We start from the raw sequence: 88,146 nt of genomic DNA, 5'->3' as shown, positions 1-88,146 counted from the left end.
AGCCCGGCCTCCTGTTCCTTCAGCATTCCAATGATCTGCTCTTCCGCGAAACGCGATCGCTTCATGTCCGTCTCCTGAGTTGGACGGACTCTACCCCAAACTGGAGGAGGAACAGGGTCTCAGGTCAGGGGCAAGGGGCAACTGCCACCTGAGCCTGAGCTCTGCAGCAATGCCCTCCGACGAGGTCAATCTCAGTACCGGCAGCGGCGAGAAGTTCGATGTTACGGTGGGCGCCCGCCTTACCAGTTGGGCAGGTCGCACCCGTCTCGGGCATAGACCGTATAGACTCCCACGTGACCCTTGAGCGCGTAGTTGCGCCAAGCCTCGGTAAATTCTTCATTCTCTCCGAAGTAGGCGAGATAATCGAAGGCCGCGCCATTGAAATACCGCTTCTGCGGACTTTTGTCGACGATGACCACTTGCGGCACGGCTCCAGACCGTTCGTGTCATGCGGGCAGCCAGCGCGACGGCGGCCACCTTCACCGGCTTGCGCGCGCGCATTCGGTCGAGCCACTGGGGCGCGGCGCTGCTCGGGGCGGCCCGCCGTCTCCGCCTGGCGCTGATGCGCGTCATCGTACCGAGATAGAGCAACCGTCGCCTTTGGAAACGGACATGAAGCGACTGCTTCTCATGGCGTGGTAGGGAAGCGTGGCGTCAACGGCGCCGCGAAAGCCCCGGACACTAGATTGCTGGAATGCTGAAGAAGCAGGAGGCTGGGCTGTCGACGACCGAGGTGTGTTGTGTTCCCCTCGGCAACCCGGCCACATTCACCTTGAAGGTGACCTGCACGCCGCCGCGGGCGATGCGTGCGGCTTGGAACTTGCGATCGATCGTTTGGGCAAGGCTCCGCCCTTCCGCTGCGGGACCATGCAACCGCTGCCACATTCCGGAAAAACTCCGATACCGTGTGCGCTGGCATTCAGCTCAGATCGCAGGTTCCAAGTGCTGGGCTTCGGAGGCGGTGTCTATATTCATGCGCCGTGCCATCTTCCAGCACGCTAGGGCCACCGCTGCGCCCACATAGCCATCCACCGCATAATGCCATGCCAGCGCGACCGACCCGATCATGATCACCGCGGTGAAAGCGAGGAAAATTCTGCCCGACCAGCGGGCATAACGATAGGCATAGAGGGTCATGAGCACGGAGATGGCCACATGCATGCTCGGCATGGCGGATATCCCGCGGGGGGCGGCCAGGCCGCGATAGCTGTCCCACAACGAGGCCTGCACATCGAGCGCCCAGAGGGTGGTGACACCATCGGCGGCGCGCAGCATCTCTAGGAGCGGAGCGAAATCGGCGCCAAACCCTAGAGCCTCGTAATAGACCGGGCCTCCCGAGGACAACAGGATCGCCAGCCCGTTGCCGCCCAACGCCCATGTCAGCACGAAGGCGCAGAGGAAGATGTTACGCTCATTCCCCTTCGAGAAGGCCGCGATGAAGACAAGAAAATAGAACAGGAAGAACCAGGCGTGGTAGGCGACGTTCAGCGCCTTGAGCACATAGGGATGGGCCACGAGGGGCATCAACAGCCGGTAGGGATCCAGCCCGAAATGCAGCAGCCGATCGAGCGCGGCGAGTTCCGGATCCCAAGAAAAGGGGGCCATGCGCGGAATCAGCGGTTTGACGAAGGAAAAGCTCCCCATGAAGAGCGCCACCGCGGCCAGCGCGAGCAGTCCGCCCATGAGACGATCGCCATCGAGAAGAAGACGGCGCAGATACAACCCCAGCCATGCGATCGGCCGGTCGGGCCGGATGACGAGCGCCATTTTCCCGAACTGCCAGAACAACAGAACGACGAGGAAACAGGGGATAAGCACCTGAAACAACACCAGCAGGCGGCCCGCCATGCCCGCCCGATAGGGCACCTCGAGGATGATGCCGATGGCAACCGCCACGCAGGCGTGTAGCGCGACGAGCAGCAGCAATGCCAAGTGACGCGGGTAAACTCGTTCAACCATCAAGCTGCGCATTGCGCTGAAATTTGCTGTCACCGTCACCACTCCACCAAACCACAATCATAAGGTGTAGGAGCAGCATGGCGACAGTCTGTCGCCTTAAAGGCGATGTATTGGCGACGAAATCAGCTTCTAGTACGTGTTCTGGCCCTCTTGCAGGACCAAATGCGTGGCGCGGGACGTGTCCCGGATACGGCGATGTCGCAGCGCGATGACACTTGCCTCGGGTTCGGGTCGGCGGGTCGAGGTTTGCATTTTCCCTGACCTGCCTTCGCCACTCAGGCGTTACCATGACCACGGACTTGGCGCCCCGGATCGCGGCCGTGTTCGGCCCCGGCAGCCGGGGGGATAGCCCGAGATCGGCGGCGCATCCCTTGCTCGATCACGACCGCACAGTTCGGTGCCGTCTGGTCTTGCGATACCCGGTGCAGCCGCAGCCTTGTCCTGCTGTCGCGTGATGTGTGCCAGCACCGCGCCGGGGGGCTTGTTCTCAGTGATTGCGGCGTGGGTGACACGCGGCTGATGCGGATCGAAGATGGTGCAGGGCAGGACGACGCCCTTGTGCCGGATCTGGATGTGCCACCGGAGAATTCGTAGGTATCGGCGTATTTTCCGACCAGTTCGCGGGTCAAATCCTTCCTGACATGACGCTTGTCGCGCAGACAGGAGATCTGGGCCAGTCGATCCGGCGCGACATTCAGCGGCCTGTGCAGGTGGTCCGGCCTGGCGGCGGAGAAACTCGGTGGACATATAAAATATCCGTTAGAAAACATGAGTTTACATGTAATTCATGCAGCTGTATGCTGGTGATGGGGCTGAGGTCAGCTCCCGCCGCCAAGGCGGCGCCCTGCATCCGAAAAGAGCAATTCATGTTTTACATCGTCGTGCATGAGTATGTCGGCCCGAACCCTTCGGAGAAGGTCGACGAGGACATCATCTACATCACCCGGCAGCCGGCGCTGACAAACAGGAGCCGCGAGCCGCGGATCACCGGCTGGTGCGGCAGCTCCAACGACACCTCGATCACGGCCCATGGCGCATACCGGACGCGCAAGGCCGCGCTGAAGGCCATCGCCGAGCGGTGGGGAGAGACCCGGGAAGTCACGCTGCCCTTTGAAGATAGCGAGGTCGCGGCGTTCCGCCCCGGGGCCTACACGCCGATGACTTGGTGTGAGACCCAGGCATGGCTCTACGAAAGCCTTGATCGGGAGATCACGGCTGACACCTCGGATGCGGAACTGGAGGCACTGGAAGAGAATTTTGAGGCCGAGGCGAATACGGAGGGCTACACTCTCTATCGTGACCGTGAGCTTCTCACGGACTGGCTGGCGGAATACCGCGACGAATTGAGGGCGGACGAGCCCGAGGACGCGTGAGCTAAGCCTTCATCGCCAGACTGCGGAATGCAGGTCTGGGCGCTTGATCCTGACCAGGGGCCAGCTGTCTTTCTGGGCCGGGAATGCAGCTGGTCCGAACTGGTGGAATGACCCAACATCGGGCCAAACGGGTCAAGGAAACCCTATTCGGCTCGACATTGGTGAACAATCGCCACTCTGAGATCGGGTCGTACGCCTGTTGCCGTCCCTGAAATAGCGCTACCCGCCTCTTCCGTTTCCGGCAGATCCGAAGCACGCCCCGCTCGGAAGCCGGAATCTCGCCCTGCATCGCAACGCTCGCCAGCCTGCAAGTCCTGCGCGACCGGCTTGCCGAGGGGTGAGGGCGAGGCGCCGGAGAGGCTGCTCGGTCCCGAGCCGACCGCTGCCCTGGACTGAGAATGGCTGCCGTCCCTCGGGACCCGATGACAGGAAGGCCGCCCAGGGATACGCCCGGGCGGCCTTCCTCTTGCGCGCTCGGCGCGTTCTCGTCCCTGTCAGCGGGGCCTCAGCGGCAGCCAGCAGAATGCCCGGCCCTCCGCGTCGAGCTTGAGCGTGCTGGCCGCACTGTCGGCCTGACAGTAGGTGTCGAGCAGGACCCCCATGTCGCCATTCTCCGCGATGAGCTCGCTCCAGGCTTCCAGATCCGGCCGCGCCGCGATCCGCTCCGGCAGGGCGCCCCCGGTCGCCTCTCTCAGGTAGAACCCGGTGGCGCCGCCCAGGCCGAGCATGACGGCCATGCCGAGGGCGATCCATGCGGCGCTGGCCCACAGGAGACGCCCCTGGACCCGGTCCATGATCGCCGTCAGGTGGCGCTCGGCCTCCCCGGCGAACCGGCTTGCCAGGGTCTCGTTGTGCCGCTGCAGCAGCGACAGGCCCGACGAGATTTCCCACTGGACGGCCTCGCGCGCGCTCTTGTGAATCTCGCTCGCAGCCTGGCGCAGCTGCCGGTGGTCTGCGGCGCTGTCGTAGCGGCTGATCTCGCGCATCGCGATCTCGAGGGCGAAGGGGTCATCAAACCCGAAGCCGGCCTGGCTGACCTTGCGGCGGATGCTCCCGACCTGCTCGAAGGTCAGCTTGTAATCCGCCAGCAAGGCCTCGAGCCGGTTCATGTCGACCTTCACGGCCATGGTTTTGTCTCCTTCCTGTGTCATGCGGGCAGCCCCGCCAGATCCCGCAGGCCCCCGGGCATCTGCGTCTCGAACTGCTCGAGAAAGTTCAGCACCCGCTGCTGGTCGGTCAGCTGCAGGCGCGGGTCGCGCACCGCCTGCCGCCAGGGGATCTGCAGCCGCTTGACCAGCTCGGCGGTGCGCGCCTCGATCGCCGGCAGGCTCGTCTCGATCCCGCCCTCTTCGAGGAACCGGGCCCGCGTCTTGCCGCCGAACGGCACGCCCGCGGGGTCGCGATCCCCGAACCAGACCGGGAAGTCGGCATCGCGCGGTGCGGCGCGGCGGTTGAGGATGGCCACGTGCCGGATGTCGAGCGCGCTGTCGCGGTAGGGCGCGCTCAGCTCCATGTGGATCGCGAGCGACTCCACGCTGCCCCGGTCCGGGGTGATCATGTGGAAGAACACCAGCGTGATCCCCAGCCGCTCGGCCGCGCGCAGGAAGTTGTGCAGCCCGTCGCGGTCGTCGAACAGGCGCTGCAGGTCCGCGAGCGAGCCGCCCGCCAGGTCGTGCAGGATCAGCGGCTCGGGGCAGCCTAGCGAGTCGATCAGCGTGGTGCGGCTGTCGTCGCGGATGTTGTAGGCGACCACGCCGTGCCCCGGTGACTGCGGATCGCGCAGGCGGCCCGCCGCGTCGCGCGCGGCATGCATCGCCGAGAGCGCCCCGATCGCGCCATCGGCGTCGAAGGCCGCCACCGGCACCTGCCGGTGGCGCAGGACGTCGAGCAGGACCGAGGCGTAGAACGATTTGCCGGTGCCGCCCTTGAGGGAGGTCGTCATCGCCAGGACCGGCCGGCGCTTTGCATGCGTCATGTCGTGGCGCTCCTTACAGATCGCGGTGGGGGTTGTGGGTGAGGGACGACATCGGCGTCGCGAAGGCCCGGGGCGCGGCCTGGACAGACCCGGGCGCGCGGCCCGTCTTCGAGACCCGCAAGGCGGGGCGGGACCTGGCCGCGTCGCGGATGAACCCCTGGCGGCAGGCGGCCAGGATCTCGCGGTCGCTGGGCGGCGCGCCCAGATTCTCGGCCGCGAGCGCCCGCTCGGCCCGGTCGATCCGGGCGAGATAGGCGCGCAGCGTGCCGGCCTGGACGGGGACGCCGCACTCTTCGAGCCATGCGGCGAGCTGGGCCGAGCCGTAGCCCGCATCGCGCAGACGGCGGAGGGTGCCGCGCGCGGCGATGATTTCTGCCAGGCGGGAGGTGCGGGGCGGCACGGGCTGGGCGGCCACGCGCTGCTCGAGGCGCTCGGCCAGGCTGGGAGGGGCGGGGTCGGACATGGGCTGATCCTGTTCTTTTTTGCTGCTTCCCCATTTTCATACAATGGCCCCGACATTTCCGATCCATCGAAATTCAGGTTGTCCACATTTTTCCATAGTAGAAGACAAAACCCCCTGGCGGGCATTGACCGGCATTCGCCTCGCCACTGCATTAAATAAATTATCGATTTAATAAATCAGTGGGCATCTCGAGCTGCTGTCCCCTCCGGCCGCACGACGGGCGACTCCGCGTCAAAGCGCGGATTTTGCATCGCTTTTCTTTTCAGATGATATTCCTCGTATCAGCTCGAGGCGACACGCATTCATCTCGTCGCGCGCACACAGCAGGGGCCATGCGGCAGGCCTCGTATTCGCCGCATGTCCATGCATCTCATGGCATTTCCGTTTACCCGACACATTACGCATATCGGGTCCGGAGTTCGGCGAAGGACGGCTTGGTATTTTCATGACCTGCGGAAAATATCGCTATCGACGCCCCTGCATCGACGGAGACCTCCATGCCCGTGACCATCATCGCCGGAACGCCCCCCGCCACCCCCCGTCCCCGGGACCGGTGGCGGCCGCAGCATGGCGCCCCCTGCCCGCGTCGCAACCGCAGGACGGCGCATCGCGACCGTTACCCTCTTGCATCGCGAGCGCATGGCCGGGGCCGGCCATGGATATCCGGAAGGACCCTGCCCCCGGCCGGTCGTGGGAGGGGCACGAGGTGATCAGCTGCACCCGGATCCATGATGTCGCGTACTACCTCACCTCTGCCGAACCGGCGGATCAGGAGGCAGCAGGTCAGGAGGCGGCGGACCGGGCCCCGACCACGATGCCGGAGGCCACGAGCCGGGACCGGCCGAATGACGATCCCTGCGACGGGCCGGGCCGCTGGGTCATGCTGCATCCCGCGCCCCCGGCCCCGCTGCTGCTGATGCCGGGGGTGCCGAACATCCTCGACGGGCTACGCCCCGGCGATCCGGTCGCGCCCGGGGTGCTGCGCGATCTCGTGGCCGGGCGCGATCCGGCCACCGGGCGGATGGCGGCGCGGCGGCGTCGGCCGGCAGCGGGCGCACCGGTGCCGCCCTCGGGCGGCTACGACCTGCAGTTCAGCCTGCCCAAGAGCGTGAGCGTGCTCGGTCTGGTGGGGGACGTGGCCCGGCCGGGGCTGCTGGCGGCGATCCGCGCCATCCATGCGCAGGCGATCTCCCGGGCGCTGCAATGGGCGTTCGACCTCGGTCTCATCGCCAGCCGCAGCCGCGGACGCCATGTCCCGGTCCAGCGCGTGATCGGGGCCCGGTTCGATCACGCCGCCAGCCGGGCCGGGGATCCGCAGCTGCACAGCCATGTCGTGCTGTCCAAGAGCGCGGTCGGGCGGGACGGACGGCTGCGCCAGCTCGACAACTACCTGCTCCTCACCCATGCGGGCGCGATCGCGGCGCTGGCGCGCTGCGAGGAGGTGTTCCTGCTGCACGCGCGGCTCGGGTTGCGGACCCGCCCCGTGGGGCGCAGCTACGAGCTCGTCGGCGTGCCCGCGCCGTTGCTGGCGCTGTTCTCGAAGCGCCGCCAGGCGATCACCGCGCGGATGGCGGCCACCGGGCGCAGCACGGCGCAGGAGCGACGGGCGGCACAGCTCGCCGCCTATGCCACTCGGCCGGGCAAGACGCATGGCGCGCTGCGCGACGCGCAGGCGGCCTGGGCAGCGGAGACCGCGGCACAGGGCTGGTCCGCGGGCGCCTTGCTGCAGAGCGTCGCGCAGGCGATGTGTCCTCCGCTTCAGGAGACGGACGCCATCGCGCGGGCCGCGGAGCTGCTGCGGCTTTGCGCCGGTCATCCGCCACAGAGCCACGCGGCGGCGGACGGGTTCACGGTCGCCTTCGAGCTGCTGCAGCACGAGGCCATCGGCGGCGAGGCCGTGCTGGACCTGGTTGCGTCGTGCAGGCAGGCGCCTGTGTCGTCCAAGCCCGTCATGCTGCCAGGAAGCCAGCCAGGTCCGGGGGTCGCTGCGCCGGCGAACGCGGTGCGAGAGGCCGGCGATGAGAGGCTTGCCGATATCCTCGCCCGACAGCCATCGCCGCCGCCCTCTCCCGGACCATGCTGACGGTCACGCGGCGGGAGATCGACGACCTAGCTCGGCGCCATGGCCACGCCGCTTCGCTTGCTTTTCGGGTGAGCCTTCGCCCACCGTCCCCCCTGCCACCCCAGGCCGTCTTGTCTGGCGGAAAGGGGCCGGAAGACGGCACTCGCCTGGAGGGCCGGGGCAAGAAAGGCCGATGTTCAGGCAGGGGCAAGACACCCCGCCCCCGTTTCAGGGAACGAGCGGACTGGGGACGGGGCTCAAGCACCTTCTGCTGAAGGAGCCCGGCCATTCCGCCAGGAAACCATGAGGTTTTCGGGGCGCCCGTCGCGGGACGTGCGCGACGCCGCGCTGGGGCTCTTGGGAGGCCGGGGGCGAAGTCCGCCCCCGGAGTCCTGCCTCTGATGGCACATGTTGGAAAGCCCCGCCGGACACCTGAGAGGCCTTGCACGTGAATGGCGGCGCGTCCCGAAGAGGTCTTCGGGGCTTCAGATCGGTTTCATCTGGCTTGAGAGCCATCTGGCGAAATCCGCCTCGCTGAGCTGCCCCGAGGCCAAGTGCTTCATCATCTGGACGCCTTCGATCGGAGGAGGCCGAAAGGCGAAGCCGTTGAGCCGCAGGAACGTGAGGGCCGTCACAAAGCCCGTGCGCTTGTTTCCGTCCACGAAGGCACGCGCTTTGGAGATGCCAAAGGCATAGGCCGCTGCGATATCCGCGAGGCTGGCCTCAGTATATGCGGCGAGGTTTATCGCACGGGCGCAGCTCCTCTTCAGAAGAGCACGGTCACGCATGCCGGAGGCACCGCCGTGGCGGGCTATCTGTCGATCATGGATGGCGTGGACGGCGGCAAGTGGAACCCAGATGGGCTCCCTCATGCGAGGGCTTGCAGCAGATCGCGGTTCTCATCCATCACGATTTCCGCAGCGGTGAGAGCGGCCGCGATCGCTGGATCATGCGGCGTGATCTTCAGGCTGCCATCATCGCCGCGCACCACGAAAAGCGTATCACCCTCTTTGGCGTCGAGGATCGTCAGCATTTCGGTCGTCAGCGTCATGACCGCGGAGTTGCCCACTTTCCGGATCTTGGTCTCGATCATATCACGCTCCCTTGGATATATGGAAGTATATACGCTGTCCTTCACGTTCAGCAACCCTCTCGACATTCACCGTCAGGGGCTGGCGCCCGATGTTCTGCCCTCACCACAGCTCGCCCAAGGCGCCGAGACTTGCGGCCATCCAGCGCAGGACCTGCTGGTCGAACGCCGCGCCCGAGGCGCGCAGCAGCAGGGCGATCAGCAGCCGCGGGACCTGCGCCAGCAGAAACACCGCGGCTCGGGTGCCGAGGCGGCCGAGGAGGGAGATCAGGCGGAACGGGCCGGGGCGCCTGGGGTCAGGCTGGGGCGCCGGCTGCGGGGCGGGATCGAACGACATGGGGCTCTCCATCGCGGGATCGACGGTCGTGCCTTCGTCCCCCGGGCCGGTCGGCCGGGTGTACCACGCGCCCGGCGGGCGGGCTGGTGATGGGGAAGGAGACCGTCATGAAATGGAGAAGCAGGTTTCGTTATCCTGTTACGATTGACAGGGGACGGGCATGTCCCCGACCCTGCCTGCATCATCCTGCAAGACCGGACAGCCGTCAATATTTTCGTAACAAGGTTCCGAAATGGACGTGATTCAATGCCGGGCCGCCCGCGCCATGCTCTCGCTCGGGGTGCGGGAGCTAGCGGCGCTGGCCGGGGTCTCGCCCGACACCGTGGCGCGCCTCGAGCGTGGCGCGACGCTCAAGCCGGTGACCGTCGAACGGATACAGGCGGCGCTCGAGGCGCGGGGCGTCGTCTTCCTTGCGCCCGGCGACCGGGCGCCGGGTCCGGGACTGAGCCTCGAGGCCCCCTCCGGCCAAGGGGGCGCTGCGGACTGAACGCCTGCCGATGATGCACCACCGGGATCCGGGTCGGGCCCCACCCCTTGGCACCGTCTGCGCCCCCGGGGCCTCTTGCTCTGCCCCGCGCCATCGACCGGACAGGTCCTGCTGGCCAGGCGGCATCGGCGCCTTATCTCGGCCGGGGGTGGGGGTAGTGGGCCTGATCGTCGCGCCGGGACGATGGCCCGTAACAGGTGAGACGTGTTCATGATGGCAGATCCCGGGCTGCGGCCCTTGGCCCTACTTTTCATCGCGGCAGGCTGCGGCGTGCTGCTGGCGCTGCTCGTCAGCCTCGCCACCGACCCCGGCCGACAGGTCGTGGCATCCGGTGCGCCAGGGTCTGGGCCGGCATCGTATCTCCTCGAGACTGCAGGGGCCGGAAGCGGCAGCGTCGGGCACGACCCATAGGCATTGGCCTCGCCTGCGCCCCGCGGGCTTTCCACCCCTTGACGAGGCGGTATCCCGTCTCCCCTGCACGGCTTGCCGCCCTATCGCCGGTGACAGGTGATCGGGCCCCGAGGGGCCCGTGTTCCCTCCGCTCGGGCGTCCCCGCCGCAGAAGGCGCGGCAGGGACCCAAGCCCGTTCAGGCGCCGGAAGCGGGAGAATGCGCCCTCACGGCAGCTTGTCGGGCTGCAGCCAGTAGACCCGGGCGGTTCCAGATCGACCGGGCAACCGTTTGTTCTTCGTCAGGTGTCCTCCTTCGCCGGGGATCAGCGCGCCGCACTTCTTTGCAACTTCCGCCACGAACCTGGCGTCGCGGTCGGCGCAGATCTGCGTGCGCCAGGCCTCCGAGGTGACGAAATAGGTGAAGCTGCCGTCCTCCTCGTTCTCGAGTCTGTAGCCACAACGATCGCGCACGATCTGTGAGGAGGAACTGTAGAGAGGATCGTCTTCCCCCGCCGTGCCGTAGGGCGCGCGCCGCTCGAGGCTCTCGAACCGCGATGCGCCGTGGAGTTCGAAGAAGGCCTTCAGGGTGCGGATGGCGTCCAGCTCTTCCGCGGACTTCGTGGTGTCGCGTCCCGCCTTCCAGGCGTCGAAGCAGGTGGCGGCTGCCTTGAGCGCAGACTCTTCCCTGTCCCAGGGCAGGACCCCCCACCGACAGGCCAGGGTCCCGGCGGCGGCGATGACCGCAAACTGCCGCGCGACCCGCTGCACCTGCGGATCATCCTCGGGCGTTGTGGTCTGCGCGATGAACGTCTCGATCATCTCACGCGCGGTGGCTTCGTGGGCCTTGGGATCGGCAAGGAACGCCTCCAGGAAGGCCGGTCCCGCCCAGCCGTAGTGGCGATCGGTCTCGTCGATCAGGTGGCGCGTGAAGCTCCGCTCGTCCGCGAACCCGGCGAGGTCCTCGAAGCTGGTCGCATCGTCGATCAGCATCGGGACATCGATGAACCGGACGGAGGAGCCAGCTTGCACGCCACTGCGCCTGAAGGCTGCGCTGGCCTCGATCCGCGTGGCGACGGGGTCTTCGCCCGAGGACAACACGAAGGTGCGCCAGCGTGCAGTGGGCTGGGTCTGGCCGGTCTTGCTCGAGCGGGTCTTCCCCTGCCCGCTGGCCAGCATATACGCTATTTCGCCAAGCCGCTCCGTCGGCGCCAGCCCGATCTCATCGATGCACAGCAGCATGTCGTTGTGGTCGACAGCGATGCCCTCGAGCGCGTTATCGGTGGTTCGCCAGGACCGTGCGAAGCCGGTCTCACCCCCGCCGCCCCAGACCGATCCGGCCAACCGCAGCATGGTGGTCTTGCCACGCGAGGACCTGGCATGGAAATGCAGCCCGCCCCCGGGTTCGCCCAACCGGGTCAGGAGCGGTGCGGCGAAGGCTGCCGAGAGCGCCAGGGCCGCCCGCGAGTTGGCCTCGGCCAGGCGGGCCATCGCCTTCCAGTCGGCCACCTCTCCTTTTTGAGCAACAAGGAGCTTTCTGGCCTCCAGATCCAGCATGATCTCCATCTCGTTATTGCTCTGCCCGATCACCTTGCCGGGCAGGGCGAAAACATCACCGACCCAGCCGGGGCGCGTGACCACCTGGACGGTGCGTGACGGCGAGGAGGACTGGATGTACTCCCCCATGGCCTGGCGGCCGGCGCGGTCCTGAGCGCAGCGCAACCCTTGCCGCATCAACAGCTCGCGCATCTGCCGCCCGTCATCGGCGAGCATGCTGGAGGGCACGATGACCGGCACCCACTTTCCGACCGGGTTAAGGAGCGCCACCAGGTATCCCCAGCCCGCGCCGTCCTTGTCGGTGCGGGTGCGGCCAATGACCACGAGGGGCGAGCAGACGAAGAGCTGGCCCTTGATACGGCTGTTGCGGTTGGGCGCGTCATCGAGCTGGTAGATGCCCTGCGTGGAGAGGCTGAAACCCTCCGGCGGGGCCTGGAGGTTCGGGTGGTGTGCTCTCAGCCAGGCCCAGACCGGGTCCATGGCATCCGCCTCTTCCGCGGAGGGCAGGACATCGCCGGCGACGGGCAGCGCATCGCGCTCAAGCTCCGCGGGGGCGGCGGGCGCCGCTGCCGCCGCAGGGGTCGACAGGAGCGGCGCCCCCTCGACGGTCTGCGCGGTCTCCGCGGCGATCGGGGTCATCTCGGTCATCCGATCACCCCCGTCTTGCTGGCCGGGCGGCCATGGCCGCCCGAACGGGAGGACGCGGCCTGCGTCCGGGTACGGCCCCTGTTCGGGCCGAAGAAGGCATAGGAATGTCTCATGCGGACATGCTCCATTGTTCACGGACGAGAGGGTCCGTGAGACTGCGTTCTGAGACCTGAGAACAGAAGACCTGGGGTCGGGTGGATGGGATGTGGCGTCGTGCCACCCGGGGTGCCTTCCGCCGCTAAGTCTCGGCGTGAGACCAAAATCTCATGGCGGCCCCGGCCCGCGCAACGGCATTTCCGCATCCCGGCGTGCAACTATGTGGAAAACCTCCCCCGCAGGGCCGAAACCCCAACGCTTGTTAAGGTCCTGGCCGAGTCCGTCGGATCTCCCCACGCAGGCTCCTGACGCTCAGGCCCTCGACCCGCCCCTCTCGACGAGCATTCCTGGGGACCACAGGGCGGCCCATTGTCGTCGCGGCCTCCAGCCGTCCTCCAAGGTGGAAGGCGCCTGGCCGGCGTTCCCATGTTCCCATGTTCCCTCAGAGAATATGACCTTAGAACGAGGACGGATGGGGGCAGCGCTCCAGTGTGACGAAGGGAGGACCTTTCGGACGGGGAACGGGGGATCAGGGGAACCGAAAAGGGAAAAGGACCGGAGGTCGGTCCAGGGCGCTCGCAGCGCCGGGCGCGTCCTGACTTGCGAGAATGGGGTTGGCCGATGGCCGGTCGGACAATGGGGTGCGCGCAGCCGCGTGTCGTCCGTGCGCACCGCCGGTGTCGCTTGCCGGTGCGAGCGTCATCTCTGCCGGCATCGTTGGGCGCCCTGCCCCGCCAGGACCTGCCGGGACGAAGCCCCCTGATCCGGACCAGTTTCCGGGGGCGGGTCGACGGGAACGATGTCAGGCGCGGCCTTTCGGGCCGCATGACAGATTGCTTCGAGTGCGTTCCGGCATTGCAGAGCGGCGGATCGACCGGCCCCGGTTGGAGGGGCGCACGCGAGCGTCGCGTTGTCCCGGCTACCGGGGCCGGGCTCGCCCGGCGCCAGCCGCAGGCTTGATAGCAGATCCCGCCCGGGGCGCGCGCGCCTGCCCGCCTGCCGGTCAGCTCGTCCAGTGCCGCCCGGGGAACGCCCAGTAGCACGCCGCAAGCGGCACCACCCGGGCCTCCTTCCGGTCCAGCGGGCAGCCGACGATCACGTTGCCCTCAAGGTCGAGCGCGTAGACCTCCTCTCCGGTGCAGTCTGCCGGCAGTTCGACCGAAGGGAGATCGGCGAGGTCGACGTGGTTATGGACGCTGTCCTCCACGATCCGGCACAGCGCGGCCATCTCCAACAGCCATCCGAGCAGGACCTGCGCCTCCTGCCGATCCCAGTTCCTGACCTCTTTGGTCAGTTCCGCCAGCTGCAGCCAGCCAGCCTTCAGCTCGTGCTGCCTCGGCGTCCAGAACAGGGGCGTGTTCCGAGCGCGGGCGATCTCCACGAGTTTCCGCGCCAGCTCCGCTTCCTCGGTCGCGATCGCCTGCAACTGCGGAGCCTCATCGCCTTCCGCCTGCGCCTCGCGCAGCGCCAGAACGATCGTTTCAGCCTGGATGCGACACAGGAGAGCGGTCTCGAGGACATCGGCATGCCACAGGCAAAGGTGCCACAGCACCCCTCCATCGGCCTCGAAGTCGAGATAGTCCGGATCCATGCGCACCGCATGGCGGACGATCGCCGCGTTTGCCGTCTCGAGCAGGCGCAGCAGTTCGATGTCAGCATCGAACTCCACGCGCGGTGCCGGGCCCGCCAGGCGGAACCGGGCCGCCCGGTCTTTGAGGAGTTTCAAGGCACCGGTCATGCGCGCGAGGGGGGCCGCCTGGGGGGCGGGGGAGGTCTGGTTTTCAGTCATTGGGCACTTTCCATGTTCGCGAAATCTTGCCCCCGGGGGGACGCTATGAGAGGGTGCGAACAGCAGACCTGGGGGAGCCGGGTGGGGTGATTGGCGTCGTGCCGCCCGGCTCCATCATTCATCCGACCGCATCTGGTCTCGGCCTCAAAATCCCATGCGTGCCCTGCTCACGACAACAGAGATCTGGGGCAGCGCTCGACGAAGATGTGGACAACCGGCCAAGGCGCAGCCTGGAACGGCATGAAATACTAAGTTTATTAGTATCTTGCCTGTATCTTCCAAGACCGGTGGAGGGACGGCTTGCGCTGATACACCCTTGCCCCGCCCTTTCTTCAGGCTCCCACAGGACTTGGATCTTCGGCGGCTGCAAATCCCGATTGAAGCTCCGGGCGGGCGCTGTGCGACTGGGCGTTCCCGGGTTCCCCCGTTCCCGCCGGCAGATGGCAAGACCACCGCCTCGTCTTGCCATCTCCTTGCTGCGCCTCGCCGCGCAGCAAGAGCCTTCCTTCAAGAGGGATCAGGGGAACATGGGAACGGAAAGGTCCAGACGCCAGCCACGTGGAGACGGCGGGCATGGCCATGGCCGCGTGGTGGCCCGGACCGGCGATCGCCCCGCGCGTGGCGCGCCTCACGGCGCGATGGGCAGGTGCCTGGAAATGCCGGTGAAGCTGCGGGTCTCGAGGATGCCGCGCTCCAGGGCGATACGAACCGCCTCGGCCGTGGTGCTGGCACCCAGCACCCTTTTTGCCCCGTTCAACCGGTTCTTCAACGCTGTCCGCGAGATGTTGAGCGCGCCGCAAATGGCGTCATAGGTCATGTCCCGCGCCACGAGCTCCAGGGCCGCTTTCTGATGCGGCTTCAGGTGCCAGTTCGGGGTGATCAGGTTGTGCAGTTCCCTCACCAGATCCGAGATCTCGGCCGCCTCCGCATCTGAGAACTCTCGATCGCCACGCGCGCAGGTCCCGAAGGTACGGCTGTCCTGGGAGCCATGGCCGATCGTGAGGCCATAGCGGTAGCCGTGCTCGGCAGCGGTCGAAAAGACCCCCAGCGGATCACGCAGGTCAATATTGCTCCACCGGGTAAAGCCGCTATGCGCAATGGCCCAGACCACCGAGGGATCGGCCACGATGAAGTTCCACTTGGAATAGGCGCGCATCCAGTCTTCGCGATAGGTGGTGCGGGTGAAGGCGGGGCGCGAAAACCGGAAGTGGAAACCGAAGGTGAAACCCTCGGGGCAAAGGGCGTCCAGACGCGCGAAATAGTCGTCGGTCAGGCTCTGGAGCGCCCTGCCGGAACGATGGGACGAGGTGGAGTCGCTCCACCCCTTTTGGGATTCCAGTGCCTCTGCACGAGCCTCGCATCTTGGGTCCAAGGCATTGAACACCAGGGAGGATTTGGCGGCTACGGCATTCTGCACGTCACAACTCAACTAACGTCGCCCAAAGGCACGGCACTACAAAACGGGATCGCCAGACCGATGCCTCCGCACCCCTCTTTCACCTCCTTACCAATCTCAACCTGAGGAGCAAGACGTGTTCTATCGTCAACTGCAGGGAGAAGGCCAGAAAACGAGTTGTGCCTAAAAAACTGGCTGATCTGCTCCCGAGTTCAGGATCCCGACGGGTTCCAGAGCCCCGAGAAGAGCTTCCTCGCTGACGGGTGCGCCGAGATCGAGGTCGATGGCGTCGAAGGCCTCACGCCTGTTTGCTTCGGGCCGCAGCAAAGGCGCTCTTCACTGGCCCTAACGAGGGCAAAAAGGCGCGGGAACGCACCGCCTCCCTCACCGTGCCTGCGAAGATCGCCGCCGCCGCGCCGTTCGCCTGACTCGACTCGACGCCCTCGCCCCCGGCCCTCCGCACGGTCGGATCGACGATCTCTTCCCCGCAGGCAGGCGGGGCTATGCGAAGCGGGGCAGCCCGACCGCAACTCCGGTAGAAGTCCCGGAGCCGATGACCCCTTGCTCCAGGGCGATGCGAACAGCCTCGGCGGTTGTGGTGGCACCGAGCGCGCGCCTTGCGCCGCTGAGACGGTTCCTCAGCGCTGTGCGCGAAATGTCCAAATGCTCGCACATGGCATCGTAGGTGAAATCCCGGGCGACCAGTTCGAGCGCGGCTTTCTGGTGCGGCTTGATCTGCCAGCGGGGCTCCATGACATCGTGAAGCTCGGTGATGATTTCGAGGATCTCCTCGGCTTCAGCCTCCTGGAACTCACGATCCCGCCGGGCACAGGTGCCGAAGCTGCGGCTATCCTGCGGGCCGACGCCAATGCTCAGGCCATAGCGGTAACCGTGCTCGGCCGCCGTGGCGAAGAAGCCCAGGGGGTCCCGAAGCCCGATGTCGCTCCAACGTGTGGCACCGCCATGGGACATGGCCCAGACCACCGTGGGATCGGCGACAATGAGGTTCCATTTCGAATAGGTTTGCATCCATTCATCTGAATAGGACGAGCGCACGTGGAGCGGCCGGGAAAATCGGTAATGAAAGCCGAAATTGAACCCATCGGGCGCAAGTGCGTTCAGGCGCGCAAAATGCGAATTGGCAAGGGCGTCATGCCCGTTCCGGGGCCGATCGGTGAAGTGCAATGGATCCGGCCGGACGCTCTGGGGCTGTCTGGCCTTTTTCTTCTGCAGCGGGCGCGAGGTCTCGCATACCGATTGACGCCCGGAAGGATCGGCTGCCAGGGATGAATGGACGGTCATGCTTCACCAATAACGCGGCTGTTGTGAGACGGAGGCGCAAAAACCTGTCCCCGCACGCCGTCTCTCATTTCGGTATTCAACTTGATCAACGGGGTTATGTCCGCGCCGCGCGTCTTGACGAAGAAGGAATGCTTGAACACGAAATCAGCCAGAGAAAGCAGTTCTTTTGTTTTCTCGAAGCTGAGGCCGGGATTGGTCGCGGCTTGGGTCGCCACATGCGTCCATAGGCGGCGATTGTCCGCCAGCACGGCATGAAAATCCTGCAGGTCGCCTTTCCCGTTCTGCCGGATACGGGCAAGAGCCCTGATGGCCCGGGAGAAAACGAGTTGCTGGAGTTCCCTGGCGTTGATGGTGATATCCTTGACCGCGCCATATGCCTGGACGCCGTAACTCTGGGGCCGCTGGATGGTAGGGATCATTGGAGAACCTCTTGGGACCGGCGCGCAGGAACAGGCGCGGGGCCGAGGCTGGCCCCGCGCGCGCTGCGCTCTGCGCAGGTTTCAGGTTGTCGGAGAGGCTCTTAGCGGAAGAGCGACAGCAGGGTCTGAGGAGCGCGGCCGGCGATCGACAGAGCCTGGACAGCCAGCTGCTGCTGGGTCTGGGTCTGGGTCATCTCGGCGGACAGGGCCGTCATGTCGGCATCGACGAGGCTCGACACGGCCGCTTCCTTGATGTCGATCAGCTTCGTCAGGAAGTTGGACTGGGTTTCCAGGCGGTTCTCGGCCGTGCCGAGCGCGCTGGCAGCTTTCGTCGTGGCTTCCATCATCGTGTCGATTTCGCCGAGTGTCTCGGCCGTCTTCGTATCATCCGTGAAGTTGATCTTGGCGACGTCGAGTTTCGTCTTGAGATCTTGCGCAGTCACGTCGATGGTCTTGACGGTAGTAGCCGGGGTGGTGTCGCTGGACCTGGAGATCGACGACACGGTCTTGAACTCGGCAGTTCCTTCGAGCAGGTTCTTGCCATTGAACGAGGCGGATTCCATCACCGACGTGATCTGTTTGAACAGTTCGGTGATCTCGGTTTTCAGCTGCGTCCGGTCCGCGGTCTGGCTTTGGGCCTGAACGACCTTGTCCTTGACCTGTGTGAGCAGCTCACCAATGCTTTCCGCACCCTGGCGGGCCATCGACACGGTGGCCGACGACATGGCGAGGCCTTCGCCGATGGCGCCGAGCATCGAGTTCTCGGAGTTGACCTTGGTGGCCATGGACCACACGGCAGCGTTGTCCTTGGCGGAGTTGATCTTCTTCCCGGTGCCGATCTGCTCCTGAATGTTTTCCATGCGGTCATTGACCGAACGGAGGTTCTGGAGGGCAACCATTGCGCCGAGGTTCGAGTTGATCGAGGTCATAGTCTAATTCCCATTTCTCTGGAAAACCCGGACATTGCCGGGATTTGCTTTGCCTCGAATTCTTCGAGCCTGCGCTCAGCCTATGCGTCGGGAGCGGCTTACGAGACCGATACAGCCAAAACTGATTTCATTACGGAAGATGGAAATTGCTCCGGAGGGCTAAATACCTTCCTTTCGACCGAAAGGAATAGCCCCACAGGGCTAATAAGGGCCAGAAATCGTGAGATTTGAGGCGCGCATTGCATTCACGCCCCAATAACCTAGCCCTATAGGGCTATTTAACAAACGAGTTTCGTAGACCTACAGGTCTAAGGAAATCCGCCAATCAGTATGTTGCCGTCGAGACGACTGCGCGATTCACGGTCTTGCAGCGATGAAAGGGGCATCCATGTCATCAACTGAGGCTATCATCCGCCATTCTGAGTGATGCTGACATCACGCAGGACGATGCTGCTCCGGCATCTATCGGTCTTCCACAAGCTGCGTCTGATCCGAATGGGGGTGGTCTCGACACCCCCGATGGGGTCGCTGCTTTTTTCATGCAGGCGCGACTGCGGCGAATGGTTGGTGCTATGCCCTGCCCCGTTCTTGATCGGGAACCCCGCCTGGCAGGTCGCTTTCCCCTGTTCGGCCATGCGAAAGCCTATCGCGGCACCATCGGTTTCACTCGATGTCCCCCATCAGGCGGCTTGGCCCCGAGCCTTGTTTACGGACAAACGGGAACTCAGCTATGCTCCCCTTGAAACCGAAAGCGGGAGCGATACAGGCCGTTTTGTCCAGACCTGAGCTGCACCGTTTGGCGTATGAGGCCTGGGGCCTCTTCGCCTGACCGCGCGGCATCGCCATAAAAAAGACTTCAATACAGCATCTTATTGCCAAGTCCCCTGGGCAACTCGCGGGTCTGTACCCGTGAAACGACCCCAGTTAATGATCACGCAAAAATTCAAGACGGCCTGTCGCCGGTTCTGCCGCGACGAGAGCGGTGCGATCATGGCGCTGTCGCTGTTCTTGTTCCTGGCGATGATCGCGATCGGCGGGCTCGGGGTCGATGTCGCCAATTACGAGCGCAACCGGACGCTGCTGCAGACCCATCTCGACAATGCCGTCCTCGCAGCCGCAAGCCTCACCCAGGAGCTCGACCCCAAGGAGGTCGTGCGCAGCTACCTCGTCGCTGCCGGAGCCGGAGACCTCGCTCCCGATGTCGAGGTGAAGACCGAGCAAGTGGGCGGGCTTACCGTGGGGCGCACCGTGACTGCCAGCGTCGATGGAGCGCTGAACACCTTCTTCCTGAAGATGTTCGGGTATAGCGAACTGGGCCTGCATGTCGTGGCCCAGGCGACCGAGCGCGTCGAGGATATCGAAATCTCGCTGGTGCTCGACGTCTCCGGCTCGATGGGTCTCGATGCCTATGGCCGGACCGATTATCGCAAGATCAATCAACTCAAGACAGCGGCCAAGGACTTCGTCACAGACGTGCTGAGCGAGGCCGAGCCCAACCGGGTGTCGATCTCGCTCGTGCCCTACTCGACCAAGGTGAATGCCGGCGCCGCCCTCCTTGGCGGATACAAGACCACCAATGAGCACGGCTACTCGCATTGTGTCGATTTCAACGCGAGCGATTTCCTGAGATCCGGGATCGACCCTACCTGGACGTTGCAGCGCACCGGTCACTTCCAGTTCCAGGGGGCAGACCTCGACGATCCCACCAAGGGGCAATGGACCTGCCGGATCGACAACGGCTTCGAGATCACCCCGCTGTCGCAGTCGATCTCCGTGCTGCACAATCGCATCGACGCGCTTTCGCCCGAGGGGAGCACCTCGATCGACATGGGTGTCAAATGGGGTCTGGCACTACTCGACCCCTCCGCCCAGGCCCCGGTGCGCCGTCTCATCGGTCAAGGCCGCGTCGACGGCGCCTTTCAGGGCCGTCCGCGCAGCTACGACACGCCCGAAAGCGTGAAGGTGCTCGTCATCATGACCGATGGCAAGAACGACACCGAGTATCGCCTGAACCCGGGCTATGCGAGCGGCAACTCCATCGTGCGCCGCTATGGCCCCTACAGAGGGCAGGGTCCGTGGTATGCCAGCTATACCCCGGAGAACTACTACGCCAATGATGGCTGGGGGTGGTCTTCTGATGGCCTGGAGAACTGGTTCTTCCCGCAGCACCCCCGCGAGGGCTCCCGGGTCTGGGACGATGCGCTCGCCGCACGTGGATATTCCGAGAAGCTGCTCACCTGGCCCGAGGTCTGGGCCGAGATGTCACCGCACTGGTACGCCTACAACCTGCGTGCCAAGCGCTACAACTCCTCGGGCTACTGGAGCAGTGTCTATTCCTCGACCTGGAACGAAATCCATTCGACGGTCGGCAACAGCGAGAAGAACCAGCGCCTGGAACGGATCTGCGGTGTCGCCAAGACCATGGGCGTCGTGACCTTCTCCATCGGCTTCGAGGTCGCCCCGGGCAGCGACTCCCTCGCGCTCTTGCAGAACTGCGCTTACACACCGGCGCATTACTTCAACGTCGACGGGCTGCAGATCGAGACCGCCTTCGACATGATTGCGAGCTCCATCAGCATGCTGAGGCTGACACGATGAGTTGGCGCGACAGCTGGCGCCGGTTCCGGGCAGCCGACAGCGGCAGCATCACGGCCGAGTTCGTGATCCTGTTTCCGGTCGTGATGTACATCTTCCTGCTCGGCATTGAGACGAGCTTGTGGAACACGCGCGAGCTGATGCTGCGCCGCGCCACCAACCTCGCGGTGCGTGACGTGCGCCTGAGCACCGCCACGCCGCCCAGCTACGAGGAGATGCGCCGTGCCATCTGTGCCCGCTCGATCTTCATCAGCGGCTGCGAGGCCAATCTGCGCATCGAGATGCAGGCCTTGCCCCTCGCGGACTGGGCCCGCGTCACCTCGCAGGCAAAATGCGTCGAAAAAGGCGGAGCCGTCGATCCCGCGCTCGACTATCGGCCCGGTCAGCAGAACGAACTGATGATGGTCCGGGTGTGCCGGATGTTCGATCCGATCTTTCCCGGCGGCGGGTTGGGGCGGAAGATCTCCCAGGAGCATGGGGGCGAATACGCGGTGCGTGTCGTCACGGGCTTCGTGGCCGAGCCGCGCTCATGAAGGCCATGCTGCGCCTGATCCGCCGGCTGCGCGCGCGGGACGAGGGCACCCAGTCCATCGAGCTCGTTCTCATGGCGCCCTTGCTGTTCTGGGCTGTGTGCGCACTCTATGTCTTCACAGACGCTTTTCGTATCCGCGCCGTGGTCACCGACGCGGCTCATGTGGTCTCCGATGTCCTGTCGCGCCAGACCACGCCGATCGGCAATGCCGACATCGCCGCGCTGAGAGCCGTGGCGGCGCAGCTGACCGGGCAGGAGACCGATCTTCGCGTGACCCAGATCCATTGCCTGAAAAGTTGCGATGATCTCCAGCGGCGGGAGTTGGGTGTGGTCTTCTCCGTCGGTTTGGGGCTCGCCCCGCTAACGATCGCCGACCTGCGCATAAGCAACTTACGCGATCAGGTGCCGCTGGTGGCCGCGGGGGACCGGATCATCATGGCTCAGACCCGTATCTACTATACGCCGATCCTCGACTACGGCATCGCCGCGTCCTTCATCGAAGCCACCCAGGCCGTCCGCATTCGCTTTGCGCCCCGATTGTGCTGGGAAACCTGCAACGACAGCTTGGGCTGACCGGGAAAGCGAGTGGCGCGCAAGCGCCTGCGGGGGAGCTTTGGAAACACAAACCGGCATGGGCATGAGCGCCATGTGACCGCTCGAGGGTCCTGCCGCGGCGCTGAAGGTCAGTGAGGACGGCTTTATGAAAAAAACCGGCCCCGAAGGGCCGGTAGATCCCGGGAATGCTCTTCGGGAGAGCGCCGATGCCATGGGAGGGCGGCACCGGCGCCATTCGATCAAAAATGGTAGGACATTCGCACGGAGGTGGTCGAGAACTCGCCATCCACGTCGTCGAAGCCGGCGACGTCCTCGAAGCGATGTCGCACATATTCGGCGCCGAGCGACACGTTCTGGGTCAGCATGTAGTCCATGCCAACACCGTAGGCGTAGCCGGTCTCTTCCTCGGTCTCGCCGGAGGCGTCGCCGGTGCCGCTGAACTCGGCATAGGCCATGCCGGCGGTGCCATAGACCAGCGCCTCGGCAAACTGGTAGCCGACCTTGCCCATCAGACGCGCAGCGTAGTCCAGCTCGACCCCGAAATCTTCTCCATCGGCCGCGAATGCGAGTTCGGCTTCGCTGCCGAGGACGGCCAGCTCGAGACCGTAAACGACGCGCTGGCGCTGCCAGTTGTAGCCCAGATGGGCGCCATAGGCGACGTCGGCTTCGGTGAGGCTCAGCGTCGGCAGGTCATCGACGTCGACATCGCCCAGAAGGTCCGCAGCAAGCAATCTCGTAGGCGCGTGCTCCGAGGAGGATCATCACCCGACACCCCCCCTGCCGTCGGTGGCCTCATGACCGGGAAAGGGCCTTGCGTCGGACGCCAATGAGCAGCGCATCCGCACGCGCCAAGGCGGCATCGAGATCCGTGAAAACACGCTCCATCGCCTTCTGATCCGCCTGCCGTCCCTCAAAACTGCGCTGCTGCGCCGTCTCCCTGCCTTCGGCCGGAGAAATCTGCATCTGCCCTTTCCTCCACGCCCGACGCGGCAACCGCGCTGCGAGACGCCCGCCCAGGCTGGGCACGGCCCAGATCCGCGCAGTCTTGCGGCCGGTGATCTCCTGCAGAAGGCCGAGTTCCGTCATTTCACCCAGCAGGGTCAACGCGGTGCGGATCGACACGCCGATCGTCTCGGCCAGCAGCGCCGAGCTCAGCACCGGCGCGGTGCCGAAGGCCTGGATGGCATCGGCCATGCGCGAGCGCCCGCCCCTGCCCCGTGCCGCCTCCTGTCCGCGCCGCAGCCAGTCGCGCGAGAGTGCAAAGCGCCCGATCTCCGCCTCGAAGAGCCCTGCGAGATGGGTGCCGAGCGTCATGAGCCCCGCCTCGCTGCCCGGCGACCACGGCAGGAAGCCCCGATGGCTCAGCGCGAGCGCCGGCGACGAAACCCACTGCGCATCGACCCGGCCCGACAGGCCGCGCAACACGTCCTCGGGGTCGGCCCTACGCGCAGCCCGCCCCCGCAGGCTGCTGTCGACAGCCATGAAGATCAATCGCTCGACGATCGGGTTGGCACGCTGCGACAGCGCCGCGTAGTCGGCCGCGGCCCGCGCCGCGGTAAGGATCGGCATGTCGCCGGGTCTAAGATCTGCGAAGAGACCCTCGATCTCGGCGTCCTCGAGCCGCTGGCCTTCGGGCTCATCGTCCGGGTCCACACCGGGCCCCATTCCAGTGCCTGCCGCCCTCTCGAAGCGCCGGACGGTCTGGACAGGCCGCGCCAGAGGATCGCCCGGCGCCTTCAGCACGCGGATCAGGCTCAGCGCCAGCTCCGCACCGGTCGGATCCGCATCCTGGCTTCCATTCAGCGCGATGCGGGGCAGCAGGTCGCCTTCGGAGATCCGGATGCCTTCCAGCCCCGCGCTCGCAACGGCCTCTGCCAGCGCGATCTCCGAGCGCCACAGGTTGCCGACCTCGGGCTCGGCCCGGGCCATGGCCTCCAGTCGCGCGGCCAGAACCTCGGCCCGCATGAAGGTCGAGACGGCGCTTCGCGCCTTTTCGGTGTCCTCGAAGGCCATCAGGCAAACCCCTGCTCTGCTGCACAATTCTCAGCCTAATTGAGGATGGATCGACTCATTTTCAATTGCCTCGGTGGATTGCAGGAGTGCTTCAGAAGACCCTTTGTGGATGGGGTCCGGAAGCGTGATCCTGTCCAGTCCGGGCATGCGCTACGACCCGAATGAAATCGCAGGCTTCAGTCCGCGTCCTTATGAGCAAGGGGATCGGGCTCCTCGGTCTTCCCTTCCCTATCGTCTCCGCCAAGGCTGCGCGCCTTTTGCCGGTCTTTTCAAACGATCGATTTGTCATGCAGTATAGATTTGGATAGAAGCCACTCACCTATGTGGAACGCACTTTCTAGCCCTCATTCAGCAAGGACACCTGGCCCGTTGCGCGGCTCGGCTCGGCTCCGCAGGGCTGGCGACACGCGCGCAACAGTGATCATCGCCGCGCAGCTGCATTTGCACCCCAAAGTGCAAGCGCGCACGAAACGATATGCTGTCGCCCCTCGAGTTCGAGCGGCAGCAGAACCTGAGGCACGAAGGCGTCTTAAAAAACGCAGGCCATTCACACCACGGCTGAACACCGGGGGGCAGTCATAAGGCCGGAGCAGTAGGATGCTGCATCCGCCTCACTCTACCGAAAATCTCCGTAGATCAGGCGTTAAGCATTGACCCCCCACAAACTACCGCTATGCGGGACTGCGCGAATGGTTACTCGCGTATCAGGGATGCTTGCCTGAAGCATCCTCCCCCCTTTTCTAGCTCGCCATTTTTCATGGCGGGCTTTTTTTTCAGGAGACCACCCCAAGGTTTTTTTCGACCTCCAAGCCGAGCCGCAACTGTCAGCCGCTTGCCTTCTGCATCGGCAAAGCCGTTCAAGGCTTCAGGCCGAGCCTGCCAGCGATCGAGCGCACCGGCTCGGATCGCGGCCACATCATCCGCGCCGGGCGCAAAGCCTTGGACAGTCGAGCGGCTGCGGCGCGCGGCGGGGCGCTTCGTGAAGGACGGGCTGCTGGACAGTGTAGTGCTCGACCGCGCCCCGCCCGCGCAGAAGGACGACCGTTTGCTTGCGATCATCGCAGGCATCAAGAGCTCGGCGCCCGAGATCACGCTGAAGGAGATCGCGGCGCGGCTCGAGGCGATGCGCGAGCCGATGCCGCAGGGGCGTGCCAAGTGGGCGACGTCCTCGGTCGCGTACCTCCGAGCGGGCGCGGCGGGCCGGAATGCTGGGCGAAGACATCGACGATCGTGACTGAGACAGTGGTATTTGATCGCAATGCACCTTGTCACCGGCGAGCTGCGCAGCATCCGGATTACGTCCGACATGGTCGACAAGACACTCGTCCATGACGGGGCCGTGCATCTCATCGACGGCGCTCTGCCGGTCCTGCCGGCCCTGCGCGGCATGGCCGGCACGGAGGCGCCGAAGGATGCCGCTTTCGCAGAGGCCAGGAAGGGCGCCGGGCCGCAACGCGCAAGCCGACCGGCGGGGGAGGCGGCAATGCTTCTACCGAGATCCGCCGCAACCTTGTCCGCACCGCGCTCGGCATCGACCCGAAGGCATGGATGACCCATGTCGAACTCGCGGAACTGATCGCAGACGAAGCGGGCTACGCGTCGCGGAGATCGCTCCTCACGAGCCTCAAGAGCCTGCTCGCGACAATGTGCCGGGAAGGTGCGCTGGAGATGCGGACGGACGGGACGCACGAGAGCTACCGGCTGGCGAAGCGCTGACAAGGGATCCGTCCGAACCTTTGCGAAAACGAGAGAGGCCGCCCTCGCAGAGGGCGGCCTTAAACTCGTCCACTCGAAACCGGCACCTCGCGCATGGCACGCTCCCAAGGCCTAGCCGCGAGTCTACTCGCCTGTCCTCACCCGATCGGGTGAGGACAGGGCACAACAACGCGAGGCAGCGTCCTCCTCGACGACATCTTTAAGGTAGCGAGGACGCGCATGTTTGATGGTTCCGGCAACGCCGCATTTTCAGGAACGCTCGCCGATTACATCTCCGCGAAGGGCCCCGACCTCCTGGCTCGGTGGGATGCACATCAGGACTGGTTCGATGCTCGGATGGGGAGGGGCGTCGATCCCTACTGCAAGGTCGCCCTCACCCGCACCGGGACGCTGGCGCAGTCCCGCCTTCGCTGCGGGCGCGTCGTCGAGGGGCCGAACTTCGCATCCCAGGACTACCTCAACCTGTCCTCCCACCCGGCGATCGCCGAGGCCGCCCGGAATGCGATCAATGAGTTCGGGGTCCACAGCGCAGGCTCCAGCGCACTGATGGGATGCACGGCGCTTTCCGAGGAGCTGGAACGTCGCCTTGCCGCTTTTCTCGGCTACTCCGACTGCACGGTCTTCCCGACGGGGTGGGGCGCGGGCTATGGCATCGTGAAGACCCTAGTGCGCCCTGACGATCATGTGGTGATCGATTGCCTGTCCCATGCCTGCTTGCAGGAGGGCGCCCGCAACGCCACGCGAAACGTCCATGCCTTCCCGCACCTGTCGAACGACGCCGTGGCGCGGCGCCTGACGCGCATCCGCGACGAAAATCCTGACGCCGGCATCCTGGTGGTGACCGAGACTGTCTTCTCCATGGACAGCGACGTCCCCAACCTCCGGGAGCTTCAGGCCCTATGCCGGCGGCACGGCGCGACGCTGTTGGTCGATGTCGCGCATGACCTCGGCGCGATCGGGCCGACGGGGCGGGGCTATCTCGAGCTCATGAACCTGGTCGGTCAGGTCGACATCGTGATGGGCTCGTTCTCGAAGACCTTCGCCACGAATGGCGGGTTCGTCGCCTCCAACCATCGCGCGATGAAGCTGATGCTGCGCGGGCATTGCGGGCCGCTGCTCTTCTCGAACGCCATCTCGCCCGTCCAGGCCGCCATCGCGCTCGCAGCCCTCGATATCGTCCAAGGCGAGGAGGGCGCGGAGCTGCGCGGCCAGCTGCTCGCCAGTTCGGTGGCGCTCCGGTCCGCGTTCAAGGACGCGGGGTTCAAGGTCGGCGGGCAGCCCACGGCGATCGTGCCGATCTATCTCGGCGACGCCCGCACGAGCCGTCTCATGACCCGCGAGATGCATGAGGCGGGGATACTCGTGAACCTCGTCGAACACCCGGCCGTGGCCCGCAACGCCTGCCGCTGGCGCGCGCAGGTCATGGCGAAGCACGATCTCGAACAGGTGGGCCGCTTCGTCAGCGCCGCGGCGGCGGCGCGCGACCGGATCTCGAAGGAGATCTCCTGCGCGACCTGACCTCAGCCGAACCGATCGGCCAGGCGGTTCACGAGCCAGACGAGATCCGCCTGCCGATCCGTCCCTGTCTTCTGGCGTGCGCTTCTCAGGTGGGTCCGGATCGTCTCGATCCCGACCCCCTGCGATGCCGCAATCTCCTGGATGGTCGCACCCGCAGCCAAGGCCGCGCACACGCGCGCTTCGGCGTCGGTCAGGCGATAGAACTTCTGCAAGTCGCGGATGCTCACCTTGCGGGAGGGCGGGGGCTCGACGATCAGCTGGCACTCGGCGCCCCGGAAGAAGCGCTCCCCGCGGTCCGAAATGCAGGCGATCACGGTCACTCGGGTCGGCAGCTCCGGGGCGGATCCCAAGAGGAAGCTTCGGACCGGCAGATCGTCCCGCGACCGCCCCCAGAGCAGCAGGCAGCGATCGAGATACTCGATCAGCGAGGGATCGCGGGAATAGAGACGGCCCATCGCATCCTGGTAGAGGCTATGTCCGGAAGCCAGGATGCCTTCCGCGATCCTGTTGCATCGACGGATGCGCCGACCCGGCCCGACGCTGATGAGGCCCGAATCGCCGTCATCGGCAGCAATTCCGGAAACGTCAGAGGAGATCGGAAATGAGCGCCTCCGGTAAAAGGTGAATGCCCTTTGCAGGTCTGGAACGATGGACTGCAATGCACGCTGCGCACCGATTTCGTCATGCGTTTCGGCCGAGGATGACATCACGCTCAGCAGAGAATTGTGCGAGCCTTCCCGATGCAATGTGACACCAATCGCCCCGTCGACCCCTTGGGGACGCAGGAAGTCATTGTAGAACTCCGATTTCAGGAGTTCGGCGCGCGCGAGCATGCGCTGATCCGGAACCACCAAGCCAACTGGCCGCTTGGTGGCTCCCTCCATCCAAGGGTTCATCGGGGCATAGTGGATGGCGTAATCGGCGCTCAAGGTGTCGTCGACGCCCGAGGTGATGGAGAAGGCGCCAGCGCGATGGTTCGCGTCGTGAAAGAAGAGCGTCGCTTTGGCGTCCGGCAAAAGCGAGGTGAGATGGTCCAGGAACGCGCCCCACTCGTTCTCCCTCAATAAAGCTCCATAAATCAGGCTGCGCAATTCAGCCTGCATTACATCCAAATCGAACATGGAAATCACCGATCAAAATCTCGCTCTCATCGTGAGCAGAGGCGCAATTTCCTGTCCAGAAAGAATCGAAAGGCCCGCCGGTATCCCCGGCGGGCCTAATTCCTTTCAGGTGAGGCGATGGCCTCAGGCGTTGGCGACCTCGGGGCACTTCGCATAGGCGGCCATGCCTTCGATGATCGCGGCGTTGGCGCGCCACAGCTGCTCGACCTCGGAACCCGAGCGGCGGCCCTGCAACGTGAGCCCGTTCAGGCCGCGGTGCTCGACGGCCAGGTCGAACCAGCGGTTGGCGGCGTCCGGCCCGAACTGCTCGAGGCGCGACTGGAGGAGCTTGCCGTCCTTGGTTTCAGCGAGCGCCTCGTGCTGCGCCCAGTCCTCGTCGAACCCCCAGATCGGCAGCAGGAAGATGTCATCGAGCGACTGGACCTGAACCTGTCGCAGCCCGGCCGAGTAGTCCTCGGGCGCGTTCATCATGGGCGAATGTACTCTTCCTTCATCCAATCGCTCAACGGATCGCCTCGCCGGGCCTCGATCCTCGGCATGGTCGCTGCCGCAGTCAGAATGAATGCCATAAATTAGGTTTCGATCGAACTCGTAGAGAGCCGAGGAACGGCCGAGCGCGGCCGCGGAGGGGCGAGCTGGGCCGAAGGCAGCGCCATATCGCCCCGAATCCGCCGCATGCGGTCCGTGATGGTTTCGACCGGCGGAACTTTGCTCTCCACCACCTGCAAGATCTCCGCCATCTTCTCCACCCTCAGGATGAGATATGCGCGACTGCTCTCTCCCCCACGTCCACGCATGGTCACCATCTGCGGGGTGTCGTCAGCTCTCCGCAGCCGCTCCAAGAAATGATTGCGCAAGTCCCGTGCCGTGGTGATGTCCTCCTTCCAAGTCGATGGACGAGAAATAGGAACCGAACGTCAGGCCGCGCTTCGTCAAGCTTGCGCCGATTGCTTTCAACTGGCTTATGAACTCAAGGCCTGTCGAACCTCGCTGCCTTTCGACTGCTCTTTTTCGCTCCATGATGTCACCCGCATATCGCTTGCCGCGTCATTATGATACCTGAGGCGGCTTATGGAAGGTCGCCTCAGAAAACGTAATTGCGAGTGAATTCCTTTCAACCTACGCGTCGAAGCCATGGCGCGCCTGATCCGCCGCGGCAGAAGAAGTGGGATATTTGCCGCAAACAGGTCCACCGCTTCTGAAGTTCTGGTGAAGGCGCTGCGGAAAGCGCGTTTGGGTGTCTCACATAGCCGAGCGAGTCACGGCAGTCACTCCCGTTCCCGAGATCAGATATCCGCGAAACGAGGGCTGCTCCGCCGCCATGTCCTAGAACGACAGCCTCGGCGCAACGCAATAATATGGCTAAGTATTCCGGATGTTCCGGATCGGATATCATTACCGGATTCACAGCGATACGAAGACCGACTGCGGCGACGCATTCGAGCATTGCATCGCCGCGTGAGATGCCACCGCCAGACCCGAGAAGTTTATACTCTTGCCGCCGTCGTGACCCCCTTTTCGAGCTATGGGATCATCGGGATCGATCACGCGGGATGAGGCTATGGGAAAAGGATAAACTACTGCTCTCGCCCGATTTCCAAAATAATACTTGGAGGATTTGACGTGCCATTCATCAACATGACGTCCGGGAACGCGATCGAAAGCGTGGGCTCGGGCTTTGGCGGAACGGTGGTATTCACCGTGACGCTGTCCGAACCGGCGGCCGATCAGACCACCGTCGCCTATCGCACGATCGCCGTAAGTTCGACCGATGCCCTGGACTTTCGTCCGCAAAACGGCGTCCTGACATTCGCCCCCGGCGAGCGTATCAAGACCATCGAATTCAGGGTGCAGCACGACAATCTCGAGGAAATAGACGAATCCTTGGCGATCGAGCTGTTCAACCCGGTCGGGGCGGAATTCGAAGGCAACCAGATCGTGCTCCGTCAGGATGCTTTCATTCTCGATGACGACGGCGCGGCGCTGGACAGGGCGGTCTCGGTCTCCTCGCCGGTTCTGGTCGAGGGCGACGGGGGCGCCTCGCGGGCGCGCTTCGATGTCAGGCTGTCCGAGCCCTCTGTCTCGACCATCGAACTGAGCTACGCCACCCGCGACGGCAGCGCCAGGGCGGGTGAGGACTACGTCGCTCAGACGGGCACACTGGCCTTCTTCGCGGGCGAGACCGAGAAGTCCGTCTTTGTCGACCTGCGGCCGGACGACCGGTCCGAGGCATCCGAGTTTTTTCATCTCGCGCTGAGCCCGCATCAGGATCTGGGCACCACGGGGGCCGGGCTGGTGGGCACGGCGACCTTGCTCGATGACGATGGCGATGGGCGGCCCGTCATCTCGGTGGAGGCGGTCAATGCGCCGGAGAGCATCGGTTCCGGCTTCGGCGGCATGGTGACCTTCGCGCTGAGCCTGTCCGAGCCCGCGGCCGACGCCGTTTCCGTGCAGTACAAGTCGTTGGCGCGGAGTGGCACAGAGGACATCGACTATCCGGATTTCGCCGGAGAATTGGTCTTTGCGGCCGGCGAGCAGCGAAAGCTCGTCGATATCCGCGTGCGCCATGACAACGACATCGAGACCGACGAAAGCTTTGGCATCGAGCTCTTCGATCCGGTCGGCGCGACGCTGGAAGGGGGCGCGAAGGTGCTGCGCGAGAACACCTTCATCATCGATGACGACGGCGTCAATCTCGGCAGGGCCCTGGTCGTCTCCTCGCCGGTCATCGTCGAGGGCGACTCCGCCCCGCGCAGCGCGTGGTTCGATGTGCTTCTGTCGCAGCCATCGAGCGAGGAGTTGGTGTTCGACTACGCCACCGTCGACGGAAGCGCCACGGCGGGCGACGATTACGTCTCAACTTCGGGCCAGCTGCGCTTCGCCCCCGGGCAGACCCGCGCCTCTGTTGAGGTGCGACTGACCGGTGACGGCACCGTCGAGCCTAGCGAGTTCTTCCACCTCGCGTTAAGCCGGGCCAGCGGGCTGGGACAGTCGGTGGCAGGGCTGGTCGGAACGGCGCGGCTCCTCGATGATGACGGAGGTGACCGGCAGCCTGTCCTCTCGCTCGAGGGCGCGGATGCAATCGAAAGCATCGGTTCCGGCTTCGGCGGCGTGGTGCGCTTCACCCTGACGCTGTCCGAACCGGCCGTGGATTCGGTCACGGTGAGCTACCGCACCAGTTCCGGCTCGGCGACGCAGGACATCGACTTCCCGACCGTCGCAAACGTCGTCACCTTCGCCCCGGGCGAGACATCGAAGGAAATCCAGATCCGCGCGAGGCACGACAACGATATCGAATCCGACGAGAGCTTGTCCTTCGAACTCTTCGACCTCGACGGGGCGATCTTCGCCGGTGGAGCGGACCGGCTGATCGGCGCAGCCTTTATCCAGGACGACGACGGCGTCAATCTCGACCGCGCGATCCACGTGACCGACGTCGTCGCCGTCGAGCCGGGCGGAGCGAAAGGCTTCGCGGTGTTCGAGCTGCGGCTGTCGGAGGCCTTCGACACGGTCACGACCCTCAGCTACCGCACCGTCGATGGGTCAGCACAGGCAGGCCGCGATTACGTCGCGACGGCGGGACAGGTCCGCCTCCTGCCGGGCCAGATGAGCGCGGCCGTCAATGTCGAACTGCTTTCCGATCTCAGTGTCGAGACGGTCGAGACCTTTTCGTTGCTGCTGCAGGAGCAGAGCCTGCCCGCCAACCTCAACCTTGCCGGCAGCGTTCTTCGCGGTCAGGCGGAGCTGGTCGACGACGACCATCGCGGCAGCGGCGGCAACGACGTGCTCAGGGGTAGTCGCGCCGACGAGGGCCTGTCGGGGTTTGGCGGCAATGACAGGCTGCTGGGCCGGGGCGGCAACGACCGCATCGACGGCGGTGGCGGCAATGACAGGTTGGTCGGCGGCAGTGGAGACGACACGCTTTTGGGCCGCGGCGGGGCCGACGCCCTGAAAGGTGGCAGTGGCGACGACCGGATGATCGGCGGAACCGGGCGCGACAAGTTGATCGGCGGCAACGGCGACGACATGCTCTCGGGTGGCAAGGGAGGGGATGTTCTCAGGGGCAATGGCGGTGCCGATACCTTCGTGTTCGGCACGGGGGATGCCGGGATCGGCAGGCGGCGGCAGGATACGATACGGGACCTCGATCGCGCCGAGGGTGATGCCATAGACCTGTCGGCGATCGACGGCAACCGGCGCGCCGGCGGCCAGCAGGAATTGGTCTGGATCGGACGCGACGCCGATTTCACCCAAGCAGGACAGGTGCGCTTCGATACCGACCGCTCGCGCCTCGAAATCAACACCGACCGCGACCGAGCTGCGGAGATCAGGATCGTCCTGAACGGCGTCGACGATTTCGGCGCTAGGGACCTGATCCTTTAGCAACTGTGTCTATGCTCGAGGTTGGCCTGCCACTCTTGCTAGATGAATTGCGCCAAGGGAGGCATCCACACATGTCCGGTCGAAACGGGGGCCAGTTCAGTCGCTCGACCCGACCGGCTGGCACATCTCCTTCGCCAACGAGATCGAGCACGAGACTCCTGTCAACAGCCTGCCCTCGGTCGGTATAGACCGGGGCGTGACCTGCTCCTTGATGCTGTCGAGCGGCGAGGCCCTGAACATCCCCGGCAAGCTGCGCCTGCTCAACCGCAAAAAGCGGAAAGCCCAGCGGGTCGTAGCCCGCCGGAAGCGCGGGTCTGTCCGCCGGGTGAAGGCGCTGCGCCGCGTGGCGCGCATCTCCGCACGCGCAGGACGCATCCGGCGGGACTGGCAGCACCGGGTAACACTTGATCTGGCCCGCCGCTTTGGCACGGTCGTCCTTGAGGACCTCAAAACGAAGAACATGACGCGGAGCGCTGCAGGAACCGCCGATGCGCCGGGCAAGAACGTCCGGGCCAAGGCGGGTTTGAACCGCGCCATCCTCGAACAGGGGTGGCATAGCTTCGAGACCCTCGTGGCCTACAAGCTTGAAGAACGCGGGGGATACCTATGCAAGGTGGACCCCCGGCATACCTCGCAGACGTGTTCGTCCTGCGGAGCCGTGGACAGGGAGAGCCGCAAGAGCCAAGCCGCTTTCGCCTGCACCACATGCGGCCACCGCGCACATGCCGACCACAACGCTGCGATCAACATCCTGCGCCGGAACACGGCGTCTATGCTCGTGGAGGAAGGGCATTGGCTCTCCGGGGAAGCGAGAACTGGAAGAGGCCTCGCGACCTCCGAAAATCCCCCGGCTTTGACCGGGGGAAGATGTTAATCTCTACCTGTTGGACGATGGCCCCAAGCGGGATCAGGCCGAAGCACTGCTGATACGAGGGGGCACGATCAGCGTTCAGGTTCTGAATGAGGCCTTGGTCAACTGCCGACGCAAGGCGTGTATGGATCAGGGCGAAGCGCAGGAGTTCCTGCACGGTATTCGGCAGCTTTGCCGGCTGTGCGATCTCGATCTGCATACCCACGATATCGGCTTGGCTCTGCAGGAACGCTACAACTTCTCGGTCTACGACGCCATGATCGTGGCCTAGGCTCTGATCGCCGGCTGCGAGACCCTGTGGTCCGAAGACATGCATGACGGCCAGTTGGTCGAGGGGCAGCTGCGGATCTGGAATCCCTTCTCATAGGATCTCACCTTTCCTGCTGACCTGCTTCGCTACGAGCGCCCGCGAGATCGATCAGGTCGACATGCGCCAAGGGCGCATGTCGCTGGGCGAACTCCACGACGCGCTCACCTGATCGATCCGGCGGCGGGGCGTCAGAGCCCCGCGACCTCGAGCGCGTTCGTCGCGCGCCAAGTCTCGAGCGCCTCGTCGGGATTGTCGAATGGGTAGAGCTCCAGCAGTTCCGTCCCATGCCCGAGTACTGTCCGGAAATGAGCCTTCGCCGCTCGCGCATCGACCGGATCGCCCGCCCCCATCTCGCTGAAGTCGGCCGTGGTGGCGGTCGGTTCATCTTCGCCGGCAGAACGGTAGACGGCGGTCCAGTGGGTGAAGGTCGGATCCATTAGCATGCGCATTTCCTGTTGTTGTTGCTTTGCGTGCCCAAGCGATGGTCGTCGCTTGGAACGGATCTCATACCACGAAAATACCATTCTGGTTCGCCGCGTGACGCGATGTCGCGCCCTCCATCGAACTGGACTCACCTTGAAACACTTTGCGACAGTCGTCACTATTATAACGACACATGACGGAGGCCATTCCATGACGGCAATTAGCATGGCTAATGAGCGAAGCGGGCGCGCTGCGCCGGCCGCAGTCGAGAATGAGACGATCCGCGCCTACCGCCTCTTGGGCGGCAGCAAAATCATGAAACGCGATGTCCGTAGCCCCCTGGATGCGCATGACCTGATCGTTCAAGGAATTCCTTCGAAATCGCTGTTCTATCTGGTTGACGGGGTTCAGGTTCTGTCGACCGGCGACGTGTTGACCAAGGCGATCGGGATCAGCATCCGAACGCTGCAGCGCCGCAGGTCGGAAGTGAAGCAGAAAGCGCTTTCGCCCGAACAAAGCAGCCGCGCCTGGAGGTTCGCCGAGATCATCGCCAAGGCAACTGACGTCCTTGGAACGCAAGCCGCGGCGGAGGCATGGCTTCTCGAGCCTGCGATCGGTCTCGACAATCGTCGACCCATAGATCTGCTCATGTCAACCGCAGGAGCCGAAGCGGTCGATGATTACCTGACGCGTATCGAGTATGGGGTATATTCGTGACGCCATTGCCGCCCCCGCTCGGTACGGGGGAGCTTCGGTTTTGGCGTCTCGATCAAGAACGGCACGCGGGCAGCTGGGACACCGGTGAGGGATCGTATCGCGTCGGCGGCCGATGGAATTCCCGAGGGTCGCGTGCGGTCTACACGTCAGTAGACCCCTCAACCGCAATCATGGAGGTCGCCGTCCATAAGGGCTTCAAGGTGCTCGATACCTCGCCACATGTGCTGACCTGTGCCCGGGTAATCGACATCTCTACCGTTCATGTCGTTCTTGCCGAGGATTTGCCGAACGCGAACTGGCTAATCCCGGGAGCTCATGGTCCAGGGCAGCAGGCTTTCGGTGATCAGCTCTTGGAGGATCACCTGTTTTGCTTGGTACCATCGACCGTTTCCCGACATAGCTGGAACCTGATCTTCGATGCGGATCGAGCAGCAGGACATTTCGATGATGTGCAGCAGGAGCGTTTTGCACTTGACCCTCGACTGCACCAATAAAGCTCGCGCCGATTTTAATTTTATAGACATCAAGCGCTTGTATTAATTACCTTATAAGCAATGGCCTGCAGTATGATCGCGTTTGTGTTGATGTCACTGTAATCGGGCATGGCGCGATCGTCCGCCTCGTAGATGCCCGGCGAGAAGCCCACCTTTTGGCGAGCCCGCGCTCGGACATACTCGAGCAGACGCTGGCTGTGGGGATGCGGTCGCCAAGCTGCCCAGAGATACGCCGCCTTGCTGCTAATCACCGCATTGGCATCCGCAAAAGCCTCTGAACGATGCCGGGCATGTCCGTTCACCGTATCGGTCGCCCAACGGCGCCCATCTGCATCGAGCTGCAGGCCAGAATAGAGAAACCAGGGTTCGCGATCGATCGGGCATTCGGACACGCATTTGAGCCGGCCGGTTTCCTCGTACTCCTCCAACTGGGCAGCAAAGAGCAGGTCGGCGAGGTAGGCGGACTCAGGCGACATGCCGAGCTCGACCGCCTCGAGAAGCAACGGCTCGGCGCCCAAGGGGCCGATGAGGCCGGACGCTTCGATGAGCGCCATCTGCCCGTCGGCACTCGAGCGCCCCCGCATCACCTCATAGGGCGAGCGCGCGTCGAACCCCCAGATCCGGAAGGCGTGGGCCGCGTAATGCGCGCAATGCGAACCATAGGAGCTGTGGAACACGCCGTCGGTGACGTTCTGGATCTCGCCTGCCTGGATTACCGCTGCGAGGTCGTAGGCTTGCACGATGTCCGATGGCCGGGCCTTGGCGGCGGGGTGGTTCTCGAGCGCGTAGAGCGCGGCCAGCAGCCGGCCTGCGTCGCAGGCATCGAAGTCGCGGGTCCCCCAGCGAGACCGGTCGGTGCGGATCCAGCCTTGCGGCAGCAGGCGCCCGTTGTAGCGGCGGCCCACGATCTGCGGCATGATCCGAGCGCTGCGCGCTTGGAACTCGGCCGCCCCGATCAAACCGAGATCATGCGCTGCGATGAGCGCGTTGATGTGACTGCCCACATCCCACATGGTGACGGCCTCGTGCAGCCGTCGGCCACCTTTTCCGTTGTAGACGGTGGCCGGGCACAGCCCGGTGACCGGGTTGGTCCAGGTGGAGAAGTAGCGCCAAGCGCAGCGGGCATCCTCCATGAGCGCCGCGCGTTCCGCGGGGGCCACCGCTTCTACCATGCGCCCCGCGCCTTCGCGGAAACGCTCTGTGCGCCGATGATGGCCGATATACGGGCTCTGCGGCAGCAGTCGTTCCAGCGCCGTCGGCAGTGCGATCGTGCGCCGGCCCGGGCGCGCAAGCCTCTGCTCCAAGCCGCGCAGCAGCGCAGTCCGCAGAACGCCTCTGTGGACACGGTCGGCATCGACCAGCAGCACCTTGTCCTCGATTTCCTCTTGGTCCTGCTCCAGCGCATAGATCGATTCCGGATCCGCCAGCAGGCGTGCGGGCAGTACCAGCGCGTTCTCCGCACTCAGGCCTCGAAAGGCCCCTGCCCCGGGTTGCAGTACGATGCTCTGCGCTGACCCGACGGAGGTATCCGACAGGCGCACCCCCCTCCCGGCCTTTCCCTGGTCATGGCCCGGGATCAGCTTGAGCCGGATCCCATCAGCGCCCCCTGCTCCCTCGGGCACCAGGCTATAGCTATGAGCGATGCCCCGCGCGTCGAGTTCCGTGGTCAAGGCTTGGAAGGCCGGGCTGTTCGCGCTGCGCGTCACGAGATGGAGCAGCAGATCCCGCCGGTAGCCGTAATCATCCCGCAGCTGTGCCTCCGACAGCGTGAGGTGCGCCAGTCCGCGCACCGCTTCGGCTGCCAGCGCCTGGCTCGCAAAGACCGCCGCCTTGGTTGACAGCTGCGCCGGGGCGTCGCCGGCGAGTTGCGCCATCGATAGCGTCCAAAGCACCTGACTGCGTTCCGTGTCGCTCTCCCAATAGGCTTGGCGCGCATCGTCCAAAGTCAGGACCCGGCCGCCCAGAAAGCGCACGGTGCCGTCGAGCCAGCGCTCGCTCCGCAATGGGCCGCTTTCCTCGGGCAGCAGGAGCTCGGTATGCAATCCAGCGCCGCGCAGGCCCTGCGGCGATTGCGCTTGCTGCGGCGTATCGCAGGCGATCGAGCGGATCGGTATGGCGGCTGCCGCATCTCCCAGCAGGGCTTTGAGCTGCGCGACCGCCTCGGCCGCCTGTCGGGCCTGGAAGTAGCTCGAAAGCGTAGCCAGCTCGTGGACATGCGGCGCGATCTCCACGAGCCCCGGCGCTGCACCCGCAACTTGGGTCAGGACATCGATGACGGGGCTGTCAGCAGAAAGTCTTCCCGCCCCGGGGGCATCGAGCGTGACAAGACAGGTCACAGGCAGGCCTTGGCGCTCAAAGGTTTCCAGAACCGCACGCAGGACCTCGGGCGGCGTCCCGGCGGTGATGTCGCGCAGCACGGTGTAGCTGGGCACCACGCGGGTCGCCGCCAGGCTCCGGGCCGGCCCCATCCCCACCAGCGCCGCGCCTGCACCCTTGAGCAGCTCGCGTCGACCGATCACGCGCGGCTCAGGCCTGCCGTCAGCATGCTGCCCCCTCTTTGCATCCGCCCCCATTTCGCGAGCCGCCCCGACGCGGCACGCCAGAGAGCTCGATAGACGCAATAGTAGAGGATCGGGCGGTAAATGAGGCGCTGAAGCGGCAGCCACAGAAGCAGGCGACGATCCTCGCCCCGATCGAAACGGAACGCCACCACCGCGACCAGGATCTCGAGCAACGGCAACAGCGCATATCCGAAGAGCAGCAGCCAGGAAGGCGCTTGTTCGGCCGTGGCATCGGCCTGCACCCAGTTCCATAGATTGAGCAGGAGGAAAGCATCGGCGAGCGGTGCCAGGAAGGGCAGGAGGTAGCCGAAGAGCGCGATGTCAGGGAGCGCCGTAAGGCCCAAGCCCGAGCCCTCGCGCCAAGCATGGCGGTGCTTGAAGGTGGCCTGGAGCGTACCGAGCGACCAGCGCAGCCGCTGGGTCATGAGCTGCGACAGGCGGCAGGGCGCCTCCGTGGTGACGACGGCCGTTTCGTCATAGATCACCCGGTAGCCCGAGCGGATCACCGACATCGTCAAGTCGGCATCTTCGGCCAGCGTCTCGGATGAGTAGATCCCTGCTTCGAGCACAGCCGTGGCGCGCCAGGCGCCGAGCGCGCCCGGTACGACCGGGATGGCATTGAAGCACTCGCGTGCGCGGCGCTCGACGCCCTGAGCGGTGATGTATTCGAGCGCCTGCAGCTTGGTGAGCCATCCCGTGCGGTTGCCCACCACCACCTTGCCGGCGACGGCACCCACCTCCGGGTTCGCGAAGTGCCGCACCAGCCGGGCCACGGCATGCGGGTCGATCTGACTGTCGGCATCGAGGCAGACGAAGATCTCGGCCTCGCTTTCGGCCAGCGCGGTATTGAGCGCGCTGGCCTTGCCGCCATTGGCTTGGCGAATGACGCGCAGCCGCGGATCCTCGCACATCGCCCTTGCGATCTCGGCGGTACCGTCGGTCGAGCCGTCATCCACGACGATGACCTCGAGGTAGTCATAGGCACTGCGCAGAGCGCTCCGAATGCATGCTGAGATGACCTTTGCCTCGTTGTAGGCGGGGATGACCACCGCCACGGTGGGGCTGTCCCGGCCCGACAGCAGCGGTGCCACGTGGCGCTGTCGCAGCCGTGCGGCGACCAGCAGGAAGACCGAGCGCCCTGCCCCGATCACGAAGGTCGCCCAGAAGCCGAAGGCAAGCAGCGTCCAGCCATTGCCGATCAGCTGGAAAGAAAAGCGGTGGAACGACTGGGCCAGCGCTGGCGCGGCCGGCATCAGCGTGTAGCTCGGCACGTCCAGCAAGCCCGCCAAGGTGGTGAACTCGTAGCCTTGGGCGCGCAGCTGCTCGATGATCAGTGGGACCGCCTCCACGGTGGCGCTCTGATCGCCCCCGCTGTCATGCAGAAGCACGACGCTGCCCGCCCCTTCGGCAATCTGCGTGATCACCGCATCGGCGAGCGCCTCGGGGGACTCCGCCTTCCAGTCCCAGGGCACCACTTCCATGCCGGCGATGACGTAGCCAGCCTCGTGCAGCGGGCGCAGCGTGTCGAGCTCTGCAGGATGGATCGGACCGCCACTGCGCATGTAGGGCTCGCGGTAGAGCCGCGCCGAGACGCCGCTCGCGGTGCCGATCGCGAGCTGTGTCGAGTTGATCTCGAGCCGGGCCCTGGCTTCCGAGATCGCGTCCATCTTCGGGTGCCAGTAGCTGTGCGAGCCGACCTCGTGACCCTCCTTCAGCATTCGACGGAGGATCTGCGGGGACTGCGCAACGCGCTGCCCCAGCACGAAGAAGGAGGCGGGCACATCCTCCGCGGCCAGAATATCGAGAATGGCGGGGGTGTAGTCGGGGTCGGGGCCGTCATCGAAGGTGAGGACGACTTGGTCGGGCCGGCCCCGGCCATAGAGTTCGACGAGTGCGGCGCGCGGCATCACCTCGTAGTCGAAACCCGTGATCTCATCGCTCATCGGATCGCGGGTGATATGGCGCAGCCCTGTCACGCCGGCCGGACCGGGGCGCACGAAAGGACCTACGCCCAGCTGATGGACGTAACTGTCGAAGGACACGCCGCTCAACGCTTCATCCGTAGCGCCGGCAAGGCGTGGCCAGATCGCCGGATCCTCGAGCCCCACGCCCCACACCGCGATCCCCGCAATGGGGCGAGCTTTCAAATCCCGAAGCTGGCTGTCGAAGGAAGCGAGATCGAGAAACCAGGCGCGCACCCGCCCCCCTGTTTCATCCCGCCAGGTCGCAAAGCTGTTGCCGCTCTCGCGGCTGAACGCCATCTCGCCATCCGCGAGCGAAAGCTCGGTCATCGCGTGCGCAAAACCGACCCGCTCTGGCAGGGCCACCTGCGGATGCCACAGCACGGCGCCCGTTCCCAGCGCCAGCACCAGCCGGTCCTCGGGCACGAGTCCCTGCACACGATCCACCTCTTCAGCAAACCAATCGCGCGCCGCAAGCGGGCTCGGCGCGGTACCGATCCAAGGCTCAACGAAGCCCTTGGCGATGACATGCTCCGCGACGCGTCCGGCAGACTGCAACAGCCCTGCTTCCGTCCCTGCCGGAAAGATGGCGCAGCGCTCCATGTCGATTGCACGGCTCCGCTGCATCCAGTTCCGCAGGAGAGAGAAGCGGTCAGCCAGAGGCGTGCCCACCAAGGCGCTGAAATCGAGACAGTAGCCTGGCCAGTCCTGCTCGAGGGCTACGGCCTGCAGCGTCTTGAACTCGGCCCCAAGCTGAGACGGGGTCTCCGCGAGAACCGCAAGATAGTCCGGCGTCACGTTCACCACCGGCCAGGTGGCGATGCCCTTTCGGGTGGCCTGTACGATGGGCATGCGCGCCGCCGCCGTTTCCATGTCGAGTTGCGCGGTCCCCTGAGGCGCCGTGAGCGTGGCCCATTCGGGCAGAAGGACATCGATCAGCCCGCAATCCTGGCCCAGCGAGAAAGGGGCATGCTGGGAGGACGACGGCGCGAAGGCAAAGACCGGACGGCGTCGCGCAGCTTCGGGTGCCGGGCAAGCCACGTTCGGCGTGTTCCCGTCTGAGAGGAGCACCTGTGCCCCGTGCGGGCCTGGGGGTTCGAGGCCGTGCAGATGCTTGTGCGCACCCGGACTGGGGGAAAGGATACCCGCCTCTTCGGGAGCTCTGACGGGCGTGAGGTCGCCATCATGCCAGATCTCGACGAAGAACAGCGTGACCCAAGCCGCAAAAAGCACCAAAGCAAACAACAACCCCAACCGCAGGCGCCCATACCGTCGCGCACGCGGGTCCGCAAACACGCCGGCCGGCAAGCCGCGCAGGACACGGGGAACCACGAAATCTGGTGTGCGCTGGGGCATGAGGGATCACCGGACCAATTCCTGCGAACCACGCCACCGGCCCGATCCCGCCCCCGACGAAGAGCAAGCTCTTCACCGGGGGCAGTCCCGCATTCTGCGGATCATGCACCGTGGCGTGAATGTGTCATTGGTAGGGCGACCGCCACGTGCGGTCCAGAAATCGCCCCATTCCTACCCCTTAAGAGCACAGAAAGGACGAATTCAGTCAATCATATGGAAACAGAGAGAATTAAGGCGGTCGTTTGGGTCGTTCGCCGGCACAGTCGCAGCGGCCGAACTCGAATCCCAGCATCTGGAATTGCGGTGAAAAGGTGGCGGTCGAGCTGACCGATGTCAGGTCAGATCATCGGAACCAGGAGGGCATATGAAAGAGGCGAGACACGAAGAGAACCGCACCGTCTCTGAAAGAGATCTTTCAATCGGGCATGCACAAACGATGCAGGCGTCGCAGTTCCGAGAGCCACTGAGATTTGCAGGTCTACTCGTCCATATCGGTCATGCTTTTGGCGAGGCTCAGCAGGGCCTGCTTTTGCCTGTCCTTCAAGGATGTCCAGATCCGAAGCAGTTCGGCCGAGCCGCGATCCGGAAACCTTGATAGCGGCGGTTCTGACTGTGCCTCGCCTTCGAAGAAATAGGTGATGGGCACCTCCAGGGCATCGGCGATGTCCCACAGCCGCGAGGCCGAAACCCGGTTTGCCCCGGTTTCATACTTCTGGATCTGCTGGAACTTGCATCCAACCGCATCCCCCAGATCCTGCTGCGTCGTTCCTCTTATCCAGCGCCCTTGGCGGATGCGCGTGCCGACGTGTTTGTCGATGGGGTGGGTCATTACCATCCGTCTCGGTATATGCGGTCGCAAAAGGAGGCTTCGCTGCCATCTGATCCGGGAAACCGGGTCGCAACGTGTCAACTTTTCTCAACTTAAGGTAGCGATGCGGACGAGCGAACGCAACCATCTTGGTTGGCGCTGGGACCTGACATACAGTCATCCGCACCAGGGGGTCATGAACTGTAAAGCCGTGCTTCCACGATGCGCAAATCGCCCTTTTCGATTATCGCGGCACTCAGCTGACCGCTCGCATAGGCTCCCGTATCCACCGCGATCCGACCCGCTTCAGCTCTTGCCTGATCGACAATGGTGTGGCCATGCACGATCCACACCCCGTCCTGTCGAGCCACGCGATCGAAGTTCGGATGCCCCCACAGCAATGTCTGCTCCGATTGCAAGCTGATCGGTAGTTCGGGGTCCGCCGCCGCATGCACTACCGCCACGTTGCCGCTGCGCCAAGACAACGGCAAATTCTGCAGCCAGGTGATGGCGTTATCCCCGAGGCTCTCAGCCAGCGCATCGCGCGCTGCGACCAACCTGGCCGCGTCCGTCCCCTGCCCTACTCCTCCCACTCCGAAGCTGGCAAGCGTTTGCAGACCGCCGTTACGCAACCAGCGAGGGCCATACCGCTCCGGGTCTTTTAGAAACTCCAGGCACATCGCCTCATGATTGCCCTTTAGACAGACAAGGCCCGACTGCTCACGCAGTGCTTCGAGCACTTCCTGGCTTTCCTCGCCGCGGTCCAGATAATCCCCCACTAGGATGACCTGATGATCCGGCGCCTCCCGCTTGAGCCGATCCAGCATCAGGAAAAGAAGATCTGCGCGTCCATGGACATCGCCGATGACCGCCAGCGGCGTGGCCGGCGCGAGCACTGCGTCGAAAACTGGCACAGTACGGGCACCCAAGGCCCGGCGAAGACGAGCTAGAAAACGCATGAGGTCGATATACAGGTGAGAGCGTCCGGAAGACCAGCCGGCTCAACCTTCTATCGCGGATCTTGCTTCACACCCCCGAAAACACCACCCCGAGAAGTGGGGAAAAATATATAAAAACAGTGGGATGTCCATGACTATTCGCAGCCGATGTGAAGTGTTTATCTCTAGGGTCAAGTATACCAAGAATTCCCAAGGTACCCATGGCATGGCAGGGATACCGTAGAGTACGGTACGCATGGCAACGCAGTCACACTATATCCATGGCTGTCCAAGGATACCGATGCCTACCCTTGCAATACCTAGCCCAGCCATGGGTAGGGTGGGCTAGAGCAGACAAGAGTAGGAAAGACCCACCATGCCTACCGTATCATTTGCCAGCTCAAAGGGCGGAGCTGGCAAGACGACATCGTGCATCATTCTAGGAACGGAACTTGCTGCGCAGGGAACCCAGGTTGTGATTATCGACGCGGATCCGGCGCGCCGCCTGACACGCTGGTCTCAACTCGCTTCGCTCCCACGTGGAATCGAAGTGGTTGCCAGTGCGGGGGAACGACAAATCCAGGATGAGATCGCCGCAGCTCGTGGCCGCGCTCCGTTCGTTCTGATCGACCTGGAAGGAACCGCGAGCCGTCTCACATCCTTTGCCATAGCCGAATCCGATCTCGTGATCATCCCGGCGGGCGAGGAACAACAAGATGCGGATGCGGCCATCGAAACCTTGGCCGAGGTCGCGATGGAGGGCAGGGCGCGTCGCCGCGACATTCCGGCCGCCATCCTCTTCGCCCGTACCTCCGCTGCCGTGAAAAGCAAGCTCGAGCGGCATATCCAAGCTGAACTCAAGGCGGCAGCCCCGGTCTTTGCCACGCAGTTGCATCGCCGGACTGCGTTTTCATCACTGCACAATGCCGGCGCCGGCTTGCGCGATCTCGACCCTGCGGAAGTGAACGGTATCGAAAAAGCGGTTGATAACGCTCAAGCCTTCGCCTCCGAAGTGATTGATATGCTGGAGAAAGCTTACAATGCCCAAGTCGCTTGATTTCAGTCGCTTGAAGCAGTTCGAAGCGGAAGTCTCGCGCACTCCGGCACCGAGCAAGACCAGGCAGTTGCTTCCAGAGGCCCCGAATTCCTCATCTTTAGACAGGCAAGAGGAGACGTCTGCCACGGGGCCTGCGGCACAACCGGCGCGCTGGCCTAGCCGGCAAGAGATTCGTGATGGCCAGATCTCCATCAAGGCACCCCTCGATACGATCGAGCGCTTCAAGCTTCTTTGCAAATCCGACCGGCGTACATACGCGGATATGCTGGACATCTTGATGACCCATTTTGAAGGGCAGGGGAGGGCGTAAGGCCCTTCTATCCTTTCAGGATTCAAGATTCATAGATTCAGGGGCGAAATTTGCTCATGAAATCAGGGAGTTCTGATCGTAAATGTGAGGAAACCGGGGCAAGCGGTGAGGTTTTCGGGGCGAAGGATGAGGTTTCCGGGGCGAAGGGTGAGGTTTCCGGGGCCTTGATGTGAGGTTCTCGGGGGCGAGACTGGAAGTTATCCACAGTCCCTCCCTCTTGAAAGGGTGAAGGATATCCTCCAAAAGAATTCACAGTAAGTTCGGTTGTCGCGAAAGTTGTATCATGTCCGGTGATGTACGAGTTCTTGCACTGACGCCTTCGCGTGACGAAGCGATCAAGCCATCGGAACTCATACAGATCACTGGACACCAGACGCTTACGTTGAATGCGCGGCGCGCGATCACGATCCTATGGCACAATGCGCATCAGCAGGGCATTCGCGAAGGCAAGGATTATTCGATCGAGCTTGCCGAACTCAGGACCGATGGGCACAAGGGCTCCGAGATGATCGAGGAGGCCATTGTCTCCTTGATGCAAACGATCCTAACTGTGAGGCTTTCGGGGGGGCGCACGCGTCGTGTCCAGTTCCTTGGCGGTAACGACATGGATGACCCGGACCGCTCGGCAGGGGTGCTGACCTACTCCTTCGACAAGCGGTTGGTCGAAATGCTGCGCGACAGCTCGATCTGGGGCAAGATAGCGCTGCCGGTGCTGATGGCGTTCAGCTCGAAATACGCGGTTTCGCTCTACGAGAATGCCTCGCAATGGTCGAACCTGAGCCGCAAGGTCTTTCAGGAGATCACGCTGGAGGAGTTCCGGCAGATGCTTGGGGTAGAGGAGGGCAAATATCCTGCTTTTGGTGCGCTCAACAAGCACGTGCTGAAGCCTGCCGCAGACGAGATCAACGCTCTGGCACCCTTCAATATTACGCTGGCCCCGCTTAAGACCGGCCGCCGCGTGACCCATATACGGGTCGGGTGGTGGCGAAAGTCGGAGGAGGAGCTGAAGGCGGCATGGGCCGAAGCCCAACGTCCCAAGGTGGGACGGCGCGCCCGCATCTTGGGTAAGGTCCAGCATCTGGCTCCTGGTTCCTCGATCTCCTCCTCGCTGCGCAAAGAACGGCTGTCCCGCAACTCTTCCCCGAATGCCTCACTTTTGGACGAAGAATGAGCGGGAAGCCGAAGTTGCCGCCCATGGTGATGACCGAGGCTGGAGGCTCGCGCCTCTGGATCAGGAAGATCTTGGCGTGCGGGCGGCGGTCGTGGTCGTGTCTGTTTCCCCAATCGGCAAACGCGCCTGCGTACTCGGGTCACTCGTGGCACCACGCCTCTGCATGAGGCGAACATCGAGACCTTGAGCCAGAGCCCTCCAGCCAGCCTCGCGCGTGGCCGCGTTTCCCGCGACGGTCCGTGCCCGGCTGGCCACAAGGGCCAATAACGCCCGATCTCGGGCGTGGTGAAGCCGCGCCGTATGTCGACCTTCCGGAGATCTGTTCCAGGACCGATCCCATCGGCAGAGCCTTGCCTTCTTGTCCACGGCATTCAGGGCTCGGAGCTGATGGTCCTCAATTCGGCAGCGGGAGCGGAGGGCCTTGTACCCTCGTTCGGTTGCGGTGCCGCTGATCCCGATCAGCCTAGGTCGCTGCGGATGTCATCTGGCATCTCTCATCGGGTTGCGCGTCGCCTTGATGCAATTCTGCGACCGGCCGTCGCGATATCGATGCCGAGATATGCCGAGCAGGGTTGCACCTGCCGGAACGCGACGTCAGAAACTCGGCCAGGTTGAGGAAGCCATCGGTGTGGTGAACCGCACCGTGTTCTGGCTTTCAAGAGGAGGATGACATGTCGTTTATCGCACGCGGGCTGATGGCCGCCATCATCGCAGGTTCGGGACACGCGGCCCTCGCCCAGACCGAGGTCAAGCTCGGCTATGCCTTGGCGCCCGCCTCGCATTACGGTGTCGCCGCCGAAGCCTGGGAGGCCCATGTCGAGGAAGCCACCGAAGGCGAATATGATTTCGTGCATTTCCCGTCTTCCGGTCTAGGCGGCGAGCGCGAGGTGATCGAGGGTCTGCAGCTGGGGACCGTCGAGACCACGATTGCCTCGTCGGGAACCCTGTCGAACTTCGTTCCCGAAGCAGGGGTGTTCGACATCCCCTTCCTGTTTCGCGACTTCGACCATGCACGCGCCGTCCTCGACGGACCGGTCGGACAGGAGATCCTCGCCAGGTTCGAGGATGTTGGCCTGAAGGCACTTGCTTGGGGCGAGCAAGGCTTTCGCCATATCACCAACAACCGCGGGCCGATCAACACTGCCGAGGACCTGGCCGGGCTGAAGCTGCGGACCATGGAGAACCCGACCCACATCACCGCCTTCGAAACGCTCGGCGCTGCGCCGACGCCCATGGCCTGGCCCGAGGTGATCGGCGCGTTGCAGCAGGGCACGATCGACGGCCAGGAAAACCCGCTCACCGTGATCACCTCCGCGAAGCTGTCGGAGGTGCAGGAGCACCTGACGCTGTCGGGTCATGTTTATGCCCCGACCGTGTTCCTTGTCTCGCTGCCCTTCTGGGAGGGGCTGTCGGAAGACGAGCAGCAGGATTTCCAGGAGGGTGCGATCGCGGCTCAGTCGGCGATGCGCGCCTATGTCGACGAGATCGAAGCCTCGGGGCTCGAGCAGCTCAAGGCCGAGGGCATGAGCGTCAACGAGCTTTCGTCCGAGGAACGGGCCGCTTTCCGCGAAGCGCTGGCGCCAGCTTATGCGCGCTATGCCGAAGAGTATGGCAGCGGGCTGATCGACCGCATCGTCGCGGCCGAGTGATCCACCGTTGACGCGGGGCAGGGGCCATCGATGGCCCCTGCCTTGGTCGCCCGAAAAAGGCCTGCCATGCTCGAGAAGACGGATCGCATGCTGACGGCGCTGAACCGCTGGTCCTTGATCGGCCTTCTGACAGCGATGGTCTGCATCATCTTCGCCAACGTGGCGCTGCGCTACCTGACAAATCATTCGATCATCTGGGCCGAGGAGGTGGCGCGATACCTGATGGTCTGGATGACCTTTCTCGGCGCGGGTCTGGCGCTGCGACGGGGCGGCCATGTCGCGATTACTGCACTGCCTGACGCGTTGGGACCGCGGGCGGCCATGGTGCTGCGCGGGGTCGTGGCGCTGCTGCTTTTGGGCTTCGCCGCGCTGATGGTGAAGATCGGGGTAGACTACATGGGGCGGATGGGCCGCCAGCTTACCCCGGCGACGCGGATCTCGTTCTGGTGGATCTATCTGGCCATGCCGATGGGCTTCGCGCTGTTCGCTGCCCATCTGGCGCTGGCGCTCGTGAGCTATCTGCGCTCGGGCAGCTTCGAGCCCGCGGAACGTTCCGCCGCCCCCCGCGGTCTGGCCTGAGCCGTCGGAGACGACATGACCCCGATCCTTTTTGCAGCCTTCTTCATCCTGCTGGCGATCGGCATGCCCGTCGCCTTCGCGCTCGCCATCGCGGCGGGAATTGCCGTCAGTCTCGGCTCGTCCTACCCATCGATCGTCATCGTCAAGGAGATGTTCTCGGGCCTCGACAGCTTTCCGCTCATGGCGGTGCCGTTCTTCATCCTCGCGGCCGAGTTGATGTCAGGGGGCGCGATGACGCGCATCCTGCTGAGCTTTGCCGGGCAATTCGTAGGCCATCTTCGCGGAGGGCTGGGTTACGCCAACCTGATCTCCTCCACCATGTTCGCGGGGATTTCGGGTTCGGCGCTGGCAGATGCGGCGGGGCCGGGCGCGATGATGATCCGCGAGATGGAGCGCAACGGCTACGACCGCTCCTACGCCGGAGCGCTGACGGCCGCGAGCGCAGTGGTCGGACCGATCATTCCGCCCTCGATCATCATGATCCTCTACGCGATGCAGGACGAGGCGGTTTCGGTCGGCGCCCTCTTCATGGCCGGCATCCTGCCGGGCCTGCTCATCACCTGTGCCATGGCCGCCGTAAACTGGCATGTCTGTCGCAGGCGCGGGTTCCGCAGCAGCGCACCGATGCCGTCGCCGCGCGAAATGCTGCGCACGACGCTTTACGCGCTGCCGGCACTGTTCTTGATCGTCATCATCATCGGCGGCATTCGCGCCGGGATTTTCACGCCCACGGAAGCCTCGGTCGTCGCAGTGCTCTACGCGCTGCTGTGCGGCATGTTCTTCTACCGCTCGCTGAAGATCTCGCAGCTGCCGCAGATCGTGCTCGATGCCGCGCTGCTGAGTGCCGCGATCCTGCTGATCCTGGCAGGCGCTCGCGCTTTCGCCTGGGTGCTGATCATCGAAAGCGTGCCGCAGAGCTTGGCAAGCGCGATCGTGGCAATGGAGCTGAGCCCCCTGTTGTTCCTGTTGATGGTCAACCTGCTGCTGCTGGTCTTCGGGCTGTTCATGGATCCGCTGCCGGGCGTGATGATCCTGGTGCCGATCCTTGCGCCGATCGCCGCGGCGCTGGGGATCGACCCGGTGCATTTCGCGATCGTGGTGATCGTGAACCTGACGATCGGCCTGATCACGCCGCCGGTAGGCAGCCTGCTCTTCGTGGTCTCTTCGGTGGTCAAGCTGCGGGTCGGAGATCTGGTGCGCGAGATGCCACCGTTTCTCGTGGCTCATCTCGTGGTGCTGCTGGCACTGACCTTCATTCCGGCGATTTCCGTTTGGCTGCCCCGGATCAGCGGGTTCTAGCATCCATGATGCAGGGCGCAGGCATGGTTCGCGCGACCCCGATGAAAGATGCTTGAGTTTTGGCCGCGACAGCGTGGGGAGGGGCTCGACGAGAGCCGCCTGCTGCTGCTTCGGAGATGTTGGTGCAGCTCCAAGGCCAGGTCGTACGCGCCTCTGCGGGGCCCGAAGTCATCCGCAACGAGGCCGGGCTCGACTTGCTACTTTGAAGAAGTGGCGTGGCGTTCCCGATGCCGAGTGGCTGCTGAGTGGCGCCGATATCACCGCGGGACCGGTCGAAAACCTGTGGCGGCTGCGCGAGAGCTGACGGCCGACATCGCGACCTCTGCCAAGCTTGCAGGACGCGGCGCTTGATGGCCCTATGAGCGGTATATGGTTTGGGAGCAAGAGATGGGCATTGCCACTAAACGAAAAACCTCGCTCACGCTGGATGCGGCTTTGCTGGATTCAGCCCGGAACCTCGGGATCAATGTTTCGGCCGTCGCGAACGCGGCCTTGAAGCACGCTGTCGAGGACGCCCGGCGAAGCAAATGGCTCGAGGAGAACTTAGAGACCTTCGCCGCTCAGGCGGAATGGCATGAACGGAACGGTCACCCTCTCGCGGAGATCATCAGCTCGCCCGTGGCTTGGACTACTGCATAGATATCGGCACTAATCTTAAGACGTCAAACTTCTGCACCTGGCCGCGGATGGTTCAGGGCTAGGTGCAAGCCAGGGACACCGCTCCTCTCGATATGCTTCGCCTCAGCGGAGAGCGCCGCTTCATTCTCGCGAAACCAAGCGGCAGCACGCTCTTCGGGGCTCGCGGTCGCCATATCGGCAGCGATAAGCCCCTTGATATAGTCGGTGGTATTGGTTCCCCGGATCGCAGCCCACGCCATGAGTTTGTTCTTGTAACTCTGGTCCATTCTGATTGTCAGGTTTGCCATCGGCGGCCCCGATGCGAAGTTGCACATAACGAATGTAGTGGAACGTATATGCACCACAAGGCTGACCGTGCGCTTCGTGACTCGGCTTTGGGACCTTCAGGCAGCGCAGTTTGCAGCGCGCCGAGCGTCATCTGGGGGCAGTGCATTCTGGTCAAACCAAGTTAGCAGGTGGGGCAAGAAGACGTACGGCGTCATCACGTCGGGCGACACCACGGTCCAGATCTGATTACCCGGATTCTAGTAGCCCGCGCCGTCTGGTATCTGCGCCTGACGGAGGGTATGTTGGTGGTCTCGGTCGCCTCGCAGCTGGAGAAGCGCGGGCGGCAGCGCCTGCTGACGGCCCTTGCCAAGCGCCCCCGTGAGAGACAGCGTGGCGCGGATCGAAAGCCTCGACGCGGTGGTCGAGCGCATGCTCGACGACGCCGATCTCGACTGGTTCTACGAGAGGCTCGAACACTTCAAGGTGCCGCACCTCGCGAGACCGGACATCGCGCGGCTGGCGCACGCTGCCCAAGGTCAGCCCGGCCGAGGCATGTGGTGCCGCAGTTGCCGGTGGCGGTCGAACCGCGTAGCATGTCAGGGCGTTCGGCTCCTGAACTAACCCAGTTTTGGGAATTTATCATGGCCATGAAGACCACCGATGCACCGACCGGCCCCAAGCCCGTCCTGATCCTCGATTGGAAGGGCGCGGTCATTCTCGGTATCGTCATGGCCCTGCCGTTCCTCTATTTCGTCGGGGACGCCCTTGGCATACCGGCCGTGCGGGGAACCGGAGCCATCGCGCTCATCGCGGTTACTTCGGTCATCGCGGTCATCTGGAATGCGCGCAAGCGGGCGAACTCAATCCGCTCCGTACGGGAGCATTACGATCGGGCTATGGCGTCTGCCGATGCCTTCAAGGACGCCATTGCGAGGGCGAAGGCCCACAAAGCTTGACGAATGCTGCCGCCTGATCCGCGAAACCGGGCGGCCTTCGATTACCATGTCGACGCAAATCCGGCACGGCGCATGTCGCTCTCCGATATCGAAACGGAAGGCTTCGTCTGGGTTCAGTGGCTTCAACAAAACCAATATGTCGCGCGTCCTCCGTCGCCGGGACGCTGGCTGCAGATCGCGGCCTATCTTTGCGAGATCGCAGGTGTAGCCCTGACGGCGCTCGGGCTTCTGGGTTTGGTCCGGCCGCCCCTCGGTGAGGTGGCAACCTGGGGCGGCGCGGGCGTGATGGCGGTAGGTGCCTATATTTCGAACCTTGCGCGATCAGCCGTTCGACCGGATGAGGACGCCGCCGACCTGGTGCGAATTCGTCTCGATGAACTCACATGGGAAGCCGATCGTATCGCCGAGAGCCAGCGCCCGCCCTGAGAAGGGCCTCGGGTGTCACCGGGCGACAGCGGTGCATCCAGATCGACCTCGACGCCTTCGATAAGCGCCTTCACACGATTGAGCTGCCCCAACTGAGTGCTCCAAGTTGATTGTTAATGCATGGTTGGCCTCCGGTCGACGGGCACGATGCTTTCTGGTGCTGGCGGGCGGTAGCCCAATGAGCTGTGAGGCCGGACGGTGTTGTAGTGCTTTCGCCATCGCTCGATCAGGATCTGCGCCTCGCGCAGCGTGTAGAAGATTTCCCCATCGAGCAGCTCGTTGCGGAAGCGGGCGTTGAAGCTCTCGCAGTAGCGGTTCTCCCACGGCGAGCCCGGTTCGATGAAGGTGGTCTGGGCGCCGACGGCTTCGATCCAGTCCCGCACCTTCGTGGCCACGAACTCGGGGCCGTAGCACCTATGGAAGGGAGGCCATGGGCGCCTGCGGAGCCCTCATATCGCGCAGCAGGTGGCCATGGCCGGGTCTCAGGTCTCTTACGGTGGTGTTGCACACCACCCACCGAAGAGGAGACCGACCATGACCACGCTCCAGTCTATGCCAATCGACGCCGTCCTTGTCGCCATCGACGTGCGACGCCGCTACACAGGTGCGGACGTGGTCGCCACGCTCGAACGTGTCACGCGCGAGCATGGCATCCCCCGCTCGATCCGGGTCGACCAAGGGCTGGAATTCATCTTCAAGGACCCCGATCTCTGGGCATGGATGAACGGCGCCATCCTCGACTTCAGTCGGCTTGGAAAGCCAACGGACAACGCATTTGCCAAGGCGTTCAACGGGAAGGTCAGGGCCCAGTGCATCGATCAGAACGCTTCGCTTGGCCATTAGGAAATCAGCACAGCGATCCAAGTCTTACATTCGGCGTTCATCGATTTGTTGATACCTCCCCCGGCCTGAGCCGGGGGAACCAAAAGAGCTGAAATGAAGCTTACAGCTCCCACTCCATCGGATCGTCAGCACTTCTCTCGCTAAGCACAAAGACTGGGTTCCGACCCAGGAAGTGGCTCGTGTTGCTGTCGGGAAGAAGTTTGCGAAACAGTAATGTCTCGAACGACAGACATGACATCCGAACTACCTTTCGTCCCTAGTAAGCATGCCTGTGAATGCCGTTACCGCAATGGCAATGAAAATGGCACCCAAAACTCTCTCAAGTACAAAAAGTACATACAAGATCCAGCCCCAAGGGGTTGCGGTATTCGCTCGCCAGAATGACTCGGATCCCAAATCAAATAGCGGCACAAACGACCCGAGTGAGTAGAAGAAAGGAGAAAAGTCAGGATAATCCGTTACGTATCTTGAGCCCTCCACATCGCCATACCGGACAGGAATGTACATAGGTGCATCGCAAGTGGAGGAAGGGGCCAGATATTTGAGGTCTCCACAGAGTACTACAGAGAGATGGTACACGAGAGAAAAGGCGACAATCAACGCCAATGAAAGAAAAATAGCTCTCCAGGGGTTGTGACCATACTCTGCTACAAGGTGAAGGGCCTTGTTTACAATGCGCTCACCGAATGGAGTATCGCGTGAATATCGCTCTTGAATGCGGCGGCGAATTGAAACTTTCTGAGCAGCGCGATCATACCCCATCTCCTGTAGCGCCAGTGATGCTTGGCGCCAAGGCTGCGGATTGAACCGCTCTCGGATCTCGTTGCTCGACTGGGACAACAGCCAACTTATACGCGCGTCTGCTATATCTTTGTCTTGGCGCAGACCAGCGCCACCTGAGATGCCATTTGGATTCTGAAAGTACTTGTATTGAAATCCATCCAACCTAAGATAGGGCTGCATTCCATCGGGGCTTTCGCGCGCTTCAGTCTGTGTGTTTATTGGAATCGGCCAACCAGAAGACACATCATCCAGAACACAGCATTCCGCATGTGAAAGATCAATAGTGCCGCTGGGACATTTCTCTGGCAAAGTGAGGCGGCCTGATATGCAGGCCTCCTGAATTGAAAGAGCGGTGTGCCAGTATTCGTGAAAATTCTTGCTGGCTGCCTCTTTGCCTTTCGGGATCTTTTTCCCCCAAGACCGCCCGTCGGACCACTGTTCAACGAACTGCTGGTTTCTTGGAGTACTTCAGAAGACTCTGAACTTGGGAGAGATCCGGCAACTTGGGCCTCGTTGCTGGAGAGCAACGCACCTTGAAGCGTCAGTCGACCATTGACCGTCATCCTGTGAGCAAAGATGAGGCCCTCAACGACTGAATTTCTAAGGTCTAGCTGCCCTTCAATTCTCGAACCATCGAGCCTAATCGCAAAATCCTTGAAGCGCTTGATTTTAGACCCTGAGAGATCGAGGCCAACCTCAAAATTCGAGTAGTTTAAGTCCAGGCCGCCTTCAATCTGGGTCTTGCCATTGATGAACGCTCCTCCTCCGAAATTTGACATGGGTGCACTAAAGGCACTCTCCTCTCCGTTGCCGATCCTGCACCCACTTACTACGAATACACTTTGGAAATTGGATTGATATAGATCAATCTTGCCAGGGATTTTGCAACCTGTCATGAACCACCGCCCAGCAGAAACGTGTTTAGCGGAAATTCTTGCGATTCCTTTCGGGAAGGTAACGGATAGAAATTGAATTTCTCCGGGTATATCTGCTTCGCAGATATCAATTCGCCCTTCGAGCTTCATAAAGCGCAGGCAAACGCTATCAGCCCTAACGCCTTTTGCCTTAAGGGTGCCAACCTGACCGTGCGAAAGGCGGGCCATTCCTTCAATGCGGGCAGATGCTAGAGATAGCTCTTTATTAACTATACACCTTTCAAGAACCACGTCTCCATTTATCGAAGATCCACCTAGGTCAAGCCCACCTTCCAGCTTGCACTCAGCTAACTCCATTGACGGAAGATTTTTTATCTCTGTCAGGATTAGACGTTCCTTGATCTTGGCGCCCTTGAGCGAAAAACCTGCAGGATTTGGGATCCAGTCGGCCCATTCAGGATGCTCAAACGTTCCAGTTGCCAAGGCTTTTACAAGGTTAGCTGATACTTCTTCGCCTTTAAAGTCGGGTGTATCATGGCTATTCCCGCCTCCAGACGCATTTACTAAGCAGCGCTCGAGATCCGTTGGCTGGCCGTTCGATCCGGAAAAGTACTGAGGTGGATGGGGTAATGTAGTTATAGTCAAATCTTCTGCTCATATTTTTCGGCGCGCCAGTTATCAAGGTTGCAAGCGCAAGGAGTTTATTTTCTGTCTGGATTTGGCGGCGACGGGGCCTGTGCCCTCAAGGCATTGGGCCCTCTACACGCGCGCTATATATTTATTGCCTGAGGCGACTATTTTATCTTATAGGCTTTCGAATCTCCTCCCACTCAGTGGCAGCAAGCTGCACTCTGCAAGTGTGTCCAGACTCATATGTCAATCTTAGATTGGCAAGGTGGGCGACTGTCGGTACCGTGCATAGGCGTTGATGATGTGCCCGCCTTCTCTCTTCCTACCGTAGATGGCTTCGATTGCGCCCTCGTGACGGTGCGGGATTTCATTGCGGGTTGAGTTCATCCGGTATTGGGCAGTCTTGGGCCACGCTTCGATTTCCAGAACGTCGCTCCAGCGTTGCCATGGACAGTCGAACGCAGCCTAGGCCGGATCGGTTGATAAGATTGCACAGCTGTGAGAGCAGGGGCCGACGCTTACCAGGCATCAGCCCTCGCCTCGTAATACCGACCAGGATCAGCTGCGAGGGGATCGCGCGTAGATCAGATCCATGAGCTGGTAGTGATCACGTTTATGCAGTTCCATCATTTCTTCGGACAGACACAGCACCCAACCGCCTGCATTTCGCGGCCTTCCTTGCAGGCCTGTCGCCATGCAGCGGGTCTCGGACTGCGCTTCGCACCATTGTGCGAGATTTTGAAGCCGTTCGGACCCGCGAACGTAGCAGCGCAGTGTGCCGAATTTTTCCTTGATATCGGAAATTTCGATCTCTTCGCCCTCGGCGGCCCATTTCACCATGCGGTCAGTCATCACTTGGGCGATCCATAGCCATCCGGTCGGATAGTCGAGCACGGCACTTGAGCCTTCGATGCCGGCCTCCTCAAGTTCCGCCTCCAGATCGCCAAGCAGAGCTTCCCGCATGCGCGGATCGGGCGCCCCCCAAGGGAGGGGCTCAACGGGCTCATACCAGCGATAGCTCAGTTCCCACGCTTCGCCCAAGACATCTTTGATCCTGTAGATTGCCCCTGGTTCGGGATCTTCGTCAGGCCCGAACCGTAGGTCTAGACGGGCACCCGATTCATCCTTGCGGCGTAGACCGAGGGTTGCGCGGATCTGGATGTTCGCGGCAATTGGGTCGAATTGGTCAGCCATGGGTATGGCTCCTTGTTCCTGAATGTGGACAAGGGGCGACCGTTCAGCCGGGCGGGATCTCGAATTTCAGATGGTGGGACCATGCACGCCGAACGGCGCCCCAGCTACGGGGCGTCATCGTATCGCGCGTAAGGTGGTCCAGTTGCTCATAGGTTAACTGTGGGCCACCGGGAAGAAGCCGTCAAGAACGAGCAGGGGATGACATTAGGGGGTGAGCTTTTGGCGACGCGAGCTCATTGGTAGCGGAGCATCTTGTCAGTTGCTTGCAAGTACAGCCGCTATCCTTGGGGGCTGATAACGCCCTCTATCGGGCATCACCCCCGGGGGCTTGGCATCGAAACCCCAATACAACCCCATGCACAGTAGAAGAGACGCGGGATTGCTGCTTGTGCGGTGGCAGGGCAACACGCATGATCGCCGCCATGGTTGGAAAGAAGACGACATCGGAGCCCCAGTTCCGGCCGAAAAAGCATTCGGCGGCGAAGCTTCTCTCAGGCGAGGCAGCGCTGCCGACGGATGACAGAACATTCGAGGCGCGCAAGCTCACCGAGATCGCCGAGCTTCTCTGGCTGCCCCAAAGCTTGCCGGAGTCCGAACGAAACGCGCGGCTCCTGCGGGCGCTTGAGCTCTACGAGGGGCTGGAACCCCAAGGTGCCGCCGAGGGGATGCTGGCAGCGCAGATGGTTGGCACGCACGCGGCTGCGCTCGATTGCCTGCGGCGGGCGGCGTTCCCGGGCCAGAGCGACTGGGGACGGGACTCGAACCTCAAGCACGCCCAGAAGCTGATGGCGCTCTACGCGCAGCAAATGGCCGCGCTCGACAAGCACCGGGGTAGAGGTCAGCAGAAGGTGACCGTGGAGCATGTCCACGTGCATTCCGGTGGGCAGGCTATCGTCGGCAACGTGGAAAAAGGAGGCGAGCGGCAAGCTCAGCCTTCAGGACCGCCGGCGCTCTTGGACGCGCTCGAGACCCCGCTCGTGCAGCAGAAAACGCGCAAGCCGTCGAAGAGCCGGAGAAGATCGTGAGCGGGACGCATCCGCGCAATACCGGGCCGATGCGCGCCAGCGTTCGCTGTGGGGCCCGGACGCGTAAGAGCACGCCCTGCCAGGCCCCGGCGGTCGCCGGCAAGGCGCGCTGCCGCATGCATGGTGGTTCGGCGGGCTCCGGCGCGCCCAAGGGCAACCGGAACGCGCTGAAGCACGGGCAGTACACGGCGGAGGCGCGGGCCTTCGAGGCGCATGTCCGGGAGCTGCTGCGCCGGGGACGCGAAGGTCTCGAGGAGAATTGAGCGGGGAGGGCCTGCGGTTACTCCGTGAGCGCAGGCGCGCGTCGCTTCAGGCGTTGTAATGGTCGATACAGCAGGAGGCCGAGACCCGATCCGGTGATTAGCCCCAGACCGTCGGCCAAGGCATCCCTCTGGTCGCCACTGCGCCCCACAAAGGGCTGCAGGACCTCGATGAGCACCCCGTAAAGTGCGAGGGCTGGCAGAAGGCCCCACAACAGCCTTGGCGCGAGCGCGGCGGTGGGCAGGGCAAGCGCGGCGAAGGCGATCAGGTGATGATGCTTGTCACTGCCCGGCATGGCTTGGGGGACGTTCAGCGGGATCAGCGTCAGGACGCCGATTACAAGCGCCAGTAGCAATGTCAGGGCAAGGGCGGCCGAACGGCAATTGAGAACAAGAATACGAAGCAAAGTTCTATTTCTCTAGTGCGGACAGGGTGATGCGAATGCCGGGGCGGTCATCGGGCGAGCCAATGAACTCGATGCCCTCATTTTCCAAAGCGGTCCGGAGGGCAATCATATTCGGGCCGGTAATCTGGGCAACATTGGCTGCGGCTTCGGCTCGTTTGATTGTACTGACGCTTACTCCACTCGCACGAGCAAGATCTGAGACCGACCACCGAAGAGCAGCTCTAGCCGAACGAATCTGAGAACTCACAATAGTTGACAACCGCCCCTCCGTGATACCATATGGCTCATATGAGACAATATGAACCGCATTCAGATTCCTACGAGTGGCGCGCTAAGTTCGCTCACCTTGAGGGTGCATATGCCCCTGCAACAATGCGTTCTTACTACAGTGATGTGGAGATCTACGTCCAGTGGTGCGCGGATGCGGGACGAGTTGCTTTCCCAGCACAAATCGCCACTCTGTGCGCTTTCCTCGAAGCGCAGGCGCAGGAGTTCGCTCCTGCAACAGTCCGCAGGCGCATCTATTCGATCCGCAAGATCCATAGATTACTGCATCTTTCAGACCCTACGGGAGATGAAGAGGTCAACCTTGCGCTTCGACGGGTCCGTCGTGCCAAGCTATCACGTCCGAAGCAGGCCAAGGGGCTGACCCGGGCCTATCTCGACCGATTTCTTGCAGCGCAACCGGAGACGCCGTGGGGGTGGCGGAATCGCGCGATGCTGGCGCTCGGCTATGAGTGCCTGACGCGCCGGTCCGAACTCGTCGCCCTCCGCTCCGAAGACCTGCTCTGGCGCGAAGACAGGACGCTACGGGTCATGATCCGCCGGGGTAAGGCTGATCAATTCGGACAGGGACGTATCGCCTTCACCTCGTCCCGAAGCCGGGAATTGGTCGACGCTTGGCTCGCCTGGCGCGGACCCGACTACGAGTATCTGTTCTGCCCGATTTATCACGGCAGGGCTATCCCGCGCCCCCTCAGCTGCACGAGCATCAAACGACTAATCAAGGACGCCGCCCGCGCAGCCGGTCTCGATCCCTCCGTCGTCGCTGACTTCTCGGGTCATTCCATGCGGGTGGGTGCTGCGCAGGACCTGTTGCGCGCCGGGAAGGATACGGCCTCAATCATGCGAGCGGGCGGGTGGAAGTCGGTGAATGTGCTGGCCCGCTACCTCGAGCAGGCCGAACACAATGTTTGGCACGAGTGAATTTCTGAATTCCCCGTTCCTGTTTTTATACCCCTCACACTCGACGTAAGGGTCCAAAAACCATCTCACTCGACGGTGACGGATTTGGCGAGGTTGCGGGGCTGGTCGACATCGGTGCCCTTGGCCACGGCGGTGTGGTAGGCGAGCAGCTGCGCCGGCAGGGCGTAGAGGATCGGGGCCCAGAGCGGGTCGATCTCGGGCAGGGTGATCACCTCCCAGGCGCCCTCGCCGGCGATCCGCGCGCCGGTGGCGTCGGTGATCAGCAGCACCTTGCCGCCGCGCGCCATCACCTCCTGCATGTTCGACACGGTCTTGTCGAACAGCTCGTCATGCGGCGCCATGACGATCACCGGCACGTGCTCGTCCACGAGCGCGATGGGGCCGTGCTTGAGTTCGCCCGACGCGTAAGCTTCGGCGTGGATGTAACTGATTTCCTTTAGCTTCAGCGCGCCTTCCAGCGCCAGCGGGAACATCCGGCCCCGGCCGAGGAACAGGATGTCGCGGGCCTCGGAAAGCTCGCGCGCGACGCGCTGGCATTCGGCCTCGATGGTCAATCCCTGATGGATCAGTCCCGGCAACTCGCGCAGGCTGCGCAGATGCCCGGCGAGTTCGGCCGCGTCGAGCGTGCCGCGCTGCCGCGCCGCCTCGAGCGTCAGGGCCCCCAGCACCAGGAGCTGGCAGGTGAAGGCCTTGGTCGAGGCGACGCCGATCTCGGCACCGGCGAGGATCGGCAGCGCGAGGTCGCTGTCGCGTGCGATCGAGCTTTCGGTGACGTTGACCACCGACAGGATGCTGGAGGCCTTGCCCTTGGCGTAGCGCAGCGCCGCCAGCGTGTCGGCGGTCTCGCCCGACTGGCTGACGAAGAGCGCGGCAGAGCGCGCCGGGATCGGCGGCTCGCGGTAGCGGTATTCCGAGGCGACGTCGATCTCGACGGGCAGCCGCGCCACCTGCTCGAACCAGTACTTCGCGACGTTGCAGGCGTAGAAGGCGGTGCCGCAGGCAACCAGCGTCAGCCGGTCGATCGCGGTGAAGTCGATGCCGGGCGCGGGCAGGGCGATCTGGCCCTCGGGCGTCAGGTAGTGCCCCAGCGCCTCGGCCAGCACGCGGGGCTGCTCGGCGATCTCCTTGGCCATGAAGTGCTTGTGCCCGGCCTTGTCGACCTGCGCCGCCGCCTGGGCGATGCGCTTCTCGGGGCGCGAGGCCTCGCGGCCCTGCGCGTCGAAGATCACCATGCCCGCGCGGGTCACCTCGGCCCGGTCGCCTTCCTCGAGATAGGTGATCCGGTCGGTCAGGTTGCCGAGCGCGATCGCGTCCGAGCCCACGAACATCTCGCCCTCGCCATGGCCGATGGCCAGCGGGCTGCCCTTGCGCGCGGCGATCATGAGGTCGGGCTCGCCCTCGAACAAAAAGCACAGCGCATAGGCGCCCTCGAGCTTGGCGATGGTGGCCGCCGCCGCTTCGCGCGGCGCCAGCCCGCGGTCGAGATGCAGCTGGCAGATCAGCGCCACGGTCTCGGTGTCGGTGTCGGTCGCGGTGCCGATGCCCGCCTCGGACAGTTCGGCGCGCAGCGCCCGGTAATTCTCGATGATGCCATTGTGGACCACGGCCACGCGGGCGCCGGCATGGGGATGCGCGTTGGCCTCGGTCGGCGCGCCATGGGTGGCCCAGCGGGTGTGGCCGATGCCGGTCATCCCGCGCAGCGGCTCATGCACCAGCTTGTCGGACAGGTTCACCAGCTTGCCCACGGCCCGGCGGCGGTCGAGACGGCTCTCGTTCAGCGTCGCGATGCCGGCGCTGTCATAGCCGCGATATTCGAGCCGGCCGAGCGCCTCGACCAGCAGCGGCGCGGCCTCGTGTGTTCCCAATACGCCGACGATCCCACACATCTCAGTTATCCTTGGTCTTGGCGGCCTTCGCGGCGCGCAGCTTCTCGAAGAACCGGGTCGCGAAGCCCGGCTTGTTGTCCTGGCGCGCCCGGCCCACGGCCATGTCGCCCGCCGGCACGTTGTGGGTCACCACCGTGCCGGTCGCGGTCATCGCGCCGTCGCCCAGCGTCACCGGCGCCACCAGCATGGTGTTCGAGCCGATGAAGGCGTCGCGGCCCACCGTGGTGCGGTGCTTGAACACGCCGTCATAGTTGCAGGTGATCGTGCCCGCGCCGACATTGGTGCCGGCGCCGATATCGGCATCGCCCAGATAGGTCAGGTGGTTGATCTTGGCGCCGGTGCCGATCTGCGCGTTCTTGATCTCGACGAAGTTGCCGACATGCACCTCCTCGGCCAGCTCGGCGCCGGGGCGCAGCCGGGCGAAGGGGCCGACGGTGGCGCCGCGCGAGACGTGGCAGCCCTCGAGATGCGAAAAGGCGCGGATCCGCGCGCCGCTCTCCACCGTCACGCCGGGGCCGAACACCACGTTGGGCTCGATCACCGTGTCGCGGCCCACCACCGTGTCGCGCGCGAAACTCACCGTCTCCGGCGCCACCAGCGTCACCCCGTCCTCCATCGCCCCGGCCCGGGCCCGGGACTGGAACGCGGCCTCGGCGGCGGCCAGTTCGGCGCGGGTGTTGATGCCCAGCGTCTCGGCCTCGTCGCAGCGCACCACCTCGGCCCTGAGCCCGGCCTCGCGCGCGAGGCCCACGATGTCGGTGAGGTAGTATTCGCCCGAGGCGTTGTCGTTGGTGACGCGGTCGAGCAGCGAGAAGAGCGTGTGACGATCCGCGGCGATGACGCCGGAGTTGCACAGGGGGATGGCGCGGGTCGCCTCGTCCGCGTCCTTGAACTCGACGATGCGGTCGAGCGCGTCGCCATCGGCGACGAGGCGGCCATAGCGGCCGGGATCGGCGGCCTCGAAGCCCAGCACCACGATATCGGCGCGGGCGCGCGCGGCGAGCATCGCCTCTAGCGTTTTGGGCCGGATGAAGGGCGTGTCGCCATAGAGCACGATGGCATGGCCCTCGAAGCCCTCCAGCGCGGCGCGCGCCTGCTGCACGGCGTGGCCGGTGCCCTCTTGGCTTTCCTGCCGAACGGTGACGATGCCTTCGTCGAAGGCGGTGGCGGCGCGCTCCACCGCCTCGGCGCCGTGGCCCGCGACGACGATCATGCGCTCGGGCTCGAGCGCCATGCCCGCCGCCATGGCGTGATGAAGAAGCGGCGACTGGCCGATCTCGTGCAGGACCTTCGGAAGGTCCGAATTCATTCGCGTGCCCCGGCCTGCGGCCAGGACGATCAAGGCCACGCCCATCTTTGCCCCTCTTGTTGCTAATTGCGTCTTTTACTAGCCATTTAGTTGGACTGCTGCTGGCTCATATATCACGAACTTTTGGTAGTGATTTGGAGGCCGGCAGCAGCCTAGTTCTTCTCAAGCCTCAAAGACGCAGGTCAGATTCGCTGGGGGCGAAAATCGACTTCAGATCGAAGAAGACGTGACCATCAGTGCCATACTCCCGCAGGGCGGCTGCGCCGGCATTTCGGAACTCGTCATGGGCCACGGCTAGGAGCACCGCATCGTAGTCGCCCTTCTGAGGTGATTTCACTAGCTCAAGGCCGTATTCATGGCGCGCGCGATCCGCGTCGACCCAAGGGTCATGCACGTCGACATTCGCGCCATATTCCGCGAGTTCTTGTACCACATCAATGATGCGGGTGTTGCGCAAGTCAGGGCAGTTTTCTTTGAAAGCCAGCCCGAGGATCAGGATGCGGGCGTTCTGGATATGGAACCGGTTGCGCAGCATCGCCTTGACCAGTTGGCCCGCCACGTACTGACCCATGCTGTCGTTCAGTCGCCGCCCTGCCAGGATGATCTCAGGGTGGTATCCGATCGCCTCGGCCTTGTGAGTCAGGTAGTAGGGGTCGACCCCGATGCAGTGTCCGCCCACGAGGCCGGGCCGAAACGGCAGGAAGTTCCACTTGGTTCCGGCCGCCTCCAGCACCGCACTGGTGTCGATGCCCATTTTGTTGAAGATCAGCGCAAGCTCGTTGACCAAGGCGATGTTAAGGTCGCGCTGCGTGTTCTCGATGACCTTGGCGGCCTCGGCGACACGAATGCTTTCGGCGACATAGGTACCGGCAGTGATGATCTCGGCATAGAGTTGGTCAACTTCCTCGGCAATGGCCGGGGTCGAGCCGGAGGTCACTTTCCGGATGCTCGGAAGACGATGTTCTTTGTCGCCGGGATTGATGCGCTCGGGGCTGTAGCCGACGAAGAATTCTTCGTTGAACTTTAGCCCGGACATGCGCTCGAGAACGGGGACGCACTCTTCTTCGGTGGCACCTGGGTAGACGGTGGACTCATAAATGACGATATCGCCCTTTTTCAGCACGCTACCGACGGTTTCGGACGCTTTGAGAATAGGCGTCAGATCGGGCCGGCGATGCGCGTCGATCGGGGTCGGCACGGTGACGATGTAGACTTGGCAGCTCGCAAGCTCTTCGGTCTGACAGGTGAAGGCGAGGTTCTCGGCGGCGGTGAGGTCCTCGGGCTCTACTTCGAGCGTGCTGTCTCGACCGGCGGTGAGCTCGGAGATGCGATCGTCATTGATGTCGAAACCGATGACATGGCGCACCTTGGCGAACTCCACGGCCAGCGGCAGTCCAACATATCCCAGACCGATCACGGCCACGCGTTTTTGGGTCATCTCTATCCCTTTGAAATGAAGGTGTGACGGGAGCTGTCCTTGCGAGAAGCTCCCCAAACATTCGAGATCAGGCGTTGCGGTACTCGACGAACCATTTGACGAAGCGGTCGATTCCGACCCGGAAATCGGTCTCTGGGCGGTAGCCGGTCAGCTGGCTCAGCAGTGAGGCATCAGCCCAAGTAGCAGGCACATCGCCTGTCTGCATCGGCATATAGTTGCGCTTTGCCTTCATGCCGAGGCTGTCTTCGATGGCCTCGATGAAGTCAAGAAGTCGCACCTTCTCGGAGTTGCCGATGTTCACGACACGGTAAGGAGCCACCGGGGACAGGTTGTCGCCCTCGGCAATGTCGTCCTTGCTGGCCGGGCGTTCGGGAACCGCCGACATCAGCAGCATGATGGCACGGACCAGGTCGTCGACATAGGTAAAGTCACGATACATGTCGCCATGATTGTAGATGTCGATCGGGCGGTCATCGAGCATGGCATCGACGAACTTGTAGAGCGCGAGATCCGGCCGACCCCAAGGCCCATAAACGGTAAAGAAGCGGAACATTGTGGTCGGCAGATTCCACAGATGCGCATAGGCATGCGCCATGCTCTCATTGGCCTTTTTCGTCGCGGCATAGATGGTCAGCTGCGTGTCGGCCTTTTCCATCTCGGAGAACGGCATCTCGTCGTTCGCACCGTAAACACTCGAAGTGGAAGCCATGAGCAGGTGCTTGACCTTGAGACGGCGCGCGGCTTCCATGACATGGAAGGTGCCAATGACATTTGCGTTTAGGTAAGCTTTCGGGTTTTCCAAGGAATACCGTACCCCGGCTTGAGCCGCGAGGTGGACGATGATGTCCGGCGCGAACTCGTCGGCCACGGAGTCGAACAGCCTCTGATCTTCGAGCATACCCTCGGTCATGGAGAAGCCTTCGTTCTGAAGCAGCATGGCATGCCGCCGACGCTTCAGATTGACGTCGTAATAATCCGTCAGGCCGTCATAGCCATGCACCCTGAAGCCTTCTGTCAGAAGAAGCTTCGCAAGGTGGAACCCGATGAAACCTGCCGTTCCGGTGATAAGAATTTTCACTGATATTTTTCCATTATTTTGCCCTCAGATTGTGTGGCTGTGGCAGACATAAATGTTATGCCAGCCTCGTACTTGCTGAGTATTTGTAGCCTTCAAACTTGAGTAGTGACTCGATTTACGCGCGACTTATGGTCGGGTCGCGCTCTAAATTCAAGTGCAACGAAGAAAGTGCAAAGCGCGGGTGCTTCGGCCATGGTTTCGGCGGGCGTTTCCAGCCAAGGCTATAGCATTTGGAATTCCATGCGCATCAGGCGGGGGCGCGGAGTGAGGCGTTGAAGCGGCGTCTGCCCCGTAATGTGGATTGTAGAAAACTCACTTTTGCAGACCGATGCCGTTGGGGGCGGTCACAGCATCAGAGCCTCTTCAAGCACTCCACGGTAGGCATCGACGACCATTGCTTGGTCGAATTCCCTCTCCATTTTATTTCGACCTGCCCGGCCCATCTCCTCCCGAGCTGCCGAAGTCAAAGTTAACATCTTTATAAAGGCGGCGCTTAAGCTTTCCGCGTCCCGTGGCGCACACAGCAGCCCGGTGCGGCCGTCTTCGACCACGCTGCGACAACCGGGAACATCTGTAGCAATCAGCGGTCGTGCCATTGCCGCTGCTTCGATCAATGTGCGCGGCGCCCCCTCGCGGTAGGAAGGTAGGACAACACAGTCCGCATCGGCAATCTCGGAACGCACGTCGTCGCTTTCCCCAAGGTATTCAATGGTTCCGTTCTGCCGCCACTTCTCAAGTAAAGTATCAGGGATAGCTGACCGATTTTCAACATCAAGCGGACCCAAAAGCTGGAATCTAGTATTAGGATGGGATAGCAGGGTTTGCTGAGCCGCTAAGGCATATTCCAATATGCCTTTATCACGCAATAGCCTCGCGATCATCAAGAAACGTACCTCATCGCGCTCGGGCAGTGGCGCCGGCAAGAAATGCTTAAGATCAACTCCGGAACCGGGCAGGAGCCGGGACTGGTTCGATTGCGTCAAGCCACGAGAGAGAAAGAGCGCCTGATCGTCAGGGTTTTGAAAGAAAACGACTGGAAGGGACCGAAAAGCTATCCGATATAGGGTCTCGGCGACGCGGCGGAGGAGCGTCGAAGACAGAAAGGCCGTGCCGAGACCTGTCACATTTGGAATGAACGGGAAGCCTAGGCCTCGCGCCGCGATTGCACCAAAGATGTTATTTTTTATAGTGAATGAGAAAACAGCATCCGGCGCTAGAGTATAGAAGTGCTGCCTAAGTTCCCGAATTAATGCAATATCGGCTAGTGGGGATAATCCTTTAACATCCATTTCTAGAGGTACGAAATGACATCCGAGCGCCTCCAAACGTTTAACGGCAACGTCTGGCGGGGCCAGAACGGTCACCTTATGCCCTTCTTCGAGCATAGCCTCGACTAAGGAACGGCGGAAGTTGAAAATATTCCAAGCTGCGTTAACTGTGAATATAATATGCATGATTTATTTAGGCTCAGAACCCATTGAGTTGCGCGATCGGTCGCGTCAGTTGCGTGATTCACCCCAAAGCTGATGGAGGTGTGATAAGCGATCTGTTCTGGCTGACTGGGGGTCAGATAGGCTGGCTTCGGCCATTCTTTCCAAGGAGCCGTGGCGAGCCGAGGGTCGACAGTCGAAGGGTTCTAAGCGGAATAATAATATGCATCAATCGTAATGGCTTGCGATGGTGTGATGCGCCTGTTGAATAGGGCCCCTCGAAGACTCTCTACAACCGCTGGCGTGATGTGGGCGTGTTCGCCCGGATCTTTGGAGCACTGACGGCCGACGCAGCGGATCCAAGTACGGTTATGATCGATGCCACCTATCTCGAGGCATACCGCATGGCATCGAGCCTGCGACTAAAAAGGGGAGACGAGGAAGACTGATCGGGCGGACCAAGGGTGGCATGAACACCAAGCTACATACCGTCACAAATGCAAACAACCGCCCGCACAAACTCTTCATGACCGCAGTCTAGGCGAGCAACTGTACCGGCGCTGCCGCAGTGATGGGGAACTTGCCTGGAGCTGACTGGCTGCTCGCCGATCGGGGCTATGACGCCAACTGGTTTCGCGAAGCCCTGAAGGATAGAGGGATCGAGCCCTGCATCCCGGGCCGGAAGTCCCACACACATCGGCGAACTACGACAAGCGTTGCTACAAACGCCGCAACTACATCTGGATCATGCTCGACAGGCTCAATGACTGGAGGCGCGTCGCCACTCGCTACGGAAGATGTCCTGACGTCCTTCAACCCGCAATCGCTCTCGCAGCAACCGTCATCTTCTACCTCTGAAACTCAATGAATCTGGAGCCTAAACGGGGTGGACGGATTGAAATCATAACACTTCCGACCTCTCGGCGCTAAGCCTCATTGCCAATGCTACACGCCTCTCATAATTCGAGGCCTCTGATAATTCACCGTCGCTCACGCACGTCCTTTTAATCTTTAAAGAAAAATTGTCAAAGGTCTGGATCACTCGAGCCGGATTGCCAGCTACTACTGAGCCCTCGGGAACGTCCTTGGTAACGATGGAGCCGGCGCCTACAATACATCTAGATCGAACCGCAACGCCGGGCATGATAATACTGTTTGCGCCGATGAAAACATCGTCGCCGATTAAAACCGGAGCGTAGCGCTGGTACCGGTGTCCTGCTGCGTCGCGCACAAGGGAAGTGCTTCCGTCATGAGTGAGGATAACTACACCTGCAGCTATTGTAGTCCGGCTCCCTATGGAAATCAAAAACGGTTCAGAGCCGAACTCTCGAATATAGATTCGGCAGTCTTGGCCGACAGACACGCCGCTCCGCCTAGCTGCTTCAGCGCCGCCGAGGATCGCAAATCGGAGGTTTCTTAGTAGCCACCGAAGGAGCCTAGTAATATTCTTCACCAATATTCCCTCAATTGTAAAGACTGTTGCGTACGATTAGTGTAACTATTTATGGCATAGTATAAGGTGAAAAGCTCCTCTGTCGCCCATATTTTTCAGCACCCTAAAGGCAATCTCAGGTCGTATTGATTGGTGGCGGAGTCAGGTGCGGATCAGCGCGTAATCGATGACGCCAAGAAATCTTTCCGTGACCTTATCGGTTCGGATCGCGAAGCGCTTTTCCCTCGCTCAAAGCGTCCAGTAATAATAAAGAAGGAAATTATAAAAGAGCATCGCGACCCAAGCAATTATTCGTGCGCGCTTGTGCAGGTGGATAGAGGATAAGGCAATTATCGGAATGGAAAGGGCGATAAATCGGAAAGAGGCTATGCCACTGCTTTCCATTACCCAAACTGCGATACAAATATATAAAGAGAAATGATAGTACCAAGTGCGCGTGCTGCGAGCGCTGGCCTGTATGACAAGAAGAGCCGCCCACAAAAACCAGAAAAACATATACGAAAGGGATTTCGTTTCGGTATCAGAGAAGTTCCGTCGATCTCCCATAGCCTGTGCTATATCAACCACGGTCGTGGATATGACTAAGCCTGAAAGCAAGCCAAGACCTGCTGTCAGAAAAGCCGAGTTTAGCAGCGTCGATGATCTGCGACGGGATAGCCAAACTGATAAAAAATACACAAAGATAACAAGTATCATCCCCGTGTGGATAAAGGGGGCAACAGCGAAGAGAATGTAGGGCAAGAGCCGCCGCAGGCTTCCCTCCTGCATCTGAACCGCTGTCAGAACTATGGAGAACGCTAACGCACTTCGGACCTGCGAGACGAGCAGGTCAATTGTTATCGGATTCGCGAGTATTAGGATTGCTGCTATGCCACCTAAATATCGTGAAAGAAAGCGATGGGTTAGGAATGCCGATATTGCACTTAGGATCCCCAGTATTTGCTGGGGATCGAGGTTATTTCGCGCAAGAAATGTTAGCAAGCGGACCCAAGCGTACTCGAATGTGAGCAGCCCGACGATAGACTTATTGTAATCGTAGTAGTCTAGGCCATGTGTCTTAAGTATATCAATACGAGACACATAGTTTTCTACATCTGCAAATTCTGCATTCCGCACGTAGTCCCATGGTACTACAGCGATGAGGAAAGTGAACACGAGGCCCGCAAAAGTGCGCTTCACGATGGGTATAGTTCGGAAACTCATCGACCAAGAATTCTCTCGTAGAACCTTTGGGGCGCGCGCTCCGATAAGAACTCCGATAGATTTGGCGTAGCGTTCTCTACTGATAAGACCTGGTTGATCGCCTCGGCGAGCGCTCTGCAGGAATTCTCAGCGGCAACGCTAACGCCGGGTATTTCGTCAAGTCCGCCGGCGCAATTAGTGGTAACTACGCCTTGAGTGCCCGAAGCCAACATTTCTAGTATAACATTAGGAAATCCTTCTACGTCAGAGGTCACAAGCCCAACGTCACATGCCGCCATTAGGATCATGGGGTTATCTTGGTAGCCTAGTATTGAAACGAAGGCCTCCAACTCCATCATTTCAATCAGCGCAGTCAATTCCGTCCGCAAAGGACCGTCCCCGATCATGATTAAATGTATGTCGTGTCGACCTAAGGCATGAAGTGCTGCAATCGTCTCTATTGCCCTGTGGGGAGATTTAACCTTAGATAGTCGGCCGCACCATGCGATCCGCTTAATGCCTCTAGGGATATGAAGAAAGGGATCTGCAGGTGGTTCCTCAACCATCGGTAATGGGTTGACTGGATTCGGTATTGTAACTGTTTTTGCTTGAAGCTTTCCGTGAGTATGGAGGTTAAGAGAGCTTTCCATCCGTTCAGTTTGGCAAACTATTGAGTCCTGCCCGCCATAGAGATAATAGAGCTTCTTGACGAGCGCTCCCTTAAATCCAAGATCCCGCTCGAAGATCATCGTAGACTCACGAGTAACGAGTCGTGAGGATTTTAGTATTCCGACTTTTTTGAAGAAGCTTAGAGCTGCATTCAGGTGTGTAAAACTTGAGAAGGCTAGGCTGTAATTACTCTGCCAGCAGACCTTGGCGAGCGCAAATAGGCCATATTTTTCGCTGCGAGCGTTCGCATATATTAATTTGCACTTGGGGTGCGCTGCTAATTCGGCCAGAGTGCCGCTATTGCCGCGGCTAAGAACAAAACACACGACCTCATCATAGTCGTCGGACCTTAAGGCGGTGAGCGCCAACATATACGAAACACGCTCGGCTCCCCCCATTACGTCGGTCGGAAAGGCAATTAGTGCTCGCCTCGGTTTGTCAGTGTATTTCTTCAATTCCATTGAATACAACCGTAGATTCCCCTACAAAACCGGACCTGATTTAGATGGCGTTCTATGCGGACTGCACTGTCGCACGGAACGCCTGAGGGCTGAACTTCCTCTCACCCGTTCGACATAGACGACTGGTTCTGCGACGGGAATGCCAAGTGGTCTGCTGCCGGCACCGTGGATAGCGAGTTAAGGTAGCATTGCGCGGGCCTCGAACTCAATCGGGCTGATATAGTGAGGTGGTCCTGACCTGATGCTGTGGACGGCCTCTGGACCACCGTAGTGTGCGATGATTTGGCCGTTGAGCCATGTGTGGACAGCCTCTGCGGTGCAAGGGATTTCACTGGCGATCGCACCGGTCGGGTGCATCCATGTGTTCGGCCTGTTTGCGCAGGTCGACATGCCTGCTGGCCCTGATGAAGTCCGCAGATCGGGTCCCTAATCAGGTCAACGCGCTTGTAGCGCTCTGCTCCCCTGGGTTTGGCCGATCCCCGGTCTGACCGGTTCGTCATCACCACTCAGCCCCTTCCACCATCCCGGCGCCTCGTGGACCGGCGCTGGGAATGCCGTTCAGGCCGCGTAGACCTCCTTACGTGTCATGACTGCCCAGGCGATCCGTGCTGTCTTGTTCGCGAGGCCCACTGTCGCGACACGCACAGTCTTTCGCTCGAGGAGGCTGGCAAGCCATGGCTGGTGGCGTGGATCTCGTCGCACCATCCGCACGACAGCGGTGGCGCCGATGACGAGAAGACGTCGGAGATATCCGTCGCCTTGCTTGGTAATACCGCCCAGACGCTCCTTGCCGCCTGAACTGTTCGACCTTGGTGTCAGGCCGAGCCAGGCCGCGAATTGCCTGCCGGACCTGAACTGGGTCGGGTCGGGGACAGACGCGGCGATAGCGGAAGCCGTGATGGGACCGATGCCGGGAATGGTCGCGAGACGCCGACTGGTGTCGTCTGACCGATGCCAAACCATGATCTCGGCTTCCAGTCGTTCGATCTCAGCGGCAAGCTTGTCGAGCTGCGCAACCAGCGAAGACAGGGCCATGCGCGCGTGAGCCGGTAAATCATCCCGCGCGTCGTTGAGAAGCGTGGTTAACGCCTTCACCCCACCGGGCCCGGTGGCGGTGACGATCCCGAACTCAGCCAAATGCGCACGCAGCGCGTTGATCAGTGCCGTTCTCTGCCGCACCAGCAGGTCGCGCGTCTTGTGAAGTATCAGCACGCCCTGTTGCGCGCGGCTCTTCACGGCAACGAAGCGCATGGTCGGCCGCGTCACTGCCTCGCAAATCGCCTCGGCATCAGCAGCGTCGGTCTTGCCGCGCTTCACGTAGGGTTTGACGTAGGCGGGCGGCATCAGCCGCACCTCATGGCCGAGGGCAAGAAGCTCTCGCCCCCCAGTGATGCGCGGATGCGCAGGCTTCCATGCCAACAAGGCATGGCGGCAGGGACGAAAAGAACGGCAGCATTTCGCTGCGGCGGAGTTTGCGCCTGGCCGCCACTGCGCCATCAGCGCTGATTGCATGGGCTTGAAACACCCGATTCGCGAGATCGAGGCCGACAACGGCAACATCCTGAGGCATGGGAACGCTCCTTAGACCTGGCTCAACGGCCAAATCATCGCACACTACGGTAGTGCAGAGGCCGTCCACAGTATCAGGTCAGTCAAGACCGTCGGCGGGATGGCCCAGACGGTCTATCGCGGCGTCGAGCGAGTGCGCTCTCTCTTCGTTCCGACGATGGCAGCCAGCAATCTCGCAAGGTTGCCTCGATTGCTGGCTGCATGACGCCGAAAGGTAGCATCAGCAGCGCATACCGCTCGCGACGACACATCGGGAACTCGAGGCAGCCGGACCAGTCAAAGGGAAACCGTTCTGTCCCAGCGACTTCTTCAGCGGCCTGTTAGAGCATTCTAAGCAGCGTTGTTACTTAGTACGTCAAGAAGGTCCTCTAACACAAAACGCTCAGGGGTTACCGACGCAGGATGCCAGTTCATAGAGCGGTCCCAGAAGCCGGGACACTTCCTATAGGCATCGGCCGTAAATGTATAGCTGATTTCTATCACAAGCCACTTGCTGCCAGAATAAATGAAGTCAAATGCGCAGCTTTGAGCCTGCATATCGGCCGCGACATCAAACGCAATTTCGATGCACTCCTTCGGGATATAGGCGGGCTCGTAATGAATGGCGCCACTCCCCGAGGCTCTAAAATCTCCTTCACGAACCATGCGCTTGATCGCAAACGCGCGTTTGCCGATTACAACCACTCGAATATCATGGTCACTTTCTGGAATAAAATTCTGAAAATATAAATAGTCGACCTGACGTGAACTTCTAGAGTTAGCGCGGTGGGGCAGTACCGATCTAACTATGCCCCGACCAATATTCACGAAAGAACCAAGGGTCTTGTCGCGCTTGAACTGCCAGATGCGATCTCGGAGGTTATAAAAGCGCGAATTCCTCCAGCCCCGACTAAACGCCACCTTTGCTAATCTTCGCGCATGCCGGCGGGAGCCGATCAGCTGTACATTTTGTGAGCCGGCCCCGCCTCGTAATTTCCAAACTTTGGGAAAATCGGCTTGCTCAATCCACTGAATTGCCGTTTCCTTGTCGTAGAAAATATGCGTTTCAACCAGAGGCGCCCCCACCGCCTCAAGCAGATATTTTTGCCCAACCTTGTCATCATAGTGCCAAGCAGTGGAATTGTCAGGAAAAACAGTAATTCCCATATTCTCAACCGAAGCTATCAGTTGCCGCGCGAATAACTGTGCCCTGAAATCGCTGTGTTTCCAGTGCCACAAAAGTGCCTGGCACCCACGGAGCTGCTGGATGATGTCTGATGCAAAGCAGTCCACCTCTTTGTATTGAATTCCTCTTTCTTTGCAGTAGGCAATCCATTCAGTGACGAAGGAGCCGGACCGTGTATGAATCGCTATCACAATCGATCTTTCTATGATATTCTTAGTCTGGTTCGGTCTGTCTAGGATGGTCAGCCGGGGCCTGCGGATAAGGCTGCTGCATAGCATGCACAACAAGCTCATGGTGAGATGGGCACCGCAACATGTTAAGGCGTTGAAGTCTCCTAGTAGGAGGCGTCACAAGATTGCGCATAAGACTAATATTCATTAAGCGTCGCAATCCCCTAAACCGAATTGGGGACGAGAGGTCTATCAGCGACTGTGCCTTTCGCCCTGCGACAAAAGCATTCCAATGATCTAGCCATTCATCTGGGCGCGTTTCTAGACATCTCCGCATCTCTTCGATTTCATTTACAAGGGATTGCCGGGCGTCATCGCTCAACATCTCGACTCCTCCTATGGAAACCTTCTGCGAATATGGGTGAATCGAGACATCAATCCCTTCAAGGCGGGTATCCTCAAAGTCAAAATTTATCTCTGCAAGATATCCTTTGTCCCATCCCGGTCGTTCCACTTGAGTGTCGAAGATAAGGTTCCCTAGGCTGTAGATAATTGGCTTTCCTAGATAAATCTCGTAAGGCCCGGGCACATGAGGGTGGTGACCTACCACCGCATCGACTCCTATATCTATTAGAAAGCGGCACATATCCCTAAGTCCAGGACGGGGGTAAGGAAAAAATTCATTACCCCCGTGTACGCAAACGATCACGGCATCAGCCTCTTGCCGCTCCCTGAGGATTGCTTTGGCCATCTTCAGGGGATTTAGAATAGCCGCGCCGGCCTGTCCGTCCGCAGATAGGTTAAATTCCTGCTCGGCGTACGAAAAAAAAGAAAACCTCCGACCTTTTATGGGGAGCCGTAAGGGCGCTTCTGCTGAAGCGCGATTGTTGCCCGCCCCGAAGTGTGCAATGCCATTGCGCTCAAGTTCCTTGATTGTTTGCTCAAGTCCAGTTAATCCGTAGTCGTAGATATGATTGTTAGCTAAACTGACGGCCTTCACTCCAGCATGCGAAAGGCAATTTGAAACGCCGCCGCCGACCCGAATATTTGGCCCAGATTTTCGGATCCTCGTCCCTGCGTCACAGATGGGTGCTTCCAAGTTAATTATTGAATAATCAGCACTCTGCAGGAGATCTGTTGAATTGCCAAAGATGCCGGGGCCATTCTTGGCAATATCCTCAAACCTAAGGATCGGGGCGAAGTCTCCCCCGAAAACTATTTTAACCCGACACTCTTTTTGCATTTAAATTGATCTTTCCTTTTTGTCGTGCGCGCTGGTCCTGATCATAAAATGTATAATTGAGATAGCAATGAGGGTAGCGCTGCATACGGAGTAGGAGGCGACTGCCATCAGGGGTGTTTGCGATATGAAATATGCCAGAAAGATCGAAGAGATTCTTGCAAGAATAAGTATGATGTTGAATATAAGCGCTTCATGCTGCTTCCTAATCACAGGAATGACTCTTACCGCGGGTATATTGGCTACCATCATGGCGATCCACAGCGCCATCCACTGTGCGTAATAACCGGCCTCTTGCCACTCATCGCCGAATAGGACTGAAAACATTGCTGGAGCGAACGACGCGAAGCCAACAATTGCTGGAGCCAATGCCAAGAGCGCCATCGTGGATCGGATCAACAGGGGCATGAGCGGTTGGCCGCTTCTAGATAATTCTGCAAATCGCGTATATAGGACGTTTCCTACGGCCGCTCCGATGATGTTTGAGGGGAGATTCAGAACGCTGCGAGTTAGAGTATATAAGCCCGCCGCTGTCGGAGAGAAGAGTGAGGCGAGTAGTATTACAGGTACTACCTGCGATCCGGCATTTAGAACATCCGTAGGCATTCTGTATATAGGGAAGTCTCTGTGCCGTTTTAGAAGATCCGCGAGATCAGTACGGGAAATTCGAGGTGCCGGATGCCGCATACTGCCTACACCGCTTCGCAGCATGATTGCTTGAACAGCTGGGGCAAGCGAGGTCACCGTTACTAAGGTGGATGCGAGCGGTGAAGCTAATCCTCCCCCTACGCGTGCCAGATTGACTATAAATGCCTGCGCGACAGCGACGGCCCCTATTATTCGGAATGCGCTCAGCCGTGCAGCACGGAAGTTTGCTACGTCTTGCAGGGCGACGGCTATCAGCGCTAGGGGCAGGAAGTAGATTAGGCTACCCAGCCCCTCGGCACCCACGATCTGTAATAGGGGACGGCCCCCGGCTATTAGGGCCAACCCCAGCAGGCTGGACATTCCTACAGCAATTAAGAAAGAAAGACGTGCTAGTTTTGCTGCCTCGCATTCAGAGATAGCTGTTACAATCGCCATCGGATAGCGTAGTGCGACGATAGGACTTAGGATGCTAATAAGCGACAGAAAGACGCCCTGTAAGCCGAAGGCTTCAGGGCTGTAGATCCTGGTAATTAGTGGAGAGAATGCAAAAACCACTATTTGCGCAACGGCAGTGCCGGAAGCTACAGCGAGAACGTTACGTATTAATGATGATGAGGTAATGCGCTTCATAACATCTATTTTTTAGCAACCTGTTCTCATGATTTCTGTCAGGCTTTGTTTAACGATGACTATCCCGGTCGAGCGGGCACGACAGGATGTAGATGTGCAGGGTAGGAAACGGAACTGAGACGACGGTTGAGAAAGCTCTCATGCGTGGGTTGGCTACCGCATGACCGTGGTTTCGCGCTAGGACTGTGTCGGTTTAAATGGCGAGCGTTAATTGGGTCGGCTCATAACAGGGCACGAGGGTTCCCCGCTGCGTTCCGCCTCCAACCTTACGCATCAGCATGATCGGAGCGTCTTTGTCTTCTACGCCTTGAGTGCTGGCCTATCAGGCCAGGGTGGCCGTTACCGCTCTGTCGATGGCCCAGATGAAGCCGACCATCTTGCAAGCGATGGCCGTAGTGACGACCACCTTTGCCTTTCCGGCAACGAGCTGATGTCGATAGCGTTGGTACATCCGCAATTGCCCCTTCCTGGCAATGTCCCGGACAGCTTTGGGGAGTCCCTCGATCCTTTCGTGAATCTTGCGGCTGACACGCGCTTGCATTCGGTAGCTCCCTGCGCCTTCGATCAAGGCGCGTCGATCGAGGCCACTGCTCGATTTGGTAATTCTGCCTCGGGGCGCATGCTGGCGCCGCTGGAATGCTTGAAGGTTGTGAGCCCGAGATATACCATCAGCTGCCGGGGATTGTCGAACCGTCGGAAGTCGCCGACCTCGGCCGCCACCGTCACGACAACAATGGATGCCACGCCAGGCATGGTCTGAACAGCTTCGACCACGGGCGCCAAGTCCCAACTCGGCAGTAGGTCGGCGATCTGCCCGGTCAGCCTCACGACACAAGCCTCGGCATCGCCCACAGTATCGACATGGTCCTGAAATAGGATCTGCTGTGCAGGATGCTGGAAGCGCACCATCGTCAGCCACCGCCGATAGACAACCGTCCAGCCATTCTTGCCCGGATAGATGCGTCCATGATGGAGCAGGAAGCCATGCGAGCACCCGTATCGCCTTATGCGTCACGTCAGGCACCCAAACCGCCGTCAGCTCGCTCGCCTTGTGCAGCTACGCAAGCATCGCTGCATCCCGCCGATCGGCCTTCACGCGGTCGCCTCCTTTAACTGGTATGAACGAGGGCGAGACCACGATGCACTCATGCCCCAGCTCCACAAGCTGGCGGTGCAGACCGTATTCGCAAGGTCCGGCCTCATAGCAAAAATGTAGCTGGGATTCCTTCACGCCCAGCTTCTCCACCAGCTTTCGGGCGTGGTCGGGTCGGTGCGGGATTGTCCCCAGTGGCGCACCTCGCCACCGCGCTCTTCCTTCGTATTCGCAACGGAGATCGTCGCCTTGTGGAGTCCAGCCCGATGAACATGCTATCCTACATATGGTCTCTCCCCCATTTTTAAGGCTCGGCACCAGGCCAAACTGGCGCAACCCTCGAACGGAGAATGCCGGGAGAGGCCATTGCCCCAGTCAGCTCCAAGCGCGATCATAGGGTCTAAAGGGGGTAATACTCTATAAGACAAATATTCGAAAAACCACCGATAACGCCAATCATCGGTCACCCGCGGGCCCGTCCTGCGCCGCCTCGTCCATCTCCCGCTGCAGCGTCCGGATCTCGGCCTGCAGCGCCTCGTACTCGGCCAGCTTGCGCTTCAGGAACCCCGAGGCCAGCCGCGCCTTCTCCTCGATCCCGCCCGGCGTCAGCAGGTAGGCATAGGCCAGCTTGTTCTGCGACACCCGGAAATTGCCGGCCTTCACCTGGCCCTTCTCGACCAGGGCCCGCAGCACGTAGTTGACCCGGCCCAGGCTCAGGCCGAGCTCGGCCGCGATCTCGCGCTGGGACAGGGTGGGATCGGCCTCGAGAAGCCGCAGCAGGCGAAACCGCAGATCGTCCTGGCTCATCGCGCGCCCATGGCTGCCGCACCGGGACTCGCGGGCGAGCTCGGGGGCAGACGGAGGTCGATGCAGTCCGCGTTCATCGCTGAACGCTTATCTACCCCAAGCTGAATGCACAACATCGATCTGACCCGGGACGTCGGGGCAGGGGACAGGGCGCCTCCCACCGGCGGCCCTCCGCCTGCGGCGAGGCCTCGGGATCCGGCGCGCGCGCCTCTCGCGGGTGCCTGTGGCCCGGTTCGGGGCATTTTTCGGCACAAAAGCGCTTCGTGATGCGCGTCAGGCTTGTGGCGTAGCCCTCGATCGCTAAAAGGGGCCGGATCGTGGCAGGCGCCGGTGAACCGGCCGATATCGGGTGCGAGACGATCGCCCGGCCAGGGCACAACCGGGTGAGAGGCACAAGCATGACGGGACAGGCACGCGAGCGGGAGCGGCCACGGCTGGCGGCGGTGACGGCCGCACCGGCGCAAGGCAGCGCCACGGCTGATGACGAGATCGACCTTCTCGCCCTGCTGCGCACCATCTGGCGCGGCAAGTGGCTGATCCTGCTTTGCGCGCTGCTCACGCTTGGCGCCGGAATCTACTACGCGACCCAGGTCGCCACGCCCCGCTACACCGCCTCGACCGCCGTCGCCCTGCAGGTGAAGAACCCGCAGGTGCTCGATCTCGAGAGCGTCATGTCGGGGGTCTCGACCGACGACACCAGCATGAACACCGAGGTCGAGGTGATCCGGTCGCGCGGGCTGCTGGAGCAGCTGGTGAGCGAGCTGGACCTGCTGCAGGATCCCGAGTTCAACGCGACGCTCCGGCCCGCGGATGAATTCTCGCTCCGCGGCCTCTTGGCGCCCGTTCTGGGCGATACCCCAGAGGCACTTGCCGTGGTGGCGGAGGAAACCGTCCTCAACAACACCGTCGATGCGCTTCGTGGCGCCCTCGGCGCCTCGGTGCAGCGCGACACCTTCATCCTCAATGTCCGCGCCACGACCGGCGATCCCCGCAAGTCGGCCCTGATCGCCAACACCCTGGCGGAGCTCTACATCGAGGATCAGATCGCGGTGAAATTCCGGGGCACGGAAGAGGCCGTGACATGGTTGTCCGAGCGGGTGACGGCGCTCGAGGACGAGCTGCGCGAGAAGGAAGATCAGATCGCCACGCTGCGCTCGGAGTCCGAGCTCGTGAGCCCGGAGGCGCTGGAAGGCCTGAACCGGCAGGCCAAGGATGTCCGCGACCGCCTGGCGGCGCTGCAGGGACAGGTGGCGCGCGACCGGGAGGAGATCTCGGCACTGGAGGCGGCGCTCGAGACCGGGGACGTGGCGGAGGCGGTGCGCTTGGCAGGCGATGCCACCCTGCGCCAGCTGGCGCAACGCGTCACGACCGGCGAGGGCCAGGCCATGGAGCTGTTCGAGCGCCGCGCCGAGACGGTGCTCGCGCGACGGGCCGGCGAAGTCGACCGCTCCGCGGCGCAGGCCGCCTCGCTGGAAAGCTCCCTCACGCGTCTCCAGGCGCAGGCCGAGGCGCAGGCCGAGGAGCTGGGCCAGCTGCAGCAGCTCGAACGAGAGGCCCAGGCCACCAGGACGCTTTACGAAACCTTTCTCGCACGCCTCAAGGAGGCGGCGGTGCAGCGCGGGCTGCAGCAGGCCGATGCGCGGATCCTGTCGGAGGCCACCCCGGGCGAAATGGTGGCGCCACGCAAGGCCCGGATCGCCGCGCTGGCATTGATCCTGGGGCTGATGATCGGCACCGGCCTGGTGCTGCTGCGCGAGGCGATGCGCTCCGGCTTCCGCAGCCCCGAGGAGCTCGAATCCCACACCGGCCGGGCGGTGCTGGGGCAGATACCGCGCATGCCGATCCGCAAGCGCGCGCAGCTCGTGGGCTACCTCAACGACAAGCCGACCTCGGCCGCGGCGGAGGCGATCCGCAACCTGCGCACCTCCGTGCTGCTGTCGAACCTGGACGCGGCGCCGAAAGTCATCCTGGTGTCCTCCTCGGTGCCGGGCGAGGGCAAGACGACCCAGGCGATCGGCCTGGCGCACAACCTGGCGGGCCTCGGCAAGAAGGTGCTGCTGATCGAGGGCGACATCCGCCGGCGCACCTTCAACGAGTATTTCAGGGGCAAGTCGGATGCCGGCCTGATCGCGGTGCTGTCCGAGGAGGTGCCGCTCGAACAGGCGGTGCTGCGATCCGAGGAGTTTCCGGTCGACGTGCTGATGGGGCAGAAGTCGAGCGTGAACGCGGCGGACCTGTTCTCCTCCGACGCGTTCACGACATTCATGACGCGGGTGCGCGAGACGTATGACTACATCGTCATCGACACGCCCCCGGTCCTGGTGGTGCCGGATGCGCGCGTCATGGCGGCGGTGGCGGACGCGATCGTCTACGCGGTGGAGTGGGACGCGACCCCGCGGTCCCAGGTGACCGAGGGGCTGAAGCTCTTCGCCTCGGTGGGCACGCCGGTCACGGGCCTGTCGCTGTCGCAGATCGATCCGACGAAGATGCGGCGCTACGGTTATGGCGGCCAGTACGGGGCCTACGCGCGATACGGCCGGAAATACTACGACGCCTGAAACCAGGCGGAGCGAGGACGGCCGGAAGGGCGCCCCTAGGGGCGCCCTTTCCCGTTTCCCGAAGGCCAGCTTGCCGCGCTCGCCGGTCAAGCCCCGGGGGAGCCCCTTGGTGTATGGACTGCGCGGTACGCCTGCGCTTTCATGACCCTCACATCCTGCCGCAAGGCAGGGCAGGCCTGCCGTCGGTCCAGGCTTCAAGTTCTCGCCGGCCCATCATCGACCCGGCCATGCAGGCCGACCACCCCCGGGACCTTCTCCTCCCGGACAGCTTGACCTCCGCTGGATTTCCCGCGAGAAAATGCAACTGTAGAGTGTTTGCGCGGTGCGAGGGGACATGATGGCCATCCGGGTGTTTCGGTGCGATGAGTGCGGGCATCGGCTGCGGCTGAACGCACGGAAATGTGGCGCTTGTTTCGCGTCGACGCCCTCCCGGAACCGGCTTGGTGTTCCGACGCTGGCGGTGCTGGCGCTGATGGGTGGAGCGCTGGCCTGGCTGGCCCTGTGAGTGGAGCCCACTCCCCTTGCGCAAGCCGCATACGGGCAGGACGACCCCGGCCGCGACAATGCCTGTGCGCTCGCAGGGGCCTCGTCCGCGACCAGGCGCTCCCAGGGGTTTCCCCGCCACCGCCCGCCGGAAAAAATCCGGCAGGCTGAGCCCGGTTCCCCAGGGCGGTAGGGCTTCAGTTGGTCACGCCGGCGGCGGCGGTGTTGATCAAGGTCGGCAAGGCCTGTTGCAGGGCCCTGTTCCACTTGGTGATGGGCTGGGCCTCGATGAAGAGAATGTCGTCGGGGCGCATCTGGAATTTCGTGGCGAGCACCAGGGCGGCGGCGTTGCCGGCATCGAGATGCCAGGCGATGACGGCATCTTCCCCGGTCGCCGTCCGCGCCGGGCGCAGCACGTAGATCTCGGTGGGATCGCCGGTGGTGGTCTCGATGCCGCCATTGGCAAAGAGCACGTCGGCGAGCGAGGCCTGACGGTTGTAGGGCAGCGCAAAGCGGTTCTGGTTGACCACTTCGCCGGCCAGGTAGACGTAATCCCGAGGCTCGGCGTCCAGTTCTTCGCGGCTGGCGAAGTTTTCGCGCGCCTCGGCCAGCGCCGCGCGACGCAGGCCGATCTCGGCCTGCAGTTCGTTCAGGGCCTGCAACCGGGCGGAGCTTCTGAGCTGGGTCTCGTCGAGCTGCTGCTCGTAGAACTGCAGCGCCCGGTCGAGGTCGTAATTGGTGTCCACATAGATGGAGTCGCCGGCTTGCAGCACGGTGTTCTGCAGCTCGGGACGTGCGAAGAACGACTCGACGGGGATCTGGTAGAGGGTGCCGTCACGGTAGAGGCGGATCGAGGCGTAGTCCTGATCGCGCAGCGTGACGCCGCCGGCCGCCGTCAGCGCCTCGCCGAGGTCGAGGGTGTTGAGGGTGATCGGCACGAGCCGGGCCTGGGCCACGGCGCCGCCGACGGCGACGCGCTTGGAATTGAACTCGGCCACTTCGAGCGAGAAGGCCGGGTCGATGCCCTGGCGAACGATCGCGTCGAAGACGGCGGCCTCGGCTTCCTCGAGGGTGAGGCCCGCGATCTGGATCTGCCCGATGTCGGGGATCGCGATCGCGCCGTCATCTCGCACGGTATAGCCTTGGCGCTGCGACTGGGCGGCCAGGAGCCCGGAGAGTTGCTCGACCGTGGAGCCGGCCGCGGTCTTGGTGGCCAGCAGCACCACGTCGCCGATGCCGATCTCGTAGGGTTGCGGCTCGACGGCGGGTGGCACGCGCAGCTCGAGCGGCTGGGGCGTGAGGGTGGGCACCTGCGGCGACGGCGGCAGGGCGCCGAGGCCACGCGGACTGCCGCCACCCGCGGTCTGGAAGAAGATCGCCGGCAGACTTCGGGGCGTATAGGGCGTGCTGTTGGCCCGCGGCAGCGTCTGGGAGGTGAGCGCAATCACCTCGACGGGCAGGCCCTCGACCTGCTCCTGAACGGAGGCGCTGTTGTAGCTCACGCCGCAGCCGCCCAGTGTCAGGGCGGTTCCGAGCAAGAGCGCGCGCAGGGCGGTCCTGGTGATCATGGGTCTTTTTCCCCTGCCTGTGCCCGCATTTCGCGGTGCGATACTGCTCTCCGGATGACATGCGGGCTGGCGCCATCGCCGGTCGTGGCACCCATCGGCCATGTCGGCGGCCCGAGCCTGCCTTCCGCGGCCGATCTGGCCCGGCTCTTGGTAGACCGGCGGCCACCGAAAACCCATAGGGGTCCGGCGCGCGAGGCGGGCGCTGTGGTGGGAGTGTCACGATCGGGGGTTGCATGCAGGGCCCCGTGGTCTAGGAGGCCGGGCGCGAACTGGATGGGACGGGCGGGGTTGTACCCTGGCAGGACCTCATGATGCCGGAGGATGCGATGGAGCGACGCTGGTACGTGGCGCAGCTCAAGCCGAACGGCCTGCAGCTGGCACGACGGAACCTGGAACGGCAGGGGCTGGAGGTATTCTGCCCGCTGCAGCGGGTGGAGCGGCGACGGGGGCACCGGGTGAGCTCCGTGCTGGTGCCGTTTTTCCCGGGCTATTTCTTCGTGGCGCTGGCGCCGGCGGGGGGCGAGATGCGCGCGGCAAGCCATACTCGTGGCGTGGCGCGGCTGGTGGCGTTGGGGCCGGAAGGCCCGAAGCCGGTCCCCGCGGCGCTGATCGCGGCGCTGCGGGCCAGCTGCTCGCCCGACGGCATCCTGCAGCCGCCTGGGCTCGAGACCTACGAGGTGGGCGAAGCGGTGCGGGTGACGGCAGGGCCGCTCGCGGGACATGTCAGCCGCATCGTGGCACTGGCACCAGAGGACCGGATCTGGATGCTTCTCGACCTGATGGGACGCGAGACGCGGGTGGCGGTGAAGCGTTCGGACGTGAAACGGCTCTGAGGCGGATCCGGCGGCGGGCCCGTGGTATCGACATTCAGTCGGGAGGGCCCGTCCGGCGCAGCCGAAGGATTGGGCAGGGCTCCCGTACTCCAGACTGTGCGGGGCGCTCGGCCGAACGGGAGGGGGATGTTGCCCTGGCGGTGACAGCCGCAACCCCTGACCATTGCCGCAAATCTGCAACGCTCGCATACATTGAAAGATCTATCGGGTGCAGGGCTTACGCCGGGTCGGCAAGGCTTTTACAGAAAGCAAAGGCGGGCCTCTTGGGGGGCTTTGTTCGGTATTATGCGCTGCCAAAAAGGAATTTCAGGGTGAAATTGCGGATTTCAACAAGTGTGATGGGCCTGTGCGTGGGCTTGGCGAGTGGGGCGGCAACGGCCCAGGACAACCCGTCCCTGGGCACGGCCGAAGTGACCACAGAGCTGCAGGTCCGTGGCACCAACCCGGCGCTGGAGATCGAAGCGGCGCCACGGGACATGTCTGTCAGCGGTGACGAGTTCGTCACGTCGCTGCAGGCGATGACGAAGCTGCTGCTACCGCCGAGAAGCCCGGTCCTTTTGGGGATTGGTTCGGGTGTGGTAGCGCCGCATGGCACGGTGTTCGCCTCAGTTTCAGGCACGACCAACCGTGACGACGCTGCCGGCGCCTCCGACGACCTCAACCTCGACGGCTCCGTGGCCTTCGGCTTTGGCTTGGGCGACGCGACCGAGACAGTGGGCATGCAAGTGACCACTGCGATCACGGGGCTCGAGCCCTTCGGGGATTCCGGCAGCCTGAGCCTGAAGTTCAGCCGCGCCTTGGCGCCGACCACCTTTGCCGGCCTGTCCTTCGGAAACGTCGCCGGTTGGGGGGTCGAGGAGGACGAAGACGTGAAGACGACCCTCGCCGTCACCCATTTCGGTGACATCTGGGCGCAGGACACCTATTTCCCCTTCATGCTGACCGCAGGCTACGGCACCAACGTGACCGAGGGCGGCACCGAGGAAGGCGCCATCCTGGGCGCGGGCGTGGGCCTCAACGAGTATCTCGGCCTCAGCGTCTCGACCAACACCGAATTCGTGAATCTCGGTGTCGGCTTCCGGTCTCCGGAGCTCGAGGGGTGGAACCTGTCGCTGACCGCGGTGGACGCCTTCGACCAGGAAGACCGCCAGGCGCTGCAGATCGCCGTGTCCTATGCCGTCCCCAACGCATTCTGAGAAGGTGTGATCCAATGACCCGTATTTCCTTGAAAACGAAGATCGGCGCCGCGGCGCTGGGTCTGTCGCTCGTGCTTGCGCCCGTCACGTCCTTCGCCGGGGGTGACGACGTCAGCGGCCAGGATCCGAGCACCACGGGTGCCGGTGGGGCCGACACCGCAGGTGCGTCGGCGGCACAGACCGCCGCTGCGGTGTCGGTGGTGACCTCGCTGGGCGGTTCGGTCAGCACCCCGGCTGCCGCGCAAGCGATGTCGGCCCTGCAGTCCGCTTTGGCCTCCAACCCCCCGGGCAGCCCGGCAGTGGCGCAGGCACTGGCTCTGGCCATCCCGAGCCTGATTTCGCCAACCGCAGCTGCGAACCCGCCCGCGATGAGCCCGTCCCAAGCGGCCGCGGCGCGCACGGCGGTACGAGCCATGGTGCGGGCGCTGCGAAGGAACGGCGTAGGGGTGCCGACCGAGTTGGCTACGTTGAGCAATTCGCTCGGCGCCTGAGCCGCGACAGGCACTGCCTCGGCGCGGTCCTGTTACCGCGCTGGATTTCGACCCCGGGTACGCCCGGGGTCTTTTTCTTGGCCCATAAAAGCGCCGCCAGGCACGTCCGAGGCCGCCCCGACGCGCCGCAGCGGTGGCAAACACAGCTTCACAGCAGCTGGGCCGTCGCCGATTGCCGCAGTCGAGGCTGAAGTCCGAGCACTGCCCGCGCGAACGCCTATTTCTGAAGAATTCTTGCCAGGTTCGTCCCGCTGTCATTTTCCGGCGCAACTTAGCCATGGCGCCAACCAGACAGAGCATGGAATTGGCCCAGCCCGGGGGCTCGCGCGTGAGCGTGAAGTCCGGACGGGCCGGGCCGAGTTGATGCCACTCAGGCCATATCGGGCGCGAGCCCGGCCGAGCCCCACTATGCTCGCCGGCGAATGTGGCGCCATTATGTCTCAAGAGATGCGCCATTCCGATCGCGCATTGGCTGTGGCTTCGAAGTGGGCTTGGTGGAGGGCTCAACAAGTCGCCCCGCATCGAAGCCCTAGTCGGGTCCGCCCCACACCCTCTTGGTGCATTATCGTACTGCCGCTTCACGCCTCCCGAGTGGCGGATTTCCGCCTTACCCTTCGTTAACGCACGGAATAGGCACGCATTGTTCCCCAAAAGTACAGGTGCAAAGGCATATTTATATATACGAAAGTATAGTAATCCTATAGGTTGATTGACACAGGAATAGAATCAACTCTGAAAAACATATATTTTTCAAAAACCTAGAGATCTGACCTTGGCATTACGGCAAGGTTGTGGAGAAACTACATCGGTCAAGTGGCAATTTCCCTTCTTCCGGCTCTCAACTTGTAATGGTACATCCCTAGGAAGAAAACGTTGCGTCACAGTGAGTACGAGTGAACCGCTAGGCGGGGTACGAGGGGATCATCCAATGTTCGACATGAGTGGAAACTTCGCTTTGGGCGAAGAGTTTTCGGCTGCCGAAAGCTCCTGGCACCCCCGGCACGCCCTGTGCAGCCATGGCCGCCCGGGCAAGCGCCTTTTCGATCTTTGCATGTGCCTGCTGCTGCTACCGCTGATGATGGTGGTGATGGGGGCATTGCTGCTTCTGAATCCTTTCTTCAACAAGGGCCCGCTCTTCTTCGTGCAAAAGCGGATGGGCAAGGACATGCAGCCCTTTCCAGCGTTCAAGTTCCGCACCATGACCGCGGCGCCGCGGATCGCACGGGGCGCGTTCGATGCGCTCGAGTCCAACCGGATCACACCCTTGGGCGCGGTGCTTCGCAAGACGCGTCTCGATGAGATCCCGCAGATCCTGAATGTGCTGCGCGGTGAGATGAGCCTCATCGGTCCGCGCCCCGACTTCTATGATCACGCGGTAATCTATGCGAGCCAGGTACGTGGATATCGCGAGCGTCACACGATCGTGCCAGGGATCAGCGGGCTGGCACAGGTGCGGGTGGGCTATGTCGACGGACTTGCTGGTGTGCGCCGCAAGGTGGCGGCAGACCTGCTCTATGCCGAGCGCGCCAGTTGGAAGCTCGATCTGTGGGTGACCTGGCAAACGATCCGCACGGTGGTGGCACGTCAGGGTTCGTAAGGCTGCGGCTTTAATCGAAATGCCCTCAAGACGTTTCGCGGTGGAGTTCCAAGAGACATTCCGAGGCCGGTCCCCCGAGGGGCCGGCCTTTGACGTTCCGGCATGGGTCGGAGAGGTCGGCGCTGCGGGTCGGAGCCTTTCCGCGTCTTCCACGATGTGGCGGAGTTCTGAAGCCGGACGCAGGACGGACGCGCCAAGATCCGGTCCGGTCCATCATGGCCCGAGGCCGTCAAAAGGGGTGGCGCAACCCGACCTCGGCGACAATCGTAGCGCGAATGACGCACTATCAAGCGCACGCATGGATAAAACCTCAGACGGCCACAATTGCGCCTCAATTCATGGGCTTATCCAGACCTACCACGGCGGATGCCGACTTCGTCAGAAAGACGATAGAACCCTAAGAAGTTAGAGTAATCATGTCATCGATCCTCACCAACAACTCCGCGACGTCTGCTCTCTCGACCCTGCGGAACATCAACTCGAACTTGAACAACACCCAGGACCGTATCTCGTCCGGCCTTAAGGTGTCCTCGGGCAAGGACAACGCCGCCTACTTCGCGATTTCCGAGACGATGAAGGGCGACAGCGGCATGACCAAGGCCGTGAACGAGAGCTTGACCCTGACCAAGAACTCGGTCGCGACCGCGCGCCTCGGCGCCGAGCAGTTCGCCGATCTGGCGACGGAATTCCGCGACAAGGTTGCCTTCGCCCAGGAGAACAAGGGCGGCCTTGATGAGATCGAATCCGACCTGAAGCGTCTCGTGGCCGACATGACCGCGATCATGTCGCAGTCCACCTTCAACGGCGATGATATTGTCAACGCTGGCGGTAAGCGGGCAGACGGTACTGCTGCAGCAGCAGCGACCATTTCGGCCACGACTGGTGTGATTGCGCCAGCCGCGGGCGTCACCGGAAGCGCCGCCGCCGCCCCGCGCGAAGTGATCACTGGCGTCAGCCGCGATAGCGCTGGCGCCCTGCAAACCACAAAGATCACAGTGTCGCCGGTCGATTTGAACGCACAGCGTGAGAAGTTCGCCCTTATCGCAAGCGCTTTTTCGGCAAACGCAGGAAATGCGACCACCGGTGAAGCCTTTCTCTCCGGGGTACTGAATGAGGCGGACGCTGCGACCAAGGCGACGGTCGACGCGGCCACTTCGCTGGGTCAGTCCGAGAAGTCGATCGAGCGTCAGCAGGAGTTCCTGACCAAGCTCTCCGACAACCTCGACTCGGGCGTCGGCGCGATGGTCGATGCGAACATGGAAGAAGAAGCGGCCCGTCTGCAGGCACTGCAGGTCCAGCAGCAGCTGGCCTCGCAGTCGCTCTCGATCGCCAACCAGGCGCCGCAGAACATCCTGAGCCTGTTCCGCTAAGGCACTTCGCGGCCCGCCCTCCGGGGCGGGCCGCATTCCTGCTGGGGCGGCGTTTAATTCCCTCTGGCAGTTTTCGACCGGCTGGCGCGCCTGCGCGATCCTCGGGTTGTGTCCGCGTCCGCCTCCACCGTCCCCGCCAGAAGCGCGGGGCCCTGAGCAAGAGCAGAACGCATGAGCATCGCCGCCTACAAGGCCACCATCCGCGAAAGCGAAACCCCCCGCCAGATCGAGCGCCGCGTGCTGAGCCGCGTCACCGGCCAGCTCGCCACCCGCGCCTCTGCCTTCGACCGGGCCGAGAGCGCCCGCGAGCGCAGCGCGCTCCTGTCCGATGGGCTGCGCGACGATCTGGTGACCAATCAGAAATTCTGGTCCGAGCTGCAGTTCGACCTGGCCCAGCCCGGCAACGCGCTGCCGGCCGAGCTGCGCGCCGGGCTGATCTCCTTGGCGATCTTCGTCGACCGCCAGACCAGCGCCGTGATCGGCGGCAATGCCGGCGTCGGCGCGCTGGTCGAGATCAACCGCTCGATCGTGGCGGGCCTTGGCGGCCAAGCCCCGGCTCCGGCGGGAGTGGCCTGACATGGCGCTCAAGCTCACCCTCAAGCCCGATGAGCGGATCGTCGTCAACGGCTGCATGATGCGCAACTCGTCGCGCCGCGTCGTGCTCACCATCGAAAGCCATGCCGACGTGGTGCGCGGGCATGAGCTCTTGGACGAGGACGCGCCGGTGACGCCGGTCACCCGGGTCTACTACCTCGTGCAGAACGCGTTGATCCACTCCAAGCTGCGCGACGACCTGGTGCCGATCATCCAGCGGGAGATGGCGAACCTCGCCACCACCTTCGGCCATCCGAGCCTCGGCCATATCTTCGAGGCGGCCAACTACGTCAGCGTCGGCGACTATTACAAGGCGATGCGCGCCCTGCGCCCGGTCCTCGAGCACGAGGCGAAGCTGTTCGACCATATCTCGTCGGGTGCGCAGGCCTCCGCGTCCATGGCCGCCGAATGATCTCGCTTTCGGGCCTCAACGCCCGGATGGGCCTGCAGCTGGTGGACGCCACGCGCGACCGCCAGCTCGAGATGATCCGCAGCAGCGCCGAGCACAGC

76 protein-coding genes and 7 pseudogenes are annotated in these 88,146 nt (G+C 62.5%); 38 read left to right on the top strand and 45 right to left on the bottom strand.

Annotation, left to right across the window (positions count from 1 at the left end):
* Window positions 1-239 precede the first annotated feature (239 nt).
* On the bottom strand, window positions 240-419 hold the full coding sequence (locus tag LOS8367_RS16720; protein ID WP_085897684.1) for a hypothetical protein: 180 nt from the start codon (window positions 417-419) through the stop codon (window positions 240-242).
* A 505-nt stretch (window positions 420-924) separates the two neighbouring features.
* On the bottom strand, window positions 925-1,926 hold the full coding sequence (locus LOS8367_RS16715; RefSeq protein ID WP_165761512.1) for a phosphatase PAP2 family protein: 1,002 nt from the start codon (window positions 1,924-1,926) through the stop codon (window positions 925-927).
* Window positions 1,927-2,825: 899 nt separating this feature from the next.
* Here LOS8367_RS16715 and LOS8367_RS16710 point away from each other — a divergent pair.
* On the top strand, window positions 2,826-3,332 hold the full coding sequence (locus tag LOS8367_RS16710; protein ID WP_085897682.1) for a hypothetical protein: 507 nt from the start codon (window positions 2,826-2,828) through the stop codon (window positions 3,330-3,332).
* 494 nt (window positions 3,333-3,826) lie between these two features.
* On the opposite strand, the gene LOS8367_RS16705 is transcribed toward LOS8367_RS16710, so the two are convergent.
* The 3 genes from LOS8367_RS16705 to LOS8367_RS16695 are packed head-to-tail and all read right to left on the bottom strand — an operon-like array spanning window position 3,827 to window position 5,770.
* Entirely contained in the window at window positions 3,827-4,459 is a 633-nt protein-coding gene (locus tag LOS8367_RS16705) for a hypothetical protein (protein WP_085897681.1), read from the bottom strand.
* Between the two features lie 20 nt (window positions 4,460-4,479).
* On the bottom strand, window positions 4,480-5,307 hold the full coding sequence (locus LOS8367_RS16700) for a hypothetical protein (protein ID WP_085897680.1): 828 nt from the start codon (window positions 5,305-5,307) through the stop codon (window positions 4,480-4,482).
* Between the two features lie 13 nt (window positions 5,308-5,320).
* Window positions 5,321-5,770 carry a hypothetical protein gene (locus tag LOS8367_RS16695; protein ID WP_085897679.1) on the bottom strand — a complete coding sequence of 150 codons (450 nt, stop codon included), beginning with the start codon at window positions 5,768-5,770 and terminating at the stop codon, window positions 5,321-5,323.
* Window positions 5,771-6,425: 655 nt separating this feature from the next.
* Between LOS8367_RS16695 and mobF the strand changes: the two genes are divergently transcribed.
* Window positions 6,426-7,853 carry a MobF family relaxase gene (gene mobF, locus LOS8367_RS16690; protein ID WP_165761511.1) on the top strand — a complete coding sequence of 476 codons (1,428 nt, stop codon included), beginning with the start codon at window positions 6,426-6,428 and terminating at the stop codon, window positions 7,851-7,853.
* 464 nt (window positions 7,854-8,317) lie between these two features.
* On the opposite strand, the gene LOS8367_RS16685 is transcribed toward mobF, so the two are convergent.
* The 3 genes from LOS8367_RS16685 to LOS8367_RS16675 all read right to left on the bottom strand — a co-directional run bounded on the left by LOS8367_RS16685 (window position 8,318) and on the right by LOS8367_RS16675 (window position 9,259).
* The gene (locus tag LOS8367_RS16685) at window positions 8,318-8,704 is read right to left on the bottom strand and encodes a type II toxin-antitoxin system death-on-curing family toxin (RefSeq protein WP_085897677.1); all 387 of its coding nucleotides are present in this window, start codon (window positions 8,702-8,704) and stop codon (window positions 8,318-8,320) included.
* On the bottom strand, window positions 8,701-8,925 hold the full coding sequence (locus tag LOS8367_RS16680; RefSeq protein WP_085897676.1) for an AbrB/MazE/SpoVT family DNA-binding domain-containing protein: 225 nt from the start codon (window positions 8,923-8,925) through the stop codon (window positions 8,701-8,703). The genes LOS8367_RS16685 and LOS8367_RS16680 overlap by 4 nt, the downstream gene beginning before the upstream one ends.
* Before the next feature lie 100 nt (window positions 8,926-9,025).
* Complete coding sequence (locus tag LOS8367_RS16675) at window positions 9,026-9,259, bottom strand: hypothetical protein (protein WP_085897675.1); 234 nt, start codon at window positions 9,257-9,259, stop codon at window positions 9,026-9,028.
* A 232-nt stretch (window positions 9,260-9,491) separates the two neighbouring features.
* Here LOS8367_RS16675 and LOS8367_RS16670 point away from each other — a divergent pair, with 232 nt between their 5' ends.
* Window positions 9,492-9,746, top strand: a complete 255-nt coding sequence (locus LOS8367_RS16670; protein WP_085897674.1) for a helix-turn-helix domain-containing protein — start codon at window positions 9,492-9,494, stop codon at window positions 9,744-9,746.
* A gap of 616 nt (window positions 9,747-10,362) precedes the next feature.
* Here LOS8367_RS16670 and LOS8367_RS16665 read toward each other — a convergent pair.
* The 6 genes from LOS8367_RS16665 to LOS8367_RS16640 all read right to left on the bottom strand — a co-directional run bounded on the left by LOS8367_RS16665 (window position 10,363) and on the right by LOS8367_RS16640 (window position 18,270).
* Window positions 10,363-12,339: a DUF927 domain-containing protein gene (locus LOS8367_RS16665; RefSeq protein ID WP_085897673.1), complete on the bottom strand. Its 1,977-nt coding sequence runs from the start codon at window positions 12,337-12,339 to the stop codon at window positions 10,363-10,365.
* Between the two features lie 1,099 nt (window positions 12,340-13,438).
* Window positions 13,439-14,224, bottom strand: coding sequence for a hypothetical protein (locus LOS8367_RS16660; RefSeq protein WP_085897672.1), 786 nt, complete (start codon window positions 14,222-14,224; stop codon window positions 13,439-13,441).
* 628 nt (window positions 14,225-14,852) lie between these two features.
* Window positions 14,853-15,653: a helix-turn-helix transcriptional regulator gene (locus tag LOS8367_RS16655; protein WP_133056364.1), complete on the bottom strand. Its 801-nt coding sequence runs from the start codon at window positions 15,651-15,653 to the stop codon at window positions 14,853-14,855.
* Window positions 15,654-16,121: 468 nt separating this feature from the next.
* Window positions 16,122-16,922: a helix-turn-helix transcriptional regulator gene (locus tag LOS8367_RS16650; protein ID WP_085897670.1), complete on the bottom strand. Its 801-nt coding sequence runs from the start codon at window positions 16,920-16,922 to the stop codon at window positions 16,122-16,124.
* Complete coding sequence (locus LOS8367_RS16645) at window positions 16,919-17,341, bottom strand: flagellar biosynthesis regulator FlaF (RefSeq protein ID WP_085897669.1); 423 nt, start codon at window positions 17,339-17,341, stop codon at window positions 16,919-16,921. The genes LOS8367_RS16650 and LOS8367_RS16645 overlap by 4 nt, the downstream gene beginning before the upstream one ends.
* A gap of 101 nt (window positions 17,342-17,442) precedes the next feature.
* Window positions 17,443-18,270 (bottom strand): flagellin, encoded by an 828-nt coding sequence (locus LOS8367_RS16640; protein WP_085897668.1) that lies wholly within the window; start codon window positions 18,268-18,270, stop codon window positions 17,443-17,445.
* Between the two features lie 927 nt (window positions 18,271-19,197).
* On the opposite strand from LOS8367_RS16640, the gene LOS8367_RS16635 reads away from it, so the two are divergent.
* Genes LOS8367_RS16635 through LOS8367_RS16625 form a run of 3 tightly spaced genes read left to right on the top strand, consistent with a single transcriptional unit; the run spans window position 19,198 to window position 21,970 of the window.
* A complete protein-coding gene (locus tag LOS8367_RS16635; RefSeq protein WP_085897667.1) occupies window positions 19,198-20,868 on the top strand; it encodes a TadE/TadG family type IV pilus assembly protein in 1,671 nt (556 codons plus the stop codon).
* Complete coding sequence (locus LOS8367_RS16630; protein WP_085897666.1) at window positions 20,865-21,398, top strand: TadE/TadG family type IV pilus assembly protein; 534 nt, start codon at window positions 20,865-20,867, stop codon at window positions 21,396-21,398. Before LOS8367_RS16635 ends, LOS8367_RS16630 begins: the two co-directional genes overlap by 4 nt.
* 5 nt (window positions 21,399-21,403) lie before the next feature.
* Complete coding sequence (locus LOS8367_RS16625; RefSeq protein WP_133056363.1) at window positions 21,404-21,970, top strand: TadE/TadG family type IV pilus assembly protein; 567 nt, start codon at window positions 21,404-21,406, stop codon at window positions 21,968-21,970.
* A gap of 221 nt (window positions 21,971-22,191) precedes the next feature.
* On the opposite strand, the gene LOS8367_RS16620 is transcribed toward LOS8367_RS16625, so the two are convergent.
* The gene (locus LOS8367_RS16620; RefSeq protein ID WP_085897664.1) at window positions 22,192-22,683 is read right to left on the bottom strand and encodes an outer membrane protein; all 492 of its coding nucleotides are present in this window, start codon (window positions 22,681-22,683) and stop codon (window positions 22,192-22,194) included.
* A 61-nt stretch (window positions 22,684-22,744) separates the two neighbouring features.
* Window positions 22,745-23,965, bottom strand: coding sequence for a Fic family protein (locus LOS8367_RS16615; RefSeq protein WP_085897663.1), 1,221 nt, complete (start codon window positions 23,963-23,965; stop codon window positions 22,745-22,747).
* A 979-nt stretch (window positions 23,966-24,944) separates the two neighbouring features.
* Between LOS8367_RS16615 and LOS8367_RS16610 the strand changes: the two genes are divergently transcribed.
* The 3 genes from LOS8367_RS16610 (at window position 24,945) to LOS8367_RS16600 (ending at window position 27,199) form a co-directional block, all read left to right on the top strand.
* On the top strand, window positions 24,945-25,199 hold the full coding sequence (locus LOS8367_RS16610) for a hypothetical protein (RefSeq protein ID WP_133056362.1): 255 nt from the start codon (window positions 24,945-24,947) through the stop codon (window positions 25,197-25,199).
* Window positions 25,200-25,513: 314 nt separating this feature from the next.
* A complete protein-coding gene (locus LOS8367_RS19125) occupies window positions 25,514-25,681 on the top strand; it encodes a hypothetical protein (RefSeq protein ID WP_165761510.1) in 168 nt (55 codons plus the stop codon).
* 219 nt (window positions 25,682-25,900) lie between these two features.
* Entirely contained in the window at window positions 25,901-27,199 is a 1,299-nt protein-coding gene (locus LOS8367_RS16600) for an aminotransferase class I/II-fold pyridoxal phosphate-dependent enzyme (RefSeq protein WP_085897660.1), read from the top strand.
* 2 nt (window positions 27,200-27,201) lie between these two features.
* Here the strand turns inward: LOS8367_RS16600 and LOS8367_RS16595 are convergent, their stop codons facing one another.
* Together LOS8367_RS16595 and LOS8367_RS16590 are read right to left on the bottom strand one after the other, a co-directional pair.
* Window positions 27,202-28,320 carry a helix-turn-helix transcriptional regulator gene (locus LOS8367_RS16595; RefSeq protein WP_085897659.1) on the bottom strand — a complete coding sequence of 373 codons (1,119 nt, stop codon included), beginning with the start codon at window positions 28,318-28,320 and terminating at the stop codon, window positions 27,202-27,204.
* 123 nt (window positions 28,321-28,443) lie between these two features.
* A complete protein-coding gene (locus LOS8367_RS16590; RefSeq protein ID WP_085897658.1) occupies window positions 28,444-28,791 on the bottom strand; it encodes a hypothetical protein in 348 nt (115 codons plus the stop codon).
* Between the two features lie 1,167 nt (window positions 28,792-29,958).
* On the opposite strand from LOS8367_RS16590, the gene LOS8367_RS16580 reads away from it, so the two are divergent.
* The 3 genes and pseudogenes from LOS8367_RS16580 to LOS8367_RS19450 all read left to right on the top strand — a co-directional run bounded on the left by LOS8367_RS16580 (window position 29,959) and on the right by LOS8367_RS19450 (window position 33,941).
* On the top strand, window positions 29,959-32,703 hold the full coding sequence (locus LOS8367_RS16580) for a calcium-binding protein (RefSeq protein ID WP_133056361.1): 2,745 nt from the start codon (window positions 29,959-29,961) through the stop codon (window positions 32,701-32,703).
* A 46-nt stretch (window positions 32,704-32,749) separates the two neighbouring features.
* Complete coding sequence (locus LOS8367_RS16575) at window positions 32,750-33,577, top strand: RNA-guided endonuclease InsQ/TnpB family protein (RefSeq protein WP_306456267.1); 828 nt, start codon at window positions 32,750-32,752, stop codon at window positions 33,575-33,577.
* 7 nt (window positions 33,578-33,584) lie between these two features.
* Window positions 33,585-33,941, top strand: a pseudogene (locus tag LOS8367_RS19450) (PIN domain-containing protein).
* A gap of 131 nt (window positions 33,942-34,072) precedes the next feature.
* Here LOS8367_RS19450 and LOS8367_RS16565 read toward each other — a convergent pair.
* Window positions 34,073-34,321: a hypothetical protein gene (locus LOS8367_RS16565; protein WP_085897654.1), complete on the bottom strand. Its 249-nt coding sequence runs from the start codon at window positions 34,319-34,321 to the stop codon at window positions 34,073-34,075.
* A 196-nt stretch (window positions 34,322-34,517) separates the two neighbouring features.
* Here LOS8367_RS16565 and LOS8367_RS16560 point away from each other — a divergent pair, with 196 nt between their 5' ends.
* Together LOS8367_RS16560 and LOS8367_RS16555 are read left to right on the top strand one after the other, a co-directional pair.
* Complete coding sequence (locus tag LOS8367_RS16560; protein ID WP_106535113.1) at window positions 34,518-35,024, top strand: Xre family toxin-antitoxin system antitoxin; 507 nt, start codon at window positions 34,518-34,520, stop codon at window positions 35,022-35,024.
* On the top strand, window positions 35,021-35,518 hold the full coding sequence (locus LOS8367_RS16555) for an RES family NAD+ phosphorylase (protein ID WP_085897652.1): 498 nt from the start codon (window positions 35,021-35,023) through the stop codon (window positions 35,516-35,518). Before LOS8367_RS16560 ends, LOS8367_RS16555 begins: the two co-directional genes overlap by 4 nt.
* Before the next feature lie 29 nt (window positions 35,519-35,547).
* On the opposite strand, the gene LOS8367_RS16550 is transcribed toward LOS8367_RS16555, so the two are convergent.
* The 4 genes from LOS8367_RS16550 to LOS8367_RS16535 form a co-directional block, all read right to left on the bottom strand.
* Window positions 35,548-38,037, bottom strand: coding sequence for a DUF3131 domain-containing protein (locus tag LOS8367_RS16550; protein WP_165761508.1), 2,490 nt, complete (start codon window positions 38,035-38,037; stop codon window positions 35,548-35,550).
* Window positions 38,034-41,111, bottom strand: a complete 3,078-nt coding sequence (locus tag LOS8367_RS16545; protein ID WP_165761507.1) for a trifunctional glycoside hydrolase family 18/polysaccharide deacetylase/glycosyltransferase family 2 protein — start codon at window positions 41,109-41,111, stop codon at window positions 38,034-38,036. The genes LOS8367_RS16550 and LOS8367_RS16545 overlap by 4 nt, the downstream gene beginning before the upstream one ends.
* A gap of 763 nt (window positions 41,112-41,874) precedes the next feature.
* Complete coding sequence (locus tag LOS8367_RS16540; protein ID WP_085897649.1) at window positions 41,875-42,225, bottom strand: helix-turn-helix domain-containing protein; 351 nt, start codon at window positions 42,223-42,225, stop codon at window positions 41,875-41,877.
* Window positions 42,226-42,398: 173 nt separating this feature from the next.
* Window positions 42,399-43,163, bottom strand: coding sequence for a metallophosphoesterase (locus LOS8367_RS16535; RefSeq protein ID WP_085897648.1), 765 nt, complete (start codon window positions 43,161-43,163; stop codon window positions 42,399-42,401).
* Window positions 43,164-43,518: 355 nt separating this feature from the next.
* Between LOS8367_RS16535 and LOS8367_RS16530 the strand changes: the two genes are divergently transcribed.
* The 7 genes from LOS8367_RS16530 (at window position 43,519) to LOS8367_RS16500 (ending at window position 49,846) form a co-directional block, all read left to right on the top strand.
* Complete coding sequence (locus tag LOS8367_RS16530; RefSeq protein WP_085897647.1) at window positions 43,519-44,199, top strand: nucleotide-binding protein; 681 nt, start codon at window positions 43,519-43,521, stop codon at window positions 44,197-44,199.
* Entirely contained in the window at window positions 44,183-44,509 is a 327-nt protein-coding gene (locus LOS8367_RS16525) for a hypothetical protein (RefSeq protein ID WP_085897646.1), read from the top strand. The genes LOS8367_RS16530 and LOS8367_RS16525 overlap by 17 nt, the downstream gene beginning before the upstream one ends.
* A 283-nt stretch (window positions 44,510-44,792) precedes the next feature.
* Complete coding sequence (locus tag LOS8367_RS16520) at window positions 44,793-45,680, top strand: replication initiation protein (protein WP_085897645.1); 888 nt, start codon at window positions 44,793-44,795, stop codon at window positions 45,678-45,680.
* Between the two features lie 671 nt (window positions 45,681-46,351).
* Window positions 46,352-47,329, top strand: coding sequence for a TRAP transporter substrate-binding protein (locus tag LOS8367_RS16515; RefSeq protein ID WP_085897644.1), 978 nt, complete (start codon window positions 46,352-46,354; stop codon window positions 47,327-47,329).
* 66 nt (window positions 47,330-47,395) lie between these two features.
* Complete coding sequence (locus tag LOS8367_RS16510; RefSeq protein WP_085897643.1) at window positions 47,396-47,908, top strand: TRAP transporter small permease; 513 nt, start codon at window positions 47,396-47,398, stop codon at window positions 47,906-47,908.
* Window positions 47,909-47,923: 15 nt separating this feature from the next.
* Window positions 47,924-49,207, top strand: a complete 1,284-nt coding sequence (locus LOS8367_RS16505; protein ID WP_085897642.1) for a TRAP transporter large permease — start codon at window positions 47,924-47,926, stop codon at window positions 49,205-49,207.
* 387 nt (window positions 49,208-49,594) lie between these two features.
* A complete protein-coding gene (locus LOS8367_RS16500; protein ID WP_085897689.1) occupies window positions 49,595-49,846 on the top strand; it encodes a type II toxin-antitoxin system CcdA family antitoxin in 252 nt (83 codons plus the stop codon).
* Between the two features lie 23 nt (window positions 49,847-49,869).
* On the opposite strand, the gene LOS8367_RS16495 is transcribed toward LOS8367_RS16500, so the two are convergent.
* On the bottom strand, window positions 49,870-50,112 hold the full coding sequence (locus LOS8367_RS16495) for a hypothetical protein (RefSeq protein WP_085897641.1): 243 nt from the start codon (window positions 50,110-50,112) through the stop codon (window positions 49,870-49,872).
* Window positions 50,113-50,476: 364 nt separating this feature from the next.
* Here LOS8367_RS16495 and LOS8367_RS16490 point away from each other — a divergent pair, with 364 nt between their 5' ends.
* Genes LOS8367_RS16490 through LOS8367_RS16480 form a run of 3 tightly spaced genes read left to right on the top strand, consistent with a single transcriptional unit; the run spans window position 50,477 to window position 51,495 of the window.
* Window positions 50,477-50,734, top strand: a complete 258-nt coding sequence (locus tag LOS8367_RS16490) for a hypothetical protein (protein ID WP_207569289.1) — start codon at window positions 50,477-50,479, stop codon at window positions 50,732-50,734.
* 26 nt (window positions 50,735-50,760) lie between these two features.
* A complete protein-coding gene (locus tag LOS8367_RS16485; RefSeq protein ID WP_133056358.1) occupies window positions 50,761-51,069 on the top strand; it encodes a hypothetical protein in 309 nt (102 codons plus the stop codon).
* A gap of 3 nt (window positions 51,070-51,072) precedes the next feature.
* Window positions 51,073-51,495 carry a hypothetical protein gene (locus LOS8367_RS16480; protein ID WP_085897638.1) on the top strand — a complete coding sequence of 141 codons (423 nt, stop codon included), beginning with the start codon at window positions 51,073-51,075 and terminating at the stop codon, window positions 51,493-51,495.
* A gap of 113 nt (window positions 51,496-51,608) precedes the next feature.
* Here the strand turns inward: LOS8367_RS16480 and LOS8367_RS16475 are convergent.
* A pseudogene (locus LOS8367_RS16475) lies at window positions 51,609-51,902 on the bottom strand (integrase core domain-containing protein); the annotation flags it as partial.
* Window positions 51,903-52,074: 172 nt separating this feature from the next.
* Between LOS8367_RS16475 and LOS8367_RS16470 the strand changes: the two are divergent.
* Window positions 52,075-52,314, top strand: a pseudogene (locus tag LOS8367_RS16470) (IS3 family transposase); the annotation flags it as partial.
* Window positions 52,315-52,581: 267 nt separating this feature from the next.
* Here LOS8367_RS16470 and LOS8367_RS18895 read toward each other — a convergent pair.
* The 3 genes from LOS8367_RS18895 to LOS8367_RS16465 all read right to left on the bottom strand — a co-directional run bounded on the left by LOS8367_RS18895 (window position 52,582) and on the right by LOS8367_RS16465 (window position 55,820).
* A complete protein-coding gene (locus tag LOS8367_RS18895; RefSeq protein WP_133056356.1) occupies window positions 52,582-53,301 on the bottom strand; it encodes a hypothetical protein in 720 nt (239 codons plus the stop codon).
* A 35-nt stretch (window positions 53,302-53,336) separates the two neighbouring features.
* A complete protein-coding gene (locus LOS8367_RS18890; RefSeq protein ID WP_133056355.1) occupies window positions 53,337-54,641 on the bottom strand; it encodes a hypothetical protein in 1,305 nt (434 codons plus the stop codon).
* A gap of 543 nt (window positions 54,642-55,184) precedes the next feature.
* Window positions 55,185-55,820 carry a hypothetical protein gene (locus LOS8367_RS16465; protein WP_085897636.1) on the bottom strand — a complete coding sequence of 212 codons (636 nt, stop codon included), beginning with the start codon at window positions 55,818-55,820 and terminating at the stop codon, window positions 55,185-55,187.
* A 410-nt stretch (window positions 55,821-56,230) separates the two neighbouring features.
* On the opposite strand from LOS8367_RS16465, the gene LOS8367_RS16460 reads away from it, so the two are divergent.
* Both LOS8367_RS16460 and LOS8367_RS16455 read left to right on the top strand, forming a co-directional pair.
* Window positions 56,231-56,845 (top strand): hypothetical protein, encoded by a 615-nt coding sequence (locus LOS8367_RS16460; protein ID WP_085897635.1) that lies wholly within the window; start codon window positions 56,231-56,233, stop codon window positions 56,843-56,845.
* The gene (locus tag LOS8367_RS16455) at window positions 56,842-57,108 is read left to right on the top strand and encodes an HGGxSTG domain-containing protein (protein WP_207569288.1); all 267 of its coding nucleotides are present in this window, start codon (window positions 56,842-56,844) and stop codon (window positions 57,106-57,108) included. Before LOS8367_RS16460 ends, LOS8367_RS16455 begins: the two co-directional genes overlap by 4 nt.
* Before the next feature lie 17 nt (window positions 57,109-57,125).
* Here the strand turns inward: LOS8367_RS16455 and LOS8367_RS16450 are convergent, their stop codons facing one another.
* Entirely contained in the window at window positions 57,126-57,512 is a 387-nt protein-coding gene (locus LOS8367_RS16450; RefSeq protein WP_207569287.1) for a VanZ family protein, read from the bottom strand.
* A 4-nt stretch (window positions 57,513-57,516) separates the two neighbouring features.
* Window positions 57,517-57,759 (bottom strand): helix-turn-helix domain-containing protein, encoded by a 243-nt coding sequence (locus LOS8367_RS16445; protein WP_242665628.1) that lies wholly within the window; start codon window positions 57,757-57,759, stop codon window positions 57,517-57,519.
* Window positions 57,760-57,884: 125 nt separating this feature from the next.
* Here LOS8367_RS16445 and LOS8367_RS16440 point away from each other — a divergent pair, with 125 nt between their 5' ends.
* Window positions 57,885-58,718 carry a tyrosine-type recombinase/integrase gene (locus LOS8367_RS16440; protein WP_165761506.1) on the top strand — a complete coding sequence of 278 codons (834 nt, stop codon included), beginning with the start codon at window positions 57,885-57,887 and terminating at the stop codon, window positions 58,716-58,718.
* 65 nt (window positions 58,719-58,783) lie between these two features.
* Here the strand turns inward: LOS8367_RS16440 and glmS are convergent, their stop codons facing one another.
* The 5 genes from glmS to LOS8367_RS16415 form a co-directional block, all read right to left on the bottom strand.
* Entirely contained in the window at window positions 58,784-60,604 is a 1,821-nt protein-coding gene (gene glmS, locus LOS8367_RS16435; protein ID WP_085897632.1) for a glutamine--fructose-6-phosphate transaminase (isomerizing), read from the bottom strand.
* 1 nt (window position 60,605) lies between these two features.
* Window positions 60,606-61,958: a bifunctional UDP-N-acetylglucosamine diphosphorylase/glucosamine-1-phosphate N-acetyltransferase GlmU gene (gene glmU / locus LOS8367_RS16430; RefSeq protein WP_085897631.1), complete on the bottom strand. Its 1,353-nt coding sequence runs from the start codon at window positions 61,956-61,958 to the stop codon at window positions 60,606-60,608.
* Between the two features lie 124 nt (window positions 61,959-62,082).
* The gene (tviB, locus tag LOS8367_RS16425; RefSeq protein WP_085897630.1) at window positions 62,083-63,351 is read right to left on the bottom strand and encodes a Vi polysaccharide biosynthesis UDP-N-acetylglucosamine C-6 dehydrogenase TviB; all 1,269 of its coding nucleotides are present in this window, start codon (window positions 63,349-63,351) and stop codon (window positions 62,083-62,085) included.
* Window positions 63,352-63,418: 67 nt separating this feature from the next.
* Complete coding sequence (locus LOS8367_RS16420) at window positions 63,419-64,429, bottom strand: NAD-dependent epimerase/dehydratase family protein (RefSeq protein WP_085897629.1); 1,011 nt, start codon at window positions 64,427-64,429, stop codon at window positions 63,419-63,421.
* Between the two features lie 344 nt (window positions 64,430-64,773).
* Entirely contained in the window at window positions 64,774-65,883 is a 1,110-nt protein-coding gene (locus tag LOS8367_RS16415; protein WP_085897628.1) for a glycosyltransferase family 4 protein, read from the bottom strand.
* Window positions 65,884-65,966: 83 nt separating this feature from the next.
* Between LOS8367_RS16415 and LOS8367_RS16410 the strand changes: the two are divergent.
* Window positions 65,967-66,717, top strand: a pseudogene (locus LOS8367_RS16410) (IS5 family transposase).
* A gap of 43 nt (window positions 66,718-66,760) precedes the next feature.
* Here the strand turns inward: LOS8367_RS16410 and LOS8367_RS16405 are convergent.
* The 4 genes and pseudogenes from LOS8367_RS16405 to LOS8367_RS16395 all read right to left on the bottom strand — a co-directional run bounded on the left by LOS8367_RS16405 (window position 66,761) and on the right by LOS8367_RS16395 (window position 71,194).
* Complete coding sequence (locus LOS8367_RS16405) at window positions 66,761-67,312, bottom strand: acyltransferase (RefSeq protein WP_085897627.1); 552 nt, start codon at window positions 67,310-67,312, stop codon at window positions 66,761-66,763.
* A gap of 228 nt (window positions 67,313-67,540) precedes the next feature.
* Complete coding sequence (locus LOS8367_RS18885; RefSeq protein ID WP_133056354.1) at window positions 67,541-68,491, bottom strand: hypothetical protein; 951 nt, start codon at window positions 68,489-68,491, stop codon at window positions 67,541-67,543.
* A 20-nt stretch (window positions 68,492-68,511) separates the two neighbouring features.
* On the bottom strand, window positions 68,512-69,624 hold the full coding sequence (locus LOS8367_RS16400; protein WP_085897626.1) for a glycosyltransferase: 1,113 nt from the start codon (window positions 69,622-69,624) through the stop codon (window positions 68,512-68,514).
* A gap of 558 nt (window positions 69,625-70,182) precedes the next feature.
* A pseudogene (locus tag LOS8367_RS16395) lies at window positions 70,183-71,194 on the bottom strand (IS110 family RNA-guided transposase).
* Window positions 71,195-71,278: 84 nt separating this feature from the next.
* On the opposite strand from LOS8367_RS16395, the pseudogene LOS8367_RS18740 reads away from it, so the two are divergent.
* A pseudogene (locus tag LOS8367_RS18740) lies at window positions 71,279-71,398 on the top strand (IS5/IS1182 family transposase); the annotation flags it as partial.
* A 125-nt stretch (window positions 71,399-71,523) separates the two neighbouring features.
* Here the strand turns inward: LOS8367_RS18740 and LOS8367_RS16390 are convergent.
* The 5 genes and pseudogenes from LOS8367_RS16390 to LOS8367_RS16370 form a co-directional block, all read right to left on the bottom strand.
* The gene (locus LOS8367_RS16390; protein WP_085897625.1) at window positions 71,524-72,549 is read right to left on the bottom strand and encodes an ATP-grasp domain-containing protein; all 1,026 of its coding nucleotides are present in this window, start codon (window positions 72,547-72,549) and stop codon (window positions 71,524-71,526) included.
* Window positions 72,550-72,571: 22 nt separating this feature from the next.
* Window positions 72,572-73,771, bottom strand: coding sequence for a CapA family protein (locus LOS8367_RS16385; RefSeq protein ID WP_085897624.1), 1,200 nt, complete (start codon window positions 73,769-73,771; stop codon window positions 72,572-72,574).
* A complete protein-coding gene (locus LOS8367_RS16380; RefSeq protein WP_085897623.1) occupies window positions 73,772-75,046 on the bottom strand; it encodes an oligosaccharide flippase family protein in 1,275 nt (424 codons plus the stop codon).
* A 322-nt stretch (window positions 75,047-75,368) separates the two neighbouring features.
* Window positions 75,369-76,381 (bottom strand): annotated as a pseudogene (locus LOS8367_RS16375) (IS110 family transposase).
* A gap of 214 nt (window positions 76,382-76,595) precedes the next feature.
* A complete protein-coding gene (locus LOS8367_RS16370) occupies window positions 76,596-76,946 on the bottom strand; it encodes a MarR family EPS-associated transcriptional regulator (RefSeq protein WP_085897622.1) in 351 nt (116 codons plus the stop codon).
* Window positions 76,947-77,344: 398 nt separating this feature from the next.
* Between LOS8367_RS16370 and LOS8367_RS16365 the strand changes: the two genes are divergently transcribed.
* Window positions 77,345-79,504 carry a GumC family protein gene (locus LOS8367_RS16365; protein ID WP_085897621.1) on the top strand — a complete coding sequence of 720 codons (2,160 nt, stop codon included), beginning with the start codon at window positions 77,345-77,347 and terminating at the stop codon, window positions 79,502-79,504.
* Between the two features lie 680 nt (window positions 79,505-80,184).
* Here the strand turns inward: LOS8367_RS16365 and LOS8367_RS16360 are convergent.
* Window positions 80,185-81,555 (bottom strand): polysaccharide biosynthesis/export family protein, encoded by a 1,371-nt coding sequence (locus LOS8367_RS16360; protein WP_207569286.1) that lies wholly within the window; start codon window positions 81,553-81,555, stop codon window positions 80,185-80,187.
* Window positions 81,556-81,866: 311 nt separating this feature from the next.
* Here LOS8367_RS16360 and nusG point away from each other — a divergent pair, with 311 nt between their 5' ends.
* The 7 genes from nusG to LOS8367_RS16325 all read left to right on the top strand — a co-directional run bounded on the left by nusG (window position 81,867) and on the right by LOS8367_RS16325 (window position 88,048).
* Entirely contained in the window at window positions 81,867-82,388 is a 522-nt protein-coding gene (nusG, locus tag LOS8367_RS16355; RefSeq protein ID WP_165761505.1) for a transcription termination/antitermination protein NusG, read from the top strand.
* Between the two features lie 410 nt (window positions 82,389-82,798).
* Window positions 82,799-83,584, top strand: coding sequence for a hypothetical protein (locus LOS8367_RS16350; RefSeq protein WP_133056353.1), 786 nt, complete (start codon window positions 82,799-82,801; stop codon window positions 83,582-83,584).
* A 14-nt stretch (window positions 83,585-83,598) separates the two neighbouring features.
* Window positions 83,599-84,075 carry a hypothetical protein gene (locus tag LOS8367_RS16345; RefSeq protein ID WP_085897618.1) on the top strand — a complete coding sequence of 159 codons (477 nt, stop codon included), beginning with the start codon at window positions 83,599-83,601 and terminating at the stop codon, window positions 84,073-84,075.
* Between the two features lie 928 nt (window positions 84,076-85,003).
* Window positions 85,004-85,672, top strand: a complete 669-nt coding sequence (locus tag LOS8367_RS16340) for a sugar transferase (protein WP_242665626.1) — start codon at window positions 85,004-85,006, stop codon at window positions 85,670-85,672.
* Between the two features lie 416 nt (window positions 85,673-86,088).
* A complete protein-coding gene (locus LOS8367_RS16335) occupies window positions 86,089-87,042 on the top strand; it encodes a flagellin N-terminal helical domain-containing protein (protein WP_085897617.1) in 954 nt (317 codons plus the stop codon).
* A gap of 171 nt (window positions 87,043-87,213) precedes the next feature.
* Window positions 87,214-87,618, top strand: a complete 405-nt coding sequence (gene flaF / locus LOS8367_RS16330; RefSeq protein WP_085897616.1) for a flagellar biosynthesis regulator FlaF — start codon at window positions 87,214-87,216, stop codon at window positions 87,616-87,618.
* Window position 87,619: 1 nt separating this feature from the next.
* Window positions 87,620-88,048 (top strand): flagellar biosynthesis repressor FlbT, encoded by a 429-nt coding sequence (locus LOS8367_RS16325; RefSeq protein ID WP_085897615.1) that lies wholly within the window; start codon window positions 87,620-87,622, stop codon window positions 88,046-88,048.
* The last annotated feature ends 98 nt before the right edge of the window (window positions 88,049-88,146 follow it).

Origin of the sequence: Limimaricola soesokkakensis (assembly GCF_900172345.1) — a bacterium.
Classification (GTDB): Bacteria; Pseudomonadota; Alphaproteobacteria; order Rhodobacterales; family Rhodobacteraceae; genus Limimaricola; species Limimaricola soesokkakensis.
The sequence above is the reverse complement of the archived record's forward strand: the minus strand, read 5'-3'. Positions and strand labels throughout refer to the sequence as shown.

What these genes read in the sequence shown, in the direction of transcription:
- LOS8367_RS16385 (WP_085897624.1), bottom strand. Translation starts at nt 73,771, where the DNA reads ATGCAAAAAGAGTGTCGGGTTAAAATAGTTTTCGGGGGAGACTTCGCC.
- LOS8367_RS16440 (WP_165761506.1), top strand. Translation starts at nt 57,885, where the DNA reads ATGCGTTCTTACTACAGTGATGTGGAGATCTACGTCCAGTGGTGCGCG.
- LOS8367_RS19125 (WP_165761510.1), top strand. Translation starts at nt 25,514, where the DNA reads ATGACCCATGTCGAACTCGCGGAACTGATCGCAGACGAAGCGGGCTAC.
- glmU (WP_085897631.1), bottom strand. Translation starts at nt 61,958, where the DNA reads ATGGGCGTGGCCTTGATCGTCCTGGCCGCAGGCCGGGGCACGCGAATG.
- LOS8367_RS16615 (WP_085897663.1), bottom strand. Translation starts at nt 23,965, where the DNA reads ATGGCCTTCGAGGACACCGAAAAGGCGCGAAGCGCCGTCTCGACCTTC.
- LOS8367_RS16360 (WP_207569286.1), bottom strand. Translation starts at nt 81,555, where the DNA reads ATGATCACCAGGACCGCCCTGCGCGCGCTCTTGCTCGGAACCGCCCTG.
- LOS8367_RS16680 (WP_085897676.1), bottom strand. Translation starts at nt 8,925, where the DNA reads ATGATCGAGACCAAGATCCGGAAAGTGGGCAACTCCGCGGTCATGACG.
- LOS8367_RS16495 (WP_085897641.1), bottom strand. Translation starts at nt 50,112, where the DNA reads ATGGACCAGAGTTACAAGAACAAACTCATGGCGTGGGCTGCGATCCGG.
- LOS8367_RS16600 (WP_085897660.1), top strand. Translation starts at nt 25,901, where the DNA reads ATGTTTGATGGTTCCGGCAACGCCGCATTTTCAGGAACGCTCGCCGAT.
- LOS8367_RS16705 (WP_085897681.1), bottom strand. Translation starts at nt 4,459, where the DNA reads ATGGCCGTGAAGGTCGACATGAACCGGCTCGAGGCCTTGCTGGCGGAT.
- LOS8367_RS16695 (WP_085897679.1), bottom strand. Translation starts at nt 5,770, where the DNA reads ATGTCCGACCCCGCCCCTCCCAGCCTGGCCGAGCGCCTCGAGCAGCGC.
- LOS8367_RS16565 (WP_085897654.1), bottom strand. Translation starts at nt 34,321, where the DNA reads ATGGATCCGACCTTCACCCACTGGACCGCCGTCTACCGTTCTGCCGGC.
- LOS8367_RS16670 (WP_085897674.1), top strand. Translation starts at nt 9,492, where the DNA reads ATGGACGTGATTCAATGCCGGGCCGCCCGCGCCATGCTCTCGCTCGGG.
- flaF (WP_085897616.1), top strand. Translation starts at nt 87,214, where the DNA reads ATGAGCATCGCCGCCTACAAGGCCACCATCCGCGAAAGCGAAACCCCC.
- tviB (WP_085897630.1), bottom strand. Translation starts at nt 63,351, where the DNA reads ATGACCCAAAAACGCGTGGCCGTGATCGGTCTGGGATATGTTGGACTG.
- LOS8367_RS16460 (WP_085897635.1), top strand. Translation starts at nt 56,231, where the DNA reads ATGATCGCCGCCATGGTTGGAAAGAAGACGACATCGGAGCCCCAGTTC.
- LOS8367_RS16500 (WP_085897689.1), top strand. Translation starts at nt 49,595, where the DNA reads ATGGGCATTGCCACTAAACGAAAAACCTCGCTCACGCTGGATGCGGCT.
- LOS8367_RS16650 (WP_085897670.1), bottom strand. Translation starts at nt 16,922, where the DNA reads ATGACCGTCCATTCATCCCTGGCAGCCGATCCTTCCGGGCGTCAATCG.
- LOS8367_RS16510 (WP_085897643.1), top strand. Translation starts at nt 47,396, where the DNA reads ATGCTCGAGAAGACGGATCGCATGCTGACGGCGCTGAACCGCTGGTCC.
- LOS8367_RS16325 (WP_085897615.1), top strand. Translation starts at nt 87,620, where the DNA reads ATGGCGCTCAAGCTCACCCTCAAGCCCGATGAGCGGATCGTCGTCAAC.
- LOS8367_RS16595 (WP_085897659.1), bottom strand. Translation starts at nt 28,320, where the DNA reads ATGTTCGATTTGGATGTAATGCAGGCTGAATTGCGCAGCCTGATTTAT.
- LOS8367_RS16485 (WP_133056358.1), top strand. Translation starts at nt 50,761, where the DNA reads ATGAAGACCACCGATGCACCGACCGGCCCCAAGCCCGTCCTGATCCTC.
- LOS8367_RS16530 (WP_085897647.1), top strand. Translation starts at nt 43,519, where the DNA reads ATGCCTACCGTATCATTTGCCAGCTCAAAGGGCGGAGCTGGCAAGACG.
- LOS8367_RS16535 (WP_085897648.1), bottom strand. Translation starts at nt 43,163, where the DNA reads ATGCGTTTTCTAGCTCGTCTTCGCCGGGCCTTGGGTGCCCGTACTGTG.
- LOS8367_RS16560 (WP_106535113.1), top strand. Translation starts at nt 34,518, where the DNA reads ATGACGGCAATTAGCATGGCTAATGAGCGAAGCGGGCGCGCTGCGCCG.
- LOS8367_RS16515 (WP_085897644.1), top strand. Translation starts at nt 46,352, where the DNA reads ATGTCGTTTATCGCACGCGGGCTGATGGCCGCCATCATCGCAGGTTCG.
- LOS8367_RS18895 (WP_133056356.1), bottom strand. Translation starts at nt 53,301, where the DNA reads ATGCAGCCCTATCTTAGGTTGGATGGATTTCAATACAAGTACTTTCAG.
- LOS8367_RS16675 (WP_085897675.1), bottom strand. Translation starts at nt 9,259, where the DNA reads ATGTCGTTCGATCCCGCCCCGCAGCCGGCGCCCCAGCCTGACCCCAGG.
- LOS8367_RS16340 (WP_242665626.1), top strand. Translation starts at nt 85,004, where the DNA reads ATGTTCGACATGAGTGGAAACTTCGCTTTGGGCGAAGAGTTTTCGGCT.
- LOS8367_RS16400 (WP_085897626.1), bottom strand. Translation starts at nt 69,624, where the DNA reads ATGGAATTGAAGAAATACACTGACAAACCGAGGCGAGCACTAATTGCC.
- LOS8367_RS16645 (WP_085897669.1), bottom strand. Translation starts at nt 17,341, where the DNA reads ATGATCCCTACCATCCAGCGGCCCCAGAGTTACGGCGTCCAGGCATAT.
- nusG (WP_165761505.1), top strand. Translation starts at nt 81,867, where the DNA reads ATGCCGGAGGATGCGATGGAGCGACGCTGGTACGTGGCGCAGCTCAAG.
- LOS8367_RS16465 (WP_085897636.1), bottom strand. Translation starts at nt 55,820, where the DNA reads ATGGCTGACCAATTCGACCCAATTGCCGCGAACATCCAGATCCGCGCA.
- LOS8367_RS16380 (WP_085897623.1), bottom strand. Translation starts at nt 75,046, where the DNA reads ATGAAGCGCATTACCTCATCATCATTAATACGTAACGTTCTCGCTGTA.
- LOS8367_RS16520 (WP_085897645.1), top strand. Translation starts at nt 44,793, where the DNA reads ATGTCCGGTGATGTACGAGTTCTTGCACTGACGCCTTCGCGTGACGAA.
- LOS8367_RS16345 (WP_085897618.1), top strand. Translation starts at nt 83,599, where the DNA reads ATGACCCGTATTTCCTTGAAAACGAAGATCGGCGCCGCGGCGCTGGGT.
- glmS (WP_085897632.1), bottom strand. Translation starts at nt 60,604, where the DNA reads ATGTGTGGGATCGTCGGCGTATTGGGAACACACGAGGCCGCGCCGCTG.
- LOS8367_RS16630 (WP_085897666.1), top strand. Translation starts at nt 20,865, where the DNA reads ATGAGTTGGCGCGACAGCTGGCGCCGGTTCCGGGCAGCCGACAGCGGC.
- LOS8367_RS16480 (WP_085897638.1), top strand. Translation starts at nt 51,073, where the DNA reads ATGCTGCCGCCTGATCCGCGAAACCGGGCGGCCTTCGATTACCATGTC.
- LOS8367_RS16335 (WP_085897617.1), top strand. Translation starts at nt 86,089, where the DNA reads ATGTCATCGATCCTCACCAACAACTCCGCGACGTCTGCTCTCTCGACC.
- LOS8367_RS16415 (WP_085897628.1), bottom strand. Translation starts at nt 65,883, where the DNA reads ATGCATATTATATTCACAGTTAACGCAGCTTGGAATATTTTCAACTTC.
- LOS8367_RS16365 (WP_085897621.1), top strand. Translation starts at nt 77,345, where the DNA reads ATGACGGGACAGGCACGCGAGCGGGAGCGGCCACGGCTGGCGGCGGTG.
- LOS8367_RS16660 (WP_085897672.1), bottom strand. Translation starts at nt 14,224, where the DNA reads ATGACTGAAAACCAGACCTCCCCCGCCCCCCAGGCGGCCCCCCTCGCG.
- LOS8367_RS16525 (WP_085897646.1), top strand. Translation starts at nt 44,183, where the DNA reads ATGCCCAAGTCGCTTGATTTCAGTCGCTTGAAGCAGTTCGAAGCGGAA.
- LOS8367_RS16635 (WP_085897667.1), top strand. Translation starts at nt 19,198, where the DNA reads ATGATCACGCAAAAATTCAAGACGGCCTGTCGCCGGTTCTGCCGCGAC.
- LOS8367_RS16370 (WP_085897622.1), bottom strand. Translation starts at nt 76,946, where the DNA reads ATGAGCCAGGACGATCTGCGGTTTCGCCTGCTGCGGCTTCTCGAGGCC.
- LOS8367_RS16665 (WP_085897673.1), bottom strand. Translation starts at nt 12,339, where the DNA reads ATGACCGAGATGACCCCGATCGCCGCGGAGACCGCGCAGACCGTCGAG.
- LOS8367_RS16540 (WP_085897649.1), bottom strand. Translation starts at nt 42,225, where the DNA reads ATGACCCACCCCATCGACAAACACGTCGGCACGCGCATCCGCCAAGGG.
- LOS8367_RS16505 (WP_085897642.1), top strand. Translation starts at nt 47,924, where the DNA reads ATGACCCCGATCCTTTTTGCAGCCTTCTTCATCCTGCTGGCGATCGGC.
- LOS8367_RS16590 (WP_085897658.1), bottom strand. Translation starts at nt 28,791, where the DNA reads ATGATGAACGCGCCCGAGGACTACTCGGCCGGGCTGCGACAGGTTCAG.
- LOS8367_RS16625 (WP_133056363.1), top strand. Translation starts at nt 21,404, where the DNA reads ATGCTGCGCCTGATCCGCCGGCTGCGCGCGCGGGACGAGGGCACCCAG.
- LOS8367_RS16580 (WP_133056361.1), top strand. Translation starts at nt 29,959, where the DNA reads ATGACGTCCGGGAACGCGATCGAAAGCGTGGGCTCGGGCTTTGGCGGA.
- LOS8367_RS16685 (WP_085897677.1), bottom strand. Translation starts at nt 8,704, where the DNA reads ATGAGGGAGCCCATCTGGGTTCCACTTGCCGCCGTCCACGCCATCCAT.
- mobF (WP_165761511.1), top strand. Translation starts at nt 6,426, where the DNA reads ATGGATATCCGGAAGGACCCTGCCCCCGGCCGGTCGTGGGAGGGGCAC.
- LOS8367_RS16710 (WP_085897682.1), top strand. Translation starts at nt 2,826, where the DNA reads ATGTTTTACATCGTCGTGCATGAGTATGTCGGCCCGAACCCTTCGGAG.
- LOS8367_RS16640 (WP_085897668.1), bottom strand. Translation starts at nt 18,270, where the DNA reads ATGACCTCGATCAACTCGAACCTCGGCGCAATGGTTGCCCTCCAGAAC.
- LOS8367_RS16700 (WP_085897680.1), bottom strand. Translation starts at nt 5,307, where the DNA reads ATGACGCATGCAAAGCGCCGGCCGGTCCTGGCGATGACGACCTCCCTC.